The sequence below is a fragment of the Rhodococcus sp. B7740 genome (assembly GCF_000954115.1).
Taxonomy (GTDB): domain Bacteria; phylum Actinomycetota; class Actinomycetes; order Mycobacteriales; family Mycobacteriaceae; genus Rhodococcoides.
The window spans coordinates 3,620,004-3,732,282 of sequence record NZ_CP010797.1; the positions used below are offsets into that span (position 1 = coordinate 3,620,004).

Here is a 112,279-nt window from a genome sequence, read left to right on the forward strand (position 1 = left end):
CCGGACGGCGCTCGGCGTCGAGTTGATCGAGCGTGTCCGACGCGATCGCCGCATACAGGCCCATGAGCGTGTAGCGATGGTCGCGGAAAGTCTCGAAGCGTTCGCTGCGCAGCTCGGGCAGCAGATAGAGCGCGCCGAGATTCCAGGTGGACGCACCGAGTTGGCCGGAGTCGAAGTAGGCGAGTGCGTACATCTGGGTCGCGGGCTCGGCCTGTGAGTCTCGGATGCGCTGCGCGACGGCCAGCGGTGCGTCGACCGTTCCGCTGAGCAGTGCGTCGAGGATGTCGTCCTTGGTCGCGAAGTGGTGGTAGAGCGAGGCCTGACGTAATCCGACGGCCTCGGCGATGACGCGAGTCGAGGTGTTGGTGAAGCCGCGAGTGGTGAACAGTTCGGCCGCGGCGTCGAGTATCTCCTCGCGAGCGGTGTCGCCGGGCCGCTTCTTCGTACTCAGCCTGGGCCTGCCTGCTCCGGTCATGACTGCATCTTGTCAGGTCGATATGACGGTGAGATTTCTGTCATCTGATCGAAATAGACGAAACGAGCTTGTTGCACGACGGACACGATCCGGGAACGACCGTGCCGAAAACTATCAACTGACAGAAAACCCGCCTCGGCGATGCAGCGGGGTCACTCATCCACCCACCTCGCCCGTAGGAGATCACATGAGCTCGACCACACTGCCCGCGTCGGGTCAGGGGTCCGAATCACCTGCCACCTCGGATCATTCGGACCTGGCCGCCCTGGGCTACGACCAGCAGCTCCATCGCAGCCTCGGCAAGTACGCGTCCTTCGCGGCCGGCTTCTCGTTCGTCTCGATTCTGACCACCATCTTCCAGCTCTTCGGACTCGGCTTCAGCTTCGGCGGCCCCGCCTTCTTCCTCACCTGGCCGCTGGTGTTCCTCGGCCAGTTCATGGTGGCCCTGAACTTCGCCGAACTCGCTGCCCGCTATCCCATCTCGGGCGCGATCTACCACTGGTCGCGGCGCATGGGTGGTGAGCTGGTCGGGTGGTTCGCGGGTTGGTTCATGATCATCGCGCAGATCGTCACCGCCTCGGCCGCCGCCATCGCCCTGCAGGTGGTACTTCCCAGCATCTGGGGCGGATTCCAGCTGATCGGCGAGGACACCGCACTCACCTCACCGAGCGGTGCCGCCAATGCCGTTGTGCTCGGCTCGATTCTGCTGGTGCTCACCACCACCATCAACTGCATCGGCGTGAACTGGATGTCGCGGATCAACAGCATCGGCGTCACCTGTGAGATCGTCGGAGTCATCGCCCTGGTCCTGGTGTTCTTCACCCACGCCGAACGCGGACCACAGGTGGTGTTCGATACCGGAAGTGCCGGAGCCGATCCCGGCTACATCGGGGCCTGGATCGTCTCGGGCCTGATGGCCGCCTATGTCATGGTCGGCTTCGGCTCGGCAGGCGAACTGGCCGAGGAGACCCGCAATCCCCGACGCGTCGCGCCCCGCACCATCCGCCTCGCACTGTCCGCCTCGGCACTGGGCGGTGGCCTGATGATCGTCGGTGCCCTGATGGCCGCACCGAGCCTGACCGACGGTCAGCTTGCGACACAGGGGCTTCCGTACGTCATCGACTCGATCCTCACCTCACCGTGGGGCAAGGTCCTGCTGATCGACGTCGCCATCGCCGTGTTCATCTGCACCCTCGCCATCCAGACCGCGGCATCGCGGCTGATGTTCTCCATGGCCCGGGACGGACGACTGCCCGCATCGGCAGCGCTGGCGAAGGTCAACTCGCGCACCGGAACCCCCATCGCACCGTCGGTTCTGATCGGCGTGGCCTGCGTGGCGATCCTGGCCGTCAACGTCGGCAACTCCGCGATCTTCACCACGCTGTCCAGCGTCTGCATCGTGTTGATCTACCTCGCCTACATGATGGTGACCGTCCCGTTGCTGATCCAGCGGCTCAAGGGATGGCCGCACGGCGGAGTGCAGAAGGACAGCGACGGCGAGAAGCTCTTCACCCTCGGCCGCCTCGGCCTGCCCGTCAACATCGCAGCGGTCCTGTACGGCGGACTGATGGTGATCAACCTGTCGTGGCCCCGCGCCGAGATCTTCGACCCCACCGGCGAATTCCCCATCCTGCGATGGGCCGCACCACTGACCGTCCTCGCCGTGATCGTCGTGGGCATCGCCTGCCTGCCCCGCGGCAAAGCCCACCCCAAGCCCGTCACGATCGGAGCCTGAATCACCATGAGCACGGCAACCGCAACCACCCACTCGGCCAAGGAACACGCACGATCCCAGGCCACCGTCGCGCCTGCACCCACTGCACCGGCGGGCATCTCGGAACTCACCTGGGCCGAATCGGTACCCGGCGGCAGCTACACCACCAAGGTCCTCGCACGCGGAACCCGGCTGCGCCTCGTCGACGTGAACGGTGACGCCTGCGCCAACCTGCTGCTGTACCGCGCCGACGCACCATGGGAACGGCTCAACACCGCCGACACCGTCAAGGTGCCGTGGCAGGCGTATCTGAGCTCGGGTCATCCCCTGCTCTCGGACCAGGGCCGTGTTCTGGCCACCGTCGTCGGCGACACCTCCGGCCGCCACGACGCACTGTGCGGCACCACCTCGACCGCTACCAACGTCGCCAAATACGGAGACAGCGGACCACATTCGTCGGCTCCGGCCGGTCGAGAACTGTTGACCCTCGCCGCGGCCAAGCACGGACTCGAACCGCGGGACGTCGCGCCGTCCCTGTCGTTCTTCCACGGCGTCACCGTCGCCGCCGACGGCGCTCTGGTCAGCACCGGATCCGCAGGAGCGGGCAAGTCGGTGGATCTGCTGATCCACCTGCCGGTGATCGTGTTGCTCGCCAACACCGCTCACCCACTCGACCCGAGGTCCGAATTCCCCACCACCGCCCTCGACGTGTTGGCCTGGCGGGCACCCGAGGAACTGCTCACGCTCGACAACACCGAACCCGAATACCTACGCGCAGTGCAGAACACCGAGGACGCATGGAAGGCAGCACAGTGACCACCAGTGCAGTGATCGTGAAAGACGAGATCGCCCCCGCATTCGGTCCGTGGTCCGCCGTGGTCGAAGCCGGTGACATCCTGACGATCGTCGACCTGTACGGCAATCAAGCCGTCGACACTCTGCTGTACGGCGCGCACGATCGTTCCATCCGATACTCCGCCGCCGCGACGGTCTCCGCGCAACAGAACCTGTTCCTCACCACCGGTTCGGTTCTGCGCAGCGATGACTCGACGCCGCTGATGACGATCGTGGACGACGAGGTCGGCAACCACGACACCGTCGGCGGTGCCTGCTCCAAGGAGTCGAACACCCTGCGCTACGGCCACCACACTCAGCACCAGCACGCCTGCGTCGAGAACTTCCTGATCGAGGGATCCAAGTGGGGCCTCGGCAAGCGAGATCTGGCACCCAACATCAACTTCTTCATGAACGTGCCCGTCGACGCCGACGGGACCCTCGGCATCGTCGACGGTCTCTCGGCTCCCGGGAAGAAACTCTCACTGCGTGCCGAGATCGACACCCTCGTGCTCGTCTCCAATTGCCCACAGATCAACAACCCCTGCAACGGATTCGACCCCACTGCGGTCCGGATGATCGTGACGCGAGAGTCGGCGGGGGCATGAACGCGACCAAGATGACAGTCCACCGGCCGGGAATGCTCACCACGGTGCAGGACTGGCCGGGCCGCATCGGGTACTGGAAGGTGGGCGTACCGCCGTCGGGACCGATGGACGACCTGTCGTTCCGGCTCGGCAACGTCGCGCTCGGCAATCCCGAGGGTGCACCGGGACTCGAATCCACCATGGCGGGACCGGCATTGACGTTCGATGCCGACACCTACGTCTGTGTCACCGGTGCCGCGGTACCGGTGCGCATCGACGGCAGCGCGGCCCCGCAGTGGAAGCCGGTCCTGGTACCCGCCGGGGCCACCCTCGACGTCGGCACCACCACCGGTTCGGGTCTGCGGGTCTACGTGCTCGTCCAGGGCGGCTTCGATGTCGACGACTACCTCGGCAGTGCAGCGACGTTCACGCTCGGCAAGTTCGGCGGACATCGCGGCGGCGTGCTCGGCGAGGGCGACGTCATCGCACTGGCCGGCCGCTCCGACAACCCCGCCGTTCTCGGTCCGATTCCCATGGAACACCTGCCGGTGCTGACGTCGAGCTGGGACATCGCCGTCACCGAGGGCCCACACGGCGCACCGGAGTTCTTCACCCGCGAGGACATCGACACCCTCTACGCCACCCGCTACGAGGTGCACTTCAACTCCGATCGCACCGGAGTCCGACTGATCGGACCGAGGCCACAGTGGGCTCGGCCCGACGGCGGCGAGGCCGGACTGCACCCGTCGAACATCCACGACAACGCCTACAGCGTCGGGGCGTTGGACTTCACCGGCGATACCCCGATCCTGCTCGGACCCGACGGTCCGAGCCTGGGCGGCTTCGTCTGCCCCGTCACCGTCGTGGCCGCCGAACGCTGGAAGCTCGGTCAACTGAGGCCGGGCGACACCATCCGATTCGTGCCCGTGAAGGCCGCGTCCACGGCGCCGCTGGGTTCACTCGGTCTCGCTCGCCGCGCGTCTCTGCCCGCGGTGTTCTCCGCAGGCGGCGACGGCGACGACGGAGTGATCGCTCGACGCGACGCCGATACGTGTGTCACCTACCGTCGCTCGGGCGACGACAACGTGCTCGTCGAGTACGGCGACATGAAACTCGATCTGGCCCTGCGCGCCCGGGTGCACGCCCTCCATCAGCGCGTCGAGGCCCTCGCGCCCCGTGGCCTGGTGGACCTGACTCCCGGGATCCGCTCGTTGCAGGTGAAGGTGAATCCCGATGTGCTGTCCATCGATTCGTTGATGGGTCTGCTGTCCGAGGTCGAGGACGAACTACCCGCGGCCTCGGAGCTCGTGGTCCCCAGCCGCCAGGTTCGGCTGCCGCTCTCGTGGGACGACCCCTCGACCCGCGAGGCCATCCAGCGCTACATGCACGGTGTGCGCGCCGACGCCCCGTGGTGCCCCTGGAACATCGAGTTCATCCGGCGGATGAACGGACTCGATTCGGTGGCAGAGGTGTTCGACACCGTCTTCGCCGCCGACTACATGGTCCTCGGTCTCGGTGACGTGTACCTGGGCGCACCGGTGGCGACACCGTTGGATCCGCGGCACCGACTGGTGACGACCAAATACAACCCGGCGCGCACGTGGACGCCGGAGAACGCCGTCGGCATCGGTGGGGCGTACCTGTGCATCTACGGGATGGAGGGTCCCGGTGGATACCAGTTCGTGGGTCGAACCACGCAGGTGTGGAACCACAGTGCCGCCTACAGCGGCGGACCGTTCGAGGAAGGCACCCCGTGGCTGCTCCGGTTCTTCGACCGAATCTCCTGGTACCCGGTCGAACCCGAGGAACTGATGGACCTGCGCGCAGATCTGGCGGCCGGCCGCGGCGGCGGAGTGCAGATCACCGAGGGTGAGTTCTCCCTCGCCGAGCACGAGAACTTCCTGGACACCAACGCGGACTCCATCGCCGAGTTCCGCGCGACGCAGGCCGTCGCCTTCGGTGCCGAACGCGACGCATGGTCGGCAGCAGGCGAATTCGATACGACGAAGGGCAGGACCGATGCAGCCTGAGGTACGAGAACGAGTTCTGCAGGCATACAAGCGAATTGCCGAGGTCGATCGGCCGGAGGTGTGGATCACCCTGCGTGACGAGGACGACGTGCTGGCCGAGGCCGTCGCCCTCGACGAGGCGGTCGCGGCCGGCGCGGATCTACCACTCGCCGGAGTACTCGTCGCAGTCAAGGACAACATCGACGTCGCCGGCCTGCCCACCACCGCAGCATGCCCCGAATTCGCCTACACACCCGGCATTTCCGCTGTCGCCATCGAGCGACTGACGAGCCAGGGCGCACTGGTGGTCGGCAAGACCAACCTGGACCAGTTCGCCACCGGACTGGTCGGCACCCGCAGCCCCTACGGCGCGGTCCGCTGCGCCTGGGATCCGACACTGATCTCGGGAGGCTCGAGCTCCGGTTCCGCCGTCGCGGTGGCACTGGGCATCGCGGACATCGGAATCGGCACCGACACAGCCGGATCGGGTCGAGTGCCCGCAGCCTTCCACGGCCTGGTGGGCATCAAGAGCTCACTGGGTATCGTGCCGAACACCGGCGTCGTGCCCGCCTGCGCCGACTACGACTGCGTCACAGTTCTCGCACGCGATCTGGACAGTGCCACTGCGGCGATGAAAGTCATGACCGGGCCCACCGCCACCGATCCACGCAGCCGGGCCTGGCCTTCCGACGTACGGCTCGCCGCGTCCCCGCAGCCCCGCGTTGCCGTCCCACGAGGTGAGGATCTGACATCGCTGAGTCCGGCGTACCGTCGGGCATTCGAGGCGACGGTGGCCGGCCTGGCCGAGAAGGGTATTGCCCACGCCGAGGTCGACATCTCGACGCTGCTGGACGCGGCAACACTGCTGTACGACGGAGCGATTGTGGCCCAGCGGTATTCGGCCGTCGGAGAGTTCCTCGACACCGCGCCTGCCGGTGCCGATCCCACGGTGTCCGCGATCGTTCGCTCGGCGGCAACGCCGTCCGCACACCGGTACGTCGACGATCTCGCCGCTCTCGCCGGAGCCGAGACCGCGGCCCGCGCACTCCTGAACGGGTTCGACGGCCTGCTGTTGCCCACCACCACCGAGCATCCGAGCATCGCTGCGGTGCAATCGGATCCGGTCGGCATCAACCGACGCCTCGGTACGTTCACCAACTTCTGCAATCTGCTCGACATGGCCGCGGTGGCCGTTCCCGGAGCCTCGACGCACGACGGCAACCCGTTCGGCGTCATGGTCGTGGTACCGGCATTCGAGGATCAGATCGCGATCGACCTCGCTGCACAGTTGAGCGGCGTCGCGTCGCCGTCGCTGATCGACGACGGTATCGAGGTGTTGGCCGTCGGAGCGCACCTGCGCGGCTTTCCCGTGCACCACCAGCTGACCGATCGCGGTGGACGCTTCATCGGCGAGGTGACGACCACGGCGGACTACCGACTCGTGGATCTGCACACCACCCCGCCCAAGCCCGGTCTCGTGCGGCGCGCGGGCGACGGCGCTCCCATCTCGGGAGAGTTGTATCGCATGTCCGCCGCCGCCCTCGGAACGTTCCTCGCGGGATTGCCCGCGCCGATGGGTCTGGGTCCGGTCGAGTTGTCCGACGGTCGCTGGGTCACCGGATTCTGCTGCGCGCACGACGCAGCCGAGAACGGCACCGACATCACCGAATTCGGCGGCTGGCGCGCATACAGGGCTCAAGCCGGGACCGGTCTGCCTCCGTCGGTCGCCACGCGCACGGCGAGCAGTCCGAGCACCGTGCCCATGACGTAGCGCTGCACCCTCAGCCACGTGGGCCGAACGGCCAGGAACTGAGCGATCGATCCGGCCAGCACCACGATCGCCAGATTGACCGCGACTGCCACGGCGATCTGCACGCCACCGAGCGTGAATCCCTGCAGCAGAAGGTGTCCGGCCGCGGGATCGACGAACTGCGGGATGACCGAGATGTACATGATCGCGATCTTCGGGTTCAGCAGGTTGGTCACCAACCCCATCGTGAACAGCCGACGGGTCGAATCCTGTTGCAGCTCGGTCGGTTCGAAGGCCGACACCGAACCGCGCAGCGCCTGCACAGCCAACCAGGCGAGGTAGGCGGCACCGGCGAGCTTGACCGCGGTGTACAACGCAGGCACGGCCGAGAAGACCGCTGCCAAGCCGAGATTGGTGGCGGTGAGATAGACCAGGAAGCCGAGCGCGACGCCTGCCAACGACACCAGTCCCGCCCGCTTCCCTTGCGAGATGCTCCGCGAGACGAGGTAGATCATGTTGGGCCCCGGGGTCAGAACCAACGCGAGAGCCACGGCGAACACTCCGAGAACAGCAGAAATCGAGACCATGCGGACAACTCTTCACGCCGACGTACCGACCGAGAAGAGCCAGTTACGGTGTCGTGGTCTCTATCCGGCACGCACGAGGGTGGCCACCCCGTCGGCGATCGCTGCCATCCCGGCTGCCGTCGGGTGCAACGGTGCCGCAGGATTCTGCGGAACGACCCCCTCGAAGTACCGCTGATCGGGGGCCACGCACACGTCGTGGCCGACACTCAGCGCCTCGGTGTCGACGAACTCGGCACCGTGCTCTTCGGCCTGGGTCCGCAGGGCCTCGTTCATCGCGGTGATGCTGCCCTGGATGTAGTCGGCGTCCTCGGGGAGCATCGGTTGGGTGGGGAAGCAGCCGCCGTCCGGCAGATAGGTGCCGTAGCCGACCACCAGAATCCGCGCATCGGGCGCACGCTCGGCCACCGCGTCGAGCATCGCACCCCAGCCCGGTGCGCTGTCGGCGATCGCCGCGGCCACGGTGTCGACGCCGCCTGCGGTGAGGCGGTCCCTGCAGACGTTGGTGGCCGAGGTGTCCGCGAACGTCAGGCACTGCACGGCCGTCGAGACCAGCCCGATGTCGTTACCGCCGATCGTGACGGTCACCAGATCGGTGTCCGGGCTCAGTGCATCGAGTTGCACCGGTACCTCACCGCTGGACGTGCCCTGCGGAGTGGAGACGATGTTCTCGGTGACGGCACCCGAGCAGGTGACGTCGACGAAGGAGCCCACGGCCAATTCCTCGGCGAGCACGTGCGGATAGTTGGCGTCGGACTGCTGACAACCCGGTGCGCCGACCTGGTCGGGGATCCGTGGGCCGGACGCGGCCGAATCACCCAACGCGACGTAGTTCACCGGCACCGCCGCATCGGACGACCCAGCGGATGCTTCCGACGATCCAGCGGGCGCTTGCGATACCGGTGAATTCGAGGAGCAGCCCGCCAGTACGCAGGCCGACACAGCAAGACCGACGAGAATTCCCTGGCTCCTCACAGCTTCGACGCTACAGCTGCCGGTAATCTCGACCGGGTTGTCCGGGACATACAGTCCATCGCATCGAACAGAGGAATTACATGATCACCGCGTTCATCAACCAGATCCTCAGCGGCTTCGGCTCCATTTCCGCTGGTAGCAGCGGCTTCGAGCTGGCACCGGGAACGCTGCCCTTCGGGCTGTAGAGACCACCGGAACGCTCGCCCGCGCGGGGCCGACGATTGTTTCGGTGCCGCGCGGGTACCCCCGCATCATGACTACCCAGAACGACGACCAGAAGAACGCCGACACTGCCCCCGAGGCAAAACCGGATGTGACGTCCGATCCGGCCGCAGCGGCCGAGGACAACGATTGGTCGAGCGAAGGCGGAGCCGTCGAAACCGGTCCCGCGACCGACGACGAGCGAACCGCAGGCAACTAACCGATCAGACGGCGGGGAGCGGCCCGCAGCGTGCGAACGTCGCCGTCGGCAACGATGTGTTCCACCGTCTCGCCTCGGGTGCGCATCGACTCGTCGACGGCGAAGTTCACGCGAGCATCGCCGAGCCAATCGACGCCGACGACGATTCCCACGGTTCCCTTCGGGATTCCGCTGCGCCACCGCACGTGGCCCAGATTGCGGACCGTGATCACGGTCTCTCCGATCTCGAAGTGCCCCATACGCCCCCCCGGCTCGATTCTTGCCGACCAGTAGACCTCGAGCGAACCCCCTGTTCAAGCGGTGCATCCGCGCTTATATCGACCTCTCACAGCCTCGACGCCAGTCGGCACGATCACAATCCGGCGATGTACCGATTTCGGGCGATCTTTCACGCCGAACGGTATTTTTAGGTTTCACCATTTGCCGCTATGGCAATATTTCTTGCCAACCAACAGCCTCTGTCGGACACTGTCCAGATGACTACAGACACCGATCGACACACTCCGGTCGACGCGATCATCATCGGCGGCGGAGTCGCCGGACTCAGCGCCGCCGTGGCTCTCGGCCGTTCCCGACGCTCCGTTGCCATCGTCGACGCGGGCGATCCCCGCAACGCTCCGGCAGCGCATTCCCACAACTACCTCACCCGCGACGGGGAGTCGCCTCTCGAGCTGGTTCGACTCGGCCGAGACGAGGCGCGGCACTACGGCGCACGCATCGTCGAGGGCATTGCGACGTCCGCGAATCGCACCGACACCGGGTTCGAGGTGAGTCTCGCCGACGGTTCCGTCGTCCGCGGCCGCCGCCTCCTGGTCACCACCGGTCTCACCGATGTCCTGCCCGACATACCCGGCCTGGCCGATCGCTGGGGGCGCGACGTGTTGCACTGCCCGTACTGCCATGGCTGGGAGGTACGCGATCGCAGGATCGGCATCATCGGCAGCGCCATGGTCGGGCACCAGGCCCAGATGTGGCGTCAGCTCACCGAGCACGTCACCGTGCTCGCGCACACGGCAACGGAATTGGCGCAGGCAGATCTCGAGCGACTTGCCGCCCGTGGCATCGAGGTGGTCGACGAGGAGATCGCTCGGGTCGATGTCGACGACGACGCCATCGTCGGAGTGACACTCGCGAGCGGCGCGCAGATCCGGCTGGATGCGCTGGTCGTGGGCCCCAACTTCACCTCCCGCGCAGACATCCTGGTGTCGCTCGGGATCGGCACGACCGAGATGGTCACGAACGATCACGTCCTCGGCACGTACGTCGAGGCCGATCCCGTCGGTGCCACATCGGTGCCCGGGGTGTGGGTTGCAGGCAACGTGGCCGCGCCGATGGACACCGTGGTGGCGGCGTCCGCGGCCGGAGTCAAGGCAGGTGCCGCGATCAACGGTGACCTGATCGAGGAAGAGGTCCGCATGGCCGTCGAACGAGCGAAGGCCATCGCTTCCTAGCTACCGAGGGCCGCCGCCAGGCACTCCTCGATCGCCGGCTTGCGAACTCCGAGCTCGGCGAGGGTGGCGTCCTGATCCCGCGTCGAACGGGATGAGGGCGGGCAGCGGATCCGCCGGTTCCGGTAGCGTGGCAGCCACTGCCGTGCGGATCCGTTCGGGCGTGAGGCCCTGAGCGCCCAGCAGTTTCACGGCCACTGCCTCGGGTTCACCGAGCAGGCCGAGAATCAGGTGCCCGGTCGTGATTCGGTCGTTCGCGGCGGCCCGCGCCTCGTTCTGCGCGCCGACGACCACGTTGCGAGCCCTCGGGGTGAAGCGCGAGAAACCCTGATTTGCATCGAGGTCGGCGGGATCGTCGCCCCCCTTGGCGACGAAGCGCTTCTGCACCGCCTGCTTGCTGACCCCCATGAACGCACCGATGGCAGTCCAGGACGCCCCGGAGCGACGCGCTCGGTCGACGAAATGTCCGATCAGGTGATCGGCGACCTCACCGAGGGCCGTTGAAAGCACAACATCTGTTGAAGTTCTTCGCCCGCCAGGTCCGACTTCGTACCCGAACACGCTGCGCAAAGACGTATATTCACCGATGAAGGTGCCGCGAACAGCCATGCGAACGCCACGCGCGAGAAGGAAGTAGGTCCTTCGATGAACACGAAGGTCGCTGCGCCCTTCGCCATGCACACCAAACGGATCGCCGGACTGGTGGCAGTGGTCGTCGTCGCGAGCACCGTCTTCGTTCTCGGCGACGACGGAGTGCGGGCCGGTGTCCTCGCGACCGTCGCCGTCGGTTCGGTACTGGCCATCAGCGCCGCGATCCGTCGATACCGTCCCGACGACTCGCGCTGTTGGTGGGCACTGTTCGGCGCCTCGGTGCTGTTCATGTTCGGGGTCTCGCTGCGCAGCGATCCCACCGCACTGAGTCATTCGTTCCCGCTGCTGCCGGATCTGTTCACGCTGACCGGGTACGCACTCGTCGGGTACGCACTCTCGCGGTGGATCCGAGATCGTCAGTCGATCGACGACATCACTCCGCTCGTCGACGCCGGCCTGATCTTTCTCGGCACCCTGTTCCTGTCGTGGTTGCTGTTCATCTCCCCGGGCCTCGAATCTCCTCGTTCATCGGCATCGACGGTGGTCAACGGTTTGTATCCGGCGATCGACGCAGCGCTGATCACCTTGACCACTTACCTGCTGTTCTCGTCCAAGCCCCGTACCGTTGCGCTGCAGTGGGCCCTGATCGCACTCGTCGCGACACTGGTCGGCGACGTCTCGTACGCCTTCGCGGCCACCACCGACGACGCTCCGTCCTCGGGATTGCTCGACGGCATCTACCTCTTCGCGTATCTCTCCCTGGCGATGACCGCCCTCGATCCGTCGATGCGCACCGTCTCGCAGCGGCAGACTCCTGCACCGGCGCACAGCAGCCGCCGCGTCGTGTTCGTGGTGACGCTGCTGGTCGTCTGCGCCACGGTGCCGCTGCTGGGCTCGGCAGTGTCCACCGGAGATCTGATCGTCCGGTCCCTGTTGCTCGCATCGATCCTGGTGGGCGCATTCCTACGCGGCGAGCGTGCGCTGACCCGAGTGCAGGTCGGCGAGGAGCACGCGAAATACCTGGCCGCTCACGACCTGTTGACCGGCCTACCGAACCGCACGATGCTCGACGAGGAGTTCACCCGGCTCGAGCGGACCCAGACTCCGGGACGCACGTGCGTCCTGTTCGTCGACCTCGACAACTTCAAGATGGTCAACGACTCGTACGGCCACCGCGTCGGCGACGAACTCATCGTGGCCGCAGCGGGACGCATTCGCGCCGCAGTCGGTGCCACCGACACCGTGGTCAGGTACGCCGGTGACGAGTTCGTCGTGCTGACCCGCCGCGATCGCGGTGGAGCGGAAGCGTTGGCCCGACGCATCATCGATCGGACGAACGAGCCGTTCCCCCTGAGCGCCGCGACGGCATATGTCACGGCCTCGGTGGGAATCGCAGACGCGGACCGATTGCACGACGCCATCCGCGAGGCCGACACCGCGATGTATCACGCCAAATCGCTCGGTGCGGCGCGGTACGCGTTCTTCGACGAGTCGCTGCGTGCGCGAGCGACGTCCGCGATCGAGACCGCCACCGCATTGCGCGGCGCGATCAGACGCGGCGAGCTCGAGGTGTACTACCAGCCGATCATCGAGACCACCTCGCGCACCACCGTCGTCTACGAGGCACTCGTGCGCTGGAACTGGCAGGGGCGAGTGCGCACCCCCAACGAGTTCATCCCGATCGCCGAATCGACCAATCTCATCAAGGAGATCGGCGAATGGGTGCTGCGCACCTCGATTTCGGATCTGGTGACACTGCGTTCCAACGGGCAGAAAGTCACCATGTCGGTGAACGTGTCCCCGCTGCAGCTTCGAGACGATTCGTTGCCGGTCATCGTCGCCCGACTACTCGACACGTACGGCCTCCACGGAGCAGATCTGGCCCTCGAGATCACCGAGAGCGTCCTGATCGACGACATGGGCACGGCGAAGAGCGTTCTCGACCGACTCGCCGCGATGGGTGTGCTCATCGTTCTCGACGACTTCGGTATCGGCTACTCCTCGCTGAGCAGGCTGCGCGCGATGCCGATCGCGCTGCTGAAGATCGACAAGTCCTTCGTTCACGAGATCGGCAGTTCGGAATCGGACACTCAGCTGATTCGCGCCATCGTCGCCATGGCGTCGGCGCTGCCGGTGGCCACGGTGGCCGAGGGCGTCGAGACCGAGGAGCAGGCTGCGATCATCGAGGCTCTCGAATGCCGCTTCGCGCAGGGCTTTCTGTTCGGTAGACCTGCACCCGTCGCACACTGGCTTCTCGAATCCGCCGAGACCCGTCCCGGCAGGTGATCCGGATGTTAGCGTCGGGCGGTGTCTGCAATAGGAGTGCACCGCTCGACTGTCCTTGCCTGTGCCCTGCTGCTGGTGCCGCTCGCCGCGTGCAGTAGCGGCGAGAGCACCGATCCCGACTCCGCGGCCGAGAACAGCTGTGTCCTCGGCGCCAGTGGAGGTACGCCCGTGAACGCGACGCCGAGCGCGAGTTCGGGCGACATCTCCACCAATCCCGAAGTGGCGACCGGGTATCGATCGAACATGAGCCCGGTGGAGACGCCTTCGTACTCCGTCTCGACGGCCAACCCGGTCTCCACCGAGGCCGCGTGTGCGGTTCTGCGCGACGGCGGCACCGCGGCCGACGCCCTGATCGTTGCGCAGACCGTGCTCGGCCTCGTCGAGCCGCAGTCCTCGGGCATCGGCGGCGGAGCCTTCCTGATGTACTACGACGCGGCCACCGGTGAAGTACAGAGCTACGACGGCCGCGAGACCGCTCCGATGAGTGCCACCGGGGACTATCTGCGGTATATCGACGACGTCAATCGCACTCTGCCGCAACCCGATGCCCGTTCCAGTGGGCGGTCGATCGGCGTTCCTGGAGTGCTGCGCATGCTCGAGCAGGCCCACGACGATCACGGGACCAAGCAGTGGGGCGACCTGTTCCAGCCCGCAATCGGTCTCGCCGACAACGGAATCGAGATCAGCCCGCGCATGGCGTCCTCCATTGCCGACTCGGCACCGAAGCTCGCCCTCGATCCCGCGTCCAAGGAGTACTTCCTGCAGCCGGACGGCACCGGCAAGCCGGCCGGGACGGTTCTGAACAACCCGGCGATGTCGAAGACGCTCTCCGCCATCGCAACCGGTGGTGCCGACGCCTTCTACACCGGTGACATCGCGCAGGCCATCGTCGATGCGACCGCCGACACCACCGCAGGCCGTACCCCCGGACAGATCACGCTGGAGGATCTCGCCGCGTACGAGCCCAAGACCCGCACGGCCGTGTGCACGCAGTACCGCGACCATGACATCTGCGGCATGCCCGGTCCGTCCTCGGGTGGTATCGCGGTGGCGTCGACGATGGGCATTCTGTCGAACTTCGATCTGGCGCAGTACGCCCCGACGGGGATGGACGCCAACGGCGGAACCCCCACGGCCGAGGGCGTACACCTGATCGCCGAGGCCGAGCGCCTCGCCTACGCCGATCGTGACAAGTACGTCGCCGATCCGGACTTCGTTCCCCTGCCCGGTGGCTCGCCCGATGCACTGCTCGATCCCGAATACCTCAGCGAGCGAGCAGGACTGATCGACGAGGGCAGGTCGATGGGCACAGCGCAACCCGGCGACTTCGGCCCGGTGCCGTTCGCCTCGTCCACCGATCCCGAGTACGGCACCAGCCACATCTCCGTCGTCGACAGCCAGGGCAACGCGGCCTCGATGACGACGACCGTCGAGTCGGCCTTCGGCTCGTTCCACATGGTCGACGGCTTCCTGCTGAACAATCAGCTCACCGACTTCGCGGCATCACCGGTGGCCGAGGACGGCACGCCGGTGGCCAACCGCGTCGAGCCGGGGAAGCGTCCGCGCAGCTCGATGGCTCCGACGCTGGTCTTCGACCGGGGCGACGACGGTGCGCGCGGCGATCTGGTACTCGTCGCCGGCTCTCCCGGTGGTTCGGTGATCATCCAGTTCGTCGTCAAAACATTGGTGGGACTGCTCGATTGGGGCATGGATCCGCAGCAGGCGGTGTCGATGGTCGACTTCGGTGCGGCCAACACACCGTCGACCAATTACGGCGGCGAACACCCGAACGTCTCGGGCGAGAACGACCCGGTGGTGGTGAAGCTGCGCGAGATGGGCCACCAGGTGTCGGTCGCAGACCAGTCCAGTGGACTGAGTGCGCTACAGCGAACCGACGGTGGCTGGATCGGTGGAGCCGACCCCCGCCGCGAGGGTGAGGTACTCGGCGGATAGCCGCGAGCGCGGGTAGCGCTCAGGGCACGAATCGGTAACCCATACCGGTTTCGGTGATGAGGTGCACCGGGGAGGCCGGGTCACGTTCGAGTTTCTGTCGCAGTTGGCCGAGATAGATTCGTAGATAGTGCGTTTCGCGCTCGTGGCCGGGTCCCCAGACGGTGCGCAGAATGTCCTTCTGCGACACCAGCTTGCCCTCGTTGCGTACCAGCAGTTCGAGTACACCCCACTCGGTGCGGGTCAGGTGCACGTTCGCACCATCTCGCACAACGGTTTTCGTAGCGAGATCGACGGTGAAGTCCGCGGTGACGACGACGGGGTCGGCGACGGAGTGCGGTCCGCGGCGCAGTGCTGCGCGCAATCGGGCCAGCAGCTCGTCCATGCCGAAGGGCTTGGTGACGAAGTCGTCGGCACCGGCGTCGAGCGCTTCGACGGTATCTGCGGAATCGGTGCGCGCCGAGAGCACCAGGATCGGTACGTCGCTCCAGCCGCGGAGCCCAGCGATCACGTCGATTCCGTCGATGTCGGGCAGTCCGAGGTCGAGAATCACGATGTCCGGGTGGAAGTTCGCGGCCACCCGCAGCGCCTCACCGCCGCTCGCCGCGCTGACCACCTCGAACCCACGCACGTTGAGATTGATCCGCAACGCCCGCACGATCTGCGGCTCGTCGTCGACGACGAGCACCCGCACCTTCACCTGCTCGCCGCCTTCAACTCGACCGTCATCGTCAGCCCGCCGCCGACGGTGTTCGATGCCGTGACGGTACCGCCCATCGCACGCACGAATCCCCGCACCACCGACAATCCGAGCCCGACGCCCACCGAGTTGTCCCGATCACCGAGACGTTGGAACGCGTCGAACATCGTGTCCTCGGCACCCTCGGCGATGCCGGGTCCGTGGTCGGCGACGGAGATACTGGCCCACTCACCATGCGCGGCGGCACTGACGGTGATGTCGCCGACGGGGGCGTAGCGGGCACTGTTGTTCACCAGATTCGCGAGCACCCGTTCGAGCAGGCCCGGGTCGGCCAGTACCTCCACATCGCCCACCTCGACACGCACTCGGTCGTCCGCCCCGACCAGCGCGCCACCGAGCACGTCGTCGACGAACACCGGACGCAGGCTCGGCTGCACGACGCCTGCCTGAAGCCGCGAGGAATCGAGCAGATTGCTCACCAGAGCGGTCAACTGATCGGCCGATTCGTCGATCGTCGCGAGCAATTCGTCGGTGTCCTCGGGCGAGAACTGAACGTCGGTGCTGCGCAGAGACGAGGATGCCGCCTTCACCGCCGACAGTGGTGTCCGCAGATCGTGGCTGACGGCCGAGAGCAATGCTCGACGCAACGCGTCGGCCTCGGCGAGAGCGTTGGCTCGGCTGGCCTCCTCGGCGAGACGGCCCTGCCGAACCATGCCGGCGGCCTGGTTGGCCACTGCCGCGAGTACCCGCCGATCGTGCGCGTGTGTGCGTTCGCCGACGAGCAACAACGTGAAGTCGCCTGCGTCGACCTCGGTGTCGGCCCCGGCACGATCGACGGGAGCCTGCGCACCTGCGCTACCGACGATGGACCCGGACTGGTTGTCCCACAGAGCCACTCCGCTCTGGCGGTACGTTTCGCGGGCGCGTTCGAGCAGGGCGGTCAGGTCGGCTCCGCGCAGCACCGATCCGGCGAACAGCGTCAACAGTTCGGCTTCCTGGGTCGCCCGCCGTGCCTGACGCGTGCGTCGGGCTGCCGCGTCGACGAGCGCAGCGACGGCGACGGCGACGAGGAGCAGCACGACGGTGACGACGAAGTTGTCGGGCTCGGCGATGGTGAGGCTGTATCGGGGGGTGGTGAAGAAGTAGTTGAGCAGGAAGCCCGCGATCAGCGCCGACAGCGCCGCCGGCGCAACCCCTCCCAGCAGTGCGACGCACAGCACCACCATGAAGAACAGAGCGCTCTCACCGCTCGAGTCGAAGTCCGGACCGACCGTGCTGAGCACTGCCGCGGCCAGGCAGGGCACCAGAACAGCGGCGACCCACGCCAGAATGCGGCGCCGTCCCGAGTCGACCTGCACCCCCCATCGCCGGGCCTGCTCGGCGTGAGTGACCATGTGCACGTCGATCTTTCCCGAGTTCTGCACCACTGCCGCGCCGATGCCCTCGTCCAGGATTCGGGCGGCACGTGACCGTCTCGAGGTGCCGATCACCAACTGGGTTGCGTTGACGCCGCGGGCGAAGTCGAGCAGGGTCGACGGCACGTCGTCGCCGACGACGCTGTGGACGCTGGCCCCGAGACCGGCGGCGAGCTTGCGCACCGAACCCATCTGCGGTGCCGACACACCCATCAACCCGTCACCGCGGACGATGTGCAGCACCATCAGCTCCGCACTGGACTTCGAGGCGATCCGACTCGCCCGGCGGAGCAGCGTTTCCGATTCCGGTCCTCCGGTCACTGCCACCACCACGCGCTCGCGTGCCTCCCACGTGTCGGTGATGCGATTGTCCTTGCGGTACTTCACCAGTGCCGCGTCGACCTGATCGGCGATCCACAGCAGTGCGAGCTCACGCAGCGCGGTGAGGTTGCCACCGCGGAAGTAGTTGCTCAGTGCGGCGTCGACCTTCTCGGCAGCGTAGACGTTGCCGTGTCGCAACCTGCTGCGCAGCGCCTCGGGGGTGATGTCGACCAACTCGACCTCGTCGGCGGCTCGAACGACGCTGTCGGGCACCGTCTCCCGTTGCGGAACTCCGGTGATCTGCTGCACCACGTCGTTGAGCGATTCGAGGTGCTGCACGTTGAGGGTGGAGATGACATCGATGCCCGCGTCGAGCAGTACCTCGACGTCCTGCCACCGCTTGCCGTGCACACTCCCCGGCGTGTTGGTATGCGCCAGTTCGTCGACGAGCACCACCTGCGGCTGTCGGGCCAGGACGGCGTCGAGGTCCAGTTCCTGCGCCGAGGACCCGCGATAGTGGACGGTCGCCATCGGCAGCACTTCGATGCCGTCGAGTGCGTCTATCGTCCGCGCGCGGCCGTGGGTCTCGACCACCGCGGCCACGACGTCGCAACCCCGGCTCCGCAGTCGGTGCGCCTCGCCGAGCATGGCGAAGGTCTTGCCGACTCCGGGTGCAGCGCCGAGGTAGATCCGCAGCTCACCCCTGTCCGCCACAGCCTGTCTCCTCACCCGGCCGGTATGTGTCCCGTAGTGCCAGGTTCAACTCCGGAACGTTCACCGCTTCGGCACCGAGTACACCGTACTGCGGTCCGTGGGTGTACTCGGCGACCAGAGCCTCGACATCGCTCACCGACGCTCCGTTGACCTGCGCCACGCGCGCGACCTGGATGGCCGCATACGCGGGACTGATGTCGGGATCGATACCCGAGCCGGAACCGGTGACGGCGTCGGGCGGTACCGCCGACGGGTCGACGTTCTCGCGGTCGGCGATGGCGACGCGGCGTTGCTCGACGAACGACGCCAGGACCTCGCTGGACGGTCCCTGATTGGTCGGCAGCGCAGCCGCGGGATCCCCGGGGGCGAACGGGTCGTCGTCCGACACCGACCCGGTGACGCGGGTGTGGAAGTACGGATCCGGCTCTCCCGGAGCGACCTGCGGATCGACGCCGATCAGCGAGCTTCCGACGACGCAGCCCTCGGCGTCGCGCAGCGGCGAACCCTCGGCGGAGTCGGTGCCGATGCGGCTGATGCCCCAGACCACGGCCGGGTAGCCGATGCCGAGAATGACGGTCAATGCCAGCAGCACTGCGAAGCCTGCCACGACCTGGCGGAGAAATCCCTGTACGAAGCGCATGGTCAGCCTATCCCTGGAATGTGTCGAACGAGTAGATCGATGAGCCAGATCCCGACGAAGGGGCTGATGACGCCGCCGACGCCGTACACCAACAGATTTCGGCGCAGCAGTGCTGCCGCCGAGGCCGAGGTGTACCGAACACCTTTGAGCGCCAACGGAATCAGTGCGACGATCACCAGCGCATTGAAGATCACCGCCGACAGGATCGCCGATTCCGGCGTCGCCAGATGCATGATGTTCAGTCCACCCAGCTGCGGATAGACGGTGGAGAACATCGCCGGCAGAATCGCGAAGTACTTCGCCAGATCGTTGGCGAGGGAGAACGTCGTCAGCGCACCACGGGTGATGAGGAGCTGCTTGCCGATCTCGACGATCTCGATCAGTTTGGTCGGGTCGGAATCGAGGTCGACCATGTTGCCGGCTTCCTTGGCCGCAGAGGTGCCGGTGTTCATCGCGACACCGACGTCGGCCTGCGCCAGAGCCGGCGCGTCGTTGGTACCGTCGCCGGTCATCGCGACCAGCCTGCCGCCCTCCTGCTCCTGCCGGATGAGCGTGAGCTTGTCCTCGGGGGTCGCCTCGGCCAGGTAGTCGTCGACGCCTGCCTCGGCGGCGATGGCCTTGGCGGTGAGTGGATTGTCGCCGGTGACCATCACCGTCCGAATTCCCATGGCGCGCAGTTGAGCGAACCGCTCGGCGATGCCCGGCTTGACCACATCGGAGAGTTCGACGACGCCGAGAGCGCGCGCAGCAGAACCGGTTTCGCGGACGGCAACCACCAGCGGGGTACCGCCGTTCTGGGCGATGTCGTGCACGGTGGCGTCGAGGTCCGTTGTGCCGCCGCCCTCACGAATCCAGCCGTAGACCGAATCTGCTGCACCCTTGCGGATCTCCATGCCCGGTAGATCCAGACCGCTCATCCGGGTCTGCGCGGTGAAGGCCACGAACTCGCCGCGCTCGGATTCGCCTTCTGTCGTTACGGATTCGAAGTCACGCTCGACCAGTTCGACGATGCTGCGCCCCTCGGGGGTACCGTCGGCCAACGACGACAACCGGGCGGCGCGCGCCAGCTCGACGGCATCGATTCCCGTAGCCGGGTGCAGTCCGGTCGCGCGCCGATTACCGAAGGTGATGGTTCCGGTCTTGTCCATCAGCAACGTGTCGATGTCACCTGCCGCTTCCACGGCACGGCCGGACATCGCCAGTACGTTGCGTTGCACCAACCGGTCCATTCCCGCGATGCCGATGGCCGAGAGCAGTGCCCCGATGGTCGTCGGAATCAGGCAGACCAACAGCGCGATCAGCTGGATGGGATCCTGCTGCTGCCCTGCGTAATCGGACATCGGACCGATGGCCACCACCGCGAAGAGGAACACGATCGTCAGCGAGGCGAGCAGGATGTTCAGAGCGATCTCGTTCGGCGTCTTCTGCCGAGCCGCGCCCTCGACGAGGGCGATCATCCGATCCACGAACGTCTCACCCTGGGCTGCAGTGATTTTCACGACGATCTCGTCGGAGAGCACGATGGTGCCGCCGGTGACTGCGGATCGATCGCCGCCGGACTCGCGGACCACGGGTGCCGACTCGCCGGTGATCGCGGATTCGTCGACGGTGGCGATGCCCTCGATGACGTCACCGTCACCGGGGATGACCTCGCCTGCCGAGACGATCACCTCGTCGCCGACATTCAGTTCCGCACCGGCCACCTCGGTGACGACGAATTCGGCACCGGAGGGAGTGCGTCGTCGAGCAACGGTGTCCTGCTTCACTTTACGTAAGCTTGCTGCCTGAGCCTTGCCGCGCCCTTCGGCGACGGACTCGGCAAGGTTGGCGAAGAGCACGGTGAACCACAACCACCCGGTGACGAACCACGCGAACACCGACGGTTCGGCGATCGAGAGGACGGTGGTGACGATGGAGCCGAGGAAGACGACGAACATGACCGGGTTGCGGGCCAAGTGCCGTGGATCGAGTTTGCGGAACGCTCCGGGTACGGCCGTTCTCAGTGACAGGTTCATTGCATGGCCTCTGCTATGGGTCCGAGAGCAAGTGCGGGGAAGAAGGTGAGGGCGGCGACGAGAATCGCGGTACCGATCAGCAAGCTGCCGAACAGCGGACCGTCGGTGGGGAGGGTTCCTGCGTTCGGTGCGCTGCGTTTGGTCGTCGCCAGTGAGCCGGCCAGCGCCAGTACGAAGACGATCGGCAGGAAGCGGCCGAGCAGCATGGCGATGCCGAGGGAGATCTGGAACCAGTCGCTGGTGACCGTCAGTCCACCGAAGGCGCTGCCGTTGTTGTTGGACGCCGACGCATACGCGTAAAGAACCTCGGTGAACCCGTGGATGCCGGGATTGCCCTGATAACTCGTGGTGGATTCGAGAATCACGGTGATGGACGTGCCGACGAGCACGAGGATCGGCATCACCAGTACCGACAGCGCGGCCATAGTGATGGCGCGTCGACCCAGCTTCTTGCCCAGGAATTCCGGGGTCCGGCCGACGAGGAGCCCACCGACGAAGACGGCGATCACGGCCAACACCAGCAACCCGTACAGACCGGTGCCGACGCCGCCGGGCGCGATCTCGCCGAACAGCATGTTCAGCAGCACGGCTCCGCCACCGAGAGCGGACATGCTGTCGTGCGCGGAATTGACTGCACCGGTTGATGTTCCGGTGGTGGAGACGGCGAACAAGGCCGATGCCGGGATGCCGAAGCGAACTTCCTTGCCTTCCATCATCGCGCCCGCAGCCGTTGCTGCGACTCCCCGAGTACCGGACTCGGCATAGAGGGTGACCGCCAGCAGGACTCCCCACAGTGTTGCCATCACTGCAAGCAACGTCAGACCCTGCTTGCGGTTGCCGATCATGGTGCCGAAGGTGCGGGTGAGTGCAACCGGGATCAACAGCAGAGAGATGATCTGCACGATGTTGGTCAGCGGGGTCGGGTTCTCGAACGGATGCGCGGAGTTGGCCGCGAGAATGCCGCCGCCATTGGTGCCGATTTCCTTGATCGCCTCCTGGGAGGCAACGGGCGCAAGCGCATTGGTGACCGTCTGTCCGTCCAGGCCGGTCGAGGTGAAGCCGGTGGAGAAGGACATGATGGTGCCCTGCGTCAGTAGGATGACGGCCACCAACAGCGAGAGCGGCAGCAGAATGCGCAGCGTTCCGCGGGTGAGATCGACCCAGAAGTTGCCGAGTTCACCGCCTGTGGACACACGCACGAAGCCGCGGATGACGGCGATCGCGACGGCGAGACCGACTGCGGCGGAGACGAAGTTCTGCACCGCAAGGCCCAGCGGCTGCGTCAGGTTCGACAGCGTGGTCTCGGGGACGTACGACTGCCAGTTGGTGTTGGTGACGAACGACGCCGCGGTGTTGAAGGCCATCGCCGGGCTGACCCCCGACAGGCCCCCGTTCAGCGGCAACACGCCTTGGATCCGCTGGAGTACGAACAGGAACACGACGCCGGCGAACGAAAATCCGAGCAGGCTGGTGGAGTAGCCGACCCACGTCTGTTCCGAGGACGAATTCACCCGGGCCACCCGATAGAGCAGGCGCTCGACGCGCGTGTCGTGGGACGAGTCGAACACCCGGGCCATGTAGTCGCCGAGCGGCACGTACGCCACGGCCAGGACGACGATCACAGCGCAGATTTGGAAGAACCCAACCACGTCAGAACCTCTCCGGATCGAGGAGAGCGACGAACAGGTACACCGCGACGAACGCGGCCACCGTGAGACAGAGCAATTCGGTCATTGCTCGATCCTGGATCCCGCTACCGGCCACAGCCGGTTTCCTTACGCTTTCTTACGACCGCAACCAGCGGCTATGACGCAATATTTACGCCTACCGCTCCTCGATGTCGTCGACGCGTATCTCCACCACATCGCGATCGAGGGTGACGCCGAGTAGATCCGAGACGACATCGATCGCGATGGTCGCCAGCTCGTCTCCCGCAGCCTGCAGGTCGTCGCCGTACACCCCGATCACCGCGACGAACAGACCGATGCAGGCGTGGTCGTCGAGATGGAGGTCGATCTCGGTCGGCTGCGCACCGTGAACGTCCGCCAGGGCACGACGGAGCGTGGTCTTGACGATGTGGTCGCTGACCTGCAGCGAGTCCTGCGGATCGGCGCCGGAGCCGGCAGGAAAGGCGCTGTCGACGGGCCACGTACGCCTGGTCGTATTACGGACCTTCGAGATGATGGATGCGCTGATATCCACCCAATTCGGTTCCTGAGGTGCGTCCCGAAGTTCGGTGGCAGCACGCGCGAGAACCGAATCCGGCTCTACTGGGTTCGCCATGTTGCCAACCTTTCGCTCAATGTTGCTCGTGCTCTGGTCAACTGACCACGTACCGCTCCTGCGGACAACGTCATGATCGCGCCGATCTCCGGGTGAGTCAGGCCCTCGACCTCGCGGAGCAGCCAGCAGGCTCGCTGGCGGTAGGGCAGTTCGGCCAGTGCGACTCCGAGTTCGGCCATGAAGCTGTCGGCCTCGACATCCGCCTCGGGATCACTGCCCGCCCCGGTGCTCTTTCGCTCGAATACCCAATCTTCTGCGGGAGGAACGCTGCGACGTCGTCGATGATCGATCACTTTGTGCGACACCAACGAGAACAACCATGTTCGCAGAGCCGAGTCGCCTCGAAAGTTGTCCAGCCCCTTCCACGCTGCGACGAACGCGTCCTGCACCACCTCCTCGGCCGCACCCTGATCGGACAGCATGTTTCGCGCGTATCGAAACATCTCCGGACCGTAGCGCCGGACGATCTCCTCGAACGCATCCGTCTCGCCGAGCGCGGCTGCGCCGACGAGTACGCGGTCCGATGCATCAACCCACTCCATCGGGCCCCCAGTTCACGTAGCGGTCATCGATCACGCATGTCTTCGATACCGGTTTACCAGCGGACGTAATCTATGACGTAGATCACTTTATTCGGACGTGCGTTTCGACCATCGAGCTACGACCAACTCCTGTCACACACTCTGCACGACATCCAAGAAGAGAGGCATTCATGAGCTCCACGACGGACACCAAGGCAACCGTATCCGCAGCAGGCGAAGGAAAGACCGACATCACCACCAAGTCGGACTCCGTGCTCGTCAGCTCGCAGGGCCGCACCACCATTGCCGACACCGTCGTCTCCAAGATCGCCGGTATCGCCACCCGTGAGGTCCAGGGCGTCCACGCCGTCGGCGGCGGAGCGAGCCGCGCGATCGGTGCCCTGCGCGAGCGCATCCCCGGTGCCCGCGTCAACCAGTCGCAGGGCGTCTCGGTGGAGGTCGGCGAGCGTCAGGCCGCAGTCGACATCGACATCGTCGCCGACTACGGCGTCTCCATCGCAGACCTCGCAGCGGGCATTCGTCGCAACGTCATCAACGCCGTCGAGCGTATGACCGGTCTCGAGGTCACCGAGGTCAACATCGTCGTTCACGACATCTACCTCGACGACGGCTCGGACGACGAGGAGACCACCGAGGCTCCCTCCACCCGAGTGCAGTGACCGATCCGCACATGACGGAGCGTGACAGGTCCGAGGACATCGCCGACGCCGTACTGGCTGTCGACGGTGTCGTCGGGCTGCACGGCGGCATGTTCGGCGAGGCAGCTACCTACCTTCCCGGACGACGCATCGCCGGCATCCGGATCGGCGACGAAGGCACCGAGGTTCACGTCACTCTCGAGTTCGGGATTGCGGTACGCGACACCGCCGACGCCGTGCGCAGCACAGTGGCAGCGATGGTCGACGGGCCAGTGCACGTCACCGTCGAGGACATTGTGCGAGTCTGACCAGGTGAACGAGCATGCAGCGCACGACCGAGCCGCCGCCTACAAGGCGGCTCGGCGCGCTGTGGCGCGCGAACACCACCCGGATCTCGGTGGAGATCCGGCTCGCTACATGGCCGAACTCGCCGAGGTCGACCGACGCTTCGCCGTACTTCCCTCGACTCCGACCAATGCGGCGAGCGCGCCGACGGCATTCCGCGCCTCGCCGATTCCGTCCCCGCTACGCACTCTGCCCAAGCGGATCGCTCGGATCCGCAAACGCGTCACCAGGCGCAACTACTTCGAACTCTGAGTGGAGATCAACACCATGACCACTGCAACCATCGGTTTGTTCGTGGGACTTCTGCTGGCCATCGCCGCAGCGGCCGGCGGTTTCACCGGCTTCCTCATCGCCATCGTGCTCGGCGGCCTCGGATTCTTCGTCGGCCGCTACGTCGACGGCGAACTGGACCTGAACTCGATCATGCGTGGTCGCGGTCGTGACTGAGACAGCTGCTGTAGACCCCGGTGAGCGCGGCTCTCTGGAGATCAAGCACAAGGCCGTCGAGCGACTTGCCGTCCTCGCTGCCCGCAGCACCGACGCGGTCGCCGGACCCCAGCCCGGACTGCGGGTCCTGGGTGGGCGTGACCTGCCCAAGGCCGACGTGACGATCAGCGGCTCCCGCGTTCGCGCTCAGGTCGCGGTAGCGGTCACCTGGCCCTCGCCGCTGGCGAAGGTAGCCGCTGACGTTCGCGCCGCAGTCGCACGAGACCTGTCCGAACTGGGCATCTACACCGTCGACCGAGTCGATGTCACCGTCCAATGCGTACCCGCCGAGACCACCCGTGAAGAAGGGAGAGTGCAATGAGCGAGAAGGCAAGCAAGAAGCCGGTAGCCAATCCCACCGCAGCCGTACCCGCAATCCTGTTCGCGCTCGTGCTCATCGGTGCCGGCGTGGTCCTCGGCCGCGAGGCGCTGCTGAACCTCGGTGCCATCGACGGCCCCGAGTGGGTCGGCCCCGCCGCCACGAGCCTGGACGGACTCACCGCGCAGCCGTGGATGCTGCCGGGAGGAATCGCCGCAGTCGTGGTCGGGTTCGTTCTCGTCATCGCTGCACTGCGTCCTCGGCGACGCACCCACCGAGCCCTCTCCGAGCAGGACGTCTGGCTCCGCAAGGGCGACGTCGCAACCGTTGCCCGCACCGCCGCACTCGACAGCGTCGGCGTCGATTCCGCAACCGCCAAGGCCGGCAACAAGAAGGTCACCGTCGCGGTGGCCACCGTCGCCGGCACGGACTCCGCGGAGCTGAAGTCCTCGGTCGTCACCTCCGTGGACGACGCCCTCCGCCCACTCGCGTCGGCTCCCAAGGTCCGCACCCGAGTGCGAACGACAGGACAAGCATCGTGAAACGCGCAACCGCTTCGGTCGACCGAACCAGCACCGCCGTCGTCGGCCTCGCCCTGATCGCCCTCGGCGGCGGAGCGATTGCCTGGGAGCAAGGAAGGTTTCCCGGCCGCGAACGTCTCGACGCGGCCTTCGTCGACACCGCCGTCGACGCAGGCTGGTGGCCCTGGGCTCTCGCAGCAGCCGCCATCGTCCTCGTGCTGCTCGGTCTGTGGTGGCTCCTCGCGCACCTGCCGCGACGTTCGGTCGGCACCGTCGCCTTCGCGTCGTCAGCGGATGCAGATGTCGACGGCCGACTCAGCGTCGACCTGGGAACCGCTGCCCGGAGCGCCGCGAAATCCCTGGCCGCTCACGAGGGCGTCGTATCGGCGACCGGCCGTTCGGTGTCCGATCGCGGTCAGAGAGTCGTCGAGATCACCGCGACGCTCGACCCCGCGGTGACGTCCCTCGACAAGGTGGCAGGCGCAGCGGCGCAGACGCGCAACGACATCGTGACGTCCCTCGACGGAACACCGGCGGCCGTCCGAATCCTGCTGCAGTGCGGCAAGTCTCGGAAGCATGTCGTTCGCGTCAGCTGACGCCTGCGGAGAACTCGATCTCCCCAATCAACCCATGGTGGTCCGATCCGGGGAGATCGATTCGTTCCAGAGAACGAGCACGACCGGTGTTGGTGAGAATGTGGTCGATCCCGACGACGGCGGGGGTTCCCTTGTCGGTGGGGTACGTGGGAATCAGCCCCTTCCCCAATTGCGCTGCAACGTCGGAATATCCGGCATCGAGTAGGTTGCGGAACTTCTTGTGCGAATATGTCGTGTTGAAGTCGCCGCTGACGATCACCGGACCGCCGCCCGCCGCTGCCTCCAAATCGTCTCGGAGCGTGTCCAATTCGGCGGTCCAGATATCGGCCGGGGTGATGTAGGCGGCACCGGGATGCACCGCCAACAGCGTGACCGGCTCGGAACCGGGGATCTCGACCTCGGTGGCGAGATTCACCGGGCCGTACCCGTCGAGCTCACGGTTGTCCGAGATCGGGAATCGGCTGTAGATTCCGGCCCCACCGCCGCCTGTCACGTGCGGCCGGAGGTAGCTGTAGGGGAAGAGCTCCTCCATGCCGGCGTCGCGGAGGCCGACCACCGACGCGTCGGTCAGTTCCTGGATCGTGACGACGTCGACGGAGTGATCGCGGGCCTGACCGACCACGACAGTCGGATCGGCCAGCCCGATCATCAGGTTCGCCTGCATCACACGCAGCCGCACGCCCTCGCTGCCCGTCGCGTCCTCGGGTGCCGCGTCCGCCACATAGAGCGGTGCATAGGCGAATGCGCCTGCGGCAAGCACCAGCGCAGAAACTCCCGCCAGGACCCAGCGCCGACCGATCAGCGCCACCAGGGCACCGACCACGACAGCGATGAACATCAACGGAACGAACGACGCCAGCGCGATCAGGACGTTGACCCGGGTGTCGGTGTAGTAGACGCCCAGCGCCACGAGCCCGGTCACGATGCCCAGAATGGCGATCGTTCCGGTAAGAATTCGTATCCAGGTTCGTTGCATCGAACCGAGGGTAGCTACGCCCGGATGCCGACGACCAACGCTGTGATGGTCGTCCAGGTCAGCGACAACAATCCACGCACCGCCGAGAACGAGAACGCCGTGGACCACACCGTACGCGTCGACGGTTCCTCGACCGGAAGTCCGGCGAATCGATCGGCCAGCCAATCCAGCGTGAGTGGCGCACTGAGCGGGTGCAGCGACAGGTGTTCGCTCAGCCGATCCCGTAGATAGGTCACGTGCGCACCGGCCTCGATGTACCGATCCACCTGCCCGTCCACGTCGTCGACGGCGATGATCTGATCGTGCACCGACTGGACGACCAGCAACGGAGCCGTCGGAGCCGTTCGTCCCGGCTGGATATCCAGGAACACCTGCACGATCTCGGGCAGCGCCAACAGATCGGCCAGCGGAACGTCGATGTAGTGGTCCAGGTCGTGTCGAGCCAGTTTTCTCACCGCACGCACGGTCGTCATCGACTCGACGGAATCGAGAATGCGCATTCCGTCCTCGTTGACGTGCTCGCGAACTACCCGATCGAGCTCGGGGTAGGTGCGCCGTAGGCCCGCCACCACCAGCGTTGGCAACGCTGCGTGCAGCGTCGCATTGAGCCGGGTGAACGCCGACCCCGGATCTCCGACGGGTGAGCCGAGAGCGGCACCGACCACCTCTATCTCAGGCGCGTACTCCGGTGCCATCTCCGCCGCCCAGGACGTCGCGAGTCCGCCGCCCGAGTAGCCCCACAGCGCAACCGGCGTGCTCGAATGCAGGTCGAGCGGCTCGAACGACAAGGCCGCGCGAACGGCGTCGAGCGTGCAGAACCCGGGTTCCTGCGGCGAACCCCAATGTCCGTCGGGACCCTCGTGATCCGGGATCGAGATGGTCCACCCACGGCGCAAGGCATGCAGTACCAGCAGGAACTCGAACTGCGGAACTGCACCTAACGCCCGGGAACCACGCCGAAGCGCGTACGACGGGAAACACGAGGACGCGACGCCGTCGATCGCACACTGATACGACAGCAGAACCGGTTCGGCGTTGCGCGGACGCAACACCGTCGTGACGCTGGCCTGGGGAAAACCGCCGAGATCAGCGGTGCGATAGAGCAGCTGCCACGCGTCGACTCGCTGGCGTACGCGACCGAACATCGCGACCTCGACCGGCCGCACCTTCAGAATCGTCCCGGGTGGAACTGCCTCGTATCCCTCGGGCGCTGCATAGAAAGGATCGTCCTCGGGCCTGGTCGCGTCACTGCAGCTCGGTGCTCGTTCCACCGGCCAGGGCTGTTCGTCCCCCAATGATCTGTCGACGCTCATGTCCCACCGCTTCTTGTCCGAGTCCCGTCGTCACACTAACTTGCCCTCGACGACGCCGTTTCATGCAGCCCGCTGCCAATTGGTGATCAGGACATCGGTCGCGTAGCTGAGGTCGAGGCCTTCGCCACCCCAGTCCGGAACGATGGCGTCGGGTGCGATACCGCTGTACTGTCGCCTGACTTCGTCGGCGTCTCCCGACATCGCGGGAGCGTGGATGATCTCGGTTCCCGAGGGATGTCGAAACGAGAAGCGTTGATCGCCGAGGGCTTCGATGAAGAAATATCCGTCGTGCAACGCTCGGTGGTGTTCGCCGCACAGCAGGACCAGGTTGTCGAGTGACGTCGCACCTCCCCGTGAGCGATAGGTGACGTGGTGAGCATGCAGAAATCGGGTGCGGCCGCACCCGGGTACCGTGCAGCATCGGTCCCGAATGATCAACTGACGCAATTGGGTTCGGCTCGGGACTTTCGCCGTCGAACTCCACCGCACAGTTCTACCCAGCCGGCCGTGGCCGACGGTCCGCATGACCGCGGAACACAGCACCTGAGCGAGGGTTTCGTCGTCGAGCCCTGGCCCGTCGTCGAAATGAGCGTGGTCGGACCCTGCTTCGTCGACCCCACCGATGTGCACCAGCACCTCGGCAGCAGGAGAGACGACCGGTGAATCCATCGCAGCGCAGACCATCTCGGCCATGGCAATCATCGCCGGCACCGGGTTGGGCGGTGCCGGGGCCGCCCGGTCACCCTCGGATTCTCCGTCGGTCCTGGTGCGCTCGTACTCCGCCCTGGTCAATGCAGCGAGAAACCGCTTACCGTCCTCGGGCCGAAAGCGGGCCGTCAGCACGAGCGAGCCGTCGTCCTCGTCCCAGCGCCACCGCCCGGCGCACGGGTCGAGGTCGACGCCGTTTCCCTTGGTCGGACGCATCGCCTTCTTCAGACCACGGCAGAGGCGTTCGATGTGCGCAGCCGGGGCGTCGAGCGCCTTCTGCAGCAACGACGCCTCGTTCTCGGCCGTCGCAACGCGAGTCATCGCGCGCACCTTCGAGTACGAGATGGTGCCGCTCAGATACGCCGAGGTGATCAGCGGCAGCTCTCGCATGGCCTTGGCCACGCGCACCTGCTCACGAGCGGTGTGCAGATCGACCCCCGCACGCCACGACAACCAGTGCGCACAGGACCGCACTTCCCAACCCGCCCATCCGCGTCGCGCATCGAACTCGCCCACCAGAATCAGATACTGCGCCGACGCCGCCGCGATCCGACCTGCCAGAGCGCAGATTTCGGTCTCGATTTCCTTCGTCTCGATCCGCCCCGCCTCGGATCCCGCGTCGACCATGTCGATCATGAACGCCCCCATTCATCGAATACATGTTCGAGAAATGTACGACGAGGCACCGACAGAAACTCTCCCACGATGCCCGACGCGTCCCCGCGGGGACGTTGTCACGAGGCGATGCGCCGGGCACGGGAGTCGGCCGCGACACATCCGGCACCCTCTGGGCAGCGAATGCCCTACATGGCCGAAGCACGCAAGTCTCTCGCGCGCTTTCCCAGTCCGCTGCGCGGCACGTGGTTGACGTCGCTGTTCGGCGCAGTTCTGCTCGTCGCGCTGCCGATAGTCATCGCGACGGGATTGCTCTCGTACAGCGCGTACGGTCCACAGTTCGGCCAGGCCAGGCCGGGTGCCGTCGGGTGGCTGCGCTTGCCGTTCTTCGACTGGCCGACGAATCCGGCATGGCTCTACCAGCTCACGCAGGGTCTGCACGTCGGACTCGGCCTGATCATCGTGCCGCTCGTCATCGCCAAACTGTGGTCGGTGATGCCCAAGCTCTTCGAACTACCACCGGTGCGATCGCCGGCACATGCGCTCGAACGACTGTCGCTGCTGGCACTGGTCGGGGGCCTGCTGTTCGAGATCGTGACGGGTGTTCTCAACATTCAGTACGACTACGTGTTCGGTTTCGACTTCTACGCCGCTCACTACTTCGGTGCCTGGGTGTTCATCTCCGGATTCCTCGTACACCTCGCGCTCAAGGTCCCGCTGATGTGGAGGACCCTGAGGTCGGAGTCGTTGATGGACGTACTGCGCGCCAGGAACGAAGCTCCGGAACAGCAGAAGAACGACGACCGACCGGCGACCATGGGTCGACGCGGTGCCATCGGATTGGTCGCTGCCGGAATGGGATTCGTTGCCGTGTTGACGGTAGGACAGACGGTCGGCGGAGTGCTGCGCAAGGCCGCGATCCTGCTGCCCCGCGGACGCTCGTACGGCGACGGCCCCAACGACTTTCAGATCAACCGAACGGCCGAAGCGGCCGGGATCACCGAGGCGCAGACCGGGCCCGACTGGCAACTGACGATCAGCAGCGCGGCCGAGGACGCCGTCCCGATCGTGCTGTCCCGCGGCAGGCTGCTGTCGATGCCGCAGCGCACTGCCGAACTGCCGATCGCGTGCGTCGAAGGATGGTCCACCACGCAGACGTGGACCGGTGTCCCGTTGGCCGAACTCGCTGCGCTGGCGGGCGTACCCGCACCGCGATCGGCTGAGGTGAGCTCGCTGGAGCAGAACGGAGCCTTCACTCGTGCGGTGTTGCAGGGAAATCAAGCGGCGCACCCGAATTCGTTGCTGGCCTTGAAAGTCAACGGTGTCGATCTCTCGCTCGATCACGGATTCCCCGCGCGAGTGATCGTTCCTGCCCTTCCGGGTGTCCACAACACCAAGTGGGTTGCTCGCATCGTGTTCCGTTCGTGACTTCCAGCTGTGGCTGTTCAAACCTCCGTCGATGGTAAAGAATCGGTGATCGGCGGCCCGTGGGGCCGCCGACGAGGGTCACTCCCTCGCCTGGATGAGTTCCGAAGGTCATGACATCATGCTTGCTTTGTCCAGAAGCCTCCTCGTCGCAAGTGCAGCTCTCACACTGCTGTTCGCCGCAGGCTGTTCATCGTCCGAAGCCGGCAACGCCGTCGCTGCCGACACCACAGCCGCCTCGACGTCCGCCGCTACCAGCACCACCGACGGCGTCTCGGGCCAAGAGGGCATCGACGCCGGCGGCTCCACCGACATCGATGTCGAGATCGGTCAGTGCGTCCAACTCGGCGGGACGATGACGGCCGCCACCATCGACAACGCCGAATGCGGCAGCATGGAATCGAACTACAAGGTGATCGCCAAGGCCGAGCAGAACGAGCAGTGCCCCACCGACGTCAATCAGACCTACTACGAGACGCTCGACGGTGTGGAACAGGGCGCACTGTGCCTCGACGTCGACTGGGTGGTCGGCGGCTGCATGAGCGTGCCCACCGTGGGTATGGACGAGCCCTCACGGGTCGACTGCGGCGACCCCGACGCCACCGACGTCGAACAGGTCACCGAAATCAAGACCGGTACCGCCGATCCCAACGAATGCCCCGAGGGCGGATTCGCTTACGACGCCAGGCAATTCGTCGTCTGCACCACGACGATCTCCTAGTCGAGCTGCGCCGTCACCATCTGCGTGACGTAGCGGTAGTCCACGTAGCCGTGGCGGGCGATGGCCGCGTGCACTGCGCCCAGGACCTCGCCGCGGCGCCGGTCGTCCAGGGCGAGATGGCTCGAGTACGTGGCGGCCATGGCGCAGAACTCGTCTGCGGAGTAGCGCTGGACCCACTCGTACGTCGAGGTCGTCCACGGACCGAAGCCGGCAGCGCGCGGCACGTTGGACTCCGGTTGCGTACCGAGAGAACGCACCAACAGGTGCGCCACTTCGGGCTCGGTTGCGTCGTAGGCCGCCCTGACCGCTTCCCATGCCGGGCCATCGAGGTCGCCCGGCATGTTCCACCACAACCGAAGGGAACCGCCGGGGACCAATGCGCGGGCCGCCACTGCAGCTCCTTGCTCGTGGTTCACCCAATGCCAGGATTGGGCTGCAACGACCACATCGAACGCCGCCGCCGGGGCTGCACAATCCTCGAACCGCGACACCTGCACTTCGACGTCGAGGTTCTCGGTGCGCCGCCGAACCAGCTCTGCCATAGCCGAATCCGGTTCCACCGCAACAACGGACGCGCCGAGTTCGGCCAACGCAACTGTGGCTTTGCCGGTACCTGCCCCCGCCTCGAGCACTCGCATCCCGTCGCCCGCCGCGATGTCCGCGTACAGCTCGGCCGGGTAGCCGGGACGGGCCCGGTCGTAGTTCTCGGCAACCTTGCCGAAGCTCAATGCACGCGATGACTGCTGTCCGTCGGTCACCGCATCGACGGTACCGAGGGTCGACTTGCCAGGAACCGTGCGTTTCGTAAAGAGTGAGACAGCTCACTGAGCAGACCCCGCACGCGAGGAGAGTCGATGACCGAGACCACTGCACCTCCGAAATGGAAGGTGGTCGGCCCCGGACTGGTGGTCGCCGCAACCGGCATCGGGGCTGCCGACCTCGTCGCGACACTGGTGGCGGGCTCGCGCTACGGCTACGCCCTGCTCTGGGTCATCATCGTCGGTGTCGTCATGAAAGTCGTTCTGGTGGAAGGTGCCGGCCGCTACACGTTGGCGTCGGGCAACACGATCTTCCAGGGCTGGCGTTCGCTGGGAAAGTGGACGACGGCGTATTTCGCTCCCTACATCGTGATCTGGGGGTTCGTCTACGGAGCGGCAGCGATGTCGTCGAGCGCGTTGCCGATCGTCGCACTGTTCCCCGCTTTGGATCTCAAGGTCGTCGCCATCGCGTCCGGACTCCTCGGCTTCGCGCTGATCTGGCTGGGTAGCTACGGATTCTTCGAGAAGATCATCACCGTCTTCGTCGGCATCATGTTCGTGACCGTGATCGGTGCTGCGGTAGTGGCGGTTCCCAACGTCCCCGCGATCGTCAAGGGCATCGTCCCCACCATTCCCGACGGCTCCATCGTGTACGTCCTCGGCCTTGCCGGTGGCGTCGGTGGCACCATCACGCTCGCCGCGTACGGCTACTGGCTGCGCGAGAAAGGCTGGATCACACCGAAATTCATGCGCGTCATGCGTATCGACAATTCGATGGCCTACGTCATCTCCGGCATCTTCGTCCTCGCGATGCTCATCGTCGGTGCCGAACTGCTGTACTCGTCGCAGATCGCGATCTCCACCGGCGATCAGGGCTTGATCCAACTCTCCGACGTGCTCGCGGACCGCTACGGGACGGTGTTCGGCTACGTGTTCCTCATCGGATTCTGGTCCGCGTCGTTCTCGTCGCTGATCGGGGTGTGGAACGGCGTGAGCCTGATGTTCGCGGACTTCGTCGGCAATCTGAAGGGGCTCGAACAGGGTCACCCGGAAACACGAGTGGGAGGCAAGTACTTCAGGTGGTACGTCGCGTGGCTGACGTTCCCGCCCATGGCGTTGCTGTGGCTCGACCAACCGATCGGGCTCGTGCTCGCCTACGGCGTACTCGGCGCGGTGTTCATGCCGTTCCTGGCGGTGACACTGTTGATACTGCTCAACAGTGATCGCGTGCCGAAGCAGTGGCGCAACGGCTGGTTCACCAACCTGACGCTGGGTGTGTGCGCATTCCTGTTCGCGTGGCTCGCCGTCGACCAGGTCTTGGATGCTCTCGACAAGTACGTGTACTAGTCGGCCGCTTCCAGGCGTGAGCGCAGTGTCGACTCCGTGTGCTTGATCGCCTGACCCACAACGGGTTCCACAACAGCGCCGAGCACCTTGCCCGCGATTCCGCCGGGCAGGCTGTAGCGGAACACAACGTCCAGACGGGTTCCGCCGTCTGCCGTATCCGAGAACGACCACGTGGACGAGTTGGACAGGCCTTCGACCGACTCGAGCGTGAGCCTCTCGTTGTGGACCCATTCGGTGACGTGCACAACGGAGGTGAGGGCCTTCGGACCGATCTGCATCGTCGCGTCGTACGTGGCACCGAGTCCTGAAGTGACCTCGCTCGTCGGCTCGAAACGGGTGATGCCGAACATCCATTGCGGGACGTTCCTGAAGTCGTCCATGTAGGCGAACGCCGCCTCGCGACTGGTCGACGCAACGGCCGAACGATTGATTTCACGCACTAGTGCACCTTAGTACACGCTACGGCGTGTTACGCATACTTTGGCCGTCCGTTTCAGCGGCGTACGTACCCCACCTGCTTGTCCACCACGTTCACCAGAGCCGAACCACGGACATATCGATGGAGGTTGTCCTCGAACAGCGCCCACAGGCGCTCGGCGAAGTCGTCGGCGTCGCCCGCCAGATGCGCGGTCAGGATGACGTTGTCCATGTGCCACAGCGGACTCGTGTCCGGTAGCGGCTCGACCTCGAACACGTCGAGCACGGCCCACCCGATGCCTCCGTCAGCGAGGGCGTCGCACAGGGCTCGTTCGTCGACGACCGGTCCGCGGGCGATGTTGACCAGGCCTGCATCGGAACGCATGGCCGAGAGAACCTCCGCGTCGACCAGTGCTCGGGTGGCGTCGGTCAACGGTGTCGCCAGCACGATCACGTCGTACTCACCCGCATACGACCGCAATCGTCGAACGTCGCGGATTCGTCCGAACTCCGAGTCTCCGGACCGCTCCGACGTTGCCGCCGCATCGACGCGCATACCGAGTGCGCCGAGGACCCGGCCGATCTCGCGGCCGATCGAACCGGGACCGACGACGAGAGCGGCGCGACCGTGAATACCATTGGTAACTCTGTGTTCCCAGACCCGCTCGCGCTGACGAGCAAGCGCCAGCGGCAGCTTCTTGACCGACGCCAGAATGCCGGCTGCGACATACTCCGCAATCGCCCTGTCGAGGATTCCGCCGGAGTTCGTCAGAATCCATCGGCCCTCGCGCAGAACCGGATCGAGCAGTCGGTCGACGCCGGCACTCGATGCGTGGATCCAGCGAAGATTCTCGGCATTCGGCCACACGGTTCGCAGATCGGCGGTCTCGAACGTTCGGAACAGCAACACCTCTGCCCACGACACCAGACCGGCGAGCTCGTCCATCGTGCAGCTTCGGAAGTCGACTTCGTCGATCGCGGGCAAGGACCCTCTGTCCGAACCACTTTCGACCACAAGCACGTTCACCACAAGACTCGCCACCTCCGTACGATGGCACCGTGCTCACCGTAGAACTCGCAACTGCCGCCGACGCAGCAACGATACTCGGCCTGCGGCACGCAGCCGAGGACTGGCTCTTCGCTCGAGAAATCGACCAGTGGACACCGCGCGAGGTACCCCTGTCCACTGTCGCGGCGCACATCGAGGCAGGAGAGTTCTACGTCGCCCGGCGCGATCCGAGTGGCCCGATAGTCGGTGCGCTGAGACTGATCTGGGCCGATCCCACAATCTGGCCCGAAGAGGATGGGCTCGCCGGGTACGTGCACGGATTGGTGATCGACAGAAGCGAAGCGGGCACCGGGCTCGGCGCGGCTTTGCTCGAGTGGGCGTCGGAGCAGACCCACCGGGAAGGACGCACGTTGCTGCGTCTGGACTGCGCCGAAACCAACGGTGCGTTGTGCAATTACTACCTGAATCAGGGTTTCCGCCACGTCGGCCGACACGAGTTCGCCGACGGCAGTGCGTGGTTCAGCGTGGCCCTGTTCGAGAAGTCGACCGATCGGTAGCCTGTCGTCGCTGGGAGAGAACCTCGTGGCCTGCGAAGCTGCTCAACCGATTCATCGAAACAGAGCGCGATGTGCCGTCGCACACCTTCGCTGCCGGCAACCCCTGTAAGGCAATCCGCGCCCTACCGTGAGATGACCTCGTGCAAGATCTTGTCGGAGTCCCCGACGAGCGTGTTCACGGCCACCCGCGCACCCCACCACATCCCCAGCCATCCGACCGCCGCGGCAACGGGAACGGACAGATACGCGAAGACACCGGGGAGAAGCAATGCCAGCAGCAGAGCGGGCACTACCGACAGCCCGAGTACAACTATTGCCAGCATGAGTAGGGCGAACGACCCTCCGTTGAACGACCCTCGGGTGTTCAACGAAAAGGCCTTGGTCGGTTCAGGAACCGGATAGGCGGCACGGACCGAGACCACGACGATGAGTCCTGCACTGACGCCGAGCATCGACAACGTCACCGAGATGGGGACTGCCAACCGGTCGAGTCCGAGGTCACCGAATACGCGGACGACCGCAGAGGACACGATCGCAAAGGGTGCCGTGACCATCAGCCACGCTATCTGCCGACCGCGGACGTCGTCGCGCAGAGCCTGCGGGATCATCACCAGGTGCCACATCGAACCGCCGTCGAGACCGTACAGATTCGATCCCGCGCCCATTGCCATGAAGATCACGATCCACGCACCCCAGGCTGCGCTGAACGGAATCGAATCGGTCACCAACGGACCGATACCTCCGAGCACCGCGAAGATGAGGACCGACAACAGCTGGCTCCGGCGACGCATATCGCCGCGCCACAGGCCCAGCTCACGCGTCACCACCGCGCCGACACGGGTGGCGCGCCAACCGCGATCGCCGTTGTGGCCGTTCGCTGCCATCTGCTTGCGCGACGCGCCGTACGAGGCGGAGACCCGTCCCTCGAAGAGCCGCAGCACAAGTCGCTGCCACGACCACACCAAGACGACATCGAGCAGCAGCAGTCCCGCCACTGCGGCGATCGCCATTATCCAGTTGCCGTCGAGCGCAGCGTCCACTCCGGTGATTCCCCAACTGAACGGTATCGAATGTGCCAGTGTCAGAGGCCATGTCACGTCACCCGACAGCACCCTGGAGAAGTTCTGGGTGATGGGGAACTGCAGGAAGTACAGTCCGCCGAACACCGCACCGAACGCCAGCAGAGCGAACTCTCGACTGCGCCGACTCTTCAGTAGCTGAGACATCGCCACGGTGACCACTCTGGACAGCGTCACGAAGAGCACGACGGTCGCAGGCCAGGCCACCAGGGCAAGCGGAAGTGCTGCGAGGGAACGCGATACGGCATAGATGGGGATCGACGCAGTCGCGATGACCGTCAACGGCACCACCATGCCGACACCCGACGTGGTCAACAACGCCCGCGCCAGGCGTGCGGGCTCCACCGAGAGCATCTGGAAGTGGCGGGGCTGGATGTTGTCGTCGGAGATCCCCGAGAGCACTGGGAACAGTACCCAGCTCAGGCCCATCAGCGTCAGCCCGAGGCTTGCGGTGCCGCCGACCAAGACCTGCGAAGCTCCATTGCGCGCGGACAACACACATGCCACAACGGCGACGACCAGCCCCAGCACCCCGAACACGGTTTTCACCACTGCTTGACCGCCCTTGAACTGCCTGCGGTAGAGCGTGATTCGCATCTGCAGAACGGTGCGACCGAGGGACGTCACGAGCGCATCCAGGACAGGCCGTCGGGGTTCTGCTCGCGAGTACCGACCAGGCGAACGAAGGCGTCGTCCAGGCTTCCGCCGGCGCGGACCTCGTCGACCGTTCCGACGGCCACGACGCGGCCGCCGGTGATGACGCCGACATGAGTGCAGAGTTGCTCGACGAGCGCCATCACGTGACTCGACAGGATCACCGAGCCTCCGGAGCGGACGAACTGGACCAGAATGGTGCGAATCGTGGTCGAGGAGATGGGGTCGACCGCCTCGAAGGGCTCGTCCAACACGAGCAGCCGGGGTCCGTGCAGCAGCGCCGAGGCCAGTCCGATCTTCTTGGTCATGCCCGCGGAGTAGTCGGCGATGACGGTTCCCCCGGCGTCGGCCAGATCCAACGCGTCCAACAGCTCGTCTCGACGCTGCGCGATCACGTCCTCGGGCATCGCGCGAAGTCGCCCGAAATACGTCAGGAGTTCGTGGCCGGTGAACTGGGACGGCAGAGCGAGGCCGTCGGGCAGCACTCCGAGTAGCTCTTTGGCGGCGATGGGATCGGCCCAGACATCGCGTCCGAACACCAGACTTCGGCCGTACTGCGGTCTGAGCAGACCGACCGCCATGGACAGACAGGTCGTCTTCCCTGCGCCGTTCGGGCCGACGAGCCCGAACATCGAACCGGGTGGAACCATCAGAGACAAGTCGTCGACGGCAACCTTGGGTCCGAACGCCATACACAGGTGCTCGATCAGCAGGGCAGCAGAATTCGTTTGCACAGATAAAAGACTAACCGGTATGGATCGGATCGTCACGTGGTCGGATTGACCGCGTCGGTACCATCTGGGCATGAATCGCACGGCAGTGGTGACCGGAGCCTCGTCGGGTATCGGACGCGCGGTTGCGCAGGCGCTCGTCGCCCGGGGATACCGAGTGATCGGCACCTCCCGCAATCCGGCCTCGATGACCGACGCGCAGCGAGCCACCGGTGTCGAGTATCGCGCTCTCGATCTCACCGATGCCGACTCGATCCGCACCTTCGTCGCCGATCTCGGGGACGTCGACGTCCTGGTCAACAACGCCGGTGAGAGTCAGTCCGGGCCCTTCGAGGAGCTACCGACCGATGCCATCGAGCGACTCTTCCAGTTGAACGTCTTCGGCGCAGTGACGCTGTCGCAAGGTGTCATTCCCGGTATGCGCGATCGTGGTTACGGCCGCATCGTGATGGTCGGATCGATGCTGGCCAGCTTCCCGCTTGCCTATCGCTCGTCCTACGCCTCCACGAAAGCCGCCATCAAGGGCTTCTCCGATGCGGCGCGTCTGGAACTCTCGCCCTTCGGTGTGTGGATGACCACCGTCGAGCCGGGCTCGATCAACACCGGAATCAGTGAGCGCCGAACCAAGTACATCGCACCGGATTCGGTCCATCGAGACGACTTCCACACCGCCATCTCGTCGCTGGACCGCAAGGAAGGAACCGGCATCTCCGCCGAGGACGTCGCCGAGGTAGTAGTGAAGGCCATCGAGGCCGACAAGCCGAAACCGTTGTACGCCAGAGGAAGCAATGCACCGGTCGTGTTTCTCGCGCGGCGGCTGCTGCCCGCGACCTTCATGGAGAAGACGATCGCGAAGATGTTCGGACTGAAGAGGTAGTTTGAACCGCTGACCTGCGGGAATACAGCTGGGTGAACTATTTCCCTCTCGACCTACTGTGGTAGAGACACTCGGTCTCGTCCTGGCAGCCACAGGCCTGATCGTCGCAGCACAGGTGATCTCGAAGAAGACGACACTCCCCGCGGCAGCGTTATTGACGCTCGCCGGCCTGGCCGTCTCGGCGTCGGCGTTGCCCGACATCGTTCTCGACCCCGAGCTCGTTCTGACCCTGGTGATTCCGCCGCTGCTCTACAGCGCCGCTCTGAACTCCTCCCTGATCGCCATCCGCCGCAACGTGTGGACCATCTTGAGTTTGTCGGTCGCCCTCGTCGTGGCGACGGCTGCCCTCGTCGGCGTCGGTCTGTGGTTGCTCGTTCCGGGGATCACGCTGGCCGCTGGTATGGCGCTCGGTGCCGCCGTGGCACCACCGGACCCGGTCGCGGCGCTGGCGGTGGGTCGACGCGCAGGCATCCCACCGAAACTGGTGACCCTGATAGAGGGCGAGGGGTTGCTGAACGACGCGACCGCACTGACGATGCTGACCGTGGCGATCGCCGCGATCTCGAGTCAGGACATGACAGCCACTCATGCCGGGGGATTGTTCGTGCTCGCCGCAGCAGGCGGCATCGTCGTCGGACTGATCGTCGCACTGGCGATTCGGCTGATACAGCGGTTCGTTCACGATTCGCTGCTGCTCAACATCGTCTCGCTGGCTACACCGTTCCTCGCGTACCTCGCGGCCGAAGAAGTGCATGCGTCCGGGGTGTTGGCCGTCGTCGTCGCAGCACTGGTGATCGGTCACCACACCCGTCACGCCATCTCCGGAGCCAGTCGCCTGCAGACCAGTGCCGTGTGGAGGCTGATCGATCTGCTTCTCGAGGGCTTCGTGTTCTTGTTGATCGGCGAGCAATTGCCCACCGTTGTCGGCGGCCTGTCGGCCTACTCGGGGACGACCATCGCCCTCGCAGTCACGGTGACGCTCGCCGGCGTCCTGTTGCTGCGGCCGCTGTGGCTCCTGACCACCGGGCTTTCCGCCCGCGAGGCGGTGGTGATGAGTTGGGCAGGCACTCGCGGAGTCATCACCGTCGCTGCCGTCTTCACGTTGCCGCTGACCATCGACTCGGGCGAGCCGTTCGAGAGCCGAGATCTGCTGCTGTTCTGTGCATTTCTCGTCGTGCTGGTGACGGTGATCGGTCAGGGATTGACTTTCGCTCCGCTGGTGCGCAGGTTGAACGTCGTGGCCGATCCCGCCGCAGAGGCACGTCTACGCAACGAAGCACGGGAGGGTTCGACGAAAGCCGCTCTGTCACAGTTGGACCGGATTGCGGACGAGGAGAACCTGGACGACGAGGGTCGCGAGATACTGCGCCGCGAGTTGGAGCACCGTATCGACCGCTACCATCGCCGTCTGGATCACCTCGACGAGTCCGAGATCGGCGATGCGGTCATCTCACCCGAGCAAATTGCCGCGATGACCACACGTCGCCGCATACTCGACGTCGAGCGGGAGGAGCTGCTGTGCTGGCGAGACGCCGGCCGGCTGCCGGACAACAGCATGCGGAGTCTCGAGCACGAACTCGATCACGAAGAGCATTCCTTCCGCCCGCATCGAGAGACCGACTAGCCGGCGATCGCCGCGGGCATCTCCCACACGATCACTTCGGCTCCGGTGGCGCTGCTCAGCTTCTGACCGCCGCCTCCGCTGACGCGCACGGCATCACCCTCGGCCAGTGGTCCGACGCCCTCGAGCATCGCTTCGCCCCGGGCGACGAAGATGTGCACGAACGGGGCGTCGGGTATCTCGACGGGAGCCTGCCCGGCCTGCAAGCGCGCCACGTGCATGGCGGCGTACTTGTTCTTGATGCGAATGGCCGCGTGGTCGGCGTGGTGTGCCATTCCTGATGCCACGGGAACCAAACCGCCACTGAGCAATTCGCCGTCGATCTCGAGCTGCTCGTAGCCGGGGGTGATGCCCTGTTCGTCGGGCACCACCCACATCTGCACGAAGCGAACGGGATCGCCGTGCTTGCCGGAGTACGAGCCGGCGGTCTCCCCGAGTCGCCACGAGTCGTTCTTCTCCGAGTGCAGGATTCCCGTGCCTGCGCTCATTCGTTGGGCGAGACCGGGGTAGATGACGCCGGTGTGACCCATCGAGTCCTGGTGCACCAGCGAGCCCTGCAGCACCCAGGTGACGATCTCCATGTCGCGGTGCGGGTGGGTGTCGAAACCCTGGCCGGGAACGACGATGTCGTCGTTGTTCACCATCAACACGCCGTGGTGGGTGTTGCCGCGATCGAAGTGGTTGCCGAAGGAGAAGGAGTGCTTGGAATCGAGCCAACCGATCTTGGTCTTGAATCGGTCATCGGCTCGCCGGACGTCGAGTGTGGTTGCTGCAGAGGTCATATCGTGTCCCTCGAATTCGTGGAGTGTGGGGGTCAGAGGACGTGCGAGCCGTACATCTCGCCGAGTGGATCGGCGATCAGTTCCAGGCGGGCACCGTCGGGGTCGCGGAAGTACAGCGAGACCTCGCTGTGCTCGATCAGTTCGACTCCGGCGTCGATGAGCTTGGTACGCAGGTGCTCCCACCTGGTGGGTTCGACACTGATCGCCACGTGGTGAAGGCCGCCGAGCACCTCGGCATACGGTCCGACGTCGAGTCCGGGAAAGTCGAAGAATGCCAACAGGTTGCTGTTCCCGATATCGAAGAAGAAGTGCGAAGAGCCCGGGTAGTCACGGTTCTCGATGAGCTCGGTGAGCGGGAACTCGAGCAGATCCTGATAGAAGCGGACCGTTGCTTCGACGTCACTGCTGACCAACGCGGTGTGGTGGAGGCCGCGAGCGGACGACGCCGGCCGTTCGCTTGCGGGCTTCAGGTGCTGAGTACGGATACGGTCCCGCTGCTCTTCGTGTTCCTGCGCGCGTCGTGTCTCTTCGGCAGTCATGTCGTCGGTCATCGCTGCACCCTCCGGGTCAAGTAGTTGCTTCGTCAACTACCGAGAAGAGTACACCCAGTAGTTGCGTTGTCAACTACTATGGACTCATGGACTCCCCACGGTGGCTCAGCCAGGAGGAACAGCTGGCCTGGCGCGCATACCTCGACGCCACTCGGCTGCTGCTTCGCGATCTCGACAATCAGCTCACGCGCGACTCCGGGATCTCGTTCACCGACTTCGAGCTGCTCGTGGTCCTTTCCGAAGCACCCGATCGCCGACGCCGCATGAGCGAACTCGCCGACGCCGTCACCACCACTCGCAGCGGCGTAACCAGGGCAATCAGCCGACTCGTCGACTGCGGTTGGGTCCGGCGCGTCAAATGCGACGACGACAAGCGGGGCATGTCCGCCGAACTCACCGAAGCCGGACTGAACACCCTCGCCGCAGCCAGTCCAGGGCACGTCGAGGCGGTGCGGAAGAACATGTTCGACCTCGTGGAGCCGAACGATCTCGCGGCCCTGACCCGGACTTTCTCGGCCATGCGGAACCACGCGTCGTGATCAGCCACATTCCCGGGGAGCAGCGCCATCACTGGTGGAACGAGTGGCTCGATTCCAAACAGTCCTTCCCCGCGACCGGTAACTACGACCTGGCGGCCAACGCGCACGGGTTGCTGATGGTGCACAACGAGGACACCGTCTTTCCCGGCGAAGGATTCGACTCGCACGAGCACCGGAACATGGAGATCCTCACCTGGGTGCTCGAGGGCACCCTCGAACACACGGACTCCGAGGGCAACAGCGGGCTGATCCGCCCCGGACTGATTCAACGCATGAGCGCAGGCACCGGCATCCGCCACACCGAACGCAACGCATCGAGTCTGACCAGCCGCGACAAGCTACGCGTCGTGCAGATGTGGATTCCACCGGATGCCGACGGACGGGTGCCGTCGTACGACGAGCTGGACGTGCGGGACGAGTTGGCATCCGGCGAGCTCGTCTGCGTCGCATCGGGAATGCCGGGCAGGACAGGACTACGCATCGGCAATCGCTTTGTGTCGCTTCATGTTGCGCGGCTCGCGCCGGGACAGTCGATCACCGTTCCCGACGCACCGTTCGGTCACGTCTTCGTCGCCGACGGTTCAGTGGTGTTCGAGGACATCGGCGATCTCGACCAGGGTGATGCGGTGCGGCTGACCGGTACCGGCGGACACCGTGTGACAGCATCGACGTCGAGCGAGATCATGATCTGGGAAATGCACGCCGAGTTCGCCTGAGGGAGTGTCGTCCATGCCGACCGTCATCACCGACGATGCCGTCACCCTGAACTATCTCGACGAGGGCAGGGGCCAGGCCGTGGTGCTCATCGCCGGCTTCTGCGCGCCCGCGACCACCTGGATGCTGCAACAGAAGACATTGGTGGCGAACGGATACCGCGTTCTGGCGCTCGATCGACGAGGGCACGGTGCCTCGGAGGCACCGACACACGGCGCGACCATGGAGCGGCACGGACGCGATGTGGCGAACTTCCTGTCGGCGGTGGGCCTCGACGAAGCCGTTCTGATCGGCGGCTCGATGGGAGCGAGCGCCATCTGGTCGTACGTGTCGCAGTTCGGCACCGAACGCGTTCGCGCCATCGTGTCGGTGGATCAGACACCGAGAATGGTCAACAGCGCGGGCTGGGCCAACGGGTTCTACGGACTCACCGAGGACAATCGAACGACGTTCTTCGACAACGGAATACCCGATACCGGTCACGGGCGGCCCCAGTGGAAATCCGTACCGTCGCTGCTGAGGCTTGTGCTCGCATTACGTGCGATGCCGAAATTGGTGTCCCCCGACACCCCACCGATGAGGGCTCTGCTCGCAGATCATGCTGCGCAGGATTGGCGCGCAACCATTGCCGGTATCGACAAGCCGTACCTGATGGTCGCCGCGCGTGACAGTCAGTTCTGGCCTGCTGCACATGCTTTCGAGTCGGTGGACCTGAACCCGCTCGGTCGATCGGTCGTCTTGGAGACCTGCGGTCACGCCGCGAACATGGACCGGCCCAGTGAGTTCAACGCGGCGATGCTGGAGTTCCTCGACTCGATCGCGTGACGTCAAGACCGGTGCCCGCCCAACGCCTCAGCACACTCAACGAGATTGCGATGCAGCACTTTTCGCTCGCCCATCGACAGTGACGCAATCATGGCCTGCTCCACGGCGGCGACCGCGGCCGACGCTTGCCGCAAGCGCTCTCGGCCCGTAGCGGTCACGTACAGGCGTTGGTCACGACCGGTGCCCTCGATCTCCACCAAGCCGTCGCGCGTCAGCCCGGCCAACAGCTGATGGGTTGCCTGCCTGCTGACGAACACCGCGCGAGCGAGTTCGGCGTTGGACAGGCCCGGTGTGTGCGCGAGGTGTTCGAGGCTCGAGTACTGCGAGACCGTGATGTCGAGTTCGCTCAGAGCATCGTCCATCGCCGAACGCAGGGCGGACGTGGCTCGCTTGAGGGCCAGACCGATGGAGGAATCGACATCCACTTGACTCATGTCAATATCTTGACATACATTTCTCTCGTCAAGAACTTGACGATCACTCGAAAGGACCCATCATGACCGTTGCAGCTGTTTCCGGACCGAGCTTCCTCTCACTCCAAGTACGCGACCTCGCCGTCAGCGCGGATTTCTACGAATCGCGTCTGGGTCTCGTCCGCGCACCCCAGGCCCCACCCGGCGCGGTCGTCTTCACCACGTCACCGATTCCGTTCGCAGTCCGAAACCCAGCTCCCGGAACAGATCTCGACAGTGGTCAGCCGGGACTCGGAGTTGCGCTGTGGCTCGTGTGCAACGACGCCGAGGCGCTGCACGAGTCACTGGTCGCGGCCGACGTGCCCATCCTGACCGCACCCTTCGACGGCCCCTTCGGTAAGACCTTCGTCCTGCAAGACCCGGACGGGTATGCCGTCACCGTGCACAGCAGCTAATTCCGAAAGAACTATTGCGAAATATTTCTTTCGGGTTATGGTTGTCACATGACCCCACCGCCGCCCGACAGGACGCCCCGGAAGCTGACGGACATGTCCGAGCTGAAGGCGCTGACGCATCCCATTCGGCTCCGCCTGCTCTACGCACTCCGCGCCAACAAGTCGATGACGGCGACCCAGCTCGGCGATCTGGTGGACGAGTCACCCGCCTCGGTGAGCTATCACCTGCGCAAACTCGCCGAGCACGGGTTCGTCAAGGAGGTCGAGAACGGATCCGACAAACGTCAACGTTGGTGGTCGGAGGCCAACGAGGGAGGGTTCAGCTGGTCCGAGAACGACTTCTCGGACTCACCCGAATCGCTGTCGGTCGCCAAGGCATCCATGGATTCCTGGCTGGCGCACCAGTGGTCGCGTCTGCACGACTTCGGGCGAACTTCGGAGTCCTGGGGGCCGGAATGGGTGGCGGCGGCGTTCAGCTCCGACGACGTCCTGCGACTCACCGCCGAAGAGACGAAGACCATGGGGACGGAAATGCGCGCCGTCATCGACAAGTGGCGTCGACACGGCGAGCAATCACCATCGGCGGAGCGCGAACACGTCATGGTGCTGATGCACGGATTCCCCACCACACCATAGGAGTTGGCATGTATCCGTTCGATCCGTACACATACCTCTTCATCGCCGATCAGGATCGCGATCGGAATCTGCTTCTGGCCGAGCGCCGCAGACTCGCTGCTGCGCAGAAGCGCCTCCGCCGAGACGAACTCCGCGTTCAGAGGGCGTGGGACGAGTTGACGGCATCCCTCGCCGATGTCTCCGCGTCCGAGCGACGGGTACTCGAACTGGCTCGACGCTGATCAGAGCAAGATTTTGTGCAGCCACACCTGGGACGAATGAACGACGGCGAAAGTCGCCGGTACAGCCACTACTTCGCAGCAGCTCGCTTGGCGAGCGCCTTCGAGATTCCCAGCTGCGCAACCACGATGATGCAACCGACGATGGCACCGATGATCGCCGATGCGAGTGTGTTGACGATCCACGCCAGCACTCCGCCGATGCCGGCGACTCCTCGCACCGCTTCTTCGCCGTGGTGGACGAGTTCGTAGATGGGGTGGAAGCCGAGCTCGTCGATACCCACGAGCAGGATGTGCCCGCCGACCCACAGCATCGCTGCGGTGCCGACGACCGAGAGCACCGACATGACCTTGGGCATGCCCTTGACCAGGCCTCGTCCGAACTTCTCGACGAACCCTGTGGAGCCGTCGGCCAATTTCAGTCCGATGTCGTCCATCTTCACGATCAGTGCGACGACGCCGTAGACGACGATCGTGATGACCACGGCGACGACGGCAAGGATGATCAGACGACTCCAGAAGCCTTCTGCAGCAATGGTGTCGAGCGCGATGACCATGATCTCGGCCGACAGGATGAGATCGGTACGCACCGCTCCGGAGACGACGGCGTCCTCGTCACGCGGCTCGTCCTCGGCGGCCGCGTGATCATCGCCGTGGCCGAAGAGTGCGCCCCATATCTTGTGCGCCGCCTCGTAGCTGAGGTAGCAGCCGCCGAGCATCAGTATGGGCGTGAGCAACCACGGCACGAACTGGCTGAGCAGCAAGGCGATCGGCAGAATGATCAGCAACTTGTTGCGCAGCGAGCCCACGGCAATGCGCTTGATGATGGGCAGTTCACGTTCGGCCGCGAGACCGCGAACGTACTGAGGCGTCACGGCGGCGTCGTCGATCACGACCCCGGCCGCCTTGGCCGTCGCTTTGCCGGTCGCCGCACCGACATCGTCGATGGACGCTGCAGCCAGGCGAGCCAGCGCTGCCACGTCGTCGAGCAAGGCTACGAGTCCGCCGGCCATCACAAACCTCCGCGTCGATACGAGAACACCACATGGCTCCTCATGATGCGAGCCCTTGGAACCCTACCGCCCGCGGATGGTCCGTGATCGCCGTCCGGCCTTTCCCTCTGCTACGCGATCTTCCTCTCCTGCTCGTCGTCTAGAACTTTCGCGGGCGGCAGTCCGATGCTCGGGTCGTGTCCACGGAAGTTCTTCAGCCACCAACTCCAGTCCTCGGGACCAGCGAGAACGGATCCCCGTGGCCGAGCTCACGCGCGGCCCAGACCGGCCAGTGCGGATTGGCCAGTGCCGGACGTCCGAGCAGCACGACATCGATCTTGCCTTCGCGGATGACGGCGTCGGCGTTCTCCGGTACGCCCAGATTCCAGCTGCAGGTCACTGGGATATCCAGCTCACGCTTGACGCGTGCGGCGCGCTCGACCATGAAGCCCATGTCCCCGAACGGAGGATCGACCATGTCGTCGGTGTTGAAACCGAGGCTGACATCGGCCATGTCCAGGCCATGCTCCTTCATCCATCCGATGGCGATCATGGATTCGTCGAACTGGACACCGTCCGGGTGGTGATCGTCCGAGCCCAATCGCATGGTGAGGGGGTACTTCTCGGGCCACACCTCACGCACCGCGTCGAGCGCCTCCAGGTGGAACCGCGCCCGGTTCTCCAGGCTGCCGCCGTACTGATCGGTGCGCTGGTTGGCCAACGGGGAGAAGAAGCTCGCACCGAGATAACCGTGGGCATAGTGCATTTCGAGCCATTCGTACCCGGCTTCGGCGGCCCGAACAGCTGCATCGGCGTAGCTCTGGTGGATGGCCTTGATCTCGGGCACGGTGAGTTCGTGGACGGGGAACGAGTGGTCACCGCCGTAGGGAATCGCCGATGGCGCCACACATTCCCAGCCGTCGGGATGGTCGGCCGGAAGCTGATGTCCGCCCTGCCACGGTGGGACTTCGCTGCCCTTGCGTCCGGTGTGCCCCAGCTGAATGGCCGGGACCGATCCCATCTCCTTGATCATCGACGTCACGCGTGCGTGTCCCTCGATCTGGTCGTCGTCGTAGATCCCCGCACAGCCAGGAGTCGTACGACCGTCCGGCGTGATCGCAACCTGTTCCGGGAACACCATCCCGAAACCTCCTGCCGCACGCGCACCGAGATACATCAGGTGAAAGTCGTTCATCTTGCCGTCGACGGCGCGGTACATCGTCATCGGCGACATGGCGATTCGATTTCGAAGCGTCACACTCTTGAGGGTGAACGGGCTGAAGAGATCCGGCATGACAGTGGTCCTTTCCTGAGTGATACCACCTCACCACCTGGCACGTTTCGATCGACTACACCGATGCTGCACGTCGGTGACAGTCTTCTCACCGTCCCGATCATCCGAGTGTGAGGGCCCGATGTATGGTTTCCTATACGTATAGCGAGCTATACCTACGATCGGAGCACCCACATGACACTCAGATGGCTGTCGGTCGGCGCAGTCGGCCTTGCCGCCGCCTCGGCAACGGCGTTGCTGGCCTGGCTGGTCTCACCGGTCGCACCGGGGATCGCAGCGGTGGTGTTCGGGTTCACCGCTCTTCCGTTCGGTGCCATGCTGGGCTGGGTGCTCTTCGTTGCCCCGACGACAACCGAGCCGGCGTATGCATCGGGCGAAAGCATCGAATCTCATTGGACGTCGGCCGCATCGAGTGGGATGGCCACCGACCTGGTGTGCACTCTGGGCCTGACGCTGACCGTTGTCTCGATCGCACGAGCCGAACCACCGGCCACGCTCTTGCTGATCGGTCTGCTTCTCGCCGCGTTCGCATCGTTCACCGCGCGGTACACCTACGCGCGACATCGCGCACTGTCCGAGTGAAGAACAGTGTTCGACGGCGTCGCACCGAGCAGGGTTGGTCTCAGCACGAACTGGCCGAGCGCATCGACGTCACCCGACTGACGATCATCTCGATCGAGAAGGAGCGATTCGACCCGAGCCTGCCTGTCGCCTTTCGCCTCGCCGCGGCGTTCGATTGCTCGATCGAGGAACTGTTCGAGCCGGATCAGAGCTGATAGCTACTGCCGATAGGAGCTCATGAAATTGCCCAGACGGTCGAGTGCCGTCGCGAGATCGTCGACGTTGGGCAACGTGACGAGTCGGAAGTGATCGGGCACATCCCAATTGAAGGCACGGCCGTGACTGACCAGAATTTTCTCGGACTCGAGCAGGTCGAGCACGAACTTCTCGTCGTCGACGATCCCGAACCGTTCGGTGTCGAGTTTGGGGAACATGTACAGCGCACCCGCTGCCTGGACGCAGCTGATTCCGTCGATCGAGTTGAGCATGCGATGCGCCAGGTCACGCTGCGCGGTCAACCTGCCCGCCGGGAGCAGCAGATCCTCGATCGACTGCCTGCCGCCGAGCGCGGTCTGTATCGCATGTTGGGCCGGCACATTCGCGCACATGCGCATGTTGGACAGCAGCGTGATGCCCTCGATGAAGCTCGCCGCGCGTCGGCGCGGGCCGGTGATCGCCAGCCATCCCGCCCTGAATCCGCACACCCGGTACGCCTTCGACAGACCCGAATAGGTAAGGCACAGAACATCTTTGCCGGTCAGGGTGGCGAGGTTGGTCATCACCGCCCCGTCGTACACGATCTTCTCGTAGATCTCGTCGGCGAGCAGAACCAGATCGTGCTCCCGTGCCAGGTCGACGAATCGCTGCAGTACCTCTCGTGAGTACACCGCTCCGGTGGGATTGTTCGGGTTGATCACCACGATCGCGCGGGTGCGGGGCGTGATCTTGGCTTCGAGGTCATCGAAGTCCGGGGCCCAATCCTGGTTTTCGTCGGACAGATAATGGACGGGCACACCACCGGCCAGGGCCACCGAGCCGGTCCACAGCGGGTAGTCGGGCGACGGGATCAGGATTTCGTCTTCCGGGTTGCACAGCGCCTGCATCGTCATGGTGATCAGTTCCGAGACCCCGTTTCCGAGGTAGATGTCGCCGACGTCGAGATCGGTCAGGCCTTTGGTCTGGTAGTACTGGACCACCGCTGTGCGCGCGGAGAACAGGCCGCGGGAGTCCGAATACCCCTGCGCGGTAGGAAGATTGCGGATCATCGCCATCATGATCTCGTCCGGTGCCTCGAAACCGAACGGGGCAGGATTACCGACGTTGAGTCGCAGGATCGCGTGTCCCTGCTCCTCGAGTTCTTCGGTCTTGTCCAGAATGCGTCCACGGATGTCGTAGCGCACGTTCTCGAGCTTGCGCGCCTGATCGATAGATTTCGTCACTTCGAAAACTCCTCCTGCCGAACGGTCGGCGACATCCGGGTCCGGACCGCCACTGTTGCACATGCGATGACTGCTGCTCCACCTCCGACCACAGGCCACGTCAATCCCTCGTGCAGGATGATCGCGGCCCAGCAGATGGTCAGCACCGGTTGGATCAGCTGGATCTGACTGACACTCGACATAGGGCCGATCGCCAGGCCCCGGTACCAGGCAAAGAACCCGAGGTACATGCTCACCACCGCCAGGTAGCCGAAGGCGGCCCACTCGGTTGCCCCCGCTGTCGACGGTTGCTGCCACCACGCGAACCCGGCCAACGCACCGGTGACCGGCACGGACAACACCAGCGCCCACGACACCGTCTGCCACGCACCGAGTTCTCGGGACAGCAGGCCGCCCTCGGCATATCCCACCGCTGCGGCAACGACCGCTCCGAGCAGCAACAGATCCGACCATTGCAACCCGGTCACCCCGCCGCCTTGCAGGGCAGCGAAGCCGACCGCGACGGCGGCCCCCATGCCTGCGACCACCCAGAACATCGGCCGGACCGGTTGCCGTTCGCGGACAACCGCAATAGCGGCGGTTGCCGCTGGCAGCAACGCGATGACGACGGCACTGTGTCCCGCCGATGCGGTGGTGAGGGCGTACGAGGTGAGTACCGGGAAGCCGACGACGACACCGGCCGCGATCACTGCGAGCCGAATCCACTGCCGTCCCTGCGGGAGCCGTTGTCCCGTAGCGGCGAGCGCTATCGCGGCCAGCGCGGCTGCGACCACAGCGCGTCCGCAGCCGACGAAGAGCGGGGACAGGCCTCCGGTGACCGCGACGCGGGTCAGCGGGACCGTGAACGAGAACGCCGTGACGCCTGCCAGGCCCCAGAGCAGTCCGGCGCGCGATAGCAGGCCCGTCCCAGACCGAGTAGCGCTACTATGCTGTGTCATGTCCGACGATAGCAGTTCCCGGATCGTGTCTGCACTGAGAACCTGGATTGCGACTGCCCCTCCCGAAGCCCGGTTGCCGTCCACCCGCGCCCTGGTCGCCGAGCATTCGGCCAGTCCGGTCACGGTGCAGAAGGCCCTGCGCACGCTCATCGCGCAAGGCGTCATCGAGAGCCGGCCTGGCGTCGGCACATTCGTCAGGACGGTGCGCACGGCCCGCCCCAACGACTACGGGTGGCAGACGGCGGCGCTGGGAGCGCCGGACAATCGACTACAACTTCCGGCGGCTCTGCAGTCGACGTCGAGCGATGTGATCGCGTTGCATTCGGGCTACCCGGCCCGGGAGTTGTTGCCGGAACGGCTTGTTCACGCCGCCTTCACGCGTGCGTCACGGACCGACTCGGTGATCGCCCGACCCCCCACCGCGGGTCTGCCGGAACTGCGGGCGTGGTTCGCGGCCGAGTTGGGGGCGTCGACACCGTTGGGCGTCACGCCACCGTCGGCCAGTGACGTCGTCATCATTCCCGGCAGCCAGACCGGACTCAGCACAGCGTTTCGAGCACTCGTCGGTGCCGGGCGTCCGCTGCTCATGGAGTCCCCGACGTACTGGGGTGCGATCCTTGCTGCCACGCAGGCCGGCGTCCGTGTGGTACCGATACCCAGCGGCGTCGACGGGCCCGACCCCGACGCGCTCGCACGAGCGTTCGCGCACACCGGCGCTCGGGCGTTCTATGCCCAACCCACCTTCGCCAGTCCCACCGGGGCCCAGTGGTCGCCCACGTTGTCCGAGCGGGTCCTCGACACTGTTCGACGCCACGGCGCATTCCTGATCGAGGACGACTCGGCCCACGATTTCGGTATCACCTCCGAGCCGAATCCGCTGGCCGCACGGGACGACGGCGGGCATGTCGTCTACCTTCGCTCACTCACCAAGACGGTCTCGCCCTCGGTTCGCCTGGCCGGCCTGATCGCCCGTGGGCCCGCCCACGAGCGCATCCTCGCCGACACCGGCGCCGAATCGATGTACGTCAGCGGGATTCTGCAAGCCGTCGCCTTGGACGTCGTCACGCAACCCGCCTGGCGAACTCACCTGCGGAGGTTGCGCACTCAGTTGGCATCGCGTCGAGACTTGTTGGCGAACAGCCTCATCGAGTTCGCACCGCGTGGGCACCTCGACGCGGTGCCCCGAGGTGGGCTCAATCTCTGGATGCGCCTGCGCGACGACTCCGACCTGGAACGCATTGTGCAGGAATGCAAGGCAGCGGGTGTCATCGTCGGCGCGGGCGACGACTACTTTCCCGCCGAACCCACCGGCAAGTACCTACGGCTCAACTATGCAGGCCCCAACCCCGGTGAGTTCGCCGACGCGGCGCGCACGATCGGATCGATCATCTGAGACCGTTCGGTCGATCGAATGACAGCAACCTTTGGGGCACAGCATCTTCGGCCCTGCACGATCATCCGAACAAGGGATACTCGACGCGCGATCACTGTGTCACCATCGCTGAGACGGACAGTCCGTCCAATACTTTCGGTGGAGGAATTGTGTCGCGCACGAGTGGAATTCGCAGGAACCTGGTTCGTCGTTCGGTGGCGGTCGCCCTGGCTACCGGGGCATGTGCCCTGGCCGTCCCAGCGGCAGCGGTCGCCCAACCCGAACTCGGACCCATAGTCGACAGTGGCAGCGCGATCGTCGACAGCGGAAGCGCAATCCTCGACGGTGGCAACATCATCGACAACGGCGCCCGCATCCTCGGCAGCGGAAGTGCCATCGCCGGAGGCATTCTCGGCATCGACACCGGTTCGGCCAACGGAGGCATCGCTACGCAGCAGTGCAATGCCTCCACGATGTCGGGTGAGGAGGGCGTGACGGAGACCCTGCACGAGCTGGGCCGAACCGGACCGACCTCGTTCGTGCTCAGCTACGACACCGTCGATGTTCCCGATCAGATCGAGGTCTTCTACCAGGGCGCACTGATCCACAACACCGGCTATGTCGGCGGCAGCACCGGAGTCGGCTCGGTGGTGGTGTCGGTTCCGCCCGGCACCGCGTCCGCTGTGCTGGTCCGCGTCACCGGACCGGTCGGCACAGTCTGGACCTACACCGTGAGCTGCCCGGCCTGACGGGCTGTTCCCGCCCGGCCCCACCAGCTATGTTGATCCCGTGCAGAAGGTCAGGAACGACTACGCCGCGTGGATCGACCTGGGGCCGGGTGGCCTTCCCGCCAACGTCGGTGGCTGGCTGATCACCACTGCCCTCAAACCACTCGCCCGACGCGACACGACGACCGTCGACGGTGCCGGGAGCCCAGGACTGCACTGGCACCTCGATCACCGACCCGGACCTCGTCCGACGATCGCGCCCTACCCGATACCGCACCGGCAACTCACCCACCGTGGCAGCACTGAGCTCATCGAGCGGCTCACGGCAACAGTGGCCGCCGAAGCCCGATCCGGCGGGCCGTTTCACCTCGAGCGCAGTCGATTCGAGCGCAGAGGCGACGCGCTGTACGTCACGGACATCGGTGCCGCTGCGCCCTGGATCTCACGAACGAAGGGTGAAGTTCTGCACGTGCACGACAGTGAGGGCTCGCTGCACGTGGTGATGCAGCCGGACGATGCGCAGACGGTGATCTCCGCGGGTTGGGGTGAACTGCACCCCTTGGCCGGACGCCCGGTTCTCGGACTACCCGAGACCTACGTCTTCGTCTACGCATCCAGAGACGCCGACGACGCAGACCGAATCGAGCAGATCATCTCGCGCGCGACGGCGACTGCAACGACCTGAGCCGAGGACGATGCGGATCTGTTGCTCGACCGGCCACGTACGAAATCGGGTGAACGATGCTGCCGACCGTGTGACGATCGGGACATGACACTCGACGACATCGTGAATCTGGTCCGCAGTTTCGAAGGCACCGTGACGCAGCGGCCTCGAGAGGGAGACGGAACTCCCGAACTCGCCTGGGGCGATGCGTTCTTCTACTACTCGACCGACGGGTCCATCCCCACGAACACTCAGCCGTTCGCCACGATCGTGACCAAGAACTACCCGGGCGACGAGCTGTCCCGACTGGACCGACCCGACGCGTTCCGCGTCAACATCGTTGCAGGAAAACAAGAGTTCCACAGGATGCTGGGAGTGCCGCCCCGCGAAGCGGCCCACGCACCCCAGGCCGACACAGACGACGTCCTCGCCGCCCACCCTCAGTACGGCACCGCAGGCTGGCTGTCCGTGGTCAACCCGTCTTCGCAGACCGAAACGCGTGTCCGGAAACTACTCGACGCCGCGTATCACGGTGCCAAGAGCAGATACGAGCGCCGCCAAGCCTGATCAGCCGAAGAAATCGTCCATCGATCGGGAGAGCCCCTCGATATCCAGGCCGTTGGCCCGATCATGTTGGGCCACCGCGCCGTATTTGCGTCGTTCTCCTGCTTCGACCCCGACTCCCGACACCCGATGACGCGCATCGGCGAGGGCTCTGTTCACTTGCAGCACTGACGTTCCCGCGAGATACGGCTCGACGATCATGACGTCCGGCGCGGTCAACGTCGCCCGCAGCGTTCGGCTGTCGAACGGCCTGATCGTCGACGCATGCAGCACCGTCAGGTCCCGACCCGAGGCTGCGGCGAGAACCCGGTCCGTCATCGGGCCGACGGAGATCACTGTTCCCGAATTGCCCTGTTGCACAGGGGTGAACATTCCATCGGGCCGGCCGTATGGACGTTCGTTGCACACCCCGTCGAGCCTGATGTAGACGCGATCGTCGGTTGCCGCCGCGCTCTGCAGCATCCACCCGACCTCGTCGACATGCCCGGGAACATGGACCGTCCACCCGTCCAGGGTGTCGAGGAGTGCGACATCTCGCTGACCGAAGTGTGTCTCGCCGCCCTGCGGCCACCCGTAGGACCCACCCGAGCTCACCAGGATTGCGCCGACGCTCTGATGGCCCAGATCGAGTTTCACCTGCTCGAAGGGCCGCTCGATCAGGAACGGCGGGAAGGTGTGCACGATCGGACGCATTCCGGCCAGGGCCAGACCGCCGGCGACCCCGATCATGGCCTGCTCTCGAATGCCGACGTTGATCACCCGCGATCGAACACCGGCGGTGAGGTGCGGTTCGAGATATCCAACTCCGATCTCCGCCAGCACCAACGCTGTTCGCTCGTTCTGCGCCAACAGATCGGGCAGCAGGCGGTAGAAGTGCTCGCGTTGGTCCAGCGTTGCCTTCATCAGCTCTCCTTCTTTTCGACGTGCGCGACCACCACGTGCGGCCCCTGTGGATGATGGAGGCGAAACGCGCGCCTGAGAGCGGTGTGATCTCGGCCGTCGACGTCGGAAATGGACCACCCCTCGACCGCGAACCGCGACGCGATACCGCCGGGCCATCCCAGGCCGGCAGAGTCGTTGTCGATCACCACCGCGGTCAGATTGCCCAGATTCGATCGCGCAGCGAATTGAACGGCTTCCATATTGCTCCCCTCGTCGAGCTCGGCGTCGCCGATCAGTACGAAAACTCGGGCGATACTGTTCTGAATCCGCAGCGCAACAGCAGTTCCGGCGGCCAGTGCCAAGCCATGGCCGAGCGATCCCGATCCGATATCGACCCCGCGTGCCAGCGTGCGATCCGGGTGATTTCCCAGCGGTGAGTCGTAGCTGCCGAACGACGCGAGCTCGTGCGGCGTCAAGAATCCCCGTGCCGCAAGCACGGCGTAGTACGCCATCGGCCCGTGACCCTTGGACAGGTAGAACCGATCACGGTCCGGGTCGTCAGGATCGGCTGGGTCCAGGATCAGAATGTCGGAGTACAACACCCACAACACATCGAGTGTCGAAGTGGCGCTGGTGCTGTGCTTTTCGTCGCCCGTCATCAGAGTCATGAGCCGAGGCAACTCGTCGAATGTCATCTGCATGACCCCACCCTGCAACCTCGAGCGCGCTCGAGGTCAAGCCCTGCGGGGGAGGTGATGTGAGTGTCCGACATTCCCGGGCGGGACGACGATTTCCGCTTCTCGAGCCAAATTGTGGACACTGACGGCACCACCGACCGTAGTCTCCAGATATGCCGCGAAACCCCCTCGCTATAGCGGGGACGTCCATCGACTGCGCCGATCCGGCGGAACTAGCGCGCTTCTATCTCGCGCTTCTCGGCGGCGAGTTGTTGTGGGAGAACTCCGAGAGCGTTGGGATCCGCACACAATCCGGCCTGAACATCGTTGCGCAGAAAGTCACGAACTACATTCCGCCCCAATGGCCGTCGACATCCATCGTGCACTTCGATCTGGACGCTGGAGCCGACCTGACCGATTCCGTGGCCTACGCAGTCGAATGCGGGGCCAAGGAGGCAGCAGAGCAGCCGGACCCCCGATGGCGAGTTCTGCTCGACCCCGCCGGGCACCCCTTCTGCATCACCACGGAGGTGTACGACGGGCGACCGGAGGCAATAGCCTGAGATGGTGCGCAATCTCGTCATCGTTCTGCTCCTGTTCGGATTCATCGTCGGATCGGTGCCGTTGGGCTGGTACCTGATGGGCGAAATGACCACCAACGCGAATGGCGTCGTGTATTCCGGTGGCTATCAAGCCCTGAACGGTGTCACGATGGACGACGAATTCGTCGATGACATGAACGATTCGTTCGACCGAAGAACTCGAGGCCTGTCCATGCTGTGGCTGTACGTAGTGCCTGTGTTTACCGCAGCTCTCGGTGCACTGGCCGGATTCGTTCTCGGCAAGTTCGGATTCGTGCTCACGCGCAGGCGAACTCGAGAGGCATGAGGTGGCTGGGCCTGCCGAAGTGGAGCTGAGCACCGACGACATTCGACGCGTGACGGCCTTTGCGGCTACCTGCGCCCGACGGGCATTACCGATCTACGACATGGCCCACCCCGGGGATGCGCGTCCACGCTCGGCGATCGAGGGTGCCGAGGCATTCGCCGAGACCGGCCACCGGACGGCGGAGTTACGCAGGCTCGCCTGGGACGCGCACAAAGCGGCCCGCGAACTGCCGACTTCAGCGGCCACGGACGCAGCACTAGCTGCCATGCACGCGGCCGGCTCTGCGTATCTCCATCCGCTGTACAGCCCCCACCAGATCAAACACATTCTCGGTTCTGCTGTGCACCTGGTGCTCGCCGACCCGAAATCTGCTGCAGAACAGATCGAATGGATCGACGCTCAGTCCGATGCGACTGTGCGAGCGATTTTGCGTCGGTTTCCGCCACCGATCGCCGGGCGCACGAGGTTCGGCGTGCTCATGGCCCGACTCGATACCGAATTGCGCCGTTGAGCCGTTGCCTCGATTGGAGTGCGGTGACAGCATGGGAAAGATGAAGACACATGAACGCCCGTGGAAGCGTTATGCAATTGCCGCGTTGCTGGCCTTCCTCGCATTCTCGACGATCAGCGACATCGTGTCCGATCCTTCTGCCTGGAACTGGTCGAAGCTGGCTGTGCTGGCTGTGGCCGCTGTGTTCATCTGGTACGGAGAGCGCCGAACCTGGACGTCTCCGGACAAGATCGGACCCGAAGCTGTACCCGCCGGGGATGTCGAAGCGGTGGTCGCAGAATCCGGCAGAACTGTCCACGCCATCAAAGCGCTACGAGAGATGCATCCCGGTCTCGGTCTGCGTGACGCCAAGAATCTCGTTCGACCGGATCACTGACCGAGGAGAAGGCGATGTCGTCAGTCAGCGGTACACGTGCCGTCCAGGATCCCGCCGGACTGACCGAGGCCGCAATCCTGTTGATCGACTTCAATCGCGAGTACGACTACCCGGTGCCCGAGTCGGATTGGCTTGCAGCTCATCTCGATACTCTGGTGAAATCCGGCGATACCAGCGTGCTGACATTCGGGACTCCCGCCATCGGTGTGGCGATTCTGCGATTTCGGGCCGGCACTCTGAGCGCAGATATCGAGGCCTATCTCGCCGAGTTCTACGTCCGGCCTAGCCTACGCGGGAAGGGCTACGGAACAACCTTTCTCGACGACGTCATCGAGCACGCACGCGGCAGGGGTGCCACCTACATGGACCTCAACACTTCCGAGGACGACGAGGCGGCGCGACACGTGTACGAAAAGCGTGGCTTCGACTGCCACGAAGGCCGTGGCGAGGGACCCAAAGCTCTGTATTACGAACTCGAGCTGAACTGACGCAAGAGATGTAGCCTGGCCATATGGTTAGCCGAGATAACAGCTCTACATCGTTCGGGACCGTCGCCGACGTGTACGAATCTGCTCGCCCCGACTATCCGTCGGCCGCGGTCGAATGGCTGCTGAAACCCGTACTCGAGTCGAGCGGGCGGCCTCTCGTCGCCGACGTCGGTGCCGGGACCGGCAAGCTCACCCGCATCATCGCCGCCGCCGGGTGCGATGCCGTCGCGGTCGATCCTGATCCCGCCATGCTCGACGCCCTGCGCGACGCAGTGCCAGGAGTTCCGGCCCACGTCGGCACCGCCGAGTCCCTGCCGCTGGAGAACGAGAGTGTCGATGCCGTCCTGCTCGGACAGGCCTGGCACTGGGTCGAGCCGGTAGCCGCGTCACGCGAGATCGGCCGGGTTCTGCGCCCAGGTGGCACCCTGGGACTCATCTGGAACATTCGCGACGAGTCGCACTCGTGGGTTCGGCGACTGAACTCGGTGGTCTCGCGCGGTGGAGCGCTGACCATGTTCGACGACGGTCCACCGCCGATCGCAGAACCGTTCCGCCGGCTCGACGAGGAGCGGTGGGCGTGGTCGCGCACGGTGAGCCGGTCCCAGTTGACCGATCTGGTTCGGTCGCGCAGCTTCTACATCACCGCGACCCCCGATGAGCGCAACCGCATCGATCGGGATCTCACTGCACTGTTCGACGAATTGGGCCTCGAGGGATCGAGGACGATCGAACTGCCCTATGTCACAAGGGCTTTCCGCACCACGAAGCCGAGCCGGTGAGACGCCCCAACCCCGGGAGTCGCCACATCCGAGCAAAACGAATATGATTCCCAATAAGTGGGTGCAGGTTCGACTTCGAGGAGCTACAACATGGCGTTTCCGATCATCGTCGCGAAAGCAGTATCGACGGTCGTAACAGGCGCAGTCGGCGTCGCCGCGTACAACGGTGCCAAGAAGCTGTACGCCAAAGCTCCCGTCCGCAAGGTCGCGGTATCGGCAACCGAGCTCGGTCTCCGCGCCGCGCGAAAGGCCGAAATCCACGCCGAGTCAGCACGTCTGGCCGTGTCCGATGTTGTTGCAGAAGCGCGCGACCGGCTCGGGGAAGAAGTGCCGCCACCCTCGGCCACCGAAGTCGGCCACGGTCACTCGCACTGATCACGGCAGTCGGCCGAACATGACGATGCTCGTCGAACATTCCCTCGATGCAGCTCCCGACCGCGCGGATGGCATCGAGATCCTGTCCGATGCCGCCGGCCGCATGCGGCTTCGCGTCGACTGGCTTCGATCGAGTCCGGGTCGCGCGGTCGCCGTCGAAGATCACGTAGACAAGATTCGCGGCGTTCGAGCTGTCCACGCTTACCCCCGCACCGCATCGGTCGTCATCTGGTACTCCCGCTCCCGGATCGACCGGGCCGAGCTGTTCTATGCGGTGAACGCAGGTCGCACCACCGACTGGGCTCTGGTACCCGTGCGTAGCCCACGGTCGGCTGACGTCACCAGCGGTGATGTCCTGCGCATGACCATCGGCGGCGCGGCCCTGGTCCTGCTCGGCTTCCGTCGCTACGCCTTCCGACGGCCGCCCCTCCTCGGACCCACCAGCCGCGTCGTGGCGACCGGGGCCACCATCTTCACCGGCTATCCATTCCTGAAGGGAGCGCTGCGCTCGCTGACCGGAAACCGGTCCGCCGGGACCGACGCACTCGTCAGCGCCGCCACCGTGGCCAGTCTGGTGCTCCGTGAGAACGTTGTTGCCCTGACCGTGCTGTGGCTGCTCAACATCGGTGAATATCTGCAGGAGCTGACGCTCAAGCGCACTCGTCGCGCGATCTCCGATCTCCTGACCGGCACGCAGGACACCGCGTGGATTCGCCTTCCGGACGGTTCCGAGATCTCCGTCGACGTCGATCGGCTGGAGATCGGCGACGAAGTCGTCGTGCACGATCACGTCGGCGTGCCCGTTGACGGGACCGTCGTAGACGGTGACGCGGTGGTCGACCAATCCGCAATCACCGGTGAGACATTGCCGGTGTCGATAGCTGCAGGCGACAGGATCCATGCCGGGTCCGTCGTTGTCCGTGGCCGCATCGTCGTCCGCGCGTCTGCGGTAGGCCGCGATACGACGATCGGCCGCATCATCTCGCGCGTCGAGGAGGCACAGGAAGACCGCGCCCCGATTCAGACGGTGGGAGAGAACTTCTCACGCCGCTTCGTACCCGCGTCGTTCATCCTGTCGGGCCTCACGCTCCTGGTCACCCGCGATGTCCGACGGGCGATGACCATGCTGCTCGTCGCGTGCCCGTGTGCGGTGGGTCTGTCGACTCCGACGGCCATCAGCGCCGCCATCGGAAACGGAGCTCGCCGGGGGATTCTCATCAAGGGCGGATCGCATCTGGAACAAGCAGGCAGGGTCGATGCCTTCGTGTTCGACAAGACCGGCACCCTCACCGTCGGACGCCCCGTCGTCACCAATGTCGTGTCATTCCAGGACGACTGGGAGCCGGAGCAGGTGCTGGCGTATGCCGCCAGTTCCGAGATCCACTCTCGGCATCCGTTGGCGGAGGCCGTGATTCGCAGCACCGAGGAACGCCATATCGTAATTCCTCCGCACGAGGAATGCGAAGTACTCGTCGGCCTCGGCATGCGTACCGTCGCAGACGGCCGGACTCTGCTGCTGGGCAGCCCGTCACTGCTGCGCAGCGAGAACGTCACCGTCTCCGACCATGCGGCCGAATGGGTTTCGCGCTTGCAGCGTGAGGCCGAGACTCCGCTACTGCTGGCGGTGGACGGCGTACTGGTCGGGTTGATCAGCCTGCGTGACGAGGTCCGATCCAATGCTCTGGACGTACTGAACGCGCTCCGCGCCGACGGTGTGGAACGGATCGTCATGCTCACCGGAGATCACCCCGAGACCGCGGCGGCCGTAGCCGCCGAACTGGGCATCGCCGAGTGGCGAGCCGAGGTGATGCCCGATGACAAACTCGACGCCGTCCGCAAGCTCCAAGAAGAGGGATATGTCGTCGCGATGGTCGGAGACGGCACCAACGACGCTCCCGCGCTCGCCGTCGCAGATATCGGTATCGCAATGGGGTTGGCGGGCACCGATGTTGCCGTCGAAACGGCCGATGTAGCTCTGGCCAGCGACGACTTGACACGGTTGCTCGACGTTCGCGATCTCGGACGACACTCGGTATCGGTCATCCGGCAGAACTACGGAATGTCGATCGCCGTGAACGCTCTGGGCCTCCTGGTCAGCGCCGGTGGAGCACTCTCTCCGGTGCTCGCCGCGATTCTGCACAACGCGTCCTCGGTCGCGGTGGTCGGCAACAGCTCCCGACTGATCCGATACCGAATCTGATCAGTAACGCCCCGACACGAGGGCGATCTGCTTGGTACCCAGTCCGCTATTTCGCGTCGCGGAAGTACGGTTCGACCGTGCCCTTGAGCTTGACGAGCATGGGATTTCCGTAGCGATCCTTCGCGGTGGGGACTTCGACTCGCACCCAACCCTCGGTCACGTTGTATTCGCGAACACTGGTCTTCTCGACGCCGTTGAAGCGAATACCGACGTCCCGGCGAAGAACCTCTTCGTTGTAGAAGGGGCTCCGCGGATCGATCGCGAGGTGGTTCGGTGGAACGTCTGTGTGCTGGTCCTCTGACATGAATTACTTTCGTCGAATGCTGAGACAAGGGCGTGGTTGATTCCTGAAGAGAATACGCGACCCAGCGCTGTCGGCCCTAGCCCCGCGCCATGTCCACGAATCTGGACAGGTGAAGTTGGTGTGCCACAGTGATTGTCGCGGTCGGGCCGTTACGGTGCTTACCGAGAATCAGGTCGGCCTCACCGCCACGAGGGTCGTCGCGCTCGATTGCGTCGGGGCGGTGCAGCAGAATCACCATGTCGGCGTCCTGCTCCAGTGAGCCGGACTCACGGAGGTCCGAGACCATCGGCTTCTTGTCGGTTCGCTGCTCGGGGCCACGGTTGAGCTGGCAGACCGCGACCACCGGGCATTCGAGTTCCTTGGCCAACAGCTTGAGCTGACGGGAGAAGTCCGAGACCTCCTGCTGACGGGATTCGACCTTCTTGCCGGACGACATCAGCTGAAGGTAGTCCACCACAATGAGTTTCAGTCCGTTGCGCTGCTTGAGGCGACGTGCCTTGGCACGGATCTCCATCATCGTCAGGTTCGGGGAGTCGTCGACGAAGAGCGGTGCTTCGCTGATCTCGCTCATGCGCCGGGCCAGCTTGGTCCAGTCGTCGTCGGTCATCTTTCCGGATCGCATGTCGCCGAGCTTGATCTTCGCCTCGGCGGACAACAGTCGCATGACGATCTCGGTGCGACTCATTTCCAGGGAGAAAATGACACTGGGCATGCCGTGCTTGATCGAGCACGAACGCATGAAATCCATACTCAGGGTCGACTTACCCACGCCGGGCCTCGCCGCCACGATGATCATCTGACCCGGGTGCAGGCCGTTGGTGATTTCGTCGAGTTCGGCGAATCCTGTTGGTACACCGAGGGATATGCCACCACGGCTGGCGATGGAGTCGATTTCGTCCATCGTGGGCTGCAGCAGCTCCTCGAGGGGGAGGAAGTCCTCGGAGGTGCGGCGTTCGGTGACCTCGTACACCTCGGCCTGCGCGCGGTCGACCACCTCGGCCACGTCCTGGCCGTCGGCTCCGGCGTAGCCGAACTGCACGATGCGGGTACCGGCCTGCACGAGCCGGCGCAGAATCGACTTCTCCGCGACGATCTCGGCGTAGTACCCGGCGTTGGCTGCCGTCGGCGTCGTCTGCGTCAGGGTGATCAGGTACGGGGGGCCGCCGATGCGCTTGAGCTCACCGCGACGGTCCAGCTCGGCCGATACGGTGACCGGGTCGGCAGGCTCACCGCGGCTGTAGAGGTCGAGGATCGCGTCGTACACGTTCTGGTGGGCCGGGCGATAGAAGTCGCCGGGACGAAGCACTTCGAGCACGTCGGCAATGGCGTCCTTGCTCAGCAGCATGCCGCCGAGTACGGACTGTTCGGCCGCCATGTCCTGTGGGGGCTGGCGACCGAAATCCTCGCCAGGACCCTCGCTGGACGAGGGACCGGAGTAGTCGGACTGTCCTCGATCGTCCACAACTGCCACGCGAACCGGCCGTCCTCTCCCCATTGTCGTCGGCACCGTCGAATATCACCCGGCGGTGCTGTGTAGCAAGTTCTACCCCCGGGCACCGACAGGTCCTGCTCGGCACCGGATACGCACTCTTCGGAGGCCGCTGCACGGCATCGAGAGAGACGCTGCACGGACGTTAAGCGCTATCGGCAGGAGTCACAACATGGCCTGTGGATGGAACTGTGGATGAAATGTGGATGGTGTTGAACAACGGTGTTGACCATCTGTGGACAACCTGGGTATAACTTTCCGGTTTTCGGGTTCTTCGCCAGGTCAAGGGGTGTACATAAAGTTTTCTTCCTGTGCATCGATTCGGGAGCGGCGTGTCGGCCGAATTGACAACTCGGGCGTGTTGAGTAAATACCGGGTGAACCCAGGGGTGAATTGGGTCACACCGACTGGGATCACTCACAGAAACAGACCACTCTCCCGTTTAGACGCGAGAGGCCCGATCCCATTCTTGGAATCGGGCCCCTCGACACTCACGCCGAGACGTCAGGAGTCACTCTTCTGCGGGCAGTCCGCCGGGTCGAGGACCGTGATCTCCTGGGTACCTATCTGCAGAACTCGTGCCGACGGAATGTCGAAGAAGAGGCCGGTGATTCGTAGGCGCCCCTCGGCGTTGGCACGACCGACGACTCGATGCCGCGTGAGCGTCTGCAGCTGCACTGCGACGTTCACCATCGCCAGTTGGTCCGCCTCTCCGAAACCGAGCTCCGCCGCCTGACGACCGACCACGTGCCCGCTGCGATACGCGTCGAGGCTTGCCATCCCGTAACCCAACCACTCGGCGACGGAGGCGTCCGCGGCGTTCTCAGGGCCGCTGAGTACCGCTTTCATGGCACCGCAGCCCGAGTGCCCACAGACCACGACCGACGAGGTCCCGAGTTGATCGACACCGAACGCCAGCGCCGCCTCCACCGAGCAGTCCTGCCCCTGAGCGGGAACGAGGTTGCCCATGTTGCGGACGGTGAACAGGTCACCCGGGCCGCTGCTGGTGATCGTGTTCGGCATGACTCGCGAATCCACACAGCACAGAAACAGAGTGTCCGGATCCTGGCTGTCGGTCAGTCCCTCGAGGTGCGGACGGATGTTGGGAGCATGCGTGCGGTGGTACTCCGCAACGCCGCTCAACACCGGCCGCAGGGCCGCGGGCGAGTCCTCCTGCGCAACATCGCTCTTGAGCTGCCAGGCGCGCCACGGTGCCAACGAACTGCGTACCGTCGCCGATCCACGCTTGGGTGGCCCTTCGGCAGCCGCCGCCATGGACGCCGTACCCACTTCTTCGACTTTCACTGTGCCGCCACCGAGTTCGTGCTGACGCATCCACTCGTTCAAGGCGTCGTGCACGGCATGGTCGAGGAAGTCCACGCCGAGGTGGACCGTGACGGCCGTGCCTGCCGGGACAGTGGACAGCACATGCGTCAACCGGGGGAGCGCGAGGAAGCTCAACGACCCCTCGGTGGTGACACGCCAGGTGCCGTCGACGGTTTCCTCGGCCCTGACCTTCGCCCACACCACCCGACGCAGCACGAGGATGATCGACAGTGCCAAACCGATCAGCACACCCTCGAGCAGGTTGAGCGCCACCACTCCGACGACAGTGACCGCATAGACCGCGATGTCTCCGGTCTTGTTCGCAATCTTGATGTCCGCCAGCTTGATCAGCTGCACGCCGATCATCACCAGCAACCCGGCCAGAGCTGCGAAGGGAACCAGTTCGACGATCGAGATGAACAGTACGGAGAAGATCAGAATCCACACGCCGTGCAGAATCGCCGATGCCCGAGATTTGGCACCGACCTTGACGTTGGTGGCACTGCGCACGATCACCCCGGTGATCGGCAGACCGCCGATGGCGCCTGAGGCCATGTTGCCGGCACCCTGAGCCATCAATTCACGGTCGAAGTTGGTGCGCTCACCGCTGTGCATCTTGTCGACGGCCACCGCGGAGAGCAGACTCTCGACACTGGCGATCAACGCGATGGTGATGACGCCGGTGACGAACGCACTCCACTGCCCGTCGGGCATGACCGGCAGGCTCAAGGACTCGATCAGGTTGCCGGGCAATTCGATTCGTTCGACATCGAGTGAGAAGAAGATCGAGACCGCGGTGGCGGTGACCACTGCGACCAGGGCGGCCGGCACCTTGGTGACCTTGGCCAGCACGCCGGACAACTCGCTCAACCGTGGCCAGGCGAACATCAGCACGACCACGATTCCGCCGACGACGATCGACGGCCACTGGCCGTTCGCAACGGATGTAGGGATGGCGAGCACGTTCTGGACCGCAGAACTTTCGGATTCCCCACCGAGAAGCACGTGAATCTGTTGCAGCGCAATGGTTATACCGATTCCGGCGAGCATCGCATGCACCACGACGGGCGAGATGGCCAACGCACTGCGCGCAATTCGGCTCAATCCCAGCAGGATCTGCACAGCACCGGCCAGGACGGTGATGGCGCACGTTACGCCCCACCCGAATTGGTTGACCAACTCGGCAACCACGACGGTCAGGCCTGCCGCGGGGCCACTGACCTGCAGCGGTGATCCGCCGAGTATGCCGGCAAGAATGCCGCCGACCACAGCGGCAATGAGACCGGCCATGATCGGCGCGCCCGATGCGACGGCGATACCGATCGAAAGTGGCACTGCAACAAGGAAAACGACCAACGAGGCCGGTACGTCGTATTTCAGGATCGACCCGACGCGAGACTGCGGCTCGAGTCGGGTCTCGGGACTGGGGTCGGAATCGGGTTCCACGGTCGTGGTCACGGCAGCGTTCCTCCGGGCGTCTAGGCGTCAGGTCGGGTGAATCCAGTTGGTGATGATGTTCGATGTCGCCCCGCCTAAAGAGTACGCAAAGCTTTGCTTACGAACGTCCGAAGAGAGATGCTTCACAAATCGGAACCCATTGCGACAGTTGATCTTTGTGAGAAGACACGAAAAAGCCCCACGAACCGTGGTTCGTGGGGCTTTGTTCGACCGAAACGGGCCGAAAGCTGAAATCAGCTTCCGACGACATCCAGCTTGAACTTGGCGGTCACGTCGGGGTGCAGGTTCACGACGATGTCGTGCTTGCCCGTGCTCTTGACGTGAGCCTTCGGCAGATCGATGCTGCGCTTGTCGACGACCGGGCCACCGGCAGCCTTCAGAGCAGAAGCGACGTCCGACGCGGTGACCGAGCCGAACAGCTTGCCCGAGTCGCCCGCGGTCTTCACGGAGAGCGTGACGGCCTCGAGGCCTTCGATGGCCTGCTTGAGCTCGTTGGCGTGCTCGAGGCCGCGGACGGCACGAGCTTCCTGAGCGCGGCGGATGCCGTCGACCTGCTTCTGAGCTCCACGGGTGGCCTGGATGGCCAATCCGCGGGGCAGCAGGAAGTTACGGCCGTAGCCGTCCTTGACCTCTACGGTGTCGCCAGGCGCACCGAGGTTGTCCACATCAGCGGTGAGGATCAGTTTCATACCAATCGCCCCTTTCTATCGAGCCGTCGCGGCGTAAGGCAGCAGTGCTACCTCACGCGAGTTCTTCACGGCAACGGCCACGTCACGCTGATGCTGGACGCAGTTGCCGGTGACACGGCGAGCACGGATCTTTCCGCGATCGCTGACGTACTTACGCAGCAACGTCGTGTCCTTGTAATCGATCGACGTGTTCTTTTCCTTGCAGAAGGAACACGCTTTCTTCTTGAGCACCTTGTCGCGCAATGGCGGTTTGGGCATGGGTCTTTCTCCGTTACATCTGGTTGTTCTCGATCGAAGGATCTAGAACGGTGGCTCTTCGTCTCCGCCACGTCCGCCGAAGGAGCCCGACGCCGCCGGGGCACTGCCCCAGGGATCGTCTCCGCCGGAACCGGAGTTGGACGAGGAGTTCGAGCGGCCGCCGCTCGATCCGCCGGAGGAACCGGAGCCGGAGCCGGAGTTGAAGCCGCCTCCGCCGCCACCTCCACCGCGGTTGGCCTTGTTGACCTTTGCGGTGGCGTAGCGGAGTGAAGGTCCGATCTCGTCTACCTCGAGCTCGACGACTGTCCGCTTCTCACCCTCACGCGTCTCGTACGAGCGCTGCCGCAGCCGTCCGCTCACGATCACTCGCGAGCCTCGGGTCAAGCTCTCGGCAACGTTCTCCGCTGCCTCGCGCCAGATGTTGCAGCGCATGAAGAGCGCGTCGCCGTCTTTCCACTCGTTCGTCTGACGATCGAATGTGCGCGGGGTGGATGCAACCGTGAAGTTGGCAACCGCCGCGCCGGCGGGGGTGAATCGAAGTTCTGGATCAGCCGTCAAGTTTCCGATGACGGTGATGACGGTCTCGCCTGCCATGGTTCCTCTTTCAGTAGTAAGCGTTGTAGATGCCAGCCTAGAGGCGGGCAACGACAATTACTTGCCCTGTCGCAGGACCTTCGTGCGCAGAACGGACTCGTTGAGTCCGAGCTGACGATCGAGCTCGCTGACGGTGGCAGGCTCGGCGTTGAGGTTCACAACGGCGTAGATGCCCTCGGCATGCTTGAGGATTTCGTAGGCCAGACGACGCTTGCCCCACACATCGACCTTGTCGACGGTGCCGCCATCCTTGCGAACGACGTTGAGGAACGTGTCGAGCGACGGAGCGACAGTGCGCTCGTCCAGATTGGGGTCGAGAATGACCATCAATTCGTAATGACGCATAAGACCTCATCACCTCCTGTGGACTAGTGAAAACGGCCACGGACTGTCCGTGGCAGGAGGGTCGTTGCGTCAGCAACCCCTCGAAGATACACGACAGGGCCCTGACCTGCTAATTCGCGTCGGGCGCACGGTCCGGCCCTCACGCGTCATACTCTTGCACCATGCGATCCGGGGTCCGCGCCAATCCGATGACGGTCGTCGTGGTCGTCGCGATGGCTGCGCTGGGATTGATTCTGGGATATCTGAACAAGGCCCGATGCGCGGTCGCGCCGTTCGACGCCTCCGGACGCAGCACGGTGTTCGACGCCATCAAGGATTCCTCGGTCTGCTACTCCGACATCCAATTCCTGTGGCTCGGCCGAGACATCGACAATCACATCTTTCCCTACATTCACGGAGCCATCACCAGCGACGGGATCCTCACCGGCGGGACGGTGGAGTATCCCGTCCTCAGTGGGTTGCTGATGTGGCTCGGAGCCATCCCGGCCCACACCGATGCACAGTTCCTGCTGACCTCGGCGTTGATTCTGGCACCGTTCGGTCTGCTCACCGCCTGGATGCTCGGGCGGATGGCCGGCTGGTCCGCGTTGCTGTGGTCGATCGGCCCACCTGTGGTGATGTACGCCTTCCACAACTGGGAACTTCCGGTCGTGGCCGCTGCCGTCGGCGCGATCTTCGTCATGACCCTGCCGGTGCCGCTGCGGCGCAGAGCGATTCTCGCGTCGGTGCTGTTGGCCGTCGGCTTCTGCCTCAAGCTCTACCCGGGAGCTTTCGTGTTGCCCCTGATCGCGTATGTGGTCACCGGCGGCATCGACGGGCGCGAGTCCGCCGACACCATCCGGGGTCGCTGGGACGTCCGTGGCGGTCTGATGGTCGCCGGTGCCGCGATCGGCACGGTCGTCGCAATCAACCTGCCGTTCGCAGTGCTCGGTTACGAGGGGTGGCGTGCATCCTTCACCTTCCAGTCGCTGCGGCAGGCAGACCTGACGACCAACTCCATCTGGTACTGGGGACTGCGCCACTTCTACATCAGCGACCAGATGACTCCCGATGCCTACGCGGAGGCCGACGCGTCCTTCCAGGATGTGGTCGATGTCGCGTCGCCGCTGTTGGTGTTCGCCGCGTTCGCACTTGCGCTGTGGCTCGGCTGGCGTCGGGCAAAGGTTGTCGGGACGTACCCGTGGGTCGCGGTGAGCGGGTCGATGCTGTGCGGATTCATGCTGCTGCACAAGGTGCACTCGCCGCAGTACACGCTGTGGCTACTGCCTTTCCTGGTGTTGCTTCGGGTCCCGTGGGCGCTCGTCGCCGCGTATCTCGTCGTCGATCTGTCGATGGGAATCGGCGTGTTCAAGTACTTCGCCGCATTGGCCTCCGGGGTGGACGCCGAGGACGAGGAGTTCTTCGTTCTGGTGGGGGTGTGGGGACGGGCGCTGCTGCTGGTGGTGCTGTTCGTGCTGTTCATCCGTACGCGCATGCGGATTCCAGTACGCGGCGAAACAGACCAGGAGTCGGTATCATCGCGCCGACCAGCAGCGACATCGCTGACGGGATCACCGGGGCAGTAGGGCGCAGAGCGGGGCGGGGACATGACACAGGTGTCGCGATCACAGGAGAGCACAGAAAATCGGACCACCGAAGTACGACGCGTCGGCCTCGTCGAGGACCACGAATCGGTAGCGCTCGGACTCAAGGCCATGCTCGCCGACGAACCCGACCTGGAACTGGTGTCCACCGCCGCCACCGTCGCAGAGTTGCTCGCCCAGCAGCCCACACTCGATCTGGTGGTACTCGATCTTCGGCTCGGTGACGGGTCCTCACCCCGCTCCAACGTGGAGCAACTGCACGCCGCCGGTGCGCGCGTCCTCGTCTACACCGGTGCCGAGAACGCCTTTCTGGTTCGCTCGGCAGCTCGTGCGGGCGTACTGGGCGTAGTTCGCAAGTCGGCACCGGCCGCAGCGATCGTCTCCGCGATCCGGCGCGCCGCGAGCGGGGGACAGGTCGTCACGACGGACTGGGCTGCCGCAATCGACGGTGATCCGCAGCTTCCCGACGTGGGACTCAGTCCACGCCAACGCGAAGTACTCGCCCTCTACGCGTCGGGCGAGAAGGCCGGACGCGTCGCCCGCCTGGCCGGACTGTCCGAGCAGACCGTCAACGACTACCTGGTGCGGATCCGCAACAAATACGCCGAGGCGGGGCGTCCGGCACCGACGAAAACCGATCTGTACAAGCGTGCGGTCGAGGACGGCTGGCTCCCCATGCCGGAGCTACCTCCACAGGATTGATGCAGGCCCCACTCGAGAAGATCGCGAGCGGGTCCGGTCTCGATACCGCCGAGCGGCAGGCCTGCGGACTTCTCGAGGCAACTCTGCGGGATCGACTGCGGGCACCGGGACTGATGACGGACGAGGTCGCCGCGCAAGCGCGGGCTGCCAGGGCACGGAGTGTGCAGGTGATTCCGCTCGACGACGGCGGGCTCACTATGGCTCATCCCACAATTTCGGACCGAGTGAGCACCGCGGTGTCCGACGCGCTCAGCGGTGCGACAGGCGGGGTGGTGACCGCTCGGATCTTGCCGCCTGGACGCGCGAAGGTCGTATCCATCCTGGTCAGCGACTCGAGCGCCGAAGTGCGGATCGAACTCGATGCAGTCGCAGAGAAGTCTGTCGTAGCCCCGTGACACTCTGACAGGACGGTTGACGGTTCAATGCCCCAAATAATAAGGGCAGAAAACCTGCGAATTACCTGTGAGAATCGACCGCATTGGTTTAGTCGGTCTCAACTCACTTCGGCGTCCGGGAGATTAGATGTCTGCACTGCTCGAACCCTTGCCCTCCGCGAACGACTCCGGAGTCTCGACGACGCGCCGTTCACGCGGTCCGATCAGCCTCGTTCCACCCCCGATGCAGATACATCCCGTTCCCGCCGCCACGAGCCCCTTCCCGCCGCGACCGGATCTGACCGGCCGCGAGATCGAGGTGCTGCTCTGCTGGATTCGACACGACTCGAAGACCGAAGTTGCGAAGGCACTGTTTCTCTCGCTCGGCACCGTCAACACCCACCTCACCCGGATTCGGGCCAAGTACACCTCCGTCGGGCGACCGGCACCGACCAAGGCGGCCCTCGTCGCGCGCGCCCTTCAGGACGGGCTCGTCGATATCTCGGAGCTGTGAACCAGGGTCGGTGATGCCGTCGGTCAGACGCTGACGGCAGTCTCCACGCCCTCGTTCTCGAGGCGTTTGTTGCGTCGAATACTGCTCAGCAGGGCGGCCCCGATGAACAGGATTCCCACGAAGCCGGTGATCAGCTCGTTGATGTGTACACCGATCGAGACCAGCAGGATGATGGACAACGCACCGATCGCCCAGTGCGCACCGTGCTCGAGGTACACGTAATCGGACAACGTTCCCTTGCGAACCAGGAAGACCGTGATCGAGCGGACGAACATCGCACCGATGAAGCCCAGGCCGAGCGCGATGATGATGGGGTCTGCGGTGATGGCGAACGCACCGATGACACCGTCGAACGAGAACGATGCGTCGAGCACCTCGAGGTAGAGGAACAGGAAGAACCCGGCCTTACCCGTCGCCTTCGCCAGTTCGCTCGGCCCGCCCGAGGACTCTTCGCCCTCTTCTTCGACGTGGAAGAGTTCACCGAGTCCGTTCACTGCGATGTAGGTGATCATGCCCAGCACGCCGGAGACCATGACGGTGGAGATCTTGTCGTCCTCGGCGAGGAACTCGGCGCTCAGGACCAGCAGCAGGCCTGCGACGACCACGGAGAGCTGATCGAGGCGACCGATGCGGGCGAGCGGCTTTTCGAGCCAGCTCAACCAGGTGATCTCGCGATCCTCGAAGATGAATCCGAGGAAGAGCATCAGCAGGAACATGCCACCGAATGCAGCGATCTGCGGATGCGCGTCGGTGAGGAGCGTCTCGTAGCTGGGTGAACCGTCCGGGAAAGTTGCGGCACCGTCGGCGGGCGGGTTGAGGGCCAGGTCGATCGCGGCGACCGGACCGAGGCCCGACGCAGCCCAGACGATGACCAGCGGGAACAGCAGCCGCATGCCGAACACGGCGATGATGATGCCGATGGTGAGGAAGATCTTCTGCCAGAACTCGCTCATGCGTCGCAACACGGTGGCATTGATGACGGCATTGTCGAAGGACAGCGACACCTCGAGTACACCGAGGATGAGGACGAGGATCATCGCCTCGATCCCGCCGTACAGAAAAGCCACGATGACGGACACGATGGTGACCGCGATCGACCATCCGAAGATCTTGACAACCACAGTCGTGGCCCTTCTCGAGACAAAGACGGAAAAACCCCCGCCCATCATGGATGACGAGGCGGGGGTACTCCCAATCTTGAGGAGGCCTTTACTACACGTTTACTCCGAAATCGCGAGCGATTCCTGCGAGTCCCGAGGCGTAGCCCTGACCGACCGCGCGGAACTTCCACTCCGCGCCGTTGCGGTACAGCTCACCGAAGACCATGGCGGTCTCGGTGGAGGCGTCCTCGCTGAGGTCGTAGCGTGCGAGCTCGGAGTTGTCGGCCTGGTTGATGACGCGGATGAACGCGTTGCGCACCTGACCGAACGACTGCGAGCGTGCGTCCGCATCGTAGATGGACACGGGGAAGACGATGGTCTCGATCTCCGGCGGTACTGCGGCGAGATCGACCTTGATCTGCTCGTCGTCTCCGTCGCCCTCACCCGTGGTGTTGTCCCCGGTGTGCTCGATGGAGCCGTCGGGAGACTTCAGGTTGTTGAAGAACACGAAGTGCCCGTCGCTCAAGGCCTTCTTCGTCGAGTTCAGAGCGATGGCGCTGGCGTCGAGATCGAAGTCGGTGCCGGTCGTCGTGCGGATGTCCCATCCGAGACCGACCACGACCGCGGTCAGGTTCGGAGCTGCCTTGGTGAGCGAGACATTGCCACCCTTGCTGAGGCTGACGCCCATTGAGAGGTCCTTTCGCAATTGGTTTCCCGTTACGGGGTCAACCGTAGTGGGAATGTCCGGTTCTTGGACGTACTCAGCCAACGACTGCGACATCGCCAGGGTTCCCGTCAGTACTATCGAGCAGGTGACAAGTCGCTGGCCTGGGGTGTTCCGCCGGGGTGCCGAATCGGACGCCGCCGCGCGTCGATCCCAGGACAACGCTGTCGCCGCGTTCCTCGACATGGACAAGCGTCAGTCCATCGCGTCGGCCGGCGTCGAGGCCTCCACCGCACTGCGCCCTCAGGATCGACTCGCAGGCCGATGGTCCGACACCGAGAAGCAATGTTTCGACGCCGGAGCCGCCTACCTCGCCGCCGTCGAGCAGTTCGACGGAATCACCACCCCTGCCGCCAGATCGGCGTTCGACCGAGCGACCGCGCTTCTGCACGATGCCAGCACTGCCGTGGATCGGTTCTACGACGCCCATCGAGGCACGCTCGAGCAGGCATCTGCTCAGTTCGCCGCGACCCCGCGCCTGGTCCAGGACGCGTTGGCCGAGGCAGACGCAGCCCGCTCCACCGTCGACGAGCAGTTCGCCGCCTACCCCTCACTTCGCCAGGCGTGGCGCGAACTCGATTCTGCGACAACACAATTGCAGGCCGATCAGCGCGACCCTCTGCGCGCCCGAGAGCACGCCGCCCAAGTCCGCGACCGTGCGGCCGCGCTGCGTGCTGCCGTGGACTCGGCCCCGGGACGCCTTCAGGAGGCCCGGACCGCGCTGGCCTCCGTGCGCACCCGAATCGAGGCGGTGCGAACCAGATCCGAAGGTATCGGGCCTGCCTTCTCGAGCTTGCTTCGTGAATTCAACGCCAAGAGCTCGGCTGATCTGTCCCGAAACGAACGATCCAGTGCGCGCCACATCGAGCAGGCCGACGAGGACCTGCGCGCGGCACGTTCGGCGCTCGATTCGGGCAATCCCGAGCAGTCACTGGATCTGGTCACCCAGGCGCGCCAACACCTGAGCGATGCCGAACAACTGGTCGACGCGGTCACCGACCGAGTTCGACTGCTGCGCGCGGTCAGGGCCGATCCGAAAGAGACCGAGAACAAGGTGCGGTTCAAACTTCGTGACGCTCAACAACTCGCGATCAATCGTGGTCTGGTTGCCGAATGGGGCTCGGTGTTGGATGCTCAGCTCGCCCGGATCGACAGGGCGAGCACAGCGCTGACGGGTACCCACCCGGACTACTGGTCATATCTGCAGGATCTGGATACCATTTCGGACTTCATCGCAGGCGTGATCGACCGCATGCGAACCTCGCACTGACTACATTCACACGAAGGACAGTGGTGCAACACTTTCGCCATCTCGACGCAGACACTCGCCGACGAGTGTTCTTCATGCAACCGGAAGACATCGAGACGAGCGACGGAAACGACCTCGTGGCAACGGCTCTCGGCGCAACGCTGTACATCCCGGCCACGCGTCCGGACCTGACGGCAACGGTGAACAAACGCACCGACGAGGGTGTGCGGTCAATCGTCATCGATCTCGAAGACGCTGTCGCAGATCATGATCTGGAAGAAGCGTTGGCCAACACCGTGCGAACTCTCAACGAACTCTCGGGTTCGGGATCGCTGGTGTTCGTTCGGGCTCGTACCGCCGCCCACATCCGCAGCATCTGCGACGGCCTCGACCACGGTGCCGCAGGGCTGGCCGGATTCGTCGTACCGAAGTTCACGGCAGCACGCGGAGCCGAGTTCCTCGACGAGATCGTCGCTGCGTCGAAGACACACGGCACCCGTCTGTTCGCCATGCCGGTCCTCGAATCACCGGAGGTGGTGCACAGGGAGACCCGCGACGCGGAACTGGTTGCCATTCGCGAACTGCTCGGTGAGTACCGCGACGTCGTACTGGCGGTGCGAATCGGTGCCACCGACATGTGCGGCACGTTCGGCATCCGCCGCGACCGCGACCTGACGATCTACGACGTCCGCGTCGTCGCCGACGTCATCAGCGCGATCGTCAATCACCTGGGCCGCTACGACGGTTCGGGATTCGTCATCACCGGACCGGTGTGGGAGTACTTCGCAGACCACGAACGCATGTTCCGTCCCCTGCTGCGTCAGACGCCGTTCGTCGATCAACAGGCCGTACGCTTCCGCCAGCAACTGGTCAGCAGCGACCTCGACGCCCTGCTGCGCGAGGTGGCACTCGACCGCGCGAACGGCATTCAGGGCAAGACCGTCATCCACCCCTCGCACGTACCTGCCGTGCACGCACTGTCCGCGGTGACGCACGAGGAATACCACGATGCACTCGACATTCTCTCCTCCGACCAGGGCGGCGTCCAGGCGTCCGGCTACCGCAACAAGATGAACGAGCTCGGCCCGCACCGCAACTGGGCGAAGCAGACGGTGGTGCGCGCCAGGGCGTTCGGCGTCACCAACGAGGGAATCACGTTCGTGGATCTACTGACCGCACTGGCACAGCGATGAACGCGAACCCGGCCGACGGAATCGCGCTCACCGACACCGGTTCGTCGTCGTCCTGGTCGGCCACGCAGTTGGTGCGGCCAGGTCTGCGTCGCAATCCCCGCCGCGCCCATCTGTTGGTCTCGACGGTGCTCGGCAAACACATCCCTGTGGATCCGGAAGTCGTGATCGCCGCAGGCACCGAACTGGCCGCCCTGGTGCACGCCGCGGTGGACGGTTCCGATGTCGACGTTCTCGGATTCGCCGAGACCGCAACGGGATTGGGCCACACGGTCGCAACGGCTCTGGGCGCGCACTGCTACCTGCACTCGACGCGCCGCGGTGTTCCCGGCATGACGGTGCACGGCGAGTTCGAGGAGGGTCACTCGCACGCCACCGACCACCTGCTGATGCCCACTTCGGCCGACCTTCTCGCCGGCGACCTGCCGTTGATACTGGTCGACGACGAGATCTCGACCGGAGCGACCGCATTGGATGCGTTGCGACAGATTCACTCCACGGCCGGGCGCGCGCACTACGTCATCGCATCCCTGGTGGACATGCGCACCGCCGAGCATCTCGCTGCAGCTGCCGCGGTGGCAACAGAACTCGGCGTTCGGATCGACAACGTGAGCCTGGCACAGGGATCCGTCGAGCTGGAGCCGGGACTGACGCAGACAGTGCTGGACCTGCCGGATCCGGTATTCAATCCCACTGCTGCACAGCCTGGTTCGGTTCATCGAGTCGACGCCCACTGGCCGGCCACCCTGCCCGACGGCGGACGCCACGGATTCCTCCGATCCGATTCGGCAGGTTTCGACTCCGCGATCGACGCCCTCGCAGCCACCGTGGATGCGTCGCTCTCCGAATCGACACCGGTGGTCGTCATCGGCCACGAGGAGCTCATGTATCTGCCGCTTCGGCTGGCGGCGGCCCTGCAGAAACTGGGGCACCGTGCGCTGTTCCAGACCACGACCCGGTCACCGGCGTACGTGCTGGACGTGCCCGACTACCCCCTGCGCCGTGGCTTCGAATTCGCTGCACCCGAGGACGAATCGGGACTGCGCTACCTCTACAACGCGTCCGCCCCGCACGAGACCACACTGGTGCTCGTGGCCGACGCCCCCGCCGACACCGACGCTCTTGCCGCCGCGGCGGAGACACTGGCAGCCTCGGGCACCGACGTACTCCTGGTGGTCGTGACGGGAGCCGACCCGGTGGCGCTCGAGGTTTCCCGGCGCGCACGCCCGCTCCGCGGACCCGAATTCGGCTCCTACGCGGCGGACGAAGTCACGTGGCTGCTCAAAGACCTCTCGTCGCTCTCCCTCGAAGCAGGAATCGAGGAGCGGGAGCAGCGCATTCAAGCCGGCGAGGCCCATTACGCCGAATCGCTTCCGGTCGAGTACCAGCCGGATCTGGCCTACCGCGAACTGTTCGAGAAAGTGCTGCAGGAAAGCGCGTCACGGCTGGCGGTCGCGGTCGGAACCGTCACCGAGGTCGTGCTGGCCGAGCGCGGACACGACATCGCACTCGCGTCATTGGCTCGGGCCGGTACACCCGTCGGAATTCTGATGCGCCGCTGGGCATTCGCGGCCCACGGCATCGAGCTTCCCCACTACGCCGTCTCGATCGTGCGTGATCGAGGCATCGACGCCGTGGCCTTGCGCTACCTCGCCGAACACCACGACTCACGCTCGGTGGTGTTCGTCGACGGCTGGACCGGCAAAGGTGCGATCGCCCGCGAACTCACCGCCGCCCTCCGCGACTTTCCCGGTGCCGAGTTCGACGACGACCTCGCCGTCCTCGCCGATCCTGGCAACTGCGCGCGCACGTACGGCACCCGCGACGACTTCCTCATCGCGTCCGCCTGTCTCAATTCGACTGTCTCGGGCCTGGTTTCACGAACCGTGCTCAACGACAGCCTGATTCGTCCCGGGGACTTCCACGGCGCGAAGTACTACGCCGATCTCGCCCCCGACGACGTCTCGCGTCACCTGCTCGACACCGTCGCTGCGCGGTTCGACGATGTCCGCGGTGAGGTCGATGCCTCGGTGGCTGCGGTGTTGGGCTCCGACCGAACCCCCACCTGGACCGGATGGGCATCGGTGGAGAAGGTGCGTGAAGAATACGGAATCTCGCACGTCAACTTCGTCAAACCGGGCGTCGGCGAGACCACCCGGGTGTTACTGCGTCGTGTCCCGTGGCGGGTACTGGTGCGGGACGCCGATGCGCCCGAGCACGAACACATTCGGATGCTCGCCGCAGCCAGGGGCGTGCCGGTGGACGTGGTGCCCGACCTCGCCTATTCGTGCATGGGGCTGATCAAGAACGTCTCGAACGGGGACCCGTCGTGAGCGCTCTCGTCGCGGTGGATCTCGACCGTACGATGATCTTCTCCGAGGGAGCACTCGGGGTTCCCCTGGACGATTCGTTCGAGTGCGTCGAGATGTACGAGGGAAAACCACTGTCCTACATGAGCTCTCGCGCGGTGACGCTGCTTCGGGAGTTGAGCGAGACGACGGTCGTGGTGCCGACCACCACGCGAACCATCGAGCAGTTTCAGCGGATCGCGTTGCCCGGGGCACCGTGGCGATATGCCATCACCAGCAACGGGGGCAACATCCTCGTCGACGGTGTGCCGGATATGCAGTGGCGCAGCAGGTTCGAGTTGGATCTGGTGGGAATCGGCGCAGAGTTGAGGTCACGGGTCTCCGAGGACTGGGTCCTCAAGTACCGCGAGGCGGACGGGCTGTTCTGCTACCTGGTAGTGAACACGTCTGCCGTGCCCGAGGGCTTCGTCGCGCAGTGGTCGCAGTGGTGCGCCGCTCGGGACTGGAACGTCTCGCAGCAGGGTCGAAAGATCTACACGATGCCCAACGCGGTGTGCAAGAGCTCTGCGGTGGCCGAGGTACGGTCTCGGCTGATCCAGGACGGCACGCTGGAGGCCGACGCTCGACTGTTCGCCGCCGGTGACGGCGCACTCGATGCGGAGATGCTCATGGCCGCCGACTCGGCCGTTCGACCACGGCACGGCGAACTCGAGCTGCTCGGATTCGCCCGGCCGGGCTTGACCGTCACCGACTCCTCCGGCGTCCGGGCCAGCGAGGAGATTCTCGAGTGGCTGCGGAACCGAAGTGCCGTGCGCCGCGTCTAACTGTTCGTCGGGGAGACAGGCAGTGGGGCAAGGGGTGGGCATGACGGATCCGTACGAGGAACTCGCAGCGACGATCGACAACATCGTCACCAGTGCGTTCGTGACGCCGGTCGGCCCCGAATTTCTCGGCTCCGTTCTGCAAGCGGCATTCGAGAAGGCGAACGTGGCCCTCGACTACCGCGGCGAGTTCGAGCCGACCGAGGTGGTCATCACCGAGGCGTTCGAGGTGATGCCGCACGAGCAGATCGTGGCCATGGTCGGATCGCTGGGAACCGACACCATCGGGAACTCGTCCAAGAACTGGAACGACTTGTCCGCTGCCGCTACCACCGGATCCGACGCCTTCCGGTCCGGCATCGAGGCGGCCATGACGTCGGGCTGGTCGGGACCGACAGCCGACGCCGTCCGTGGCGGCGTGGCCGACTACGTGTCGTCTGCGACCGCGCTGTCCACCTCGATGAGCCTGATCAGCAACAAATTACTCGAGGCGCACTCCGGATTCACGCAGACGCAATCGAGGATGCCGCCGGTGGTTGCGGCGCCCGTGAGCAGCATGATCGATTCCCTTCTGCCCATTCCCTTCGCCGCGAAGGACGCAGCGTCCGCCCGCGAGGAGCAGCAGGAAGAAGCTCGTCGAATCATGCGCTCGGTCTACGTACCAGGGGTGTTGCAGTCCGATTCCGAGGTGCCGGTGCTACCGGCAGCGCACAACCCGGTCGCAGACAGTGCCCCCTCCAGCGGAGGCTGGGGACTCGGGAACTCCGCGGGGGACGGCAGCCTCGGTTCGAGTTCCGGAAACCGGAGCGCGAACGGAACAGATTGGGCGGCCCCGACGGCTGCAGGACAGGCACCACCCGGCGGCACCGAAGGTGCCGATACGGGTCGGACCGGTACGCCGTCGGAGCAGGCGGGGGCCGGCGGTTCGGGTTCCTTGCCTCCTGCCGACGACTCCGGTGACACTCGGGCCGCATCGGCCACCGGGCCCGGCACTTCCGGTGGTGCGGGTTCCGGGCTGGGCGCAGGTCCCGGCGGCGGCTACGGCGGAACAGGACCGGGCAGTGGCGGCTTCGCAGGATCCAATGGTTCGGGCTACGGCGGCGCGGGATACGCGGGTGGATCCGGAAACGGTTCCGGTGCCGGATCAGGTTATGGCAGCTCGGTTCTCGGCCCTCCGATCGGCGGCGGGACGGGCGGCGGCGGGGCAGGCAGCAATGGGGCGGGCGGCGGACTCGGCAGCGCAGCAGCGGCCGGCCGCGCGGGAGCGCACGGTATGCCGGGAATGGGTGCCGTGGGGGCACCGGGCACACGGGGAGCGGGCGACAACGACGGCGAACACGCGACTCCCGGTTACCTGGTGGACGTGAGCAACGGCAGCGAACTGATCGGCGATCTGCCCCTCGTCGCACCTCCGGTACTCGGCGGCTGACGATGACGACCTGGACCATGCCCGGCATCGATTTCATGATGCTGTGCAGTCGATTCGGACGCGACCGACTGCCGTACCCCCTGGCGGTCACCATCGACGTCGATACCGTGGACGAACTGCGACAACTGCGGCTCGAGGCGTCGGCGAGGATCGACGCGATGATGGACGATGAGCTCGGCGCAGCTGTTCGGAGCGTCGTCGACCCGATGGTTCGTATCGAATGTCTTTGCGAGACAACCGATTCCCCCTACGCAATCGTGCGCAGCCACGCAGCGATTCGCCACGACACGGCCGCGGTGCTGACTCAACAACCGGGGCCCGACGCCTCCTCCGGTGGTGCCGTCACCATCGAACTGACCGGCCCGGCCCGTGCCCCCGCCCTGGTTCTCGGGCCCGTGCCGAGTATCACGGCCGGCCACCGACCGGCCGAGCGACTCGAACGTGCCACTGCCGCAGCGACATCGGGTGGCACGCATCTGTCCACCGCAACGCGAGGCGCGACCGCGGACGAGCAGTTCCGGTCGTTCTTCGACCGCCCACGGTCGGCAGTCGGCGAGGTCATCGTCGCGCGCGGCAAGACCTACGACAACCGCCGCGACACCGACGCCGTCTCGTTCTTCTGGATGGACTTCGATCGAGACGGTCGGTACATCGTGCACTCCGGAGAGTCGATCGAGATAGCGCCCATCGATACCGCCGGCTTGGCGTCGGAGATCGAAGGGCATGTCACGGTCGCGCTGAGGCAATGACTGCGCGCCCTTGACACCGTATCGATTTTCGATAGGTTATCGATATTCGTTGTTATCGACTATCGATATGGAGGCGGCGGGATGGCATACGGACTGGGCTCGGCACGGGCGAACAAATGGGCGATGGCGTTCTACGCGGCTGCGGCTGTGGTGTGGTCGGGCTGGAGGTTGTGGCAATACCACTCGTCGGACTACGTCAGCGCTACGGTCACTCCGCGGGACAACTCTCCGACTCTCGACCTGTTCGGCGGACAGATACAGCCGGGGAACGTCATCGAGCTCAGTGTCGCCAAGAGTGACGTCCAGCGTCTCATCGGAATGATCGACGTCATGAGGTACGGCGAGATCGTGACCGGCGGAATCGTGATCCTGGTGGGAATCTTCTTCGCATACCGATTCTTCGACAACGTCATCGCAAAAACCCCCTTCAGCTCCGGTGCCGGCATCGACCTGGCCGTGGTCGCCGTCTGCGTGGTGCTGTACCCGGTCGTCACCGGCGGTCTTCGGGTCATGAGCACGAATGCCGTTCAGAGCGCGCTGGAGACGACAGAACTCACCGATACCGCACGTGGCCTCGGCGCGTTCTGGCTGGCCGTGATCACCGCCGTCGTTCTGCAGTTCGTCTACGCGGTTCTCCGCCAGGGGTCCGAGCTCGCCCGCGACACCGATGGCCTGGTCTGATGGTGGAGGAGTTCGTCGACCATCTGGTCGTCTGCCATCTGGGCGAGATTCTCGACGCCCGCGGGATGACGCTCGCCGAGCTCTCGCGTCTGGCCGGAGTCAGCGTGGTCAATCTGTCGGTGCTCAAGAACGACCGCGCCAAGGCCATCCGGTTCTCGACCCTCACCGCCGTGTGCCGCGCCCTCGACTGCACACCCGGCGACCTGTTCACCCTGCGCCAGGTCTGACGGCCGCCGAATCCCAGTGACGCCAGTCGGACAAATCGAACAAGTACATTGGATGGCGGTAACCAGCACTACGAGAGAGAGTCCATCACATTGTCTGCTCCGGCCGGTCAACCGTTGTCCAAGGGTCAGAACGGCCCACTCACCGTCGGTGACGTCGTCGTCTCCATCTCGCTGGCCGTACCCGCGGACCTGTCCGCGCTACTGGTCACCGACGCCGGAAAAGTGCGCACCGACGCCGATTTCGTGTTCTTCAACCAGCCCACCGGCCCCGGCGTACGCCTCGAGCCCGGCCAGGGCGGACCGGCCCGGCTCGCCGTATCGCTCGCCGCAGTTCCCGCCGACATCGAGCAGATCCGCGCTGTCATCACCCTCGACGACGCGTCGAGCAACTTCGGTCGATCCGCCGCTCCCGTCGCCCGAGTGAGCGACGCGACCGGAAATGTGTTGTACGAGTACACGATCGACGGCTTGAGCTCGGAGTCGATCGTGATCGCACTGGAGATCTACCGACGTCAGGGCAGCTGGAAGGTGCGAGCCGTCGGGCAGGGTTACGCAGGTGGCTTCGCCGCACTGGTGACCGACCACGGTGTGTCCGTGGACGACGCCCCCGCTCCCGCACCGACGCCTCCTCCCGCACCCGCGACTCCACCGCCGCCCGCTGCGCCTCCCGCACCACCCGCCGCCCCGGTCCGTGCCGAGGCACCGGAAGTCAGCCTCACCAAGTCCAAGCCCGTCAGCCTCACCAAGGGTCAGAAGGTCACCCTGCGCAAGGACGGCGGCGTGGCTCTGACGGTCATCCGCATGGGCCTCGGCTGGGATCCGGTGACCACTCCGAAGAAGGGCGGACTGTTCGGTGGCGGAGGCCGAGCCGCGAACATCGACCTGGACGCGTCGGCGATCATGCTCGCCGACCGTAACGTCAACGATGTCGTCTATTACGGGCAGCTCAAGGCCAAGGACGGCTCGATCGTGCACCAGGGCGACAACCTCACCGGCGAAGGCGAGGGCGACGACGAGGTCATCGTGGTCGACCTGACGCGGGTACCCAAGCACGTGACCGGCATCGTCTTCACCGTCACCTCGTACCGCGGTCAGACGTTCGAGCAGGTGGCGAACGCATTCTGCCGTCTGGTCGACAACACCACCAACACCGAACTCGCCCGCTTCACCCTGCAGGGCGGCATGCCGTTCACCGGTCTGGTGATGGCCAAGGTGTATCGCCAGGGCAGTGAGTGGAAGCTCCAGGCGATCGGCGACGGCATCCAGGCCAAGCACGCCGGTGAAGCCGTCAAACAGCTCGGCCGCTATATGTGACCTTTCGGGCCCCGGTCCGATCCGAGATGGTCCGATCTGCAGCGCCGTCGAGCACGCCACCGAGCGGGTCGACGGCGCTGCCGTTTCTGATGAGATCCTCGGACGGTCGGTAGATCTGCCGAACGATCAACGCGCACAATCCGATCACGGCGACATCGCGCACCACGACGGTCGCGGTGAACCACTGTTCGGGTAGGCCCTTGTTCTCCACACCCAGGTAGTAGTACATCCGCGGGAACCAGACGAATGCGTCGATCGTCATCCACGCCAACAGAATTCGCCGATGCGGCAGCGCCAGCACGGCCAACGGAACCAGCCACAGCGAATACTGCGGGCTCCATACCTTGTTGGTGAGCAGGAACCCGGCCACCACCAGGAACACCAGTTGCGCGAGACGCGGCCGCGTCGGTGCCGTCGTACCGATGTATGCGATCAGCGCACACACGATGGCGAACAACACGAGTGTCACGGCGTTGAGGACCAACGGTTTGTCGCCCGGGTAGAGGGGGCCGTCGAAACCGGTCCAGCCGGTGAACGAGGTGACGACGTTGTACAGCGAATCCGGGTCGGCACCGCGCTCGGAATTGAGCCGGAAGAATTCGTACCATCCGGACGGATACAGCAGCGCGAGAGGGAGATTGACCGCCAGCCAGGCACCGAGCGCCGCGCAGGCGGTGATGCCCCACTCGCGCATCTTTCCGGTGCGCCAGCACAGCACCAGCAGGGGTCCGAGGAACAGCAGGGGATAGAGCTTGGTGGCACCGCCGAGACCGATCAGAACTCCGGCCAGAACCGGCCGCTTCTTGGCCCACGCCAGCAATCCGGTGAGAGCGAAAGCCGTTGCGAGAGCGTCGAAATTGGTGAATCCGTGCACGATCACCAGCGGCGAGGCCGCCACGAGCGCAGCATCCCAGATGCGGCGTCCGGCAGCTATTGCGGTGGCCCACACGGTGACCAGCCAGGCGACCGCCAATCCCAGGGCAACCACGTTGAAGTAGACCACGACCGGCAGCGCCTGCGGCAGGAAACTCAGTGAGTTCCAGGCTTTTCCGACGACCATCGAGCCATACTGGTACAACCCCGCGAGCACCGGGTACTCCATGTACCTGATCTGACTGGACCCGTCCGCCTTGGTTTCTTCCCAGGACTTCTTGTACGGGAAAGCACCTTGATCGAGTCGCTCCGCCCCGTAGAGCGGCACGGTGTCGGAATAGCACATCGCCACGTACTGACGACTGCCACTCCAGTCGAGTCCGAGCTCGCCGCCCGGTCCCACCGGTGCCTGCTGGATACAGGCTGCCTTGGCGAACCAACCGAAGCACAGGAAGACCACCGCCAGCAGCAGAATTACCCGTAGTGCGGTGAACCAGCGCTGCCGACCGATCAGTGCGTGCTTGCCGACCGGCCCGCCGATGACCGAGGACAGTTCCTCGGTCATCGGATCGGTACGACTGGGCAGATCGCGGTCTGCTGCGCTCGCGGGGTCGAGCCGACCGGGGCTGGCCACTGCTCGACCCTTGCGCTCGGGTTCGGTCGTCACCGCTGGAGTCGTTACTGCCCGGGTGCCGCTGGTTCGGGCGCGGCGGGTTCGGGTGCCGCCGGTTCGGGTTCCGCGGGCTGCGCCGGTGCCAGTCCTGGCAGCGGGATGGTGACGCCGGGCAGAATCTCGACCTGCCGCGGAGTGATGACCACCGGCGGCGAGATCTCCGTCGGAATCGGCAGGGTCACCTGCGGCGGAGCTGTCGACGGTGCCACCGTCGCCGTGGGGGCCGGTGCCGAGTACTGCGGCACCCCGGCCTGACCTGCGATGGCCTCCGGCGTCGGGAAGGTCTCGTTCGAGGTGCCCTCCAACGTGCCGTCCATCGTGTCTTTCCAGATGTCCGACGGTATGCCCGATCCGTAGATCGGTCCGCCGTAACTGTTCTCGAGCGGCAGACCCTGCTCGGTGCCGACCCACACGGCCGTGGACAGTGACGGCGTGTAACCGACCATCCAGGCGTCCTTGTTCTGTCCGGTATCTCCGAGCTGAGCGGTACCGGTCTTGGCCGCCGACTGGCGACCGCCGGCGAGGTTGTGACCGTTGGAGTAGCCGGCAATCGGACGCATCGCCGAGGTCACGTTGTCCGCGACCGCGGCCGAGACGACCTGCTGGCCCGCTTCGGGAGCGCGGTCGAGAAGGACTGTGCCGTCGGCCGTGACGACCTTCTGCACGAAGTGCGGGGTGTGATAGACGCCCGACGCAGCCAAGGTCGCGTAGGCCGAAGCCATGTCGATGACGCGAGACTGGTACTGGCCGAGCACGACTCCGTAGTTGGGGCCTGCGTTGTCGGGCTCGGTGAGGGTGGGTCCGACGCCGTCGATCTCCTGCGGGATGCCGAGCTTGTGCGCCATGTCCGCGATGGCCTGCGGACCGTTGTCCATGCCGAGCATCATGCGATAGAAGCTCGTGTTGAGCGAGCGCTTGAGCGCTTCGGCGATGGTGCACGTTCCACAGGAGGCACCCTCGACGTTGCTGATCTCGATGCCGTTGACGTCGAGCGGCGAGCTGTCGTACATCTTCGAGAGCGGAATGCCCTGATCCAGCGCAGCGGCCAGACCGAACACCTTGAACGAGGACCCGGTCTGCAAGCCGGACTGCGCGAAGTCGAATCCTCGTCCGTCCGCGCCGCCGTAGTACGAGCGGACCGCACCGGTACGGGGATCGATGGACACCGAAGCCGTGCGCAGCTCGGACGGTTCGTTCTCGAGATTGCTGTTCACGGCATCGACCGCAGCCGCCTGGGCTTTCGGATCGATGGTCGTCGTGATCTGCAGTCCCTCGGTGTTGAGGTCCTGCTCACTGACCCCGGCAGCGGACAGCTCGCGCAGCACCTGGGCCTTGATCAGACCGTTCGGACCGGCGTCGTCGGCGTCACCGGAGTCCACCTGTGACGTAGGGACCACCACCGGGAACATCATCGCGGCCCGCTGGGTCGCGTCGAGCTGACCCTGCGAGACCATGCCGTCGAGCACGTAGTCCCAACGAGCTTGCGCGCCGGTGGGGTTGGTTTCGGGATCGAGATTGGAAGGCTGCTGAATGACCGCCGCGAGGACGGCACCCTCCTCGACCGAGAGCTGATCGACGGACTTACCGAAGTACGCCGTCGACGCGGCAGCGATACCGTACGCACCACGGCCGAAGTAGATGGTGTTGAGATACGCGGCGAGAATGTCGTCCTTCGACCACTGACGCGCCATCTTCGAGGAGATGACGAGCTCACGCATCTTGCGGGTCAGCGTCCGATCGTTTCCGACCAACGCGTTCTTCACGTACTGCTGGGTGATGGTCGAACCGCCGCCTGCGCTGTCGCGTCCGAGCACGTTGTCACGGAGCGCTCGACCGAAGCCGGTCACCGAGAATCCGGGATTGGAGTAGAAATCGCGATCCTCGGCCGAGAGCACGGCATTGCGCACATGCTCCGGAATCTGGTCGATCGTCACGTCGGTGCGGTTGCCCTCGGGCGGCACCACCTTGCCGAGCACACTCGCGCCGTCCGCGGCGAAGATCGTGGCGACCTGGTTGGTCCTGATGTCGCCGGGACGCGGCACGTCCTCGACGGTGTACGCCACCATGAAGGCCAGGATCGGCACGATCAGACCCAGGGCGATCAACGCGTACATCGTGCGTCGAACGACCCGCCACTTGGACTTCTTCTTCGTTTTCGCGGCGGGACCTCTTTCGGGCGGCTCGGGCGGTTCGCTGCCCGAGGAGAGAACTGATGGATCGTTCGGTTCGTAGGGCGGTGGCACGGAGCCGGACCGAGTGACGGCCGTCGGGGCAGCGGACCGAACAGGAGGCGCGATGGGCGGCTCTCCGTAGCGACGTTCTCCGTAAGGACGCTCACCTGCGGGACGTCCACTGACCGGATCGACCGGCGGCCTGCCCTGAAAGGGTCGGCTCTGCGGCGGCATCGGTCGCTGGCCCGGAGGGGGTCCGGGTCGCTGCCCGGGAGGAGGTCCAGGACGTTGGCCGGGAGGAGGCATCGGGGGACGACCCTGCGGCGGCATCGGACGCTGCCCGGGAGGAGGTACCGGACGCTGCCCGGCAGGGGGCATCGGGGGACGACCCTGCGGCGGCATCGGACGCCGGCCGGGAGGAGGCACCGGGCGACGACCGGGAGGATCGGAATGTCGACTGCCGCGCGGCGGCCCGGGCACGTCGGGACGCCGTCCGGAGTCGCTACGGCCCGGTTCGTTGCTACCCGGGTTGTTGTCGTAGGGGGAACTCACGTACGAATCTCCAGTAATTTCGGCGGCCGCGTCGAACTCTCGGTGGATGGGATCAGCGGAGCGATTGTGTCACTCACTCGCTGTTCGACGGTTCGGTTGTCGGGAACCCGATCGCGGACGACGGGGTTGTTTGGGCGCGGGAACGGCCCCGAGGACATAGGACTGGACGAGGTGGTTCCAACTGCACGACCTACACACCTCGACCACATGGACCGAGAACTCCTCCTGGGTCGCCGCGAGGCGGACGAGTTCGTCCGCAGTTCTCGCCGACCCGGACAGCGCCCCGAGCTTCTCACCGAACACCCAGGACACCAGCGTGAGCTGCTCCTTGCGGCAGATGGGGCACACCACGTCGCTGCCGCGCCCGTGGAACTTGGCAGCGCGCAGCAGGTACGGATCTGCATCACAGACCGCTGCGACACCCGTCTTACCGGAGTAGACCTCGGCCAGCAGCGACCGACGCTGAAGGGCGTAGTCCACCACCTGTCGCTGAAGTCGCACGAGGACCAGAGTACGTGCGGCCCCTCCGATGCGGACCTGCGAACCCCGCCTCGGCGACGAGCAGGTCCCATTTCGGCCTCGAGACACAGTGCTCCACCTGTTGCGACGCGATGATCCGTCGTTGGTGATCATGGACACTGTGCCGATCCTCGACGCGGGCATGACCGTCCGGTCCCTACACTCGCCCACATGTTCGCCACATCGGGAATACACGTGCGGCCCCGACGGGACGGCGACCTGAGCACCCTCCTACCCATCCTGCAACGTACGCACGAAACACAGCGCTATCCCATGCGCGCAGCGGCGGTGCGCGCCGACTGGCTCGCCGCACCCAACGAACTCGCAGCCTGGGTCGCCGAGCACGAGGGCACCGTCGTCGGACACATAGCGCTGCATCCGACGGCGTCACCGGAACAGGATCCCGGTGCGGACGATGCGAGCGCACAGTGGCAGCGAGCAACCGGGGTGGCTGCCGATCGACTCGCCGTCGTGTCGCGGTTGATGACCGACGGCTCCGTGCCGGGCAGCGGAACGGCGTTGCTCGCACACGCAGTGAATGCGGCACGGAGCGAGGGACGGGCACCGGTGCTGCTCGTCGATCCGAGTAGCGCCGCTCTCGGCTTCTACTGCCGGCGAGGCTGGCACCGAATCGGGACGGCTGCGCAGCAGTGGGGCGAGTACCGAGTCGACGCGGTGCTCATGGTGGCTCCGGTTCGCTGAACCGATAAGCCACTCCACGTTCACCCGCGCTCGGTCACGCCAACAGAGCAAACAGGGCACACACCACTGCACCGCAGAGACGTACGCGGTCTGCTGATCGCAGTCGACTCATCAAGTGTCCGTTGCATCCCGCACGCCCTAGTTCGCCATGGACTGGAGCAGCCACGAATGCAGTCGCGAGCGCGGAGATCACTGCGCCGGCAACGCTGATCAAGGCAGCAAGGTGGGTCGAACCGGACACCAACACCCACAGACACGCAGCAGCGAGTAGTCCGTAGACCAGCCCGACTACGAGGGTGATGCGCCGCGAGTGAGCGTCATGGGCACGCTGCAAGTCGTCGTCCGGCACCTCCGCCAACGCCGGGTAGACGACGGCGGTCACCACCAACTGAAAGCCCAGGTGGAGGGCGGCAGCGGCGGCGAGCGCGTCGACCGGGGTCATGTGTCGCAGGATACGTTCACGGCCGAGTTGTCAGAATATGTATCGGCGCGATACATTCTTCGATAGTGCGGTCAATCGCATCGCGATGATGTGATCGTTGGATTCGAGAAGGGGGAGTTGCATGCTCGAGCTCGCAATTCTCGGACTGCTTCTCGAATCACCCATGCACGGTTACGAGCTCCGCAAGCGGCTGACCGGCCTGCTCGGAGCTTTTCGAGCGTTTTCGTACGGATCGCTGTACCCGGCACTCCGTCGACTTCAAACCGACGGACTCATCGCCGAGGACGCCGGTCCCGACTTGCTCGTGAAGAGACGAGCGAAACGGGTGTATCAGCTCACCCCGCTCGGCAGGGAACGATTTGCCGAACTGGTGGCCGACACCGGACCGCAGAACTACACCGACGACGGTTTCGGCGTACATCTTGCCTTCTTCAGTCGGACTCCCGCGGAAGCTCGAGTCCGCATTCTCGAAGGCAGACGTCGCCAGGTCGAGGAGCGCCGAGAAGGGCTCCGCGACGCTGTGGCCAAGGCGAACGGGACACTCGACCGCTACACCAGGCAGCTACACCAGCTCGGACTCGAATCGAGCGAACGCGAGGTGCGCTGGCTCAACGAAGTCATCGCAGCCGAGCAGGCCGACCCCAACCCAGCACCGTCCCACACAGCACCAAACAGGACAGTCAAGACAGAAGGAGAACCCGACCATGGGTGAGAACAACAACGCAATCCGCGTGGCCATTGTGGGTGTGGGCAACTGCGCCTCATCCCTGGTCCAGGGTGTCGAGTACTACAAGGACGCGGACGAGAACGCCACCGTCCCCGGCCTCATGCACGTCATGTTCGGCAAGTACCACGTCCGCGACGTCGAATTCGTCGCCGCGTTCGACGTGGACGCCAAGAAGGTCGGCTTCGACCTCTCCGAAGCCATCTTCTCCAGCGAGAACAACACCATCAAGATCGCCGACGTACCCCCGAAGGACGTCCACGTCCTGCGCGGACCGACGCTCGACGGCCTCGGCAAGTACTACCGCGAGACCATCACCGAGGCCGACGGCGACGCCGTCGACGTAGCGCAGGCCCTGCGCGACGCCAAGGTGGACGTGCTCGTGTCCTACCTCCCCGTCGGATCCGAAGAAGCCGACAAGTTCTACGCACAGGCCGCCATCGACGCAGGCGTCGCCTTCGTCAACGCACTGCCCGTCTTCATCGCCAGCGATCCCGTCTGGGCCAAGAAGTTCGAGGACGCAGGCGTCCCCATCGTCGGCGACGACATCAAGAGCCAGGTCGGTGCCACCATCACCCACCGCGTCATGGCTAAGCTCTTCGAAGACCGCGGCGTGCAGCTCGACCGCACCATGCAGCTCAACGTCGGCGGCAACATGGACTTCCTCAACATGCTCGAGCGCACCCGCCTCGAGTCGAAGAAGATCTCCAAGACCCAGGCCGTCACGTCGAACCTGCAGAAGGAATTCAACGCCAAGGACGTCCACATCGGACCGTCCGACCACGTCGGCTGGCTCGACGACCGCAAGTGGGCCTACGTCCGCCTCGAAGGCCGCGCCTTCGGTGACGTTCCCCTGAGCCTCGAGTACAAGCTCGAAGTATGGGACTCGCCCAACTCCGCAGGCGTCATCATCGACGCAGTCCGCGCCGCGAAAATCGCCAAGGACCGCGGCATCGGTGGACCCGTCATCCCCGCTTCGGCCTACCTGATGAAGAGCCCGCCGAAGCAACTCGCCGACGACGTCGCTCGCGAACAACTCGAAGCGTTCATCATCGACGCGTAGGGCCCGCAGCTAGACGCGAACTTCCGCCCGCCGGTCCACTCGATGTGACATTGACCCCCGAAAAGGCCACTGAATGTCACATTGAGTACCGGCGGGCGTTCGTCTATCCGGCCGCGGTGATTTCTCGTGGATCGAAGGTCACCTTGATATCCATGATTTTTCCGTTCTCGATTCGCTGCCAGTTGGCGGTGCTCGCCGGGAATGCGATGGACGTATGCAGGTCGAACCACGTCAGTACGTTCGGGCCGTCCACGAAGACGTGGGCGATGTCGATGTCGGTGACGATTTCCGACATTCCTTTCAATCCGGCCACACATTCCGCACCGTTGTCTGCTGTGCCGAGTGGTCCCCGGAACGTCGCGTCCTCGTGCAGGATCGACGCCAGAGTGTCGAAATCCTTCGCCTCCCAGGCCTCGAAGTAGGTTGCTGCAACTTCTTTCGGTGTCTGCGTCATGACATCGAGTCTCGAACGCACCGGACCAGAAGTCCAACAGTTGATAGCGATGATCGTCAGAAGTTCTACTCATAGCCGCAGCTGGAGTTCGCGCGCTATCGTGTGCTCGTGGCCATCGATCCCACTTCGAAGCATCCGGTCCTCGAACGTGTTCGCGCGATGGCATTCGCCTATCCCGAGGTGTCCGAGAAGATCTCCCATGGCCGGCCGACCTTCCGCACCGCTTCGGTGTTCGTCTACTTCGGCGGCGGCGTCAAAGGCGGCGACCAATACGACCTCTCGATCCTGGTCAAATGCGAGAGTGCCGAGGAGCAGCGCGCCTGCGAACTCGAACCCCGCTACTTCCACCCCGCGTACCTCGGCCCGGCCGGCTGGGTGGGCTTCGACCTGAGCGACGCCGACGACGACGTCTGGGCCGAGGCAGCCGAATTGATCGACTGCAGCTACCGCGTCACGGCCCCGAAGCGGAACATCGCCAGACTCGACGCCGGTGAGGGCCCGAATCTGGGAGTGCAGCAGTGGAATTGAGACAGCTGGAGTACTTCGTCGCAGTGGCCGAGGAAGCGAACTTCACTCGCGCCGCAGCCAGAGTGCACATCAGCCAATCAGGCGTCAGCGCACAGATCCGCGCGCTCGAACGCGAACTCGGTGCCGAATTGATCGACAGATCCGGTGGCACAGCAACATTGACCACCGCAGGTCAGGCCGCGCTGACACAAGCCCGCGCGACGCTGGCCGCCGCCGGCTCCGTCAGACAATCCGTCGACGACATCGCCGGACTCCTGCGGGGCTCGCTTCGCGTCGGGATGGTCACCGCCTGCACCGTCCCACAACTGTTCGACGCGTTGGCACGCTTCCATTCGGCGCACCCCGGCGTCGAACTTGCTCTGCAGGAGGGTAATTCCGATCGTCTGGTGGCCGATGTGCGCGCAGGAGAACTCGACATCGCACTCGTAGGTGTCGCAGCTCGGGTCCCGGACGGATTGGAATCGATGGTGGTGATCGACGAACGCATCGTCGCAGCCGTTCCACCGCAGCATCCTCTGGCAGCACAGGGCGAGGCGACGTTGGCGCAGGTGTGCGAGCACCCGATCATCGCCCTTCCTCCCGGCACCGGAATCCGTGCGGTCTTCGACCGGGACTGTGCCGGAGTAGGACTCGCGCCGACGATCGCATTGCAGGCCACCGCCCCCGACGCCGTGGCCGACCTCGCTGCCCGCGGCCTGGGGGTGGCGATCCTCAGCGCATCGATGACGACGTCCTACGACGACACACTCGTTGCCGTGGAGCTCACGGACTCGCAGACCGCCGCGCTGCTGGCCCTGGTCTGGCGGCCCAGGATGAACGCGGCACTGACCGAATTGGTTTCGGTGGCAACGCGCAGCTTCAACGAATCTTTTTGACGCAGAACCACAGTGCGATCAACAGACCCAGCAGGGCCACCGACGGCAGCACGCCGGGATTGCCCCCGATGATCCCGGCTACCGCAACGATCAGCGCCACGAGCGCGAAGAATCCCAGAATGCCCGCCAGCAACTGAAGATGGTCCTGAGCGGTCACGATTTGACGCCGCCCGCCGTCAGTCCGGAGATGATTCGACGCTGGAACAGCAGCACCATGATCACCAGTGGAATCGCCACGATGGTGCCCGCGGCCATGATCGCGGCATACGGCACCACCAACGGATCGTTGCCGGTGAACCGCGCGATGGCCACGGTGACCGGTTCGGTCCTGTCACTCGAGAGCTGACTGGCCAGCAGGTACTCGTTCACGGCTGCGATGAACGCGAGGATCGCCGTGGTGAACAGGGCAGGTGCGGCAAGTGGGAGCATCACCAGGCGGAATGCTTGGAAGCGCCCGGCACCGTCGATCCTTGCGGCTTCTTCGAGCTCCCAGGGCAATTCGGCGAAGAACGCGGCCAAGGTGTAGATCGTCAACGGCAGCACGAACGAGATGTTGGGGATGACCATCGCCTGGTAGCTGCCGATCCACCCGATGTTGGTGAAGAATTGGAACAGCGGGGTCACCAATGCTACGACGGGGAACATCGACGCACCCAGGATGATGCCTGTCACCACGTACTTGAAGCGGAAGTCGATGCGGGACAGCGCGTATGCCGTGAAGACGCCGATGACCAACGCGATCAGCGTGGTCGCGCCGCCCACGATCAGACTGTTCCCTACCGCACGTAGGAAATTATTGCCGTTCGCCGTCGACAACGCGTTCTCGAAGTTCTCCCACGTGACGTGCGTCGGCCACGGCGTCGTGTCGAAGGTGTAACGCTGGTCGCGGAATGCAGTGACGACCATCCAATAGAACGGTGCCAGTCCCCAGACGAGGATGACGACGACACCGAGATAGATTCGGGCCTGTTTCATTGCCCGGCCCCCTTGCGCTGATTCTCCTGGGTGGCAACGGCATTGGCCCCGAGAAACTTCACCAGGATGAAGGCCACGATGAAGATCATGACGAACGAGATGGTCGACAGCGACGCAGCGCTGTTGAACCCCTGCCGGATCTGCTCCACCACCAGGATGGAGATGGTTCGCGTGGCGGGGTTGCCCTCGGTGAGGATGGCCGGCAAGTCGTACATGCGCAGTGCGTCCATCGTGCGGAACAGAATTGCCACCATGAGCGCCGGCTTGACCAGCGGCAGTGTGATCTTGGTGAACCGCTGCCACGCCGACGCCCCGTCGACACGAGCAGCCTCGTAGACGTCGGCGGGAATCATCTGCAGCCCGGCCAGAATCAACAGCGCCATGAACGGCGTCGTCTTCCACACGTCGGCGATGATCACTGCAAAACGAGCGGGCCAGGCGTCGCCGGTCCACAGAATGTTCGTTCCCAGAATGCGATTGGCGATGCCGTCGTACGCGAAGATGAAGTACCAGAGCTTGGCGGTGACAGCCGTCGGGATGGCCCAGGGGATCAGGATCGCGGCGCGGAGCAGGGCGCGTCCGGCGAAGGTCTTGCCCATGATCACGGCCATCGCGAAGCCGATGACGACCTCGATGGACACCGTCACGACGGTGAAGAACGCCGTGTTACCGACCGCGCCCCAGAACTGAGACCCTAGAGTTCCCGGCGGGCAGGGCACCGACGTGCCCGAAGCCGAGGTGCACTGCTGCAGAATCCAATGCGTGTAGTTGTCGAAGCCGGCCGATCCGCCGGTGACGAACATGCCGGTAGCGGGATCGAGACCTGGGTCCTTGGAGAAGGACATCACCAGCGCGCGAATCACCGGGTAGACGATGACGATCGCGAGGATCACCATCGTCGGTGCGATCAGCAGCCAGGCCCGACCCTGCGTCAGGCCGAAGCGCTTGTTCTTGGACCGCACATGCCGACCGCGGCCGGGGGACGAGCCCCCGGCCGCGGTGGTTGCGCCGGCCCCACTGGTCACACCAGCAGGTACAGCCATTGGTTCTCCCGAAAATCAGTTGGCGCCGGCGGTTTCGATACCGGCCTGCATGTCGGTGATCGCCTGGTCCACGCTCTTCTCGCCCTTGATGGCGGCAGACACGTTGTCCTGCACGGCCTTCGAGACGGCCGGGTAGAACGGGGTGACAGGGCGCGGGACGGCATTCTCGATGGACGCCTTCAATGCGGGAAGGTACGGCATCGCAGCGATCAGTGCGGGATCGTCGTACAGCGACGAGAGCACGGGCGGCAAAGCGCCCTCGGCGATGATGCGCTGAGCCTTCTCGCCCTGCATGAATCGCAGGAAGTCGGCAGCCGTGGCCTTGTTCTCGGAGTAGGCGCTGATCGCGGCGTTGTATCCACCGAGCGTCGACGTGCCGACGCCGGTGACCCCGGGAAGCGGTGCGACCGCGTACTTGCCGGCCACAGCCGAACCCTCCTCTGCGGCGGTGCCGTAAACGTACGGCCAGTTGCGCAGGAACAGTGTCTTTCCGTCCTGGAACGCCTGCTGGCTCTCGGACTCCTTGAATGTGGTGTCCTGGGCCGGGATGACGCCTGTCTCGAACGCGGTGACCAGGGTCTGCAGTCCGGCCTTGGCCTCCGGGCTGTCGACGGTGGGGGTCTTGCCGTCTTCGCCGACAATCGATCCGCCGTGCGCGTTGATGATCTCCGACGCGTTGGCCGTCAGACCCTCGTAGGGGGCGAATTGCCCTGCGTAGCAGTCGATGTTGTTGTCGCGCGCGACCTGGCAATCCTCGGTGAGCTCGGCCCAGGTGGTGGGTGCCTCGGGGAGCAGATCACTGCGGTAGTAGAGCAGTCCGCCGTTGGTGTTCTTCGGCGCGGCGTACTGCTTGCCGTTGTAGGTCGCACTCGCGACGGTCGCGGGCAGAACGCCTGCGTTGTCGAGTGCGAATTCACCCTCGAGCGGCACGAGCCAGCCCTTGGCTGCGAACTCGGCGGTCCAGACGACGTCGAGTGCCATCACGTCGTAGTCGCTCTGCTGGGCCTGGAGCTGTTGAACGAAGTCGTCGTGGGCCTGATCGGCGTCGGCGGACTGTTCCTTGAAGGTGACCTGCTCATCGGGGTTGGCGGCGTTCCACTCCGAGATGATCTGCTGGACGACACCGGTCTCGGTGGTGTCCTGTCCCTCTACATAGGTGATAGGTCCACGGCCGTCGGCATTTTCGGACGCAGCGCCCGAATCGCCGCTCGATCCGCTGTCGCTCGAACATCCGGTGAGCGTCAGCAGCGTAGCTGCTGTCGCAACCACTGCCACCTTCGTGATCAAAGACGCCATTGTTCTCTCCACTTACTTCTACGCGGTGGTATGTGCCCGGAGTTGGGCACGCAGAATCTCGCTGTGATGCTCCCCCTGACACATATGTCGATGGGTACTGTGGCACACATCGCACCGCGCAGTGGTCATTTTTGCCTTCCTGAATCGGTCAACCCGGGGGTGTCGGAGAGGGCCGGTAGCGTCTCGCTCATGAGTTCGGACAAGATGCTGACGCGGATCGGTGGGCTACTTCGCCAAGCCGAGTCCACCGACAACCCATACGAGGCCGAGGCCTTCATGGAGGCCGCTCAGCGTTTGGCGACGTCGGCATCGGTCGATCTGGCGGTGGCGCGCTCGCACAGTGCGTCCAGGGAGCGACAGGCGACGCCGAGCCAGAAGGTCATCCCCATCGGAGAACCGGGCAAGCGTGGACTCAAGACCTACGTGCATCTGTTCGTGGCCATCGCGCACGCCAACGACGTTCAGTGCGACGTGTCTCGATCGTCGACGCAGGTGTTCGCCTACGGTTTCGACTCCGACATCGAGACCACCGAGGCGCTGTATTCCTCACTGTTGATCCAGATGGTGCGAGCATCGGACGCGTACATCAAATCCGGCGCGTACCGGTCCGAGACGGCCATCCGCACCGTCACCGAGATCAAGAATCGCCGACGCTACACCCGACGCGAGGAAGTGCCGGTCGCTGCGGTGACGGCTCGGCTGAACTTCCAGACCGCATTCGCGTCGCGCATCGGTCAGCGGCTCGGCGACGTGAAGAAGGACACCGAAGCCAAAGCCATCGAACAAGAACAACAGGGCGCTGGGACAGCACTGGTGTTGCGCAACAAGGAGATCGAACTCCAGGACTACTACCGGAAGACCTCGACTGCTCGGGGACACTGGCGCGGCCAGAGCGCGAACGCCGGGTACTCCGAGGGCGCACGAAAGGCCGGCGACCGCGCGGGGCGAAACGCGAAGATCGGCGGTCATGCCGAAATAGACGCAGCAAGCAGGCAGCTGGGACGCTGACCACTGCGTTCGCTGTGAAGAAGCGAGCAGTACCTCGCCCGGTGGTCCGGTGGTGTCGGTAACGGTCGCATCGATCTCGGCTATCGACGTACCGAACATTCGGAGCACCACGGCTGTATCGACCGTTTCGGAAACCGCCACGACCGAACCATGTTCGGTGAGTACAGCAGCACAGTCGAGTTCTGCGCGTCCCCAGCTTCCGCCGCGCTGCCACCGAGCTTCAGGTCTCGCGGGTCGCCGGTCGTTCGCGCAAACGCGCGCGCATTCGCCAGGTGCGCACCGATTCGCGTCGAATTCAGGGCGAATCTGCTCGCGGATGACAAACGCGCGCGCGTTTGCGGGAGACTGGGGGCGCGGCGGAAACTGGGGCGTAGCGGCGGGGTCAGTCGAGGCGGGAGAGCACCACGCGCAGGCCGATGACACTGGCGATGGGGAACAGGGCCGCGACCAGCCACGGGATGGCTGCGCCCCAACCGGTGGCGGGGGATGCGTCGATCACCACGCCGAGTGCGGTCGATCCGATGAGCACTCCGATGCCCCCGAGCGAGGCCATGAAACCGTAGTACGAACCGAGTCGACGTTCGGCGGCCATGCGCGGCACCAGATCTCGCGCTTGGGGCATGGCGATCATCTGCCCCAGCGCGAGCAGCAGGACGAAGAGCGCAGCCGGGATCAGCCCGAGCAGGCCTTTCAACTCCAGAGGACTGAACACCGCCACGAGCGCGAACGATGCTGCCATGACGGCGAATCCGATCGGCAGCGTGATTCGCGGTGATACCCCGGCGACGCGTCGGGTAATGGGCAGTTGTGCCGTCACCACGAGAACTGCCGAGATCGCGAAGAACCAGCCCAGCACCGTCTGCGAGCCCCAGGCGCGTTCGACCTCGAGTGGCAACAGCAGGTACAGCTGGTTGTAGGCGACCAACTGCGCGCTCATCGCCACCGCGAACAGCACGAAGGTCCGGTTGCGTACCACGTCGGTCCAACCCGAGAGCCACGGGTCGTCGCGATGTTCGCCGCGCTCACGCGGCAGCCACCGCATGTGAGCGGCGATGACCAGAACGAAGATGGCCGCAGCCACGAGGCACGCGATCCTGAAATCGACGAGCAACAGTACCGATCCGACGAGCGGGCCGGTGAAGGAGCCGATCTGGCTGCACACCGACATCAGCGCGAAGCTCTCGACGCGCGTGGCTCCGCCGTCGCGTTCGCTCTTGCCCGCTTCGATCGCCACTGCGGATTCGACTGCAGGGGAGAACAATGCGGCTGCGAATCCCACCAGCACCGTGGCGATAAGCACATCAGGCAGCGAATCGGCGAAGGCGAGACCGACGAATCCCAGCACCCGCAACACACACCCGACGAGTACGACCGGCTTGATTCCCCACCGATCGGCGAGGGTGCCACCGACGAAGAACAGTCCCTGTTGCGAGAAGGTCCTGATCCCGAGGACCACACCGACGAGCGCGGCCCCGAGCCCGAGATCGGCCGTCAGATGCACCGACAGATACGGCAACACCATGAAAAAGCCGATGTTGAAGGTCATTTGAGTCAGGACGAGCAAACGGACGGTAGGCGTGGCTCGCCGCAGATCGACCAGAAACGACCACCGCCACCGCGTCGGAGATCCGTCGGTCCTCGTGCTCACGTACTGCGTCCTCCTGCGTCGACTTTCTCGATGACGCTACCGGTCTTGCGCACCCGCCCCGAGGTGGCACCAGCGAGCGAGACTGCGAGAACGGCGAGTGCGATCAAGGACGCGAGTGGAGCAGCAGTGACCCACGGTGCCCGCTCGACGGCGGCGACCCCGTCGGACAGTATCAATCCCCAATCCGCAGTGGGGGGTTGCGGACCGAGGCCGAGGAATCCGAGAGCGGCCAGAGCGAGGGCGACACCGGGGAGCCGAATCATGGCGTGTCGCAGCACTACCGGAACGACGCTGGGCACGATGGACCCGAACAGGATTCGCGCAGTGCCTGCCCCGAATGTCGGCAGGATGGAAATGTAGGGCCGAGCGCGGGTCTCCTCGACGAGAGCGGCTGTGTGCGCGGCGAGCGGAGCCCACGTGACGATGAGGACGGCAACGGCCGCTCCGCCTGCACTCGGACCCCAGATCGCTGCGATCAGTATGCCGGTGACGACGGGTGGTGCCGCATTGGTGACCTCGACCAGCCCACGGGAGGCCCGCGGAATCAGTCCCATCAGCACGCCGACCACCAGCGCCGCGAGCGTCACGGCAAGCGAGAGACCGATGGAGCGCAGTGCGCCGTCGGCGACGCGGGCCAACAGATCTCGACCCGAGGCGTCAGTTCCGAACGGGTGGGCCGGCGACGGAGCCGCGAACTTCTCCCGCGTCGTCGCCTGGCCGTCGCGCGGGAGCCCAGCGAGCACCATGACCAGCAGGACCGACGCCGCAGCGATCGGCACCAGCCACCGTCGCGGCGACGGGTGGAAGACGCCGGACGGGATGGGCATCGCCTTCTCGTGCAGTGCGCTACCGAGCAGCAACCGTCGGGCCAGTTCGGCGGAAATCCCCAGAACGGCACTGACGGCCAGCAGTAACAGGATGTCGATCTGCAGGGCGGGAAGATCCTGCGATTGTGCATCGCCGAGGGTGGTGCGACCCAATCCCGGTATGGCAAAGACTTTTTCGACGGCCACAGCCCCGCCGGTCATCGCGACCATGATCAGACCGATCTGCGATGCGAGGCCGGGAAGGGCACGTCGCAGAACCGCACCTGCGATCTGTGGCCGCGAGAAGCCTGCGACCGTCCACGTGATGACCCACCCCTCGGTGAAGGTGACGGCGATCGCGTCGGCGAGCAGTCGCCCGATCAGCCCGCCCGCAGGCAAACCGAGTGCGAGCCCGGGCAGCACCGCGTACTCGGGACCGTTCCAGCCGTAGGCCGGAAACGACAACCACACGGCACCGAGAACGACGAGTACCGACGCGAGCAGAAACTCCGGCATCGACGTGAGCGCGGCCGCGACGCCGCCCCCGGTCCGTCTCGGCGTACCGCGGAGCCCGGCCCGAACGCTGGGAACGACCACGAGGGCGGCGGCGGCGATCGCAACGACCATAGCGAAACCCATCAGTGTCAGCGACACCAGCAGCGCATCGAGGGCCCCGGGTAGCACCGGTTCACCTGTGTTCCAGGATGTTCCGGGATTGCCCGACGCGATGCCGGTGAGCCAGTCCCAGAACATCCGAAGCGGCCCGGCATCGAGGCCGAGGTCGCGGCGAATGGCTGCCAGGGCCTCGGGGGTTGCTTCCTGCTCGGCCGAGCGGGCCCGCAGAATGCTCAGTGCCGGATCGCGATCGGACAGCCACGGCAGCATTCCGACGAGGAGGACGACACCGGCGACGGCAACCAGCCGCGAGGCGGTTGTTCTCACTGCTTACTCGAAGGCGGTCTGGTTGGTGATGAGCGTGCGTTCCCTCGGATCGCGGGCGACGCCGGTGATGCCTTCGGATTCGCCCTGGATGACGCGTTCGTGCAGCATCGGCACGGCCGCATCCTTCTCCAGGATCAGCTTCTCGGCGTCCAGGATCGCGGCGCGGCGGTCGTCTCCGGGTTCGGTGGCCGAGGCGTCTGCCAACGCCGCGTCGACCTGAGGGTCGCAGAACTGGGAGATGTTGAACGATCCCTCGCAAGCGAAGTCGGAGAACATGTATGCCACGGGGTCACCGGAATCGAGCACGGTGGCGCGGGAGAGGATGAAGGCATCGAATGCGCCACTGAGCGCGTCGGTTTCGATGAACTGGTATTCGCGCACCACCTGCTCGACGACGAAGCCCTTCGCCTCGAGTTCCTGCTGCAGCAGCACGGCGACCTCGGGAAGTTCGGCGCGGTCGGTGAAGGTGGCGAGGGTGATCTTCTTGCCCGTGGCATCACCCGCCGGTGTCTCGGTGCGCGCGGGACGGTCCGCCGCCCACGGCAGCGCCGGGCCGAGCAGCCCGTTCGCGGCGTCAGCGCGGCCCTCGTAGACCTGCTCGACCAGACGATCCTTGTCCACCGACTCCCGTGCGGCGGCGCGCATGGCCGGATCGGCGAACACGTCGGACGACGTGTTCAGGTACAGGGTGTTGGTACGCGGCATCGGAACCTCGTGCACCAGCGACGGGTCGATGTTGGCGGCCTGCGACACCGGAATCGCCTCCACCACATCGGCGGTGCCGTTGCGGAGCGCCGCTGCGCGGGCCGTACCGTCGGGCACGAAGTCGACGTCGATGCCGGCGAGCCTCGCGGTCTCACCCCAGTAGTTCTCGTTGCGATCCAGCGTGGCACTGGATGTGCCGTTCACAGCGGTCAACACGAATGGTCCGGTGCCGGTTCCGACGGGGTCGCTGCCGCCTGCGGAGTACGCCGCGGGTGCCAGGATGGCGAGCTGAGGGCTCGAGAGTCGTTGCGGCACCAGTGGATCGACGTCCTCGGTGGTCACCTCCACTGAATCGTCGTCGGTGGCGGACACCGTCAGCTCGACGCCGTCGAGGATGCGCGGCTTCGGCGCGGCGGTGGTGGCAGCGGTCAGTGCGGTGACGACGGCTGCGGAGTCGAGCGGCGCACCGTTGTGGAACCTCACGTCGGGTCGGAGGTCAAAACTCCAGGTGCGCTCGTCGACGCGGTTCCAGGCGGTGGCCAGAGCCGGCTGCGCATCACCGAGATCGTCGAGCGTGACCAGGGTTTCGGCGGTGGACCAGCGCGAGAGTTTGAAGGCGTCGTCGCTGAACTGCGAGAGCCCCGAGCGTGGCGGCTGCAGCATTGCAACGCGGGCCCTGTCCGTGGTGTCGTCGGAAGGGGCCGAAGAAAAGCAGCCGGTCAGCGTGAGGGTTCCTACCGCTGCCAGGGTGCCGAGGCGGAAGACGTTGGTGGTCAATGGATCTCCTGTGGTGGTGCGAGCCGGGGTACGGCGTCGATCAGGTCTTGGGTGTACGGGTGCTGTGGGTCGGTGAGAATGTCTCGTACACTGCCGGTTTCGACGATCCGGCCGTCGTGCATCACCGATACCTCGCGGCAGAGTCGTGCGACCGCAGACAGGTCGTGGCTCACGATCAGCAGGGCGCTCGGTAGGCCGGCCAACACTGAGAGGACCTGCTCACGCAGGTCGGGGTCCAGTCCGCTGACCGGCTCGTCCGCCAGCAGATACCGCGGTTCGCATGCCACCGCACGCGCAATGGCGACGCGTTGATTCTGGCCACCGGACAGTTCGGTCGGGCGGCGCTGCAGATAGCGCTGGTCCAGCCCGACGGCAGCGAGTGCGGCACCTGCCTTGGCTCGATGATCGCCGTCGATGCCGAGCAGTCGCAGCGGCGTAGCCACCAGATCCAGGACACTGCCGCGTGGGTCGAGACTGGTGGCGGGGTCTTGGGGTACGTACTGCACCAATCGGCGAAACCACCGCAGCGATCTCGCGGAACCCGGACGGACGTTGCGCCCCTCCAGTTCCACGGTGCCCGCATCGGGGGAGTCCAGTGCCAGCAGCATGCGCAGCACAGTGGTTTTCCCCGAACCGGATTCGCCGACAACAGCGACGCGACCGGCAGGCGGTAGCGAAAGCGAGACAGCGTCCAGCGCGGTACGAGACGATCCGTGTCGAACGTAGGTGCGCGTGATGTTCGTCGCCGCCAATCCCGCGGTCATCGCGCTACCAGCTGACGAAACGGATCGGCGGCGCGAGCTCGATCGAGCATGCGCACCACGACATCGGACCTGGGACTGTCGAGAATCTCTGCCGTGGAACTCGATTCGACGATGCGTCCCGAGTCGAGAACCATCAGGTGATCGCACAGCTGTGCGGCGACGGCGATGTCGTGCGTGATCAGCAGCAGCGAGGCCACCTCACGAAGTGCGTCGAGTACCCGCGCCTGGCTGACCACATCGAGGGCCGTCGTCGGTTCGTCCGCGATCACCAGCGGGCTCTCGCGCGCCAATGCGACTGCGATACAGACGCGTTGACGCTGACCACCGGACAGCTCGAGCGGGTGCGCGGCCAGGATGCGTTCGGTGTCGCGCAGACCCACACGCTCGAGCAGCGTCGAGGCGTCGGGCGTGCGGAGTTGCTTGCCGACGGTGACCATCGGGTTCAGTGCGGTGGCCGAATCCTGGAACACCATCGCCGGGCGGGCGGTGCGCGGTCGCCGGGGCGTCGAAACCCCGGTGACGTCGTGGCCGTCGACGAGAATGCTGCCGCTGCAGGTGATGCCCGGCGGCAGCGCTCCGACCAACGCCGAAGCGATCATCGACTTTCCCGATCCCGACGCACCCAGAAGGCCGAGGCGTCGACCGGCGGGGATCTCGAAGGACACGTGCCGGACGATGCGCGAGTGTCCGGCGTCGATGCAGAGGTCATCGACGGCGAGCACGGTTTCTCCTGGGCTTGAAGGTGTTTATGAATGCGACAATCGTTGTCGATAGAGGACTGTAGGCGAATCGGGAAGGCGACACAAATTAGGCTGATCCGATGAGCAGGGCGAGGGACGCGCAGCGAGCGGCCGTCTACGACGCCGAGCAACTGGTCCGCACCATGTTCGATCGCGCCGAGGAGCGAGGTCTTCGCATGGTGGAGGTGATGGGTTCTCAGATCACGCTGCCGATCGAGCGCAAATTCGCCTCCATCGAGTCGGTGCAGGCGTACGTCGATGCGGTGCTCGGGCTGGATTGGGTCGCCGCCACCTGGCCCGAGGCCGGTCGTGTGATCACCGTCCGGGCCCGTTCGGGTTCGGCTGCGGCGCATTACGAATCGGACACCGCCACCATTGCCGTGCCCCTGCATCGGGGTAACAGGGCCTGGGCGCTGCGAGAGCTGGTGGTGTTGCACGAGCTCGCACACCATTTCGCCGAGGAGAACGAGCAGCAGCACGGCGGCGCATTCGTCGACCGCTACATCACCCTCGTCGGCGAGATCGTCGGCTCCGAGGCCGGGTTCGTACTGCGCGCGATGATGGCCGAGAGCGGCGTCCGCATCGGCTGATCGCATTCGGGTGCATCATGGGAGACGCAGCCCACACGACGAGGAGATGTACATGGCCGTCAAGATCGGTGTTCAGCTTCAGCCCCAGCACGCTCCCGACTATCAGTTGATCCGCGACGCGGTGTTGCGATCGGAGGATGCGGGTGTCGACATCGTCTTCAACTGGGATCACTTCTATCCGCTGTACGGCGACCTCGACGGCGCGCACTTCGAGTGCTGGACGATGCTCGGCGCCTGGGCCGAGCAGACGTCGAACGTCGAGATCGGCGCGCTCGTCACCGGCGGCGGCTACCGCAATCCGGACCTGTTGGCCGACATGGCGCGCACCGTCGACCACATCAGCGGCGGCCGGCTGATTCTCGGCATCGGCGCTGGGTGGAACGAGAAGGACTACGACAACTTCGGCTACGAATTCGGCACGGCCGGTTCGCGTCTGGCCTTGCTGAAGGAGAGCCTGGCCAGAATCCGACACCGACTCGATGTCGGAAACCCGGCTCCCACCCGCGACATCCCGATTCTCATCGGCGGTGGCGGTGAGAAGAAGACCCTGAAGATGGTCGCCGAGTACGCGCACATCTGGCACAGCTTCGCCGACCTCGAGGCGTTGAAGCGCAAGTCCGAGATCCTCGCCGAGCACGGCACCACCGTCGGGCGCGACGTCTCGGGCATCACTCGATCGGTCTCGTGGCCGGGCGCGGACACCGCCCAGGACTTCGTCGACGCCGGAGCCACCCTGTTCACCGTGGGTACCGGAGGCCCCGAATACGACCTCACGGAACTGGGCGAAGCCATCGCGTGGCGGGACGCGCACCGGTAGTCACACGTCACGGCAGTTCGTTGAGCGAAACCCTTGCGCGTCGGCCGTTTGGGTGAGTGGGCCCTGGTCCGCTTAGGGTTTTGTCCATGGTTGCCGTACGCGCTTCACGCGCGCTCGTGGTTCTCGTTCTCGGACTGTTGATGGCCCTCACGCTCGCCGCGTGTGGAACGTCGAACTCCGATGATCAGGCGGCCGCAGGTCCCACCGACCTGTGCGCCCCTCCCGGAGTCGACAGTGCGTCGTCCACGCCGACGAACTTCGACGCTGCCGCAGCGGCCGCGACGGAGGACAGGTACACGACGGACAACGTCACCCCGCTGGACCGCATCGACACGAATGCCTTGGGATTGGCGACGCCGGGAGTGTTGACCGTCGGCACTCTCTCCGACGCCCCGCCGAGCATCTGCCTCGACTCGGCCGGCCAGTACACCGGCTACGACAACGAACTGCTGAAGGCCGTCGCGGACAAGCTCGGGCTGCAGATCAACTTCTCGGGCACCGAGTTCTCGGGCCTGCTCGCCCAGGTTGCGGGCCGCCGCTTCGACGTCGGGTCGTCCTCGATCACGACGACGGACGAGCGACGCAACACCGTCGGATTCACCAACGGATACGACTTCGGCTACTTCTCCCTCGTCGCTCAGACCGGCGGTCCGATCAGCCGCTTCGAGGACCTGAACGCGAGCACCAGGATCGGCGTGGTGCAGGGCACCGTGCAGGACGACTACGTGGTGAACACGCTCGGCCTCGATCCGGTGAAGTTCCCGGACTACAACACCGCCTACGCGAACCTGCGGACCGGTCAGATCGACGCCTGGGTGGCTCCGTCGCAGCAGGCCGAGGGCTTGGTCAAGCCCGAGGACGGCACCGCGATCACACAGAACACGTTCTCGCTGAACAACTTCGTCGGCTGGGCCGTCGCCCGTGACAATCAACCACTGATCGATGCGCTGAACTCCGGGCTCGACGCGGTGATCGCCGACGGCACCTGGGCCACGCTCTACTCCGACTGGGTTCCTCGCGAGCTGCCCGACGGCTTCAAGCCCGGCAGCAAGGCAGCCCCGGAGCCGGAGCTACCCGACTTCGCCGCCATCGCCGCGCAGAACGACGCGAACGCTCCCGAAGCGGTTGCGGTCCAGCCGAAGTCGACGCTGGCGCAGTTGGGCGACACGTTCTTCGACTGGTCGCTGTACAAGTCCGCCATCCCCGACCTGTTCAAGGTGGGCCTGCCCAACACGCTGATTCTGGCGTTGGCGTCGGGCATCATCGGTACGGTCCTGGGCATGTTGCTGGCTCTGGCCGGCCTCTCCCGCACGCGCTGGTTGCGCTGGCCCGCCCGCGTCTACACCGACATCTTCCGCGGACTGCCCGCCGTGGTCATCATTCTGATCATCGGACTGGGCATCGGACCCGTGGTGCAAGGTGTGACCGGCGGCAATCCGTACTGGCTCGGCGCTGCCGCCCTCTCGCTGCTCGCCGCCGCGTACATCGGCGAGATCTTCCGATCCGGCATCCAGAGCGTCGAAGCCGGTCAGATGGAAGCAGCCCGGGCACTCGGATTCAGCCGTCGTCGTTCGATGAACCTGGTGGTCGTCCCGCAGGGTGTCCGACGCGTCCTGCCGGCGCTGATGAACCAGTTCATCTCGCTGATCAAGGACTCGTCGCTGATCTACTTCCTCGGACTGCTCGCCACCCAACGTGAGCTGTTCGCGGTCGGTCGAGATCTCAACGCGCAGACCGGAAATCTGTCCCCGCTCGTCGCGGCCGGATTGTTCTACCTGGTGCTGACCGTGCCGCTCACCCATCTCGTGAACTACATCGACAAGCGACTGCGCACCGGCAAGGCCGAGCAGACGCTGGACCCGGTCGAGCAGGCCGTCGTCGTGGAAAGAGGCTGACATGACTTCTGTTTCGCTCGTAGGCAAGGACATCCACCTGTCCTTCGGTACCAACAAGGTGCTGCGCGGGGTGAGCATCGACGTCCCGGCCGGCACGACCACCACGGTCATCGGCCCGTCGGGCTCGGGCAAGTCGACGCTGCTGCGTGCTCTCAATCGACTGCACGAACCCGAACAAGGCGACATCCTGCTCGACGGCAAGTCGGTGCTGAAGGACAACCCCGACCAGTTGCGTCAACGTATCGGCATGGTGTTCCAGCAGTTCAACCTGTTCCCGCACAAGAGCGTTGCCGACAACATCGCGCTCGGCCCGCAGAAGCTGCTCGGCCTGTCCAAGGAGGCTGCTCGCGCGGCCGCGATGGATCAACTCGAGTTGGTCGGCCTGGCCAACAAGGCGGATTCGCGTCCGGGCAATCTCTCCGGCGGACAGCAGCAGCGCGTCGCCATCGCGCGAGCACTGGCCATGAAGCCGGAGGTGATGTTCTTCGACGAGGCCACCTCCGCTCTCGACCCCGAGCTGGTCAAGGGCGTGCTGGCGCTGATGGCCGACCTCGCGAAGGGCGGCATGACAATGGTGGTGGTGACCCACGAGATGGGCTTCGCGCGATCGGTGTCCAACAGGGTGTTGTTCATGGATCACGGCAGCGCCGTCGAAACCGGAACGCCGGAGCAGTTGTTCGACGATCCGCACACCGACCGACTGAAAGCTTTTCTGTCGCAGGTGCTGTAGCAGTGGTGTGGACAGGTGCCACAGGGGGCACTTGTTCACTCCACTGCCGTAGGCACGTTAGGGCAACCTCGTTGTCCGCGACTTCACCTGAACGTTCCTTTACTTTCGCTTTTGGGTGACAGCGTGCCCACTCATGAAGCCACTACCCTTGTTCGCGGTTCACGACGGAAGCTCCAAGCGATCGGCATTGACGTGCAAGTACAAGTGCGGCGATGCGTGTTTCCACGAGGTTCCCAACACCTCGAAGGGTGAATACTTCGGCGACATCGTCAAGACCGCGATGTCGCGGCGCGGAGTGATCAAGGGCGGTGCCATGGCGGTGCTCGCCGTCGGTGCCGGTAGCGCTCTCGCCGCGTGCTCGACCGACGAGCCCGCCGCCACCGGAAGCGCAACCTCCAGCGCGTCGGGTGCCGACACCCCGCCGGTCGACGGCGTGGATTTCGTTGCGGTGGAACCGAACACCGAGGATGCCGTCGTGATACCCGAGGGCCACGAGCAGGCTGTCGTGATCCGCTGGGGCGATCCAGTCGTCGAGGGCGCTCCCGCGTTCGACTTCGACAACCAGACCGCTGCTGCGCAGGCGATGCAGTTCGGCTTCAACAACGACTTCGCCGGCCTGCTTCCGGTGGAGGGCACACCGAACGCGTTCCTGCTGGCGGTCAATCACGAGTACACCACCGAGCCGGCGATGTTCAAGGGCTACGACGCGGAGAAGCCGACGCGCGAGCAGTTCGACATTGCCCTCGCCGCACACGGCCTGACGGTGGTTCAGGTTCAGGGCGAGGCTGATTCGGGCAAGCTGACGCCGACGATGGGCCGATACAACCGTCGCATCACCGGGACGACGGAGTTCGTCGTCACCGGCCCGGCCGCGGGCAGCGACTTCCTCAAGACCAGCGCCGACCCGACGGGTACCCGCGTGCTCGGCACGTTCAACAACTGCTCGGGTGGTCTGACGCCGTGGGGCACGGTGCTCTCCGGTGAGGAGAACTTCAACCAGTACTTCGGCAACGCGGAGTCGGTCACCGAGACCGTCGCCGCCGATCGCCTCGCCCGCTACGGCATCGAGGGCGCCGCCAGCGATCGCAAGTGGGAAACCTTCGACAAGCGCTTCGATCTCGCTCAGGAGCCCAACGAGGCCAACCGATTCGGCTACATCGTCGAGGTCAACCCGTGGGATCCGCAGTCGGCTCCGATCAAGCACACCGCGCTGGGACGATTCAAGCACGAGGCCGCCACCATCCACGTCACCGACGACGGCACCGTCGTCGCCTACAGCGGTGACGACGAGCGGTTCGACTACATGTACAAGTTCGTCTCGAGCCGCACGATGATGCCCGGCACCGGCGCGGCCGCGATGCGCAACAACCTGACGCTGCTGGACGCAGGCACGCTGTACGTCGCGACCCTCACCGGCGACACTCCCGACGAGATCGACGGCTCGGGCACCCTGCCCGCCAACGGCGAGTTCCGCGGCACCGGAACGTGGATCCCTCTGCTCGAGACCGGCGAGGACGGCCGCGGCACGTCACTCGTCGACGGCATGTCGGCCGAGGAGGTCGCGGTGTTCACCCGCCAGGCGGGCGACAAGGTGGGCGCAACCAAGATGGACCGTCCGGAGGACTTCGAGCCCAACCCGGTGACCGGCAAGGTCTACGTCGCGCTGACCAACAACACCAACCGAGGCACCGAGGGCAAGGCCGCGGCCGACGAGGCCAACCCCCGCAACGCCAACAAGAACGGCCAGGTGCTCGAGCTCGACGACGACCACGCGGGCACGTCGTTCACCTGGAACCTGCTGCTGGTGTGCGGTGACCCGAACGAGGCCGACACGTACTTCGGCGGCTTCGACAAGAGTCAGGTCAGCCCCATCTCGTGCCCCGACAACCTCGCCTTCGACTCGAAGGGCAACCTGTGGGTCTCCACCGACGGCAACGCTCTCGACTCCAACGACGGCCTGTTCGCCGTGGTGCTCGACGGCCCGCGTCGTGGTGAGACTCGTCAGTTCCTGACGGTTCCCGCGGGCGGCGAGACCTGTGGTCCCATCGTCTCCGATGAACGGGTGGTGGTGTGCGTGCAGCACCCGGGCGAAAGCGACGACGCCACCGCCGACGCACCGATCTCGCACTGGCCCGACGGCGGCGACACCCAGCCGCGGCCCTCCGTCGTCGCAGTGTGGAAGTCGGCGTAGCAGTTCGGATCGACAGTGAACCGAAGGGGCCCGCAGTCGAGACAATCGACTGCGGGCTCTTTCGCACTACCGGTGTGGTTGCGAAGCCGACAGGTAGACGGGCGTCACCACCGAGCGAGTGCCCGCAGCGATTCAGGTGTGCCCGCGTAGTGATTGATGTCGGTACGTCCGTCGATTCCGGGAATGGTGCCGCGGTCGGTGAACTGCCAGAACAGCCAGTTCGTCCAGCCGCCGGGCAGCGGCCCCAGCTCGTCGTTGTAGTCGGCGATCCACAGCGGATAGTCGGCGAACTCGTGGGTGTCGGCCATCGCCGTCCGCCAGAAGTTCGGATACGTGTAGATGATCGGCTGACGGCCGGTCAGCGTCTGGACGGTATCGAGGTACCGGTGCGTCCAGTCGATGACCTCGGCAGGCGACCTCCCCTTCGCGTCTTCGAGGTCGAGCACCGGCGGCAGATCACCCGGGCCGTTGATGCCCAGCACCAGTGCCGAGTAGTACGCGCCCTGCAACTCGGGTGAGAGCGTCACATCGGCGTAGTGGTACGCCCCGCGCGCCACGTTCGCCGTGCGCATGACGATGGAATCCTCGACGAAGTACGGGTTGACGTAGTCCAGACCCTCGGTGGCCTTGACCATCGCGAATCCGTGGCCCGCCGCCTTGACGGCATGCCAATCGATCGCGGTGCCGTCGATGTGTTGCCACGACGAGACGTCCGGGCCCTGCGGAACGGCCGACGCGATCCCGGGAGCAGCACAGGCGATGACACCGGCCGAGAACAATCCGAACAGAGCACGTGAGGTGCGAGAGAAGACCACCCGGGTGAGATTAGGGGGCCGGGACCTGGGCACTCAATGGTGAACAGTCACTAATGCGATCGGTCCACAGACATGGTTGAGTCCTCGGTAATGAGACGTGGGTAACACTCACGCCGCCGACAGCGACATACCCAGAGTCGGCACGAACAAACCAATGCAAACACGAACTACATCTCTTGGCTCGGAGGCGCACCCATGACTGTCGTGAACGATCTATCGCATCTGGCTCTCACGGATCTCGACCCGTCCGACTATGCGGTGCCGACCATCGCGCCGATCCGAACCACCGGACACCTCGACCCCGTGTTCTGCATCCACCCGCTGGTGGGTCTGGTCGATTGCTACGCAGGCCTGGCACCTCACGTCGACGACGACCGCCCCATCTACGGCGTCCAGGTACCCGCGTCCGGTGAGCGCGCCGAATCCCTCGCGGCACTGGCGGCGCAGTACGCCGACGACATCGTTCGCATCCAGACCGACGGCACCGTCCACCTCCTCGGCATGTCGTTCGGTGGCGTTCTCGCCCACGCCATCGCCGTCGAACTGCAGAACCGGGGCGTCACCGTCGGCGCACTGACGCTGCTGGACAGCGACCCTGTCCGGGCCCGCGCCGAGGGCGCAGATCTGCTCGGAGCCATGGGTGACGAGATCGATCGCAGCCACGTCGAGGAATTGCTCGCCGTCGCGTCGCACAACGACGAACT

120 protein-coding genes and 1 pseudogene (2 of these 121 only partly in view) are annotated in these 112,279 nt (G+C 65.0%); 67 read left to right on the top strand and 54 right to left on the bottom strand.

From position 1 onward, the window contains the following. Positions 1-475 carry the 5' portion of a TetR/AcrR family transcriptional regulator gene (locus tag NY08_RS16680; protein ID WP_045197594.1) on the bottom strand. The gene continues 227 nt to the left of window position 1, outside the view, so 475 of the gene's 702 nt are visible here — the first part of the coding sequence; it begins with the start codon at positions 473-475; the stop codon falls past the left edge of the window. 187 nt (positions 476-662) lie between these two features. Between NY08_RS16680 and NY08_RS16685 the strand changes: the two genes are divergently transcribed. From NY08_RS16685 to atzF, 5 genes are read left to right on the top strand one after another with little or no spacing between them, the layout of a single operon-like run. Beyond that, a complete protein-coding gene (locus tag NY08_RS16685) occupies positions 663-2,210 on the top strand; it encodes an amino acid permease (protein ID WP_045197596.1) in 1,548 nt (515 codons plus the stop codon). A 6-nt stretch (positions 2,211-2,216) separates the two neighbouring features. After that, positions 2,217-3,005 (top strand): urea amidolyase associated protein UAAP1, encoded by a 789-nt coding sequence (locus tag NY08_RS16690; RefSeq protein WP_045197598.1) that lies wholly within the window; start codon positions 2,217-2,219, stop codon positions 3,003-3,005. Continuing rightward, the gene (locus NY08_RS16695) at positions 2,987-3,631 is read left to right on the top strand and encodes an urea amidolyase associated protein UAAP2 (RefSeq protein WP_032396865.1); all 645 of its coding nucleotides are present in this window, start codon (positions 2,987-2,989) and stop codon (positions 3,629-3,631) included. The genes NY08_RS16690 and NY08_RS16695 overlap by 19 nt, the downstream gene beginning before the upstream one ends. Then, positions 3,628-5,640 carry a 5-oxoprolinase/urea amidolyase family protein gene (locus NY08_RS16700; RefSeq protein ID WP_045197600.1) on the top strand — a complete coding sequence of 671 codons (2,013 nt, stop codon included), beginning with the start codon at positions 3,628-3,630 and terminating at the stop codon, positions 5,638-5,640. Before NY08_RS16695 ends, NY08_RS16700 begins: the two co-directional genes overlap by 4 nt. After that, entirely contained in the window at positions 5,630-7,390 is a 1,761-nt protein-coding gene (gene atzF / locus NY08_RS16705; protein WP_045197602.1) for an allophanate hydrolase, read from the top strand. Before NY08_RS16700 ends, atzF begins: the two co-directional genes overlap by 11 nt. Here the strand turns inward: atzF and NY08_RS16710 are convergent. Together NY08_RS16710 and NY08_RS16715 are read right to left on the bottom strand one after the other, a co-directional pair. Further along, on the bottom strand, positions 7,315-7,956 hold the full coding sequence (locus tag NY08_RS16710; RefSeq protein WP_045197604.1) for a LysE family translocator: 642 nt from the start codon (positions 7,954-7,956) through the stop codon (positions 7,315-7,317). The two genes, atzF and NY08_RS16710, sit on opposite strands and share 76 nt — an antisense overlap. Before the next feature lie 60 nt (positions 7,957-8,016). After that, positions 8,017-8,928 carry an SGNH/GDSL hydrolase family protein gene (locus NY08_RS16715; RefSeq protein WP_235386937.1) on the bottom strand — a complete coding sequence of 304 codons (912 nt, stop codon included), beginning with the start codon at positions 8,926-8,928 and terminating at the stop codon, positions 8,017-8,019. Between the two features lie 253 nt (positions 8,929-9,181). Here NY08_RS16715 and NY08_RS26295 point away from each other — a divergent pair, with 253 nt between their 5' ends. Continuing rightward, a complete protein-coding gene (locus NY08_RS26295; protein WP_176459194.1) occupies positions 9,182-9,349 on the top strand; it encodes a hypothetical protein in 168 nt (55 codons plus the stop codon). On the opposite strand, the gene NY08_RS16720 is transcribed toward NY08_RS26295, so the two are convergent. Beyond that, the gene (locus NY08_RS16720; RefSeq protein ID WP_052049922.1) at positions 9,346-9,588 is read right to left on the bottom strand and encodes a hypothetical protein; all 243 of its coding nucleotides are present in this window, start codon (positions 9,586-9,588) and stop codon (positions 9,346-9,348) included. The two genes, NY08_RS26295 and NY08_RS16720, sit on opposite strands and share 4 nt — an antisense overlap. 237 nt (positions 9,589-9,825) lie before the next feature. Here NY08_RS16720 and NY08_RS16725 point away from each other — a divergent pair, with 237 nt between their 5' ends. Next, on the top strand, positions 9,826-10,800 hold the full coding sequence (locus NY08_RS16725; RefSeq protein WP_045197605.1) for an NAD(P)/FAD-dependent oxidoreductase: 975 nt from the start codon (positions 9,826-9,828) through the stop codon (positions 10,798-10,800). A gap of 72 nt (positions 10,801-10,872) precedes the next feature. Here NY08_RS16725 and NY08_RS16730 read toward each other — a convergent pair. Further along, positions 10,873-11,316, bottom strand: a pseudogene (locus tag NY08_RS16730) (Clp protease N-terminal domain-containing protein); the annotation flags it as partial. Positions 11,317-11,442: 126 nt separating this feature from the next. Between NY08_RS16730 and NY08_RS16735 the strand changes: the two are divergent. Together NY08_RS16735 and ggt are read left to right on the top strand one after the other, a co-directional pair. Continuing rightward, positions 11,443-13,674: a putative bifunctional diguanylate cyclase/phosphodiesterase gene (locus NY08_RS16735; RefSeq protein WP_045197607.1), complete on the top strand. Its 2,232-nt coding sequence runs from the start codon at positions 11,443-11,445 to the stop codon at positions 13,672-13,674. A gap of 21 nt (positions 13,675-13,695) precedes the next feature. After that, the gene (gene ggt / locus NY08_RS16740) at positions 13,696-15,627 is read left to right on the top strand and encodes a gamma-glutamyltransferase (protein ID WP_045197608.1); all 1,932 of its coding nucleotides are present in this window, start codon (positions 13,696-13,698) and stop codon (positions 15,625-15,627) included. A gap of 19 nt (positions 15,628-15,646) precedes the next feature. On the opposite strand, the gene NY08_RS16745 is transcribed toward ggt, so the two are convergent. The 8 genes from NY08_RS16745 to NY08_RS16775 are packed head-to-tail and all read right to left on the bottom strand — an operon-like array spanning position 15,647 to position 24,254. Next, positions 15,647-16,324, bottom strand: coding sequence for a response regulator (locus tag NY08_RS16745; protein WP_032396871.1), 678 nt, complete (start codon positions 16,322-16,324; stop codon positions 15,647-15,649). Then, a complete protein-coding gene (locus tag NY08_RS16750; protein ID WP_052683849.1) occupies positions 16,321-18,774 on the bottom strand; it encodes a sensor histidine kinase in 2,454 nt (817 codons plus the stop codon). The genes NY08_RS16745 and NY08_RS16750 overlap by 4 nt, the downstream gene beginning before the upstream one ends. After that, a complete protein-coding gene (locus NY08_RS16755; protein ID WP_045197612.1) occupies positions 18,758-19,414 on the bottom strand; it encodes a potassium-transporting ATPase subunit C in 657 nt (218 codons plus the stop codon). Before NY08_RS16755 ends, NY08_RS16750 begins: the two co-directional genes overlap by 17 nt. 2 nt (positions 19,415-19,416) lie before the next feature. Then, complete coding sequence (gene kdpB / locus NY08_RS16760) at positions 19,417-21,429, bottom strand: potassium-transporting ATPase subunit KdpB (protein WP_045197614.1); 2,013 nt, start codon at positions 21,427-21,429, stop codon at positions 19,417-19,419. Beyond that, entirely contained in the window at positions 21,426-23,078 is a 1,653-nt protein-coding gene (kdpA, locus tag NY08_RS16765; protein WP_032396875.1) for a potassium-transporting ATPase subunit KdpA, read from the bottom strand. Before kdpA ends, kdpB begins: the two co-directional genes overlap by 4 nt. A 1-nt stretch (position 23,079) precedes the next feature. Continuing rightward, positions 23,080-23,193, bottom strand: a complete 114-nt coding sequence (locus tag NY08_RS25625) for a potassium-transporting ATPase subunit F (RefSeq protein WP_230596946.1) — start codon at positions 23,191-23,193, stop codon at positions 23,080-23,082. A gap of 60 nt (positions 23,194-23,253) precedes the next feature. Next, the gene (locus tag NY08_RS16770) at positions 23,254-23,712 is read right to left on the bottom strand and encodes a hypothetical protein (protein WP_045197616.1); all 459 of its coding nucleotides are present in this window, start codon (positions 23,710-23,712) and stop codon (positions 23,254-23,256) included. Further along, complete coding sequence (locus NY08_RS16775) at positions 23,697-24,254, bottom strand: RNA polymerase sigma factor (RefSeq protein ID WP_032396877.1); 558 nt, start codon at positions 24,252-24,254, stop codon at positions 23,697-23,699. The genes NY08_RS16770 and NY08_RS16775 overlap by 16 nt, the downstream gene beginning before the upstream one ends. Positions 24,255-24,424: 170 nt before the next feature. Between NY08_RS16775 and NY08_RS16780 the strand changes: the two genes are divergently transcribed. Genes NY08_RS16780 through NY08_RS16810 form a run of 7 tightly spaced genes read left to right on the top strand, consistent with a single transcriptional unit; the run spans position 24,425 to position 27,159 of the window. Next, positions 24,425-24,913 (top strand): Asp23/Gls24 family envelope stress response protein, encoded by a 489-nt coding sequence (locus NY08_RS16780; protein ID WP_032396878.1) that lies wholly within the window; start codon positions 24,425-24,427, stop codon positions 24,911-24,913. Between the two features lie 11 nt (positions 24,914-24,924). After that, positions 24,925-25,200, top strand: coding sequence for an Asp23/Gls24 family envelope stress response protein (locus NY08_RS16785; protein WP_045200614.1), 276 nt, complete (start codon positions 24,925-24,927; stop codon positions 25,198-25,200). Positions 25,201-25,204: 4 nt separating this feature from the next. Further along, a complete protein-coding gene (locus NY08_RS16790; RefSeq protein WP_032396879.1) occupies positions 25,205-25,489 on the top strand; it encodes a hypothetical protein in 285 nt (94 codons plus the stop codon). A 15-nt stretch (positions 25,490-25,504) separates the two neighbouring features. After that, positions 25,505-25,684, top strand: a complete 180-nt coding sequence (locus NY08_RS16795; protein ID WP_032397316.1) for a hypothetical protein — start codon at positions 25,505-25,507, stop codon at positions 25,682-25,684. After that, entirely contained in the window at positions 25,677-26,045 is a 369-nt protein-coding gene (locus tag NY08_RS16800; protein ID WP_158462582.1) for an Asp23/Gls24 family envelope stress response protein, read from the top strand. The genes NY08_RS16795 and NY08_RS16800 overlap by 8 nt, the downstream gene beginning before the upstream one ends. Continuing rightward, complete coding sequence (locus NY08_RS16805; protein ID WP_045197619.1) at positions 26,042-26,584, top strand: DUF6286 domain-containing protein; 543 nt, start codon at positions 26,042-26,044, stop codon at positions 26,582-26,584. Before NY08_RS16800 ends, NY08_RS16805 begins: the two co-directional genes overlap by 4 nt. Further along, a complete protein-coding gene (locus NY08_RS16810) occupies positions 26,581-27,159 on the top strand; it encodes a hypothetical protein (RefSeq protein ID WP_052049929.1) in 579 nt (192 codons plus the stop codon). Before NY08_RS16805 ends, NY08_RS16810 begins: the two co-directional genes overlap by 4 nt. Here NY08_RS16810 and NY08_RS16815 read toward each other — a convergent pair. Genes NY08_RS16815 through NY08_RS16825 form a run of 3 tightly spaced genes read right to left on the bottom strand, consistent with a single transcriptional unit; the run spans position 27,152 to position 30,792 of the window. Next, complete coding sequence (locus tag NY08_RS16815; RefSeq protein WP_045197620.1) at positions 27,152-28,135, bottom strand: endonuclease/exonuclease/phosphatase family protein; 984 nt, start codon at positions 28,133-28,135, stop codon at positions 27,152-27,154. The two genes, NY08_RS16810 and NY08_RS16815, sit on opposite strands and share 8 nt — an antisense overlap. Positions 28,136-28,149: 14 nt before the next feature. Next, positions 28,150-29,448 (bottom strand): lipase family protein, encoded by a 1,299-nt coding sequence (locus tag NY08_RS16820; RefSeq protein WP_045197621.1) that lies wholly within the window; start codon positions 29,446-29,448, stop codon positions 28,150-28,152. Between the two features lie 60 nt (positions 29,449-29,508). Beyond that, positions 29,509-30,792 (bottom strand): HNH endonuclease signature motif containing protein, encoded by a 1,284-nt coding sequence (locus tag NY08_RS16825; protein WP_158462584.1) that lies wholly within the window; start codon positions 30,790-30,792, stop codon positions 29,509-29,511. Positions 30,793-30,954: 162 nt separating this feature from the next. On the opposite strand from NY08_RS16825, the gene NY08_RS16830 reads away from it, so the two are divergent. Both NY08_RS16830 and lppU read left to right on the top strand, forming a co-directional pair. After that, positions 30,955-32,199 carry a molybdopterin-dependent oxidoreductase gene (locus NY08_RS16830; RefSeq protein ID WP_045197625.1) on the top strand — a complete coding sequence of 415 codons (1,245 nt, stop codon included), beginning with the start codon at positions 30,955-30,957 and terminating at the stop codon, positions 32,197-32,199. Positions 32,200-32,317: 118 nt separating this feature from the next. Then, entirely contained in the window at positions 32,318-32,917 is a 600-nt protein-coding gene (gene lppU / locus NY08_RS16835; RefSeq protein WP_045200616.1) for an LppU family putative lipoprotein, read from the top strand. Here the strand turns inward: lppU and NY08_RS25265 are convergent. Then, the gene (locus tag NY08_RS25265) at positions 32,914-33,675 is read right to left on the bottom strand and encodes a class I SAM-dependent methyltransferase (RefSeq protein WP_052683850.1); all 762 of its coding nucleotides are present in this window, start codon (positions 33,673-33,675) and stop codon (positions 32,914-32,916) included. The genes lppU and NY08_RS25265 overlap by 4 nt on opposite strands. A gap of 96 nt (positions 33,676-33,771) precedes the next feature. Here NY08_RS25265 and NY08_RS16845 point away from each other — a divergent pair, with 96 nt between their 5' ends. Beyond that, a complete protein-coding gene (locus tag NY08_RS16845; RefSeq protein WP_045197626.1) occupies positions 33,772-35,022 on the top strand; it encodes an Nramp family divalent metal transporter in 1,251 nt (416 codons plus the stop codon). On the opposite strand, the gene NY08_RS16850 is transcribed toward NY08_RS16845, so the two are convergent. After that, positions 35,019-35,462 (bottom strand): SRPBCC family protein, encoded by a 444-nt coding sequence (locus tag NY08_RS16850; RefSeq protein WP_032396885.1) that lies wholly within the window; start codon positions 35,460-35,462, stop codon positions 35,019-35,021. The genes NY08_RS16845 and NY08_RS16850 overlap by 4 nt on opposite strands. 53 nt (positions 35,463-35,515) lie before the next feature. Beyond that, entirely contained in the window at positions 35,516-36,424 is a 909-nt protein-coding gene (locus tag NY08_RS16855) for a D-2-hydroxyacid dehydrogenase (RefSeq protein ID WP_235386939.1), read from the bottom strand. Positions 36,425-36,498: 74 nt separating this feature from the next. On the opposite strand from NY08_RS16855, the gene NY08_RS16860 reads away from it, so the two are divergent. Then, positions 36,499-37,005, top strand: coding sequence for a GNAT family N-acetyltransferase (locus NY08_RS16860; protein ID WP_045197630.1), 507 nt, complete (start codon positions 36,499-36,501; stop codon positions 37,003-37,005). Between the two features lie 122 nt (positions 37,006-37,127). Here the strand turns inward: NY08_RS16860 and NY08_RS16865 are convergent, their stop codons facing one another. Next, the gene (locus NY08_RS16865; protein WP_045197632.1) at positions 37,128-38,711 is read right to left on the bottom strand and encodes a hypothetical protein; all 1,584 of its coding nucleotides are present in this window, start codon (positions 38,709-38,711) and stop codon (positions 37,128-37,130) included. Beyond that, the gene (locus tag NY08_RS16870) at positions 38,708-39,430 is read right to left on the bottom strand and encodes an ABC transporter ATP-binding protein (protein ID WP_045197634.1); all 723 of its coding nucleotides are present in this window, start codon (positions 39,428-39,430) and stop codon (positions 38,708-38,710) included. The genes NY08_RS16865 and NY08_RS16870 overlap by 4 nt, the downstream gene beginning before the upstream one ends. Positions 39,431-39,542: 112 nt before the next feature. Between NY08_RS16870 and NY08_RS16875 the strand changes: the two genes are divergently transcribed. Next, positions 39,543-40,346 (top strand): SDR family oxidoreductase, encoded by an 804-nt coding sequence (locus NY08_RS16875; RefSeq protein ID WP_045197635.1) that lies wholly within the window; start codon positions 39,543-39,545, stop codon positions 40,344-40,346. 58 nt (positions 40,347-40,404) lie between these two features. Beyond that, positions 40,405-41,970, top strand: coding sequence for a Na+/H+ antiporter (locus NY08_RS16880; RefSeq protein WP_082073852.1), 1,566 nt, complete (start codon positions 40,405-40,407; stop codon positions 41,968-41,970). On the opposite strand, the gene NY08_RS16885 is transcribed toward NY08_RS16880, so the two are convergent. After that, entirely contained in the window at positions 41,967-42,749 is a 783-nt protein-coding gene (locus tag NY08_RS16885; protein ID WP_045197639.1) for a pirin family protein, read from the bottom strand. The two genes, NY08_RS16880 and NY08_RS16885, sit on opposite strands and share 4 nt — an antisense overlap. A 32-nt stretch (positions 42,750-42,781) precedes the next feature. Then, positions 42,782-43,300: a VOC family protein gene (locus NY08_RS16890; protein ID WP_045197641.1), complete on the bottom strand. Its 519-nt coding sequence runs from the start codon at positions 43,298-43,300 to the stop codon at positions 42,782-42,784. Between the two features lie 86 nt (positions 43,301-43,386). Here NY08_RS16890 and NY08_RS16895 point away from each other — a divergent pair, with 86 nt between their 5' ends. From NY08_RS16895 to NY08_RS16905, 3 genes are read left to right on the top strand one after another with little or no spacing between them, the layout of a single operon-like run. Continuing rightward, on the top strand, positions 43,387-43,839 hold the full coding sequence (locus tag NY08_RS16895; protein ID WP_045197642.1) for a MarR family winged helix-turn-helix transcriptional regulator: 453 nt from the start codon (positions 43,387-43,389) through the stop codon (positions 43,837-43,839). Then, positions 43,836-44,555: a pirin family protein gene (locus tag NY08_RS16900; RefSeq protein ID WP_045197644.1), complete on the top strand. Its 720-nt coding sequence runs from the start codon at positions 43,836-43,838 to the stop codon at positions 44,553-44,555. The genes NY08_RS16895 and NY08_RS16900 overlap by 4 nt, the downstream gene beginning before the upstream one ends. Before the next feature lie 13 nt (positions 44,556-44,568). Then, positions 44,569-45,378, top strand: a complete 810-nt coding sequence (locus tag NY08_RS16905; RefSeq protein ID WP_045200620.1) for an alpha/beta fold hydrolase — start codon at positions 44,569-44,571, stop codon at positions 45,376-45,378. Positions 45,379-45,380: 2 nt separating this feature from the next. Here NY08_RS16905 and NY08_RS16910 read toward each other — a convergent pair whose 3' ends face one another. Beyond that, positions 45,381-45,812 carry a MarR family winged helix-turn-helix transcriptional regulator gene (locus NY08_RS16910; RefSeq protein WP_045197645.1) on the bottom strand — a complete coding sequence of 144 codons (432 nt, stop codon included), beginning with the start codon at positions 45,810-45,812 and terminating at the stop codon, positions 45,381-45,383. Between the two features lie 62 nt (positions 45,813-45,874). Between NY08_RS16910 and NY08_RS16915 the strand changes: the two genes are divergently transcribed. Genes NY08_RS16915 through NY08_RS16925 form a run of 3 tightly spaced genes read left to right on the top strand, consistent with a single transcriptional unit; the run spans position 45,875 to position 47,103 of the window. Next, positions 45,875-46,246, top strand: a complete 372-nt coding sequence (locus NY08_RS16915; RefSeq protein ID WP_045197647.1) for a VOC family protein — start codon at positions 45,875-45,877, stop codon at positions 46,244-46,246. 48 nt (positions 46,247-46,294) lie between these two features. Beyond that, the gene (locus NY08_RS16920) at positions 46,295-46,882 is read left to right on the top strand and encodes a winged helix-turn-helix domain-containing protein (protein ID WP_045197648.1); all 588 of its coding nucleotides are present in this window, start codon (positions 46,295-46,297) and stop codon (positions 46,880-46,882) included. An 8-nt stretch (positions 46,883-46,890) separates the two neighbouring features. Continuing rightward, positions 46,891-47,103: a hypothetical protein gene (locus tag NY08_RS16925; RefSeq protein WP_045197650.1), complete on the top strand. Its 213-nt coding sequence runs from the start codon at positions 46,891-46,893 to the stop codon at positions 47,101-47,103. Positions 47,104-47,171: 68 nt separating this feature from the next. On the opposite strand, the gene NY08_RS16930 is transcribed toward NY08_RS16925, so the two are convergent. Further along, positions 47,172-48,113 (bottom strand): DUF808 domain-containing protein, encoded by a 942-nt coding sequence (locus tag NY08_RS16930; protein ID WP_045197652.1) that lies wholly within the window; start codon positions 48,111-48,113, stop codon positions 47,172-47,174. A gap of 193 nt (positions 48,114-48,306) precedes the next feature. Next, positions 48,307-49,386 carry an NADH:flavin oxidoreductase/NADH oxidase gene (locus NY08_RS16935; RefSeq protein WP_200893125.1) on the bottom strand — a complete coding sequence of 360 codons (1,080 nt, stop codon included), beginning with the start codon at positions 49,384-49,386 and terminating at the stop codon, positions 48,307-48,309. A 174-nt stretch (positions 49,387-49,560) separates the two neighbouring features. Between NY08_RS16935 and NY08_RS16940 the strand changes: the two genes are divergently transcribed. Together NY08_RS16940 and NY08_RS16945 are read left to right on the top strand one after the other, a co-directional pair. After that, positions 49,561-49,968: a hypothetical protein gene (locus NY08_RS16940; protein ID WP_032396903.1), complete on the top strand. Its 408-nt coding sequence runs from the start codon at positions 49,561-49,563 to the stop codon at positions 49,966-49,968. Further along, a complete protein-coding gene (locus NY08_RS16945) occupies positions 49,965-50,162 on the top strand; it encodes a helix-turn-helix transcriptional regulator (RefSeq protein ID WP_032396904.1) in 198 nt (65 codons plus the stop codon). Before NY08_RS16940 ends, NY08_RS16945 begins: the two co-directional genes overlap by 4 nt. A gap of 3 nt (positions 50,163-50,165) precedes the next feature. Here the strand turns inward: NY08_RS16945 and NY08_RS16950 are convergent, their stop codons facing one another. Next, positions 50,166-51,386, bottom strand: coding sequence for a pyridoxal phosphate-dependent aminotransferase (locus tag NY08_RS16950; RefSeq protein WP_045197654.1), 1,221 nt, complete (start codon positions 51,384-51,386; stop codon positions 50,166-50,168). After that, a complete protein-coding gene (locus tag NY08_RS16955; protein ID WP_045197656.1) occupies positions 51,383-52,324 on the bottom strand; it encodes a DMT family transporter in 942 nt (313 codons plus the stop codon). The genes NY08_RS16950 and NY08_RS16955 overlap by 4 nt, the downstream gene beginning before the upstream one ends. Here NY08_RS16955 and NY08_RS16960 point away from each other — a divergent pair. The 4 genes from NY08_RS16960 (at position 52,323) to NY08_RS16975 (ending at position 55,655) form a co-directional block, all read left to right on the top strand. After that, positions 52,323-53,717: an aminotransferase-like domain-containing protein gene (locus tag NY08_RS16960; protein WP_032396909.1), complete on the top strand. Its 1,395-nt coding sequence runs from the start codon at positions 52,323-52,325 to the stop codon at positions 53,715-53,717. The two genes, NY08_RS16955 and NY08_RS16960, sit on opposite strands and share 2 nt — an antisense overlap. Positions 53,718-53,866: 149 nt before the next feature. After that, positions 53,867-54,445, top strand: coding sequence for a hypothetical protein (locus NY08_RS16965; RefSeq protein WP_052683852.1), 579 nt, complete (start codon positions 53,867-53,869; stop codon positions 54,443-54,445). Between the two features lie 40 nt (positions 54,446-54,485). Next, complete coding sequence (locus NY08_RS25270) at positions 54,486-55,109, top strand: luciferase domain-containing protein (protein WP_052683853.1); 624 nt, start codon at positions 54,486-54,488, stop codon at positions 55,107-55,109. Between the two features lie 84 nt (positions 55,110-55,193). Next, positions 55,194-55,655, top strand: coding sequence for a DUF6194 family protein (locus NY08_RS16975; protein WP_045197659.1), 462 nt, complete (start codon positions 55,194-55,196; stop codon positions 55,653-55,655). Here the strand turns inward: NY08_RS16975 and NY08_RS16980 are convergent, their stop codons facing one another. Both NY08_RS16980 and NY08_RS16985 read right to left on the bottom strand, forming a co-directional pair. Beyond that, positions 55,656-56,555 (bottom strand): transketolase family protein, encoded by a 900-nt coding sequence (locus tag NY08_RS16980; protein WP_045197661.1) that lies wholly within the window; start codon positions 56,553-56,555, stop codon positions 55,656-55,658. Next, positions 56,555-57,235: a thiamine pyrophosphate-dependent enzyme gene (locus tag NY08_RS16985; protein WP_045197664.1), complete on the bottom strand. Its 681-nt coding sequence runs from the start codon at positions 57,233-57,235 to the stop codon at positions 56,555-56,557. The genes NY08_RS16980 and NY08_RS16985 overlap by 1 nt, the downstream gene beginning before the upstream one ends. 149 nt (positions 57,236-57,384) lie before the next feature. On the opposite strand from NY08_RS16985, the gene NY08_RS16990 reads away from it, so the two are divergent. From NY08_RS16990 to NY08_RS17025, 8 genes are all read left to right on the top strand, one after another. Then, entirely contained in the window at positions 57,385-57,774 is a 390-nt protein-coding gene (locus tag NY08_RS16990; protein ID WP_032396914.1) for a VOC family protein, read from the top strand. A gap of 4 nt (positions 57,775-57,778) precedes the next feature. Beyond that, entirely contained in the window at positions 57,779-58,099 is a 321-nt protein-coding gene (locus NY08_RS16995) for a hypothetical protein (RefSeq protein ID WP_144407387.1), read from the top strand. 1 nt (position 58,100) lies between these two features. Continuing rightward, on the top strand, positions 58,101-58,610 hold the full coding sequence (locus NY08_RS17000) for a putative immunity protein (RefSeq protein WP_200893126.1): 510 nt from the start codon (positions 58,101-58,103) through the stop codon (positions 58,608-58,610). A 40-nt stretch (positions 58,611-58,650) separates the two neighbouring features. After that, positions 58,651-58,986, top strand: coding sequence for a hypothetical protein (locus NY08_RS17005; protein ID WP_144407388.1), 336 nt, complete (start codon positions 58,651-58,653; stop codon positions 58,984-58,986). A gap of 14 nt (positions 58,987-59,000) precedes the next feature. Next, the gene (locus NY08_RS17010) at positions 59,001-59,474 is read left to right on the top strand and encodes a GNAT family N-acetyltransferase (RefSeq protein ID WP_045197671.1); all 474 of its coding nucleotides are present in this window, start codon (positions 59,001-59,003) and stop codon (positions 59,472-59,474) included. A gap of 71 nt (positions 59,475-59,545) precedes the next feature. Beyond that, positions 59,546-60,253, top strand: a complete 708-nt coding sequence (locus NY08_RS17015) for a class I SAM-dependent methyltransferase (RefSeq protein WP_200893127.1) — start codon at positions 59,546-59,548, stop codon at positions 60,251-60,253. Between the two features lie 90 nt (positions 60,254-60,343). Next, positions 60,344-60,628, top strand: coding sequence for a DUF1490 family protein (locus NY08_RS17020; protein WP_045197673.1), 285 nt, complete (start codon positions 60,344-60,346; stop codon positions 60,626-60,628). Positions 60,629-60,647: 19 nt separating this feature from the next. Continuing rightward, positions 60,648-62,828 carry a heavy metal translocating P-type ATPase gene (locus NY08_RS17025; RefSeq protein WP_045197675.1) on the top strand — a complete coding sequence of 727 codons (2,181 nt, stop codon included), beginning with the start codon at positions 60,648-60,650 and terminating at the stop codon, positions 62,826-62,828. 46 nt (positions 62,829-62,874) lie between these two features. Here NY08_RS17025 and NY08_RS17030 read toward each other — a convergent pair whose 3' ends face one another. The 7 genes from NY08_RS17030 to rpsF form a co-directional block, all read right to left on the bottom strand. Continuing rightward, a complete protein-coding gene (locus NY08_RS17030; protein WP_032396922.1) occupies positions 62,875-63,132 on the bottom strand; it encodes a DUF3297 family protein in 258 nt (85 codons plus the stop codon). Positions 63,133-63,208: 76 nt separating this feature from the next. Next, positions 63,209-64,603 carry a replicative DNA helicase gene (gene dnaB, locus NY08_RS17035; RefSeq protein WP_032396923.1) on the bottom strand — a complete coding sequence of 465 codons (1,395 nt, stop codon included), beginning with the start codon at positions 64,601-64,603 and terminating at the stop codon, positions 63,209-63,211. Between the two features lie 522 nt (positions 64,604-65,125). Beyond that, positions 65,126-67,405, bottom strand: a complete 2,280-nt coding sequence (locus tag NY08_RS17040) for a SulP family inorganic anion transporter (RefSeq protein WP_045197677.1) — start codon at positions 67,403-67,405, stop codon at positions 65,126-65,128. 233 nt (positions 67,406-67,638) lie between these two features. After that, positions 67,639-68,094 (bottom strand): 50S ribosomal protein L9, encoded by a 456-nt coding sequence (rplI, locus tag NY08_RS17045; protein WP_032396925.1) that lies wholly within the window; start codon positions 68,092-68,094, stop codon positions 67,639-67,641. Positions 68,095-68,109: 15 nt separating this feature from the next. Beyond that, entirely contained in the window at positions 68,110-68,352 is a 243-nt protein-coding gene (gene rpsR / locus NY08_RS17050; RefSeq protein WP_032396926.1) for a 30S ribosomal protein S18, read from the bottom strand. A 42-nt stretch (positions 68,353-68,394) separates the two neighbouring features. Continuing rightward, complete coding sequence (locus NY08_RS17055; RefSeq protein ID WP_032378699.1) at positions 68,395-68,946, bottom strand: single-stranded DNA-binding protein; 552 nt, start codon at positions 68,944-68,946, stop codon at positions 68,395-68,397. A gap of 57 nt (positions 68,947-69,003) precedes the next feature. Beyond that, positions 69,004-69,291, bottom strand: coding sequence for a 30S ribosomal protein S6 (rpsF, locus tag NY08_RS17060; RefSeq protein WP_008711385.1), 288 nt, complete (start codon positions 69,289-69,291; stop codon positions 69,004-69,006). Between the two features lie 161 nt (positions 69,292-69,452). On the opposite strand from rpsF, the gene NY08_RS17065 reads away from it, so the two are divergent. From NY08_RS17065 to NY08_RS17080, 4 genes are all read left to right on the top strand, one after another. Further along, positions 69,453-70,856, top strand: coding sequence for a glycosyltransferase family 87 protein (locus NY08_RS17065; RefSeq protein WP_045197687.1), 1,404 nt, complete (start codon positions 69,453-69,455; stop codon positions 70,854-70,856). A gap of 21 nt (positions 70,857-70,877) precedes the next feature. After that, positions 70,878-71,576 carry a response regulator transcription factor gene (locus tag NY08_RS17070; protein ID WP_045197689.1) on the top strand — a complete coding sequence of 233 codons (699 nt, stop codon included), beginning with the start codon at positions 70,878-70,880 and terminating at the stop codon, positions 71,574-71,576. Beyond that, the gene (locus tag NY08_RS17075) at positions 71,576-71,971 is read left to right on the top strand and encodes a hypothetical protein (RefSeq protein WP_052683854.1); all 396 of its coding nucleotides are present in this window, start codon (positions 71,576-71,578) and stop codon (positions 71,969-71,971) included. The genes NY08_RS17070 and NY08_RS17075 overlap by 1 nt, the downstream gene beginning before the upstream one ends. A gap of 127 nt (positions 71,972-72,098) precedes the next feature. Then, positions 72,099-72,464 (top strand): helix-turn-helix transcriptional regulator, encoded by a 366-nt coding sequence (locus tag NY08_RS17080; protein WP_045197691.1) that lies wholly within the window; start codon positions 72,099-72,101, stop codon positions 72,462-72,464. Positions 72,465-72,487: 23 nt separating this feature from the next. On the opposite strand, the gene NY08_RS17085 is transcribed toward NY08_RS17080, so the two are convergent. Both NY08_RS17085 and NY08_RS17090 read right to left on the bottom strand, forming a co-directional pair. Next, entirely contained in the window at positions 72,488-73,585 is a 1,098-nt protein-coding gene (locus NY08_RS17085) for a DUF475 domain-containing protein (RefSeq protein WP_032396931.1), read from the bottom strand. A gap of 91 nt (positions 73,586-73,676) precedes the next feature. After that, positions 73,677-74,252 (bottom strand): TerD family protein, encoded by a 576-nt coding sequence (locus NY08_RS17090; protein ID WP_032396932.1) that lies wholly within the window; start codon positions 74,250-74,252, stop codon positions 73,677-73,679. A gap of 220 nt (positions 74,253-74,472) precedes the next feature. Here NY08_RS17090 and NY08_RS17095 point away from each other — a divergent pair, with 220 nt between their 5' ends. The 9 genes from NY08_RS17095 (at position 74,473) to NY08_RS17135 (ending at position 84,257) form a co-directional block, all read left to right on the top strand. Then, the gene (locus NY08_RS17095) at positions 74,473-75,558 is read left to right on the top strand and encodes a hypothetical protein (RefSeq protein ID WP_045200629.1); all 1,086 of its coding nucleotides are present in this window, start codon (positions 74,473-74,475) and stop codon (positions 75,556-75,558) included. A gap of 23 nt (positions 75,559-75,581) precedes the next feature. After that, positions 75,582-76,730, top strand: coding sequence for an HpcH/HpaI aldolase/citrate lyase family protein (locus NY08_RS17100; RefSeq protein WP_032397329.1), 1,149 nt, complete (start codon positions 75,582-75,584; stop codon positions 76,728-76,730). After that, entirely contained in the window at positions 76,727-79,060 is a 2,334-nt protein-coding gene (locus tag NY08_RS17105; protein ID WP_082073854.1) for a phosphoribosyltransferase, read from the top strand. The genes NY08_RS17100 and NY08_RS17105 overlap by 4 nt, the downstream gene beginning before the upstream one ends. Next, positions 79,057-79,860, top strand: a complete 804-nt coding sequence (locus NY08_RS17110) for a hypothetical protein (RefSeq protein ID WP_052683855.1) — start codon at positions 79,057-79,059, stop codon at positions 79,858-79,860. Before NY08_RS17105 ends, NY08_RS17110 begins: the two co-directional genes overlap by 4 nt. 40 nt (positions 79,861-79,900) lie before the next feature. Next, positions 79,901-81,286 carry a PPE domain-containing protein gene (locus tag NY08_RS25275; RefSeq protein ID WP_052683856.1) on the top strand — a complete coding sequence of 462 codons (1,386 nt, stop codon included), beginning with the start codon at positions 79,901-79,903 and terminating at the stop codon, positions 81,284-81,286. A 2-nt stretch (positions 81,287-81,288) separates the two neighbouring features. Then, on the top strand, positions 81,289-82,035 hold the full coding sequence (locus NY08_RS17120) for an ESX secretion-associated protein EspG (RefSeq protein WP_045197693.1): 747 nt from the start codon (positions 81,289-81,291) through the stop codon (positions 82,033-82,035). Between the two features lie 81 nt (positions 82,036-82,116). After that, positions 82,117-82,716: a hypothetical protein gene (locus tag NY08_RS17125; RefSeq protein WP_235386941.1), complete on the top strand. Its 600-nt coding sequence runs from the start codon at positions 82,117-82,119 to the stop codon at positions 82,714-82,716. Continuing rightward, the gene (locus NY08_RS17130) at positions 82,716-82,943 is read left to right on the top strand and encodes a helix-turn-helix domain-containing protein (RefSeq protein WP_045197695.1); all 228 of its coding nucleotides are present in this window, start codon (positions 82,716-82,718) and stop codon (positions 82,941-82,943) included. The genes NY08_RS17125 and NY08_RS17130 overlap by 1 nt, the downstream gene beginning before the upstream one ends. A gap of 90 nt (positions 82,944-83,033) precedes the next feature. Further along, on the top strand, positions 83,034-84,257 hold the full coding sequence (locus NY08_RS17135) for a TerD family protein (RefSeq protein ID WP_235386943.1): 1,224 nt from the start codon (positions 83,034-83,036) through the stop codon (positions 84,255-84,257). Here the strand turns inward: NY08_RS17135 and NY08_RS17140 are convergent. From NY08_RS17140 to NY08_RS17150, 3 genes are all read right to left on the bottom strand, one after another. Next, positions 84,232-85,695 carry a glycosyltransferase family 87 protein gene (locus NY08_RS17140; RefSeq protein ID WP_045200639.1) on the bottom strand — a complete coding sequence of 488 codons (1,464 nt, stop codon included), beginning with the start codon at positions 85,693-85,695 and terminating at the stop codon, positions 84,232-84,234. The genes NY08_RS17135 and NY08_RS17140 overlap by 26 nt on opposite strands. A 113-nt stretch (positions 85,696-85,808) precedes the next feature. Next, positions 85,809-87,917 (bottom strand): transglycosylase domain-containing protein, encoded by a 2,109-nt coding sequence (locus tag NY08_RS17145; RefSeq protein WP_045200640.1) that lies wholly within the window; start codon positions 87,915-87,917, stop codon positions 85,809-85,811. A 678-nt stretch (positions 87,918-88,595) separates the two neighbouring features. Beyond that, positions 88,596-89,027 carry a DUF5318 domain-containing protein gene (locus tag NY08_RS17150; RefSeq protein WP_179273674.1) on the bottom strand — a complete coding sequence of 144 codons (432 nt, stop codon included), beginning with the start codon at positions 89,025-89,027 and terminating at the stop codon, positions 88,596-88,598. 189 nt (positions 89,028-89,216) lie between these two features. On the opposite strand from NY08_RS17150, the gene NY08_RS17155 reads away from it, so the two are divergent. Next, the gene (locus NY08_RS17155) at positions 89,217-89,747 is read left to right on the top strand and encodes a GNAT family N-acetyltransferase (RefSeq protein ID WP_045197697.1); all 531 of its coding nucleotides are present in this window, start codon (positions 89,217-89,219) and stop codon (positions 89,745-89,747) included. Positions 89,748-89,781: 34 nt separating this feature from the next. Here NY08_RS17155 and NY08_RS17160 read toward each other — a convergent pair whose 3' ends face one another. Continuing rightward, a complete protein-coding gene (locus tag NY08_RS17160) occupies positions 89,782-90,189 on the bottom strand; it encodes a hypothetical protein (protein ID WP_045197699.1) in 408 nt (135 codons plus the stop codon). Positions 90,190-90,310: 121 nt separating this feature from the next. On the opposite strand from NY08_RS17160, the gene NY08_RS17165 reads away from it, so the two are divergent. Both NY08_RS17165 and NY08_RS17170 read left to right on the top strand, forming a co-directional pair. Next, positions 90,311-90,901 (top strand): PadR family transcriptional regulator, encoded by a 591-nt coding sequence (locus tag NY08_RS17165; protein ID WP_032396938.1) that lies wholly within the window; start codon positions 90,311-90,313, stop codon positions 90,899-90,901. Next, positions 90,894-91,976, top strand: coding sequence for an inositol-3-phosphate synthase (locus NY08_RS17170; protein ID WP_032396939.1), 1,083 nt, complete (start codon positions 90,894-90,896; stop codon positions 91,974-91,976). Before NY08_RS17165 ends, NY08_RS17170 begins: the two co-directional genes overlap by 8 nt. Positions 91,977-92,079: 103 nt before the next feature. Here the strand turns inward: NY08_RS17170 and NY08_RS17175 are convergent, their stop codons facing one another. Next, positions 92,080-92,430, bottom strand: a complete 351-nt coding sequence (locus NY08_RS17175) for a nuclear transport factor 2 family protein (RefSeq protein ID WP_045197701.1) — start codon at positions 92,428-92,430, stop codon at positions 92,080-92,082. Between the two features lie 108 nt (positions 92,431-92,538). Here NY08_RS17175 and NY08_RS17180 point away from each other — a divergent pair, with 108 nt between their 5' ends. Beyond that, positions 92,539-92,958, top strand: coding sequence for an MmcQ/YjbR family DNA-binding protein (locus tag NY08_RS17180; protein WP_442970759.1), 420 nt, complete (start codon positions 92,539-92,541; stop codon positions 92,956-92,958). Further along, positions 92,949-93,833, top strand: a complete 885-nt coding sequence (locus tag NY08_RS17185; RefSeq protein WP_045197703.1) for a LysR family transcriptional regulator — start codon at positions 92,949-92,951, stop codon at positions 93,831-93,833. The genes NY08_RS17180 and NY08_RS17185 overlap by 10 nt, the downstream gene beginning before the upstream one ends. On the opposite strand, the gene NY08_RS26300 is transcribed toward NY08_RS17185, so the two are convergent. Genes NY08_RS26300 through NY08_RS17200 form a run of 4 tightly spaced genes read right to left on the bottom strand, consistent with a single transcriptional unit; the run spans position 93,817 to position 97,147 of the window. After that, a complete protein-coding gene (locus tag NY08_RS26300; protein WP_179272810.1) occupies positions 93,817-93,990 on the bottom strand; it encodes a hypothetical protein in 174 nt (57 codons plus the stop codon). The genes NY08_RS17185 and NY08_RS26300 overlap by 17 nt on opposite strands. Continuing rightward, on the bottom strand, positions 93,987-94,808 hold the full coding sequence (locus NY08_RS17190) for a carbohydrate ABC transporter permease (RefSeq protein WP_045197705.1): 822 nt from the start codon (positions 94,806-94,808) through the stop codon (positions 93,987-93,989). Before NY08_RS17190 ends, NY08_RS26300 begins: the two co-directional genes overlap by 4 nt. After that, positions 94,805-95,851, bottom strand: a complete 1,047-nt coding sequence (locus NY08_RS17195) for a carbohydrate ABC transporter permease (protein ID WP_200893128.1) — start codon at positions 95,849-95,851, stop codon at positions 94,805-94,807. Before NY08_RS17195 ends, NY08_RS17190 begins: the two co-directional genes overlap by 4 nt. A gap of 15 nt (positions 95,852-95,866) precedes the next feature. Then, complete coding sequence (locus NY08_RS17200; RefSeq protein WP_032396943.1) at positions 95,867-97,147, bottom strand: ABC transporter substrate-binding protein; 1,281 nt, start codon at positions 97,145-97,147, stop codon at positions 95,867-95,869. A gap of 189 nt (positions 97,148-97,336) precedes the next feature. Between NY08_RS17200 and NY08_RS17205 the strand changes: the two genes are divergently transcribed. Next, the gene (locus NY08_RS17205) at positions 97,337-98,155 is read left to right on the top strand and encodes a DUF2786 domain-containing protein (RefSeq protein ID WP_045197708.1); all 819 of its coding nucleotides are present in this window, start codon (positions 97,337-97,339) and stop codon (positions 98,153-98,155) included. Positions 98,156-98,537: 382 nt separating this feature from the next. Here NY08_RS17205 and NY08_RS17210 read toward each other — a convergent pair whose 3' ends face one another. From NY08_RS17210 to NY08_RS17230, 5 genes are read right to left on the bottom strand one after another with little or no spacing between them, the layout of a single operon-like run. Further along, positions 98,538-99,803 (bottom strand): MDR family MFS transporter, encoded by a 1,266-nt coding sequence (locus NY08_RS17210; RefSeq protein ID WP_045197709.1) that lies wholly within the window; start codon positions 99,801-99,803, stop codon positions 98,538-98,540. Continuing rightward, positions 99,800-101,551 (bottom strand): ABC transporter permease subunit, encoded by a 1,752-nt coding sequence (locus tag NY08_RS17215; protein ID WP_045197711.1) that lies wholly within the window; start codon positions 101,549-101,551, stop codon positions 99,800-99,802. The genes NY08_RS17210 and NY08_RS17215 overlap by 4 nt, the downstream gene beginning before the upstream one ends. Before the next feature lie 3 nt (positions 101,552-101,554). Next, entirely contained in the window at positions 101,555-103,033 is a 1,479-nt protein-coding gene (locus NY08_RS17220; protein ID WP_045197713.1) for an ABC transporter substrate-binding protein, read from the bottom strand. After that, complete coding sequence (locus NY08_RS17225) at positions 103,030-103,797, bottom strand: ABC transporter ATP-binding protein (protein ID WP_045197715.1); 768 nt, start codon at positions 103,795-103,797, stop codon at positions 103,030-103,032. The genes NY08_RS17220 and NY08_RS17225 overlap by 4 nt, the downstream gene beginning before the upstream one ends. Next, positions 103,794-104,519 (bottom strand): ATP-binding cassette domain-containing protein, encoded by a 726-nt coding sequence (locus tag NY08_RS17230; RefSeq protein ID WP_045197717.1) that lies wholly within the window; start codon positions 104,517-104,519, stop codon positions 103,794-103,796. The genes NY08_RS17225 and NY08_RS17230 overlap by 4 nt, the downstream gene beginning before the upstream one ends. Before the next feature lie 98 nt (positions 104,520-104,617). Between NY08_RS17230 and NY08_RS17235 the strand changes: the two genes are divergently transcribed. From NY08_RS17235 to NY08_RS17255, 5 genes are all read left to right on the top strand, one after another. Further along, positions 104,618-105,127 (top strand): TIGR04338 family metallohydrolase, encoded by a 510-nt coding sequence (locus NY08_RS17235; protein WP_045197719.1) that lies wholly within the window; start codon positions 104,618-104,620, stop codon positions 105,125-105,127. Positions 105,128-105,173: 46 nt separating this feature from the next. Then, positions 105,174-105,944, top strand: coding sequence for an LLM class F420-dependent oxidoreductase (locus NY08_RS17240; RefSeq protein ID WP_179272808.1), 771 nt, complete (start codon positions 105,174-105,176; stop codon positions 105,942-105,944). Positions 105,945-106,030: 86 nt separating this feature from the next. Continuing rightward, on the top strand, positions 106,031-107,839 hold the full coding sequence (locus tag NY08_RS17245; RefSeq protein WP_045197721.1) for an ABC transporter substrate-binding protein/permease: 1,809 nt from the start codon (positions 106,031-106,033) through the stop codon (positions 107,837-107,839). Between the two features lies 1 nt (position 107,840). Then, a complete protein-coding gene (locus tag NY08_RS17250) occupies positions 107,841-108,569 on the top strand; it encodes an amino acid ABC transporter ATP-binding protein (RefSeq protein WP_045197723.1) in 729 nt (242 codons plus the stop codon). Positions 108,570-108,702: 133 nt separating this feature from the next. Continuing rightward, positions 108,703-110,760 carry a PhoX family protein gene (locus NY08_RS17255; RefSeq protein WP_032396953.1) on the top strand — a complete coding sequence of 686 codons (2,058 nt, stop codon included), beginning with the start codon at positions 108,703-108,705 and terminating at the stop codon, positions 110,758-110,760. Between the two features lie 104 nt (positions 110,761-110,864). Here the strand turns inward: NY08_RS17255 and NY08_RS17260 are convergent, their stop codons facing one another. After that, the gene (locus tag NY08_RS17260) at positions 110,865-111,575 is read right to left on the bottom strand and encodes a glycoside hydrolase family 25 protein (protein WP_045197725.1); all 711 of its coding nucleotides are present in this window, start codon (positions 111,573-111,575) and stop codon (positions 110,865-110,867) included. A gap of 195 nt (positions 111,576-111,770) precedes the next feature. Here NY08_RS17260 and NY08_RS17265 point away from each other — a divergent pair, with 195 nt between their 5' ends. Continuing rightward, positions 111,771-112,279, top strand: the 5' portion of a protein-coding gene (locus NY08_RS17265; protein ID WP_032396955.1) for a thioesterase domain-containing protein. The gene runs 178 nt beyond the window's last position; 509 of the gene's 687 nt are visible here — the first part of the coding sequence; its start codon is at positions 111,771-111,773; the stop codon falls past the right edge of the window.

Bases quoted from the DNA above. Each gene is read 5' to 3' on its own strand.
- NY08_RS16685 (WP_045197596.1), top strand. From the start codon at position 663: ATGAGCTCGACCACACTGCCCGCGTCGGGTCAGGGGTCCGAATCACCT.
- NY08_RS16690 (WP_045197598.1), top strand. From the start codon at position 2,217: ATGAGCACGGCAACCGCAACCACCCACTCGGCCAAGGAACACGCACGA.
- NY08_RS16695 (WP_032396865.1), top strand. From the start codon at position 2,987: ATGGAAGGCAGCACAGTGACCACCAGTGCAGTGATCGTGAAAGACGAG.
- NY08_RS16700 (WP_045197600.1), top strand. From the start codon at position 3,628: ATGAACGCGACCAAGATGACAGTCCACCGGCCGGGAATGCTCACCACG.
- atzF (WP_045197602.1), top strand. From the start codon at position 5,630: ATGCAGCCTGAGGTACGAGAACGAGTTCTGCAGGCATACAAGCGAATT.
- NY08_RS16710 (WP_045197604.1), bottom strand. From the start codon at position 7,956: ATGGTCTCGATTTCTGCTGTTCTCGGAGTGTTCGCCGTGGCTCTCGCG.
- NY08_RS26295 (WP_176459194.1), top strand. From the start codon at position 9,182: ATGACTACCCAGAACGACGACCAGAAGAACGCCGACACTGCCCCCGAG.
- NY08_RS16720 (WP_052049922.1), bottom strand. From the start codon at position 9,588: ATGGGGCACTTCGAGATCGGAGAGACCGTGATCACGGTCCGCAATCTG.
- NY08_RS16725 (WP_045197605.1), top strand. From the start codon at position 9,826: ATGACTACAGACACCGATCGACACACTCCGGTCGACGCGATCATCATC.
- NY08_RS16735 (WP_045197607.1), top strand. From the start codon at position 11,443: ATGAACACGAAGGTCGCTGCGCCCTTCGCCATGCACACCAAACGGATC.
- NY08_RS16755 (WP_045197612.1), bottom strand. From the start codon at position 19,414: ATGCGCTTCGTACAGGGATTTCTCCGCCAGGTCGTGGCAGGCTTCGCA.
- kdpB (WP_045197614.1), bottom strand. From the start codon at position 21,429: ATGAACCTGTCACTGAGAACGGCCGTACCCGGAGCGTTCCGCAAACTC.
- NY08_RS16770 (WP_045197616.1), bottom strand. From the start codon at position 23,712: ATGGCGAACCCAGTAGAGCCGGATTCGGTTCTCGCGCGTGCTGCCACC.
- NY08_RS16775 (WP_032396877.1), bottom strand. From the start codon at position 24,254: ATGGAGTGGGTTGATGCATCGGACCGCGTACTCGTCGGCGCAGCCGCG.
- NY08_RS16780 (WP_032396878.1), top strand. From the start codon at position 24,425: ATGAGCTCCACGACGGACACCAAGGCAACCGTATCCGCAGCAGGCGAA.
- NY08_RS16785 (WP_045200614.1), top strand. From the start codon at position 24,925: ATGACGGAGCGTGACAGGTCCGAGGACATCGCCGACGCCGTACTGGCT.
- NY08_RS16795 (WP_032397316.1), top strand. From the start codon at position 25,505: ATGACCACTGCAACCATCGGTTTGTTCGTGGGACTTCTGCTGGCCATC.
- NY08_RS16805 (WP_045197619.1), top strand. From the start codon at position 26,042: ATGAGCGAGAAGGCAAGCAAGAAGCCGGTAGCCAATCCCACCGCAGCC.
- NY08_RS16815 (WP_045197620.1), bottom strand. From the start codon at position 28,135: ATGCAACGAACCTGGATACGAATTCTTACCGGAACGATCGCCATTCTG.
- NY08_RS16820 (WP_045197621.1), bottom strand. From the start codon at position 29,448: ATGAGCGTCGACAGATCATTGGGGGACGAACAGCCCTGGCCGGTGGAA.
- NY08_RS16825 (WP_158462584.1), bottom strand. From the start codon at position 30,792: ATGATCGACATGGTCGACGCGGGATCCGAGGCGGGGCGGATCGAGACG.
- NY08_RS16830 (WP_045197625.1), top strand. From the start codon at position 30,955: ATGCCCTACATGGCCGAAGCACGCAAGTCTCTCGCGCGCTTTCCCAGT.
- lppU (WP_045200616.1), top strand. From the start codon at position 32,318: ATGCTTGCTTTGTCCAGAAGCCTCCTCGTCGCAAGTGCAGCTCTCACA.
- NY08_RS16845 (WP_045197626.1), top strand. From the start codon at position 33,772: ATGACCGAGACCACTGCACCTCCGAAATGGAAGGTGGTCGGCCCCGGA.
- NY08_RS16870 (WP_045197634.1), bottom strand. From the start codon at position 39,430: ATGGCGTTCGGACCCAAGGTTGCCGTCGACGACTTGTCTCTGATGGTT.
- NY08_RS16875 (WP_045197635.1), top strand. From the start codon at position 39,543: ATGAATCGCACGGCAGTGGTGACCGGAGCCTCGTCGGGTATCGGACGC.
- NY08_RS16885 (WP_045197639.1), bottom strand. From the start codon at position 42,749: ATGACCTCTGCAGCAACCACACTCGACGTCCGGCGAGCCGATGACCGA.
- NY08_RS16890 (WP_045197641.1), bottom strand. From the start codon at position 43,300: ATGACCGACGACATGACTGCCGAAGAGACACGACGCGCGCAGGAACAC.
- NY08_RS16895 (WP_045197642.1), top strand. From the start codon at position 43,387: ATGGACTCCCCACGGTGGCTCAGCCAGGAGGAACAGCTGGCCTGGCGC.
- NY08_RS16905 (WP_045200620.1), top strand. From the start codon at position 44,569: ATGCCGACCGTCATCACCGACGATGCCGTCACCCTGAACTATCTCGAC.
- NY08_RS16910 (WP_045197645.1), bottom strand. From the start codon at position 45,812: ATGAGTCAAGTGGATGTCGATTCCTCCATCGGTCTGGCCCTCAAGCGA.
- NY08_RS16915 (WP_045197647.1), top strand. From the start codon at position 45,875: ATGACCGTTGCAGCTGTTTCCGGACCGAGCTTCCTCTCACTCCAAGTA.
- NY08_RS16920 (WP_045197648.1), top strand. From the start codon at position 46,295: ATGACCCCACCGCCGCCCGACAGGACGCCCCGGAAGCTGACGGACATG.
- NY08_RS16925 (WP_045197650.1), top strand. From the start codon at position 46,891: ATGTATCCGTTCGATCCGTACACATACCTCTTCATCGCCGATCAGGAT.
- NY08_RS16930 (WP_045197652.1), bottom strand. From the start codon at position 48,113: ATGGCCGGCGGACTCGTAGCCTTGCTCGACGACGTGGCAGCGCTGGCT.
- NY08_RS16935 (WP_200893125.1), bottom strand. From the start codon at position 49,386: ATGCCGGATCTCTTCAGCCCGTTCACCCTCAAGAGTGTGACGCTTCGA.
- NY08_RS16940 (WP_032396903.1), top strand. From the start codon at position 49,561: ATGACACTCAGATGGCTGTCGGTCGGCGCAGTCGGCCTTGCCGCCGCC.
- NY08_RS16960 (WP_032396909.1), top strand. From the start codon at position 52,323: ATGTCCGACGATAGCAGTTCCCGGATCGTGTCTGCACTGAGAACCTGG.
- NY08_RS16955 (WP_045197656.1), bottom strand. From the start codon at position 52,324: ATGACACAGCATAGTAGCGCTACTCGGTCTGGGACGGGCCTGCTATCG.
- NY08_RS16975 (WP_045197659.1), top strand. From the start codon at position 55,194: ATGACACTCGACGACATCGTGAATCTGGTCCGCAGTTTCGAAGGCACC.
- NY08_RS16980 (WP_045197661.1), bottom strand. From the start codon at position 56,555: ATGAAGGCAACGCTGGACCAACGCGAGCACTTCTACCGCCTGCTGCCC.
- NY08_RS16985 (WP_045197664.1), bottom strand. From the start codon at position 57,235: ATGCAGATGACATTCGACGAGTTGCCTCGGCTCATGACTCTGATGACG.
- NY08_RS16990 (WP_032396914.1), top strand. From the start codon at position 57,385: ATGCCGCGAAACCCCCTCGCTATAGCGGGGACGTCCATCGACTGCGCC.
- NY08_RS17005 (WP_144407388.1), top strand. From the start codon at position 58,651: ATGAAGACACATGAACGCCCGTGGAAGCGTTATGCAATTGCCGCGTTG.
- NY08_RS17010 (WP_045197671.1), top strand. From the start codon at position 59,001: ATGTCGTCAGTCAGCGGTACACGTGCCGTCCAGGATCCCGCCGGACTG.
- NY08_RS17020 (WP_045197673.1), top strand. From the start codon at position 60,344: ATGGCGTTTCCGATCATCGTCGCGAAAGCAGTATCGACGGTCGTAACA.
- NY08_RS17025 (WP_045197675.1), top strand. From the start codon at position 60,648: ATGACGATGCTCGTCGAACATTCCCTCGATGCAGCTCCCGACCGCGCG.
- NY08_RS17030 (WP_032396922.1), bottom strand. From the start codon at position 63,132: ATGTCAGAGGACCAGCACACAGACGTTCCACCGAACCACCTCGCGATC.
- rplI (WP_032396925.1), bottom strand. From the start codon at position 68,094: ATGAAACTGATCCTCACCGCTGATGTGGACAACCTCGGTGCGCCTGGC.
- rpsR (WP_032396926.1), bottom strand. From the start codon at position 68,352: ATGCCCAAACCGCCATTGCGCGACAAGGTGCTCAAGAAGAAAGCGTGT.
- NY08_RS17055 (WP_032378699.1), bottom strand. From the start codon at position 68,946: ATGGCAGGCGAGACCGTCATCACCGTCATCGGAAACTTGACGGCTGAT.
- rpsF (WP_008711385.1), bottom strand. From the start codon at position 69,291: ATGCGTCATTACGAATTGATGGTCATTCTCGACCCCAATCTGGACGAG.
- NY08_RS17065 (WP_045197687.1), top strand. From the start codon at position 69,453: ATGCGATCCGGGGTCCGCGCCAATCCGATGACGGTCGTCGTGGTCGTC.
- NY08_RS17070 (WP_045197689.1), top strand. From the start codon at position 70,878: ATGACACAGGTGTCGCGATCACAGGAGAGCACAGAAAATCGGACCACC.
- NY08_RS17075 (WP_052683854.1), top strand. From the start codon at position 71,576: ATGCAGGCCCCACTCGAGAAGATCGCGAGCGGGTCCGGTCTCGATACC.
- NY08_RS17080 (WP_045197691.1), top strand. From the start codon at position 72,099: ATGTCTGCACTGCTCGAACCCTTGCCCTCCGCGAACGACTCCGGAGTC.
- NY08_RS17090 (WP_032396932.1), bottom strand. From the start codon at position 74,252: ATGGGCGTCAGCCTCAGCAAGGGTGGCAATGTCTCGCTCACCAAGGCA.
- NY08_RS17095 (WP_045200629.1), top strand. From the start codon at position 74,473: ATGGACAAGCGTCAGTCCATCGCGTCGGCCGGCGTCGAGGCCTCCACC.
- NY08_RS17105 (WP_082073854.1), top strand. From the start codon at position 76,727: ATGAACGCGAACCCGGCCGACGGAATCGCGCTCACCGACACCGGTTCG.
- NY08_RS25275 (WP_052683856.1), top strand. From the start codon at position 79,901: ATGACGGATCCGTACGAGGAACTCGCAGCGACGATCGACAACATCGTC.
- NY08_RS17120 (WP_045197693.1), top strand. From the start codon at position 81,289: ATGACGACCTGGACCATGCCCGGCATCGATTTCATGATGCTGTGCAGT.
- NY08_RS17125 (WP_235386941.1), top strand. From the start codon at position 82,117: ATGGCATACGGACTGGGCTCGGCACGGGCGAACAAATGGGCGATGGCG.
- NY08_RS17130 (WP_045197695.1), top strand. From the start codon at position 82,716: ATGGTGGAGGAGTTCGTCGACCATCTGGTCGTCTGCCATCTGGGCGAG.
- NY08_RS17140 (WP_045200639.1), bottom strand. From the start codon at position 85,695: ATGACCGAGGAACTGTCCTCGGTCATCGGCGGGCCGGTCGGCAAGCAC.
- NY08_RS17145 (WP_045200640.1), bottom strand. From the start codon at position 87,917: ATGTACGCGTTGATCGCCCTGGGTCTGATCGTGCCGATCCTGGCCTTC.
- NY08_RS17155 (WP_045197697.1), top strand. From the start codon at position 89,217: ATGTTCGCCACATCGGGAATACACGTGCGGCCCCGACGGGACGGCGAC.
- NY08_RS17160 (WP_045197699.1), bottom strand. From the start codon at position 90,189: ATGACCCCGGTCGACGCGCTCGCCGCCGCTGCCGCCCTCCACCTGGGC.
- NY08_RS17165 (WP_032396938.1), top strand. From the start codon at position 90,311: ATGCTCGAGCTCGCAATTCTCGGACTGCTTCTCGAATCACCCATGCAC.
- NY08_RS17170 (WP_032396939.1), top strand. From the start codon at position 90,894: ATGGGTGAGAACAACAACGCAATCCGCGTGGCCATTGTGGGTGTGGGC.
- NY08_RS17175 (WP_045197701.1), bottom strand. From the start codon at position 92,430: ATGACGCAGACACCGAAAGAAGTTGCAGCAACCTACTTCGAGGCCTGG.
- NY08_RS17190 (WP_045197705.1), bottom strand. From the start codon at position 94,808: ATGAAACAGGCCCGAATCTATCTCGGTGTCGTCGTCATCCTCGTCTGG.
- NY08_RS17195 (WP_200893128.1), bottom strand. From the start codon at position 95,851: ATGGCTGTACCTGCTGGTGTGACCAGTGGGGCCGGCGCAACCACCGCG.
- NY08_RS17200 (WP_032396943.1), bottom strand. From the start codon at position 97,147: ATGGCGTCTTTGATCACGAAGGTGGCAGTGGTTGCGACAGCAGCTACG.
- NY08_RS17205 (WP_045197708.1), top strand. From the start codon at position 97,337: ATGAGTTCGGACAAGATGCTGACGCGGATCGGTGGGCTACTTCGCCAA.
- NY08_RS17225 (WP_045197715.1), bottom strand. From the start codon at position 103,797: ATGACCGCGGGATTGGCGGCGACGAACATCACGCGCACCTACGTTCGA.
- NY08_RS17235 (WP_045197719.1), top strand. From the start codon at position 104,618: ATGAGCAGGGCGAGGGACGCGCAGCGAGCGGCCGTCTACGACGCCGAG.
- NY08_RS17240 (WP_179272808.1), top strand. From the start codon at position 105,174: ATGTACATGGCCGTCAAGATCGGTGTTCAGCTTCAGCCCCAGCACGCT.
- NY08_RS17245 (WP_045197721.1), top strand. From the start codon at position 106,031: ATGGTTGCCGTACGCGCTTCACGCGCGCTCGTGGTTCTCGTTCTCGGA.
- NY08_RS17250 (WP_045197723.1), top strand. From the start codon at position 107,841: ATGACTTCTGTTTCGCTCGTAGGCAAGGACATCCACCTGTCCTTCGGT.
- NY08_RS17255 (WP_032396953.1), top strand. From the start codon at position 108,703: ATGAAGCCACTACCCTTGTTCGCGGTTCACGACGGAAGCTCCAAGCGA.